General features: G+C 59.3%; 100 protein-coding genes and 6 pseudogenes (1 of these 106 running past the window's edge). 52 read left to right on the plus strand and 54 right to left on the minus strand.

All coding sequences use genetic code 11. From position 1 onward, the window contains the following. Positions 1-7: 7 nt before the first annotated feature. Positions 8-685 (minus strand): TetR/AcrR family transcriptional regulator, encoded by a 678-nt coding sequence (locus tag DTP52_RS10140; protein ID WP_109753232.1) that lies wholly within the window; start codon positions 683-685, stop codon positions 8-10. Between the two features lie 147 nt (positions 686-832). Between DTP52_RS10140 and DTP52_RS10145 the strand changes: the two genes are divergently transcribed. Then, complete coding sequence (locus DTP52_RS10145) at positions 833-1,714, plus strand: DAPG hydrolase family protein (protein ID WP_109753233.1); 882 nt, start codon at positions 833-835, stop codon at positions 1,712-1,714. A 19-nt stretch (positions 1,715-1,733) separates the two neighbouring features. Here the strand turns inward: DTP52_RS10145 and DTP52_RS10150 are convergent, their stop codons facing one another. After that, a complete protein-coding gene (locus tag DTP52_RS10150; protein ID WP_109753234.1) occupies positions 1,734-2,360 on the minus strand; it encodes a TetR/AcrR family transcriptional regulator in 627 nt (208 codons plus the stop codon). 416 nt (positions 2,361-2,776) lie between these two features. Here DTP52_RS10150 and DTP52_RS10155 point away from each other — a divergent pair, with 416 nt between their 5' ends. The 6 genes from DTP52_RS10155 to DTP52_RS10180 all read left to right on the plus strand — a co-directional run bounded on the left by DTP52_RS10155 (position 2,777) and on the right by DTP52_RS10180 (position 9,063). Next, the gene (locus tag DTP52_RS10155) at positions 2,777-3,859 is read left to right on the plus strand and encodes a hydroxymethylglutaryl-CoA synthase (RefSeq protein ID WP_109753235.1); all 1,083 of its coding nucleotides are present in this window, start codon (positions 2,777-2,779) and stop codon (positions 3,857-3,859) included. A gap of 30 nt (positions 3,860-3,889) precedes the next feature. After that, positions 3,890-5,086, plus strand: coding sequence for a thiolase family protein (locus DTP52_RS10160; RefSeq protein ID WP_109753236.1), 1,197 nt, complete (start codon positions 3,890-3,892; stop codon positions 5,084-5,086). Positions 5,087-5,096: 10 nt separating this feature from the next. Further along, entirely contained in the window at positions 5,097-5,537 is a 441-nt protein-coding gene (locus DTP52_RS10165) for a Zn-ribbon domain-containing OB-fold protein (protein ID WP_109753237.1), read from the plus strand. A gap of 157 nt (positions 5,538-5,694) precedes the next feature. Then, positions 5,695-6,744 (plus strand): type III polyketide synthase, encoded by a 1,050-nt coding sequence (locus tag DTP52_RS10170; RefSeq protein WP_109753238.1) that lies wholly within the window; start codon positions 5,695-5,697, stop codon positions 6,742-6,744. 130 nt (positions 6,745-6,874) lie between these two features. Then, a complete protein-coding gene (locus DTP52_RS10175) occupies positions 6,875-8,140 on the plus strand; it encodes an MFS transporter (RefSeq protein ID WP_109753239.1) in 1,266 nt (421 codons plus the stop codon). A gap of 143 nt (positions 8,141-8,283) precedes the next feature. Next, entirely contained in the window at positions 8,284-9,063 is a 780-nt protein-coding gene (locus DTP52_RS10180) for a fumarylacetoacetate hydrolase (RefSeq protein WP_249015214.1), read from the plus strand. A 138-nt stretch (positions 9,064-9,201) separates the two neighbouring features. Here the strand turns inward: DTP52_RS10180 and DTP52_RS10185 are convergent. The 5 genes and pseudogenes from DTP52_RS10185 to DTP52_RS10205 all read right to left on the minus strand — a co-directional run. Continuing rightward, a pseudogene (locus DTP52_RS10185) lies at positions 9,202-9,436 on the minus strand (chemotaxis protein); the annotation flags it as partial. 89 nt (positions 9,437-9,525) lie between these two features. Next, positions 9,526-10,278 carry an ABC transporter substrate-binding protein gene (locus DTP52_RS10190; RefSeq protein ID WP_109753241.1) on the minus strand — a complete coding sequence of 251 codons (753 nt, stop codon included), beginning with the start codon at positions 10,276-10,278 and terminating at the stop codon, positions 9,526-9,528. Positions 10,279-10,305: 27 nt separating this feature from the next. Then, positions 10,306-11,532: a lactonase family protein gene (locus tag DTP52_RS10195; RefSeq protein WP_256594250.1), complete on the minus strand. Its 1,227-nt coding sequence runs from the start codon at positions 11,530-11,532 to the stop codon at positions 10,306-10,308. 77 nt (positions 11,533-11,609) lie between these two features. Continuing rightward, positions 11,610-12,758, minus strand: a complete 1,149-nt coding sequence (gene prpF / locus DTP52_RS10200) for a 2-methylaconitate cis-trans isomerase PrpF (protein WP_109753242.1) — start codon at positions 12,756-12,758, stop codon at positions 11,610-11,612. Between the two features lie 31 nt (positions 12,759-12,789). Next, positions 12,790-15,396, minus strand: a complete 2,607-nt coding sequence (locus tag DTP52_RS10205; RefSeq protein ID WP_109753243.1) for an aconitate hydratase — start codon at positions 15,394-15,396, stop codon at positions 12,790-12,792. Positions 15,397-15,745: 349 nt separating this feature from the next. On the opposite strand from DTP52_RS10205, the gene DTP52_RS10210 reads away from it, so the two are divergent. Both DTP52_RS10210 and DTP52_RS10215 read left to right on the plus strand, forming a co-directional pair. Further along, positions 15,746-17,062: a CitMHS family transporter gene (locus DTP52_RS10210; RefSeq protein ID WP_109753244.1), complete on the plus strand. Its 1,317-nt coding sequence runs from the start codon at positions 15,746-15,748 to the stop codon at positions 17,060-17,062. Positions 17,063-17,179: 117 nt separating this feature from the next. Next, positions 17,180-18,067, plus strand: coding sequence for a GntR family transcriptional regulator (locus tag DTP52_RS10215; RefSeq protein WP_109753245.1), 888 nt, complete (start codon positions 17,180-17,182; stop codon positions 18,065-18,067). A 203-nt stretch (positions 18,068-18,270) separates the two neighbouring features. On the opposite strand, the gene DTP52_RS10220 is transcribed toward DTP52_RS10215, so the two are convergent. The 5 genes from DTP52_RS10220 to DTP52_RS10240 form a co-directional block, all read right to left on the minus strand. After that, positions 18,271-19,527, minus strand: a complete 1,257-nt coding sequence (locus DTP52_RS10220; RefSeq protein ID WP_109753388.1) for an MFS transporter — start codon at positions 19,525-19,527, stop codon at positions 18,271-18,273. 261 nt (positions 19,528-19,788) lie between these two features. Further along, entirely contained in the window at positions 19,789-21,042 is a 1,254-nt protein-coding gene (locus DTP52_RS10225; RefSeq protein WP_109753246.1) for an OprD family porin, read from the minus strand. Positions 21,043-21,134: 92 nt separating this feature from the next. Continuing rightward, positions 21,135-22,439 carry a CitMHS family transporter gene (locus tag DTP52_RS10230; RefSeq protein ID WP_109753247.1) on the minus strand — a complete coding sequence of 435 codons (1,305 nt, stop codon included), beginning with the start codon at positions 22,437-22,439 and terminating at the stop codon, positions 21,135-21,137. A 140-nt stretch (positions 22,440-22,579) separates the two neighbouring features. Beyond that, positions 22,580-23,905 carry a C4-dicarboxylate transporter DctA gene (dctA, locus tag DTP52_RS10235; RefSeq protein ID WP_109753248.1) on the minus strand — a complete coding sequence of 442 codons (1,326 nt, stop codon included), beginning with the start codon at positions 23,903-23,905 and terminating at the stop codon, positions 22,580-22,582. Positions 23,906-23,947: 42 nt separating this feature from the next. Further along, positions 23,948-25,030, minus strand: a complete 1,083-nt coding sequence (locus DTP52_RS10240) for a 4-oxalomesaconate tautomerase (RefSeq protein WP_109753249.1) — start codon at positions 25,028-25,030, stop codon at positions 23,948-23,950. A 169-nt stretch (positions 25,031-25,199) separates the two neighbouring features. Between DTP52_RS10240 and DTP52_RS10245 the strand changes: the two genes are divergently transcribed. Continuing rightward, a complete protein-coding gene (locus DTP52_RS10245; protein WP_109753250.1) occupies positions 25,200-26,090 on the plus strand; it encodes a LysR family transcriptional regulator in 891 nt (296 codons plus the stop codon). Between the two features lie 26 nt (positions 26,091-26,116). Here DTP52_RS10245 and DTP52_RS10250 read toward each other — a convergent pair whose 3' ends face one another. Together DTP52_RS10250 and DTP52_RS10255 are read right to left on the minus strand one after the other, a co-directional pair. Then, complete coding sequence (locus DTP52_RS10250) at positions 26,117-27,019, minus strand: EamA family transporter (protein ID WP_109753251.1); 903 nt, start codon at positions 27,017-27,019, stop codon at positions 26,117-26,119. Continuing rightward, the gene (locus tag DTP52_RS10255) at positions 27,016-28,218 is read right to left on the minus strand and encodes an MFS transporter (protein ID WP_109753252.1); all 1,203 of its coding nucleotides are present in this window, start codon (positions 28,216-28,218) and stop codon (positions 27,016-27,018) included. The genes DTP52_RS10250 and DTP52_RS10255 overlap by 4 nt, the downstream gene beginning before the upstream one ends. Positions 28,219-28,489: 271 nt before the next feature. On the opposite strand from DTP52_RS10255, the gene DTP52_RS10260 reads away from it, so the two are divergent. Then, positions 28,490-28,948 carry a helix-turn-helix domain-containing protein gene (locus DTP52_RS10260; RefSeq protein ID WP_109753253.1) on the plus strand — a complete coding sequence of 153 codons (459 nt, stop codon included), beginning with the start codon at positions 28,490-28,492 and terminating at the stop codon, positions 28,946-28,948. 6 nt (positions 28,949-28,954) lie between these two features. Here DTP52_RS10260 and DTP52_RS10265 read toward each other — a convergent pair whose 3' ends face one another. Further along, positions 28,955-29,830 carry a LysR family transcriptional regulator gene (locus tag DTP52_RS10265; RefSeq protein ID WP_109753254.1) on the minus strand — a complete coding sequence of 292 codons (876 nt, stop codon included), beginning with the start codon at positions 29,828-29,830 and terminating at the stop codon, positions 28,955-28,957. Positions 29,831-29,972: 142 nt separating this feature from the next. Between DTP52_RS10265 and DTP52_RS10270 the strand changes: the two genes are divergently transcribed. Further along, complete coding sequence (locus DTP52_RS10270) at positions 29,973-30,842, plus strand: NmrA/HSCARG family protein (RefSeq protein ID WP_109753255.1); 870 nt, start codon at positions 29,973-29,975, stop codon at positions 30,840-30,842. Positions 30,843-30,903: 61 nt separating this feature from the next. Here DTP52_RS10270 and DTP52_RS10275 read toward each other — a convergent pair whose 3' ends face one another. Beyond that, complete coding sequence (locus DTP52_RS10275) at positions 30,904-31,173, minus strand: YceK/YidQ family lipoprotein (RefSeq protein ID WP_109753256.1); 270 nt, start codon at positions 31,171-31,173, stop codon at positions 30,904-30,906. A 329-nt stretch (positions 31,174-31,502) separates the two neighbouring features. Between DTP52_RS10275 and msuE the strand changes: the two genes are divergently transcribed. The 5 genes from msuE to DTP52_RS10300 all read left to right on the plus strand — a co-directional run bounded on the left by msuE (position 31,503) and on the right by DTP52_RS10300 (position 36,519). Further along, positions 31,503-32,066, plus strand: a complete 564-nt coding sequence (gene msuE, locus DTP52_RS10280; RefSeq protein ID WP_109753257.1) for an FMN reductase — start codon at positions 31,503-31,505, stop codon at positions 32,064-32,066. Positions 32,067-32,125: 59 nt separating this feature from the next. Next, positions 32,126-33,313: an acyl-CoA dehydrogenase family protein gene (locus DTP52_RS10285; protein ID WP_109753258.1), complete on the plus strand. Its 1,188-nt coding sequence runs from the start codon at positions 32,126-32,128 to the stop codon at positions 33,311-33,313. Positions 33,314-33,321: 8 nt separating this feature from the next. After that, positions 33,322-34,425 (plus strand): sigma-54-dependent Fis family transcriptional regulator, encoded by a 1,104-nt coding sequence (locus tag DTP52_RS10290; RefSeq protein WP_109753259.1) that lies wholly within the window; start codon positions 33,322-33,324, stop codon positions 34,423-34,425. Between the two features lie 118 nt (positions 34,426-34,543). Further along, positions 34,544-35,674, plus strand: a complete 1,131-nt coding sequence (gene ssuD / locus DTP52_RS10295; protein WP_109753260.1) for an FMNH2-dependent alkanesulfonate monooxygenase — start codon at positions 34,544-34,546, stop codon at positions 35,672-35,674. Next, positions 35,671-36,519: an amidohydrolase family protein gene (locus DTP52_RS10300; RefSeq protein ID WP_109753261.1), complete on the plus strand. Its 849-nt coding sequence runs from the start codon at positions 35,671-35,673 to the stop codon at positions 36,517-36,519. The genes ssuD and DTP52_RS10300 overlap by 4 nt, the downstream gene beginning before the upstream one ends. A 79-nt stretch (positions 36,520-36,598) precedes the next feature. On the opposite strand, the gene DTP52_RS10305 is transcribed toward DTP52_RS10300, so the two are convergent. The 10 genes from DTP52_RS10305 to DTP52_RS10350 form a co-directional block, all read right to left on the minus strand. Beyond that, on the minus strand, positions 36,599-36,991 hold the full coding sequence (locus DTP52_RS10305) for a hypothetical protein (protein WP_109753262.1): 393 nt from the start codon (positions 36,989-36,991) through the stop codon (positions 36,599-36,601). Positions 36,992-37,001: 10 nt separating this feature from the next. Beyond that, positions 37,002-38,234 (minus strand): SfnB family sulfur acquisition oxidoreductase, encoded by a 1,233-nt coding sequence (locus tag DTP52_RS10310; protein ID WP_109753263.1) that lies wholly within the window; start codon positions 38,232-38,234, stop codon positions 37,002-37,004. Between the two features lie 170 nt (positions 38,235-38,404). After that, positions 38,405-39,181: an ABC transporter ATP-binding protein gene (locus DTP52_RS10315; protein ID WP_109753264.1), complete on the minus strand. Its 777-nt coding sequence runs from the start codon at positions 39,179-39,181 to the stop codon at positions 38,405-38,407. Positions 39,182-39,246: 65 nt separating this feature from the next. After that, positions 39,247-40,581: an ABC transporter substrate-binding protein gene (locus DTP52_RS10320; RefSeq protein WP_109753265.1), complete on the minus strand. Its 1,335-nt coding sequence runs from the start codon at positions 40,579-40,581 to the stop codon at positions 39,247-39,249. A gap of 68 nt (positions 40,582-40,649) precedes the next feature. Beyond that, a complete protein-coding gene (locus DTP52_RS10325; protein WP_109753266.1) occupies positions 40,650-41,987 on the minus strand; it encodes an ABC transporter substrate-binding protein in 1,338 nt (445 codons plus the stop codon). 78 nt (positions 41,988-42,065) lie between these two features. Further along, positions 42,066-43,130 carry a branched-chain amino acid ABC transporter permease gene (locus DTP52_RS10330; RefSeq protein ID WP_109753267.1) on the minus strand — a complete coding sequence of 355 codons (1,065 nt, stop codon included), beginning with the start codon at positions 43,128-43,130 and terminating at the stop codon, positions 42,066-42,068. A 4-nt stretch (positions 43,131-43,134) separates the two neighbouring features. Beyond that, entirely contained in the window at positions 43,135-44,016 is an 882-nt protein-coding gene (locus tag DTP52_RS10335; protein WP_109753268.1) for a branched-chain amino acid ABC transporter permease, read from the minus strand. After that, positions 44,013-44,783, minus strand: coding sequence for an ABC transporter ATP-binding protein (locus tag DTP52_RS10340; protein ID WP_109753269.1), 771 nt, complete (start codon positions 44,781-44,783; stop codon positions 44,013-44,015). The genes DTP52_RS10335 and DTP52_RS10340 overlap by 4 nt, the downstream gene beginning before the upstream one ends. Beyond that, the gene (locus DTP52_RS10345; RefSeq protein WP_109753270.1) at positions 44,780-45,751 is read right to left on the minus strand and encodes an AMP-binding protein; all 972 of its coding nucleotides are present in this window, start codon (positions 45,749-45,751) and stop codon (positions 44,780-44,782) included. Before DTP52_RS10345 ends, DTP52_RS10340 begins: the two co-directional genes overlap by 4 nt. A gap of 4 nt (positions 45,752-45,755) precedes the next feature. Next, complete coding sequence (locus DTP52_RS10350) at positions 45,756-47,174, minus strand: LLM class flavin-dependent oxidoreductase (protein WP_109753271.1); 1,419 nt, start codon at positions 47,172-47,174, stop codon at positions 45,756-45,758. A gap of 388 nt (positions 47,175-47,562) precedes the next feature. Here DTP52_RS10350 and DTP52_RS10355 point away from each other — a divergent pair, with 388 nt between their 5' ends. After that, positions 47,563-48,783 (plus strand): multidrug effflux MFS transporter, encoded by a 1,221-nt coding sequence (locus DTP52_RS10355; protein WP_109753272.1) that lies wholly within the window; start codon positions 47,563-47,565, stop codon positions 48,781-48,783. 36 nt (positions 48,784-48,819) lie between these two features. Here DTP52_RS10355 and DTP52_RS10360 read toward each other — a convergent pair whose 3' ends face one another. Next, a complete protein-coding gene (locus tag DTP52_RS10360; protein WP_178082479.1) occupies positions 48,820-50,025 on the minus strand; it encodes a DSD1 family PLP-dependent enzyme in 1,206 nt (401 codons plus the stop codon). Positions 50,026-50,824: 799 nt separating this feature from the next. On the opposite strand from DTP52_RS10360, the gene DTP52_RS10365 reads away from it, so the two are divergent. The 3 genes from DTP52_RS10365 to DTP52_RS10375 all read left to right on the plus strand — a co-directional run bounded on the left by DTP52_RS10365 (position 50,825) and on the right by DTP52_RS10375 (position 53,620). Further along, positions 50,825-52,294, plus strand: coding sequence for an anthranilate synthase component I family protein (locus DTP52_RS10365; RefSeq protein WP_109753274.1), 1,470 nt, complete (start codon positions 50,825-50,827; stop codon positions 52,292-52,294). Further along, positions 52,291-52,875, plus strand: a complete 585-nt coding sequence (locus DTP52_RS10370) for an aminodeoxychorismate/anthranilate synthase component II (RefSeq protein ID WP_109753275.1) — start codon at positions 52,291-52,293, stop codon at positions 52,873-52,875. Before DTP52_RS10365 ends, DTP52_RS10370 begins: the two co-directional genes overlap by 4 nt. Before the next feature lie 256 nt (positions 52,876-53,131). Then, positions 53,132-53,620, plus strand: a complete 489-nt coding sequence (locus DTP52_RS10375; protein WP_109753276.1) for a hypothetical protein — start codon at positions 53,132-53,134, stop codon at positions 53,618-53,620. Positions 53,621-53,664: 44 nt separating this feature from the next. Here DTP52_RS10375 and DTP52_RS10380 read toward each other — a convergent pair whose 3' ends face one another. Together DTP52_RS10380 and DTP52_RS10385 are read right to left on the minus strand one after the other, a co-directional pair. Then, entirely contained in the window at positions 53,665-56,685 is a 3,021-nt protein-coding gene (locus tag DTP52_RS10380) for an EAL domain-containing protein (RefSeq protein WP_109753277.1), read from the minus strand. Continuing rightward, positions 56,673-57,692, minus strand: a complete 1,020-nt coding sequence (locus DTP52_RS10385; RefSeq protein WP_109753278.1) for a substrate-binding domain-containing protein — start codon at positions 57,690-57,692, stop codon at positions 56,673-56,675. The genes DTP52_RS10380 and DTP52_RS10385 overlap by 13 nt, the downstream gene beginning before the upstream one ends. Before the next feature lie 467 nt (positions 57,693-58,159). Between DTP52_RS10385 and DTP52_RS10390 the strand changes: the two genes are divergently transcribed. The 3 genes from DTP52_RS10390 (at position 58,160) to DTP52_RS10400 (ending at position 60,626) form a co-directional block, all read left to right on the plus strand. Next, positions 58,160-59,134, plus strand: coding sequence for a quinone oxidoreductase (locus DTP52_RS10390; RefSeq protein ID WP_109753279.1), 975 nt, complete (start codon positions 58,160-58,162; stop codon positions 59,132-59,134). A 35-nt stretch (positions 59,135-59,169) separates the two neighbouring features. Continuing rightward, entirely contained in the window at positions 59,170-60,093 is a 924-nt protein-coding gene (locus DTP52_RS10395) for a LysR family transcriptional regulator (protein ID WP_109753280.1), read from the plus strand. Between the two features lie 290 nt (positions 60,094-60,383). Continuing rightward, positions 60,384-60,626: a hypothetical protein gene (locus DTP52_RS10400; RefSeq protein ID WP_109753281.1), complete on the plus strand. Its 243-nt coding sequence runs from the start codon at positions 60,384-60,386 to the stop codon at positions 60,624-60,626. Positions 60,627-60,655: 29 nt separating this feature from the next. On the opposite strand, the gene DTP52_RS10405 is transcribed toward DTP52_RS10400, so the two are convergent. The 3 genes from DTP52_RS10405 to DTP52_RS10415 all read right to left on the minus strand — a co-directional run bounded on the left by DTP52_RS10405 (position 60,656) and on the right by DTP52_RS10415 (position 63,473). After that, positions 60,656-62,395: an OPT family oligopeptide transporter gene (locus DTP52_RS10405; RefSeq protein WP_109753282.1), complete on the minus strand. Its 1,740-nt coding sequence runs from the start codon at positions 62,393-62,395 to the stop codon at positions 60,656-60,658. Between the two features lie 221 nt (positions 62,396-62,616). Further along, positions 62,617-63,024, minus strand: a complete 408-nt coding sequence (locus DTP52_RS10410; RefSeq protein WP_109753283.1) for a VOC family protein — start codon at positions 63,022-63,024, stop codon at positions 62,617-62,619. A 23-nt stretch (positions 63,025-63,047) separates the two neighbouring features. Then, on the minus strand, positions 63,048-63,473 hold the full coding sequence (locus DTP52_RS10415) for a YciI family protein (protein WP_109753284.1): 426 nt from the start codon (positions 63,471-63,473) through the stop codon (positions 63,048-63,050). Positions 63,474-63,700: 227 nt separating this feature from the next. Between DTP52_RS10415 and DTP52_RS10420 the strand changes: the two genes are divergently transcribed. Further along, positions 63,701-64,951 (plus strand): MFS transporter, encoded by a 1,251-nt coding sequence (locus tag DTP52_RS10420; protein ID WP_109753285.1) that lies wholly within the window; start codon positions 63,701-63,703, stop codon positions 64,949-64,951. Between the two features lie 340 nt (positions 64,952-65,291). Here the strand turns inward: DTP52_RS10420 and DTP52_RS10425 are convergent, their stop codons facing one another. After that, entirely contained in the window at positions 65,292-66,257 is a 966-nt protein-coding gene (locus DTP52_RS10425; RefSeq protein ID WP_109753286.1) for a LysR family transcriptional regulator, read from the minus strand. Positions 66,258-66,551: 294 nt separating this feature from the next. Here DTP52_RS10425 and argH point away from each other — a divergent pair, with 294 nt between their 5' ends. From argH to DTP52_RS10485, 11 genes and pseudogenes are all read left to right on the plus strand, one after another. After that, a complete protein-coding gene (argH, locus tag DTP52_RS10430; RefSeq protein ID WP_109753287.1) occupies positions 66,552-67,979 on the plus strand; it encodes an argininosuccinate lyase in 1,428 nt (475 codons plus the stop codon). 140 nt (positions 67,980-68,119) lie between these two features. Continuing rightward, positions 68,120-68,998 (plus strand): amino acid ABC transporter permease, encoded by an 879-nt coding sequence (locus tag DTP52_RS10435; RefSeq protein WP_109753288.1) that lies wholly within the window; start codon positions 68,120-68,122, stop codon positions 68,996-68,998. Positions 68,999-69,008: 10 nt separating this feature from the next. Then, on the plus strand, positions 69,009-69,773 hold the full coding sequence (locus DTP52_RS10440) for an amino acid ABC transporter ATP-binding protein (RefSeq protein ID WP_109753289.1): 765 nt from the start codon (positions 69,009-69,011) through the stop codon (positions 69,771-69,773). Between the two features lie 39 nt (positions 69,774-69,812). Then, complete coding sequence (locus DTP52_RS10445) at positions 69,813-70,637, plus strand: ABC transporter substrate-binding protein (protein ID WP_109753290.1); 825 nt, start codon at positions 69,813-69,815, stop codon at positions 70,635-70,637. Positions 70,638-70,789: 152 nt separating this feature from the next. Then, positions 70,790-71,638 carry a polysaccharide deacetylase gene (locus DTP52_RS10455; protein WP_109753291.1) on the plus strand — a complete coding sequence of 283 codons (849 nt, stop codon included), beginning with the start codon at positions 70,790-70,792 and terminating at the stop codon, positions 71,636-71,638. Further along, positions 71,631-72,518, plus strand: coding sequence for a polysaccharide deacetylase (locus tag DTP52_RS10460; protein WP_109753292.1), 888 nt, complete (start codon positions 71,631-71,633; stop codon positions 72,516-72,518). Before DTP52_RS10455 ends, DTP52_RS10460 begins: the two co-directional genes overlap by 8 nt. Next, positions 72,515-73,906, plus strand: coding sequence for an MmgE/PrpD family protein (locus DTP52_RS10465; protein WP_109753293.1), 1,392 nt, complete (start codon positions 72,515-72,517; stop codon positions 73,904-73,906). Before DTP52_RS10460 ends, DTP52_RS10465 begins: the two co-directional genes overlap by 4 nt. A gap of 20 nt (positions 73,907-73,926) precedes the next feature. Continuing rightward, complete coding sequence (locus tag DTP52_RS10470) at positions 73,927-75,102, plus strand: MFS transporter (protein ID WP_256594251.1); 1,176 nt, start codon at positions 73,927-73,929, stop codon at positions 75,100-75,102. 99 nt (positions 75,103-75,201) lie between these two features. After that, positions 75,202-75,642 carry a hypothetical protein gene (locus DTP52_RS10475; protein WP_109753294.1) on the plus strand — a complete coding sequence of 147 codons (441 nt, stop codon included), beginning with the start codon at positions 75,202-75,204 and terminating at the stop codon, positions 75,640-75,642. 34 nt (positions 75,643-75,676) lie between these two features. Then, positions 75,677-78,598 carry a DUF4132 domain-containing protein gene (locus tag DTP52_RS10480; protein ID WP_109753295.1) on the plus strand — a complete coding sequence of 974 codons (2,922 nt, stop codon included), beginning with the start codon at positions 75,677-75,679 and terminating at the stop codon, positions 78,596-78,598. 61 nt (positions 78,599-78,659) lie between these two features. Continuing rightward, positions 78,660-78,761: pseudogene (locus DTP52_RS10485) on the plus strand (hypothetical protein); the annotation flags it as partial. 193 nt (positions 78,762-78,954) lie between these two features. On the opposite strand, the pseudogene DTP52_RS10490 reads toward DTP52_RS10485, so the two are convergent. From DTP52_RS10490 to DTP52_RS10515, 6 genes and pseudogenes are all read right to left on the minus strand, one after another. Further along, positions 78,955-79,312, minus strand: a pseudogene (locus DTP52_RS10490) (hypothetical protein). 444 nt (positions 79,313-79,756) lie between these two features. Beyond that, positions 79,757-80,335: an NADPH-dependent FMN reductase gene (locus tag DTP52_RS10495; protein WP_109753296.1), complete on the minus strand. Its 579-nt coding sequence runs from the start codon at positions 80,333-80,335 to the stop codon at positions 79,757-79,759. Further along, complete coding sequence (locus tag DTP52_RS10500) at positions 80,336-82,738, minus strand: RND family transporter (RefSeq protein WP_109753297.1); 2,403 nt, start codon at positions 82,736-82,738, stop codon at positions 80,336-80,338. Next, complete coding sequence (locus DTP52_RS10505; RefSeq protein WP_249411804.1) at positions 82,735-83,700, minus strand: YCF48-related protein; 966 nt, start codon at positions 83,698-83,700, stop codon at positions 82,735-82,737. Before DTP52_RS10505 ends, DTP52_RS10500 begins: the two co-directional genes overlap by 4 nt. 216 nt (positions 83,701-83,916) lie before the next feature. Then, on the minus strand, positions 83,917-85,269 hold the full coding sequence (locus tag DTP52_RS10510) for a DUF1329 domain-containing protein (RefSeq protein WP_109753299.1): 1,353 nt from the start codon (positions 85,267-85,269) through the stop codon (positions 83,917-83,919). Positions 85,270-85,293: 24 nt separating this feature from the next. Next, positions 85,294-86,946 (minus strand): DUF1302 domain-containing protein, encoded by a 1,653-nt coding sequence (locus tag DTP52_RS10515; RefSeq protein WP_109753300.1) that lies wholly within the window; start codon positions 86,944-86,946, stop codon positions 85,294-85,296. Positions 86,947-87,179: 233 nt separating this feature from the next. On the opposite strand from DTP52_RS10515, the gene DTP52_RS10520 reads away from it, so the two are divergent. Next, the gene (locus tag DTP52_RS10520) at positions 87,180-87,866 is read left to right on the plus strand and encodes a GntR family transcriptional regulator (RefSeq protein ID WP_109753301.1); all 687 of its coding nucleotides are present in this window, start codon (positions 87,180-87,182) and stop codon (positions 87,864-87,866) included. A gap of 82 nt (positions 87,867-87,948) precedes the next feature. On the opposite strand, the gene DTP52_RS10525 is transcribed toward DTP52_RS10520, so the two are convergent. The 3 genes from DTP52_RS10525 to DTP52_RS10535 form a co-directional block, all read right to left on the minus strand. Further along, the gene (locus DTP52_RS10525) at positions 87,949-89,586 is read right to left on the minus strand and encodes a bifunctional 3-(3-hydroxy-phenyl)propionate/3-hydroxycinnamic acid hydroxylase (protein WP_109753302.1); all 1,638 of its coding nucleotides are present in this window, start codon (positions 89,584-89,586) and stop codon (positions 87,949-87,951) included. A 124-nt stretch (positions 89,587-89,710) separates the two neighbouring features. Beyond that, a complete protein-coding gene (locus tag DTP52_RS10530) occupies positions 89,711-90,271 on the minus strand; it encodes a VOC family protein (RefSeq protein ID WP_109753303.1) in 561 nt (186 codons plus the stop codon). Positions 90,272-90,311: 40 nt separating this feature from the next. Next, positions 90,312-91,163: a fumarylacetoacetate hydrolase family protein gene (locus tag DTP52_RS10535; protein WP_109753304.1), complete on the minus strand. Its 852-nt coding sequence runs from the start codon at positions 91,161-91,163 to the stop codon at positions 90,312-90,314. A 123-nt stretch (positions 91,164-91,286) separates the two neighbouring features. Between DTP52_RS10535 and DTP52_RS10540 the strand changes: the two genes are divergently transcribed. The 5 genes from DTP52_RS10540 to DTP52_RS10560 all read left to right on the plus strand — a co-directional run bounded on the left by DTP52_RS10540 (position 91,287) and on the right by DTP52_RS10560 (position 95,119). Beyond that, a complete protein-coding gene (locus DTP52_RS10540; protein WP_109753305.1) occupies positions 91,287-91,868 on the plus strand; it encodes an amino acid synthesis family protein in 582 nt (193 codons plus the stop codon). 72 nt (positions 91,869-91,940) lie between these two features. Next, positions 91,941-93,056, plus strand: a complete 1,116-nt coding sequence (locus DTP52_RS10545; RefSeq protein ID WP_109753306.1) for an alcohol dehydrogenase catalytic domain-containing protein — start codon at positions 91,941-91,943, stop codon at positions 93,054-93,056. Between the two features lie 67 nt (positions 93,057-93,123). Next, complete coding sequence (locus tag DTP52_RS10550) at positions 93,124-93,660, plus strand: cupin domain-containing protein (RefSeq protein WP_109753307.1); 537 nt, start codon at positions 93,124-93,126, stop codon at positions 93,658-93,660. Between the two features lie 39 nt (positions 93,661-93,699). Continuing rightward, positions 93,700-94,548: a 3-hydroxybutyryl-CoA dehydrogenase gene (locus tag DTP52_RS10555; RefSeq protein WP_109753308.1), complete on the plus strand. Its 849-nt coding sequence runs from the start codon at positions 93,700-93,702 to the stop codon at positions 94,546-94,548. Further along, complete coding sequence (locus tag DTP52_RS10560) at positions 94,535-95,119, plus strand: TetR/AcrR family transcriptional regulator (RefSeq protein ID WP_109753309.1); 585 nt, start codon at positions 94,535-94,537, stop codon at positions 95,117-95,119. The genes DTP52_RS10555 and DTP52_RS10560 overlap by 14 nt, the downstream gene beginning before the upstream one ends. Before the next feature lie 56 nt (positions 95,120-95,175). Here DTP52_RS10560 and DTP52_RS10565 read toward each other — a convergent pair. Together DTP52_RS10565 and DTP52_RS10570 are read right to left on the minus strand one after the other, a co-directional pair. Then, positions 95,176-95,343 (minus strand): annotated as a pseudogene (locus tag DTP52_RS10565) (LysE family translocator); the annotation flags it as partial. A 162-nt stretch (positions 95,344-95,505) separates the two neighbouring features. Further along, positions 95,506-96,279, minus strand: coding sequence for an SDR family NAD(P)-dependent oxidoreductase (locus DTP52_RS10570; protein ID WP_109753310.1), 774 nt, complete (start codon positions 96,277-96,279; stop codon positions 95,506-95,508). Positions 96,280-96,463: 184 nt separating this feature from the next. Here DTP52_RS10570 and gcvA (DTP52_RS10575) point away from each other — a divergent pair, with 184 nt between their 5' ends. After that, a complete protein-coding gene (gene gcvA / locus DTP52_RS10575; protein ID WP_109753311.1) occupies positions 96,464-97,375 on the plus strand; it encodes a transcriptional regulator GcvA in 912 nt (303 codons plus the stop codon). A 142-nt stretch (positions 97,376-97,517) separates the two neighbouring features. On the opposite strand, the gene DTP52_RS31580 is transcribed toward gcvA (DTP52_RS10575), so the two are convergent. From DTP52_RS31580 to DTP52_RS10590, 5 genes and pseudogenes are all read right to left on the minus strand, one after another. Then, on the minus strand, positions 97,518-98,378 hold the full coding sequence (locus DTP52_RS31580) for a sensor histidine kinase (RefSeq protein WP_371925586.1): 861 nt from the start codon (positions 98,376-98,378) through the stop codon (positions 97,518-97,520). Beyond that, a pseudogene (locus DTP52_RS31585) lies at positions 98,379-98,873 on the minus strand (response regulator transcription factor); the annotation flags it as partial. A 51-nt stretch (positions 98,874-98,924) separates the two neighbouring features. Next, positions 98,925-101,249 (minus strand): annotated as a pseudogene (locus DTP52_RS31590) (ATP-binding protein); the annotation flags it as partial. A 19-nt stretch (positions 101,250-101,268) separates the two neighbouring features. Beyond that, positions 101,269-102,366 (minus strand): ABC transporter substrate-binding protein, encoded by a 1,098-nt coding sequence (locus tag DTP52_RS10585; protein ID WP_109753313.1) that lies wholly within the window; start codon positions 102,364-102,366, stop codon positions 101,269-101,271. Then, on the minus strand, positions 102,356-102,727 hold the full coding sequence (locus DTP52_RS10590) for a GGDEF domain-containing protein (RefSeq protein WP_109753314.1): 372 nt from the start codon (positions 102,725-102,727) through the stop codon (positions 102,356-102,358). Before DTP52_RS10590 ends, DTP52_RS10585 begins: the two co-directional genes overlap by 11 nt. A 276-nt stretch (positions 102,728-103,003) precedes the next feature. On the opposite strand from DTP52_RS10590, the gene gcvA (DTP52_RS10595) reads away from it, so the two are divergent. From gcvA (DTP52_RS10595) to DTP52_RS10625, 7 genes are all read left to right on the plus strand, one after another. Continuing rightward, on the plus strand, positions 103,004-103,909 hold the full coding sequence (gene gcvA / locus DTP52_RS10595) for a transcriptional regulator GcvA (protein WP_109753390.1): 906 nt from the start codon (positions 103,004-103,006) through the stop codon (positions 103,907-103,909). Positions 103,910-103,984: 75 nt separating this feature from the next. Beyond that, a complete protein-coding gene (locus DTP52_RS10600) occupies positions 103,985-104,812 on the plus strand; it encodes a DMT family transporter (protein WP_109753315.1) in 828 nt (275 codons plus the stop codon). Between the two features lie 37 nt (positions 104,813-104,849). Then, positions 104,850-105,611 carry an SDR family oxidoreductase gene (locus tag DTP52_RS10605; protein ID WP_109753316.1) on the plus strand — a complete coding sequence of 254 codons (762 nt, stop codon included), beginning with the start codon at positions 104,850-104,852 and terminating at the stop codon, positions 105,609-105,611. 178 nt (positions 105,612-105,789) lie between these two features. Next, positions 105,790-106,536: a hypothetical protein gene (locus tag DTP52_RS10610; RefSeq protein WP_109753317.1), complete on the plus strand. Its 747-nt coding sequence runs from the start codon at positions 105,790-105,792 to the stop codon at positions 106,534-106,536. A gap of 63 nt (positions 106,537-106,599) precedes the next feature. After that, positions 106,600-107,031, plus strand: coding sequence for an ester cyclase (locus DTP52_RS10615; protein WP_109753318.1), 432 nt, complete (start codon positions 106,600-106,602; stop codon positions 107,029-107,031). Positions 107,032-107,049: 18 nt separating this feature from the next. Further along, the gene (locus tag DTP52_RS10620; protein ID WP_256594254.1) at positions 107,050-107,304 is read left to right on the plus strand and encodes an IclR family transcriptional regulator C-terminal domain-containing protein; all 255 of its coding nucleotides are present in this window, start codon (positions 107,050-107,052) and stop codon (positions 107,302-107,304) included. A gap of 33 nt (positions 107,305-107,337) precedes the next feature. Beyond that, positions 107,338-107,553 (plus strand): hypothetical protein, encoded by a 216-nt coding sequence (locus DTP52_RS10625; protein WP_249411806.1) that lies wholly within the window; start codon positions 107,338-107,340, stop codon positions 107,551-107,553. 42 nt (positions 107,554-107,595) lie between these two features. On the opposite strand, the gene DTP52_RS10630 is transcribed toward DTP52_RS10625, so the two are convergent. Beyond that, a complete protein-coding gene (locus tag DTP52_RS10630; RefSeq protein WP_109753319.1) occupies positions 107,596-108,225 on the minus strand; it encodes a LysE family translocator in 630 nt (209 codons plus the stop codon). Positions 108,226-108,702: 477 nt separating this feature from the next. Continuing rightward, complete coding sequence (locus DTP52_RS10635) at positions 108,703-109,821, minus strand: NADH:flavin oxidoreductase (RefSeq protein WP_109753320.1); 1,119 nt, start codon at positions 109,819-109,821, stop codon at positions 108,703-108,705. A 102-nt stretch (positions 109,822-109,923) separates the two neighbouring features. Here DTP52_RS10635 and DTP52_RS10640 point away from each other — a divergent pair, with 102 nt between their 5' ends. Next, on the plus strand, positions 109,924-110,307 hold the full coding sequence (locus tag DTP52_RS10640) for a helix-turn-helix domain-containing protein (RefSeq protein ID WP_109753321.1): 384 nt from the start codon (positions 109,924-109,926) through the stop codon (positions 110,305-110,307). A 114-nt stretch (positions 110,308-110,421) separates the two neighbouring features. Here DTP52_RS10640 and DTP52_RS10645 read toward each other — a convergent pair whose 3' ends face one another. Together DTP52_RS10645 and DTP52_RS10650 are read right to left on the minus strand one after the other, a co-directional pair. Further along, positions 110,422-112,668 (minus strand): TonB-dependent siderophore receptor, encoded by a 2,247-nt coding sequence (locus DTP52_RS10645; protein WP_109753322.1) that lies wholly within the window; start codon positions 112,666-112,668, stop codon positions 110,422-110,424. Positions 112,669-113,052: 384 nt separating this feature from the next. Further along, on the minus strand, positions 113,053-113,901 hold the full coding sequence (locus DTP52_RS10650; RefSeq protein ID WP_109753323.1) for a helix-turn-helix domain-containing protein: 849 nt from the start codon (positions 113,899-113,901) through the stop codon (positions 113,053-113,055). A gap of 157 nt (positions 113,902-114,058) precedes the next feature. On the opposite strand from DTP52_RS10650, the gene DTP52_RS10655 reads away from it, so the two are divergent. Beyond that, entirely contained in the window at positions 114,059-114,466 is a 408-nt protein-coding gene (locus DTP52_RS10655; RefSeq protein WP_109753324.1) for a hypothetical protein, read from the plus strand. Positions 114,467-114,525: 59 nt separating this feature from the next. On the opposite strand, the gene DTP52_RS10660 is transcribed toward DTP52_RS10655, so the two are convergent. Then, a protein-coding gene (locus DTP52_RS10660) for an OprD family porin (protein ID WP_109753325.1) crosses the window boundary here: on the minus strand, positions 114,526-115,343 show its 3' portion. It continues 463 nt past the right edge of the window; 818 of the gene's 1,281 nt are visible here — the last part of the coding sequence; its start codon lies off the right edge, out of view — the gene reads right to left on this strand; it ends in the stop codon at positions 114,526-114,528.

Below are 115,343 nucleotides of genomic sequence, written 5' to 3' on the forward strand. Positions count from 1 at the left end.
CCCGGTGTCAGCTTGCAGCATCGTGCGCAGTCGCCGCCACTGCCTGGAGGCCACCTAGGGCATAGCTCATCATGTGGTCTATCAAGCCCTGCGGCTCGAGACTCAACCCCTGCAGTACATGCTGCTTTAGCGGCTGATGGGCTATAAGCAAGAAAAGACAGGGTGCGAAGACGCTGATGGCGCTGCGCAACGTTGTCGGGTGATCCGCCGGCAAGTTCATGATTTGTCCAAGCAAGCCACGCAGGATGTGTGCCTTGGGAAACGATTGCTCCTTGAGCACCACCTCAAACTCGGGAGAAGGCGAAAGCACTTCGCGCGTGAGCACTTTCAGCGCCCAGCCATCGGGATGATTGTGCAGGCGCTCGACCAGCACGGTAATGAGCGCACGCAACTTGTCCTGCGGTGAACCTGGCCGCTCGTTAAGCGAAACCAGCGTTTCCAGTTGCACCAACCGAGCATGGGCTTCGAGCAACACTGCGCGATACAGGCCCTCTTTATTCACGAAGTGATAGTTCACCGCCGCACTGTTGGCTTGCGAACGTTCACAAATCTGCTTGCTGGTGGTGTTGGCCAACCCCTGCTCGGCAAACAGTTCACCGGCCTTTTCCAGAATCTGCAGCCGCGTTGCCTGCCCATCGAGCCGCGAAGCACGAGGCAGGGAAGGCTTGCCAATGGCATTGTCCATGAGCTCATCTCTTTATAGTTCTAATTCAAATTTGACTTTTTATTTCAGCCTACCTATTTTGGTCCCGTCATTGTCCCTTTACAACACCGCGTGAGGACTTCGCAGCCGATGCTGCGGCTTCTCACGCACTATCAAGGAAATATCGTCATGGAAGCGCGCGTAATGACACCTTTCACCTACTTCTCATTGCCAATGCAGAAGCAGTTCCTGGCCAATCAACAGGCCATTCAAGGAAAACCCTACGCCGAATTTTTCCGCTCGAAGATCAGCGTGCCGCTCAGTGCTGTCGAAAAAATACAGCAAGGCCCCATGCCGCTGGCTGACACCTTGACGCCCAGTATTGAAGACCTCAACCGCATGCTCGCTGCTGATTTCATTAGCGAAGAGGCAGGCTACGCCTTGCTGCCAGGGCCGATGGCTTATGTGCAAAGCCGCAAGTTTTTTCCCAACTGCACAGCTGAGATGCTCAAGTGGTGGTTCATGTGGCATCCGTTGGAGGCTGAACGCTACACCTTGTGGTTTCCTTATGCCCATGTGGAAAACCCCTGCGTTCATCACGAGCGTCTCAGCGACACTACCTTGAGCTTTGAGGAAAGCTTGTATGGGAATACCTTTTGCGCCTCTGAGTACGTCGGCGACCGTCTCATGCACCTGCACATTCATTTCAGGGATCCCTGCGAGCTGGGCTTCTGTCCGGATCTGTATCGCGAATCCAAGATAGATGGCAGCGTCAGCGCCTTGATGAGCCTGGCCCACGAACCACAAGTGCCTGTGTCGTTGATGGCGCACTTGTTCAAGGAATGCCCGGAAGGTTTGTATCTGACGAGCCGTTACTGGGTCGGCAACCACCCTGCCATGCAGCGTTTTCCAGGCGCCGAGCGAGCCGCCCAGCTCCTGGAAGAAAGCGGCCTGGGGGAAGTGGAGTTGGAAACCCTGGCTTATGAATTTGCAGTGCATGACATGTGTGAGTTCAACCACCTGGCCAGCATCCTGCCGAGCCTTCATGCGCAATTCAGTGGCGCAAAGTAAGGACAACCCCACCCGATAATCAGGCTTCGGCGGCGCCCTGAACCGCTGCCGAAGTCGGGCGCAATACCCCGTTCAGCAGAAGTGTCGTGAACTCATTGATATCCGCTTCCACCTCCAACTGCTCAGTCAACAGCCGGTACCAGCAGAACCCAAAGATCATGTCCAAAAGCAGTTCACGCGACGTATCCTTGGGTAACTCGCCTTGCTGAATGGCATTTTCCACCAGCTTGCGAGGCAACTCCCTACGCCGCTCCATGAATTCATCTTTCAGTTTTGGCAGCGTACTGGGATCGAGCTGGGCCTCAGCGATGACGCACCGAAAAGCCTCCCCGCAAATCGTTTCTCGCCAGACCTTCCATAGATTGAGCAGCAAGAAATTGAGGTTCTCCTTGAAGGAGCCTTTATCAGGCTCTTTGCGAATCTGCTCGCTTTCACTCTCGTAGACCTCGGCGATCAAGGCTGCCTTGTTACCCCACCACCGATAGATGGTCGGTTTACTTGCGCCGGCACGGCGAGCCACAGCCTCGATGCTCAACCCCGAATAACCGCACTCCTTAAGGGTTTCTATGGCGGAAATAATGATCGCTTTGTGCGTGTGAGGGCTCCTCAATGAGCCAATGGAGCTCCGAGATGGTTTACGGGCCATAATTCAAAATCTCCAATATGGCGCTTGACAAAAGAGACTCAGGGTATAGGATTCTCTCGAAAAGCAATGAAACGGATCGTTTCGTTTTGTATGTTTATTTGATCTCAGCTTCTGCTTAGCAGCGGGCCTCTGGAGTGCTTATTGCCTCTATGTAAGGAAATCGGAGAAGGAAATTCATAAATTTTTAACGCGACCTTAACGATACGGCACGTTTCGTATCATACATAATAATTGGACGAGAACAAACCCATTGTTCACATGCTGACCGGTAGGTTCTGCCTGGTGAACCTGCCGATTTACGGGCATATGACCGCCAGTATCGCTTTGCGGGTACCAATAGATAGTTTCTAAATATTTCATGCGCTTGTCACGGCCCCGGCCAACAGGTGAAAGAACGGAATCTGGAGGATGTACACATGAATAAGGTAGGAATAGTGAGCTATGGCTCGGGTATCCCGGTCTGCCGGCTCAAGGTGGACGACGTGATCCAGGTGTGGAAAAACACCGATCTGAGCTTGGTAAAGGACCAATTGGGCGTTATTGAAAGGGCCGTCCTGCAACCCGACGAGGATGTCATAACCTTGGGTGTCCTCGCCGCCCAACGCGCGCTGGACAAGGCACCACCTTGTTCCCTTGAAGCGCTTTATCTTGGCACCTGCACCAATCCTTACGACTCCCGGGCCTCGGCCGCAATCATCCTGGAAATGCTCGGCTGCGGCTATGACGCCTTTTGCGCAGACGTGCAGTTTGCCGGCAAATCAGGCACCAGCGCCCTCCAGATCGCGTACGCCTTGGTAGCGTCGGGCATGGTGGGCAACGCTTTGGCGGTGGGCGCCGATACGATCAACCGCAACACCGCCCCCGGTGACTTGACGGAGTCCTATGCCGGAGCCGGAGCCGCGGCCTTGCTGTTGGGGACAGAAAATGTGATCGCGCATTTTGACGCAAGTTTTTCTTGCGCGGCGGATGTCGCTGACAACATCAGGCCTCAAGGGGACCGCTACATCCGCTCGGGAATGGGATTGGGCTCGGACAAGAACAGTATCGGCCTCGAGGACCAGACTCGCCGCGCCGCCTCGGGATTGATGGCCAAGATCCATGCGCAAGCCGATGATTTCGATTACGTCGTCTTCCAACAAAACCTGGTATCGACCCCCTACTCTCTCGGCAAGCACCTGGGATTCACCAAGGCCCAAATCGAACCTGGCATCTATGCCCAGAGTGTCGGCGACGCTGGAGCCGCGAGTCCTTTGTTGGGCCTGGTCAACGTACTCGATCAAGCGCGTCCTGGCGAAAGAATCCTGTTGGTTTCCTATGGATTTGGTGCAGGCAGCGATGCCATTGCCCTGACCGTCACCGATGCCATCGAAGCCTATCAAAAAACCAACGTTCCGCTGCGCACGCTGCTGGAGGATAAGTACTACGTGGATTACGGGACGTCGATCAAGTACGAGTTCAAATACTTGCGGCCCGACTATGCCCTGACGGCCTATCTCTGATTCCAATCATCCAGCAAGGAGCACCTTTTTATGTGCGCACGACGCGTTGCTATCGTTTCGGCTGCCTATACCCCTAAACCTGGCAGTTCCAGAGTTCGCCAGACTTTCAAGGAGATGATCGTCGAGTCCGCCTACCAGGCACTCAACGCCATCAAGATGCACCCTCGCGAACTCCAGGCAGTTGCCTACGGGTACCACGGTGAAGGCATTTCTGAATACGGAGGCCTGGGCCCCACCATCTCCGATGCCTTGGGGATCAGCCCTGCCCCCACGTTCATGAGTACGGCCAACTGCACCAGCAGTTCGGTGTCTTTCCAGATGGCTCACCAAATGGTCGCCTCAGGTGAATACGACATCGTTCTGTGTGGCGGCTTTGAAAAAATGACCGACCACTTCAACTACGCCGAGTACATCGGCTCCAGCACTGAATGTGAATACGATTATTTTCTAGGCATCTCTCACACAGACGCCTTCGCCCTGGCGACCGCCGAATATTTTGAAAAGTACGGCTATGCAGGACGCGAAGCGGATGTATTGGCTACCTTTGGGCGGCAGATGCGCATTTATGCCCATAACACTCCCACGGCTACCCGTTATGGCGTGCCGATCCCGTCCCTCGAAACACTCAAAAATAGCGAAGCATGCGGCTCCATGCTGGCCTGGGGTGAAGCCAGCGGATGCGCCATCCTGGTTGCCGAACACCTTGTGCACCGTTACACGACCCAACCGGTATTTGTCCGTGGCTGTGCCTACACCGGTGTATCGCACTATTTCGGCACGCGCTATCACAACCCGACGCTGCAATTTCCGGGGCTGCCAAAAGATGTCGGCATGGCGGTTTCCGCCAACTCGCTGGCCTGCGCCGAAATCGCCTACAAAAAAGCCGGTATCACCGCAAAGGATATCGATGTGGCGCAAGTCTACGACTTGCTGGGCGCCGGGTTGATTCAAATGGAGTCCATGGGCGTATGTGGTCCAGGCCAGGCAGGCGACTTTGTATTGGAAGGCGGCATAGCCCTTGATGGGCAACTTCCCCTGAACACTGACGGCGGCAACATCGGACGCGGCCACGCTTCCGGTTGCGATGGGATTTTGCACATTACTGAATTGTTCCGGCAGCTTCGCGGCGAGTCCAACAACCAAGTCAAAGGCGCCCGTATTGGTGTCTCGCAAAACCTGGGCGGTTACGCCGCGCACAACAGCGTCATTGTGCTTTCCAACGATTAAGGAGCCGACCATGTCCCTTTACCCTGAACAAATTCACCGCATGACCACCGCCAGCATGTTGCGCGAATGGCGCGAACACGGCGGTAAATACCGCCTCGAAGGCAGCCGGTGCCAGGATTGCGAAGAAATCTTCTTCCCTCGGCGCACAGTTTGCGGCGCGTGCAACTCGTTGAACGTAGAACCGTATCGCTGCGCACGCACCGGCACTATCCAAGTCAGCGCCCATGCCGAGAACCCCATACTTGCGGCCATGGGCTATGGCGAAACCGTGCCTCGCTACATGGCGATGGTGCGTCTGGATGACGGTCTGGTGATTGCCTCGGAAATAGTTGACGTCATCGATCCCCGGCAAGTTGTCAGCGGTGCGCCCGTACGCATGGTCATTCGAAAACATGTCCGGGAAAGCAACTTGGCTTGGCAATATGCCTATAAGTTTGTATTGGTGAAATAACAAACTTAGACGTCCGCCATACCCGCGTTATCGATAACAACAGTCAAGTTTTTGGCCTCCAAGCCCGTTGCTTTGATTCTGTTTTTCAGAGTCCAGCTTTGCTGTCATTGCCTTAAACATGTTTCTAAATTTATTGGCTTTTAGCCGAGGACTTGTCATGTCTACTCTTTGCAAACCCAGTCTGCTGTTCCCGCAATACAAGATCACCCAGCAACAAATGATCGAGCATCTAGAGCAGTTGCATGATGATCACCCGAGAATGGCTCTTGCCAAACGCATGATTCAAAACACACAGGTGAACGAGCGACACTTGGTCCTGCCCATCGATGAACTGGCAGTGCATACCGGCTTCACCCATCGCAGCATCGTTTATGAGCGCGAGGCCCGCCGCATGTCATCCATCGCGGCGCGCCAAGCCATCGAGAATGCCGGGCTGACCACAGACGACATTCGAATGGTCGCTGTGACATCGTGCACGGGTTTCATGATGCCTTCGCTGACGGCCCACTTGATCAACGACCTGGGCCTGCGAACGTCGACCGTACAACTGCCTATCGCTCAACTGGGATGCGTGGCAGGCGCTGCGGCGATCAATCGAGCCAATGACTTCGCCAGTCTCGCGCCGGACAACCATGTGCTCATCGTCTCCCTGGAGTTCTCGTCGCTCTGCTATCAACCCCAGGACACCAAGTTGCACGCGTTCATCTCAGCGGCATTATTCGGCGATGCCGTATCGGCCTGCGTAATGCGAGCCGACGACCAGGCGCCTGGTTTCAAGATCGCCAAGACGGGGTCTTACTTCCTGCCTGACAGCGAGCACTACATTAAATACGACGTCAAAGACAGTGGCTTTCACTTTACCCTGGACAAGGCGGTCATGAACTCCATTAAAGATGTCGCGCCCATGATGGAGGAATTGAACTACGAGACCTTCAATCAACATTGCGCTCAAAATGACTTTTTCATCTTCCATACCGGCGGACGGAAAATTCTTGATGAACTGGTCCTGCAATTGGACTTGGAACCCGGCAGGGTCGCGCAATCCCGCGACAGTTTGAGCGAAGCCGGGAACATCGCCAGCGTGGTGGTCTTCGATGTGCTCAAGCGCCAGTTCGACAGCGGGCCTGTCGATGGCGCGACTGGCATGTTGGCGGCCTTCGGCCCGGGTTTCACCGCTGAAATGGCCGTGGGCAAGTGGGTCGCCTGACAGACCGGATAACGCACCAGCACCCAGCCAGGGGCACCTGCCCCTGGCTACAGGCGTATTGATCGCAGGCGTTCACCTCGTTCAAGAGAGCTTCGAAAGCGCTAGGGAAAGAAGGGGAAAGAACATGGAGATGAAGTATCTGGTCGCTCGACCTTGGGGCGGCTATGAAAGACGCATGATCACGCTTTTGTCGCTGAGCTTCGGGCTGGTAGGGCTGGACAGGTTCATCATCATGCCGCTGTTCCCGGTGATCATGCGTGACTTGGCCCTGGACTATCAGGACTTGAGCATGCTGTCGGCCATCCTGGCATTCGCATGGGGAGGCTCGGCCCTGTTCATGGGTGCCGCCATCAGGGTATTGGGCACCAAGAAGTTGCTGGTGCTGTCGATCACCCTGTTATCCCTCCTGGCCGGTGCGTCCGCATTGATCACCAGCCTGGTGGGCCTGGTGCTCTTGCGTGCCTTGATGGGCGTCTGTGAAGGTGCATTCACCCCAGTCAGTATCATAGTTACCGATGAAGTCTCGCAGCCCTGTCGGCGCGGACTCAATCTGGGTATTCAACAGGCATTGTTCCCCATCATCGGCCTGTGCCTCGGACCGCTGCTGGCCGGCGTCTTGCTTGAAGTGTTCGGATCCTGGCGTGCCGTGTTCGCCATCATTTCGTTACCCGGCCTGTTAGTGGCCTGGTATCTCTATAAAACTTACCAACCAACCCGGGCGCCCAGCACTGCATCGATTGCACACACCTCCAGAAGCCAGTGGAGGACGGCCCTGTCCAGCGGCAATGTGCGGCTCAATATTGCCTTGATGCTTTGCATCCTGACGTGCCAGTTCGTGCTGTGTGCCCTGCTCCCCAGCTACCTGACAGACATTCTGCACCTGAGCAATTTCTCCATGGCCATGATCATTTCCGCCATTGGCCTGGGTGGTTTCTTTGGCCAACTGGTCATTCCCGGCTTGTCCGACCAATTGGGTCGCAAGCCCGTGGTTTCCATCTGCTTCATGATCAGCGCACTGTTAGTGGGCTTATTGATCATCAGTCCTCCACTGCCCTGGCTCCTGTTTCTTCAATTATTTTTCTTGTCCTTCATCAACTTCAGCCTGATCTGCATAACGGTCGGCCCGCTGACCAGCGAATCAGTACCGCCCAGTTTATTGGCCACCGCGACAGGGCTAGTGGTGGGCTGCGGAGAGATTCTGGGCGGAGGCGTCGCGCCTGTCGTCGCCGGCTACATCGCCATGACGTGGGGCCTCACCGCAATCCTGTTCCTGGCACTGGCCGGAAGTTTGACCGGTGGTTTGCTGTCCTTGTGGCTCAAAGAGGCCAACCCGCTCTTCAACGGGCTCAAGGACTATGCCCCCCTATCCGTACGCTTGACCCTGGAGGATAAGTAATGACCCATTATGTGATGTTGCTGGACTCTCCAGTGCCGCAAGGAGGCCTTGGTGTCTTTGACTTCAAATCCGGTCAAAGTCGGGAAGTGCGTCCTCCCCAGGGAAATCTTTATGAAGCCCTGGCCCATTGTGCTGAGCGGAATATGGACTGGGAGTCCTATCTAAATGGCCTGCCGTCCACGCCCTACCCGCTTACGCCAGCGGCGGTGAAATACCGACCGCCGCTAAAGCCCGATAACAATCTATTGGTCCAGATCAGCGAAATCACCCTCTGTACCGCCAAGACAGAACAGGCCTGGTACTACAAAGGCAACGGTCGACTGCTCAAGACCGACGGCGACCCCTTGCAGGTTCCTTATCACTCACAAAGCATCAGTAGCGAGCCGTGCATTGTCTGTCTTTACTGGGTCGACCAGTTTGGCGCACTGCGCTTCATTGGTTTTACCTTGGGCAACGATATTCACGATCATGTATTGCACAGCCGTGACGCCATTTCTTCAACCCATGCCCACTTGCGTACCTGTGCGATTGCCCCGGCCTTGATCGTGGGGGAATTGCAGGCTGATCTGGCCATCAACGTCCAGATAGAACGCGATGGCCAACCCTTGACGGCAAGTCACCATCGGATGAGCTTGCATCGTTGGCAAAGTTTGCGTCGATACTCCCAAGAGTTCCTGGAGAAACACGAGCAGTTTCTCGAGCCCGGACTGGTTCACTACGTGTTTCACAGCTTGAGCCATCGCACTGCGAATGTGCCGCTCCAACACGGTGACTGGCTCAGCATCGACTGCCCCGAGCTGGAGTTGGCCATGAACAATCAAATCGTCGAAGAGGAGCTGGTTTCGCTGGTTCCATTGCCTGCGCGACGTACACCTGACCACGGCTGTATTGACCTGCCCCTGTCTGTGCCCAAGAAGTTCTGATCGACTTCTATGAGCATGGATTGGTCAGTTCACCATCGAGCAGCGTCGAACGATGCAGCCGCAGACAGACCACAGCCCGATCGACGATATCGTTTGAGCAAACCCGGGCCTTTCACCAAAGGCCCGGGACGCTGGGATCTACGCCACCTTGAAGCGACTGACCCACTGTTGCTGGTACTCGGCCAGGCGCGCCAGTTCCTGGCTGGTGATTGCTGTCTGCTCGGCACCGGCACTCACCTGGATCACCAGGTCATTGATCGTTCACGTTGCGATTGATGTCTTCGGACACCGCGCTCTGCTCCTCCGCCGCGGAAGCAATCTGAATGTTCCGATCGCTGATCCTCGCTACGCCTTCGGCGATCTCCACCAACAACGCCTCCACCCCCCCTAGCGCAAGGGTGCATAGAAAACTGCCCCACTGTGGTTTCGTCCCGCTCAAGGGGATCTCCCACGAAGCCCCCCTTAGATGGGAGCAGTCGGTAAAACTGGCAGTACGACACGCGCGTCACTTTGACCGCTCTCAGCTAACGCTCTGGCTACGAAGCCATCCCTCACAAGACGGCAAATAAAATTCTCGATGTATTCGGCAGCCATTTTCCGTGCCTTCGGAACAGCCATCGCCTGGCGAATTTCCGTGAAGTTATCTGCCAGCACTCTTACTCCTGGAGTGGAACGGGCGAAGCGTTCCAATGGCTGTCGAACCCCTGCCGCCGCCTCCAGTTCCTGCTCAAGAAACAGATCAACCGCGCTCGCGGAGGTGTCTGCCCTGACGAGTTCAGAGTGCTGCAAGGTGCGTGAGAGATACAGGTCATACGCGGCACCACGGCCCACGGAAATCCTGTGGCCCTGGCCATCCAGGTCCGCGGCTTTTTGGAATGAACTATCCATGCGTACGAGGTAGGTTCCATCGATACTCACATAAGGACTTGAGAAGGCGATCTTCTCTGCACGCACCGGCTCTATAGCCAAAAAAGCCAAATCCCAGAGTCCGTCCTCCAAGGCAGCAAATACTTTTCCGGCAGCATCATATGGCGTCAGCCTGGCAACGAGGCCCAACTCGTTCGCCAATGCATTGGCGAGCGCAACGGAGACTCCCCCCAGGTTGCCGGTGGTTTCATCACGTTGAGCCAGGACAGGATTGCCTAAGTTGATGGCTACCCGCAGTTCACCGCTGGGGGCTAAATCACCACGTACAGCCGCAATATCTAAAATCATGACTATTCACCTCTAAGGCTCTGGCTGTCAGGTCGTTTTGAAAATCATGCAAACCGGGCTGCCGGTTTTGATCACCTGGGCATTTGCAGTCAGGCCACCGGTATTTATGTCGACGTCGAAAGCGACGATATTGTCAGTTTCCTCGTTGGCAACAAACAGGCGAGCGCCATCCGGGGTCAGATTCATGAAGCGCGGCTTTCGACCTTGCGAAGGCGTGTGCCCTAGGGCCACAAACTCACCACTTTCACTGATCAGGAAGGTGGCCACACTATCGTGCCCCCGGTTCGATACGTACAGATGCCTGCCTGAGGGTGCCAGGACAATTGCCGCTGCACGACTATTGCCCGTAAACGTCCGTGGCAAGGTGGAAAGTATTTCCTTCGGCGTGAGCGTTCCGTGATCTGCCTCGTAGGCGTAGCCCGTGACACTGCTGTCGAGTTCATTAACGACATAGGCATGACGAGCGTCAGCAGCGAAGACAATATGGCGCGGTCCTGCGCCCTCTCTCGTCTTGATCAAGCTGACCTGAGTCGCCTCAAGTTTCGCGTTATTGTTTCGGACGCGGTACACGAAGATCCCATCGAGCCCCTTGTCAGGAATGACCACATACCGCCCTGACGGATCGAAAGGAATCATGTGGGGGTGGCTGCCGCCCTGTTCGACCTTATGGGGGCCAGCTTCACCCGAAAGCGATTCGGCGTGGGACAAGTCACCCAGGCTGCCATCCTCTCGGATAGGGAATAAGGCGAAGCTGCCTGTCGCGTAATTAGCGACAGCCAGGAATTTATTGGTGGGGTCAACACTGAGATGAACAGGATTCTTACCTTGTGTGCTGACGGTATTGAGCTTGGTCAGAACACCCGATTTTGAATCGATTGCGAAAGAGCTGACCTCACTCTGATCGCCGTGAACGCAGTAGAGATGGTTCTGAGAGTTGTCGAAGGCTAGAAACGACGGATTCACCAACTCATCCAGCGTTTGAACCAACACACAGGCTCCACTTTCCGGGTCGTAACGATAAACCGTTATGCCCACGCCACGTGCATTTCGCTCCTTGGTTGTCCTGGATCCAACGTATGCAAACCGAGGAGTCTGAGCGGCTTTATTGCCCGCCATTTTGTTTTCATCACTCGAGGAAGCAGCGCTTGCAGGAATGTTGAACAAGCCTGCCACGATCCCTCCTGCCGCGATGGCAGACAACTGAGCGAATCGACGGCGATACATCAGATGACCTGAGAGTTCGGAAGCATTCATGAGAGATATCTCTTTTGTTTTTATTATCGAATTCAAATGTGTGATGCCGAGCAGAACTCGGCATCCACAGTGGCAAATCAGATGACTTCGGGGATACGCACCCAGCCTTCCATCAATCGACGAGCGCTACGGCTCATGACAGCTTTTTCAACCACCCAGACACCGTCCTCCAAGACCGTTTTGGCACCCACGGCGACACTGCCTGCGGTGTGGCCCATGCGCACCTGGCGATCACCGATATCACCGACAATGCGATTGACGAGCGTGCCTTCGAGCGCCGCCGCAACAGCGACAGCCACGGCACCGGTACCAGTGATCGCGTGATGAAGCTTGCCCATCGAGAGAATCCGAGCAATCACGTCAATGTCAGCGGGCTTAACCTGTTTGCCACCCGCTGCTGGGTAGGCTTGAGGCTGGGCAATCATGCAAAGCTTCGGCGTGTGGGGACGCAATCGCGTGGCTTCTTCCGCCGTTTCAGCCAGCCCCATGGCTACCGTGCAATGCGCACGAATGGTCTCAAGCCGTGCAAGCAGTTCAGCATCACCGTTTACCTGGTCTTGAGTTTCGGTACCTTTAAGACCCACCTTATCTGCATCGATAAAGATGGTCGGGTTACCCGCATTGAGCAGGGTCACTGGCAGATGACCGAGGCCTGGAATGTCCAATTCGTCGATGGCATTCCCAGTTGGAAGAATGCTGCCATCTGAACCACCCGGGTTGAGGAACTCCAGGACAACTTCGGCAGCAGGAAAAGCGACGCCATCGAGTACGAAATCCCCTTCTTCCTGAACCTCGCCATTACGCATTGGAACGTGGGCGATGATTCGCCTCTGGATATTGGCCTGCCATATGCGAACAACTGCCACGCCATCGCGAGGTGCATCCACCAGCCCCTCGGAGATGGCATATGGGCCGACCGCCGAGCTCAAGTTGCCGCAGTTGCCCGACCAGTCAATGACAGGCGTCTCGATAGCCGGAGCACCGAACAGGTAATCCACATCGCAGTCTTCCCGTGTGGATTTGCCGATGACCACAACCTTGCTGGTGCTGGAGGTTGCGCCCCCCATACCGTCTATCTGTTTGCCGTAGACATCGGGGCTCCCAATGACACGAAGCAGGATCGCATCACGCTCGGCGCCTGCCGGTGGCAGGCTTTCGTCAAGAAAGAACACGCCCTTGCTTGAACCGCCACGCATGTAAACGGCAGGAATACGTCTTTGGGTCATTTCAAATTTACTCCAACGGATCAGCGTTGCATCAGTTAACGGGGGCGCTCTTCATGCTTTCGATCAGAAGCTGTGGCAGCAGACCGCCGCTGCGGAAGTAGCGAACGTCTTCGAAGGTATCCAGACGACTCACGACCGTGACGCGCTCTTTCTCACCGTTCTCACGCTCGATCACCAGCGTGATTCTGGCGCCCGGTTGGAAGTCTTCTGTGATGCCCTCGACGCTGAATGTCTCGCGTCCGTTCAAGCCCAGACTCTGGCGAGAAACACCTGCCTCAAACTGCAGCGGAAGAATGCCGAGGCCAGCCAGGTTGGTGCGGTGAATACGTTCGAAGCTTTCGGCTACGACCACACGAACACCCAGCAGACGAGGGCCTTTTGCGGCCCAGTCGCGCGAGGAGCCACTTCCGTACTCCTTGCCGGCAACGACGATCAGCGATTGCTTACGTTGTGCGTAGATCTCGGCGGCCTGGAAAATCGTGGTGACTTCTTTCTCGGGCAGAAGCAACGTCCATGGGCCTTCACGGCCATCTTCAAGCAGTTCATTTTTCAGGCGAGGGCTTGCGAAGGTTGCACGCTGCGCCGCTTCATGGTTGCCACGGCGCGTACCATAGGAGTTGAAGTCCGGCACTGCGATGCCATGGGATTGCAGGTATTGGCCCGCATCGCTTTCTGGAAGAATCGCGCCGGACGGCGAGATGTGATCGGTAGTGATGTTGTCCGAGAGCATGGCCAACACACGCATGTTGCTGAGGTCTTTGGTGGTGTCTGTCGCACTCACCGCATCGCTCCAGTACGGCGGTTTGCGGATGTAGGTACTGCTCGCTTGCCAAGCATATTGATCACTGACGCCGGCGCGCAGATCGCTGGCAATCAAGCCGGCTTCACGCGGAACATCTTCGTAGGCCTTGTCGAACAAATCCGCAGTCAGATTATCTGCTTCGATTTGAGCCAACTCCTCATCGCTTGGCCACAACTCGTGGAGATAAACCGGCACACCATCGTCGTCGAGGCCCAATGCATCTTTTTCCGGGTCGATCAGGTATGTACCCGCAATAGCGTAAGCAACGATCAGCGGCGGCGACATGATGAAGACTTCCCGTGCCAGCGGGTGAACACGGCCTTCAAAGTTCCGGTTGCCGGAAGTAACGGCTACGGTTTCCAGCTTGCGGGCACGAATTTCGTCTTCGATTTCGGTGCTCAGCAACGGGCCGGACATACCATTGCAAGTGGTGCAACCGTACCCAACCAGGTTGAAACCCAAGGCGTCCAGGTCTTCATTCAGTCCGGAACGCTCAAGATAATCAGAGACCACCATGGAACCTGGAGCAAACGAGGTTTTCACCCACGCAGCTCTCTTCAATCCACGCTTGCGTGCATTTCGCGCAACCAGACCGGCTGCAATAACGCCGCGAGGGTTGGAAGTGTTTGTGCAACTGGTGATAGCGGCAAGCACCACTGAGCCATTATCCAGACAGTCAGGAAGATGGTCGGCAGGCGATTTCTGTCCCAACACAATGCGTTGGTGGGGTTGCTTCGGCCCGGCAATAGAGCGTGCAACAGAGCTCAAATCAAGTGTCACGACACGGTTGTATTCAGCATTGCCAAGGCTGTCATGCCAAAGGCCTTGTGCACGTGCATACGCTTGCGTCAGGTCCGAAATCTGACCACCACGTCCTGTCATACGCATGTATTGCAGGGTACGGTCATCGATGGCGAACATTGCCGCTGTTGCACCAAATTCCGGCGCCATGTTCGACAAGGTTCCACGATCCGCCAGCGACAACTGCGGTACGCCCGGGCCGAAGAACTCCAAGAACGAACCGATCACACCGACTTTGCGCAGTTGCTCAGTCAGGGCCAAAGCGATGTCTGTCGCCAAATAGCCCTGCGGCAAAGTGCCCTCCAGCCGTACGCCAACGATTTCCGGCAAGCGCAGCATGAGCGATTTGCCCAGCATTGCAGCTTCAGCCTCGATACCGCCGACACCCCAACCCAGCACGCCGATGGCGTTGATCATGGTGGTGTGGCTGTCGGTGCCTACCAGGGTATCGGGAAAAGCCCACAGCTCATCGCCCCGGCGCTGAGTACCGACAACGGTGGTGAGACGCTCAAGGTTGATTTGGTGAAGGATGCCTTTGCCCGACGGAATAATCGAAAGGTTGCTGAATGCCTTATTGCACCAGTCCAGGAACTGGAAGCGCTCGGCATTGCGTTCACGCTCGATGGCCTCGTTGTCAGCGAGTGCGCTGGCATCACCCCAGCGCTCGACGTTAAGCGAGTGATCCACCACCAGGTGAGTTGGCGTCACTGGGTTTACCAAACGTGGGTTGCCACCTTTTGCGGCGACGGCATCACGCAGACCAGCGAGGTCGACCAATGCCGGCGTACCGAGCAGATCCTGAAGCACAACCCGAGCCGGACGGAATGGGATATCGAAGTTTTTGGAGCGGGCACAAATCACTTTCAGTGCGGCCTCGGGATCAGCCTCACCACGCAAAACGTTTTCGGCAAGGATTCGCAAGCTGTAAGGCAGCTTCGCGTAATCGCCGCCCAGGTCAGTGACAACTCCACGGATATCACTGACACGGTACTCGATTCCGCTTGCGGTAACGGTTCGACCCTTTGACATAGGCATTGGCTAATCCTCACTGGCTGCACGGGCAATGTTTTTGTGAGGGCAATATTGCACTTTGTCATGATATAGGTCAATGTTGAATCGTCCGATTCATCTCACCCACGTGACCGGACAGACCCAACCAACGATTTCTACTGTGCACACTCGCTCCTGCGCCGTAGCACCCGGTCAGGCACGGTAGAAAAAATAAACATAAGAAAATCGAGGCCCACCATGATCAAGCTCACATGCCCCAGCGACACCTTCACTCCCATTTGTATCGAGCCAGTCTCGATCTGAAAGCCATGGCGCTATCCCGGCCACATGGCTGACGAGAGCCACATACGTCTAGAAAAATGGGAGTTCGACCGTGCTAACAGTCCTTGGCTTTTCAATGGTCATCTGTTTCATGTACCTGATCATGACGAAGCGCCTTTCCGCGCTCATCGCATTGATCTTGATACCGATCATTTTCGCGTTGATTGGAGGCCACTACGCAGGTCTCGGCGCCATGATGCTCGACGGCGTCAAAACGCTTGCACCAACCGGCGTGATGCTGACCTTCTCGATTCTCTACTTCGGCATCATGATTGACGCAGGGCTGTTTGACGGCCTTGTGCGCTTCATCCTGAAAGTGGTGAAAGGCGACCCTCTTAAGGTCTCGGTGGGAACAGCCATTCTGACGATGCTTGTATCGCTCGATGGCGATAGTTCGACTACGTACATGATCGCCTGTGCTGCCTTCTTGCCGCTGTACCAGCGACTGGGAATGAGCGTATTGGGCATGACATGCCTGGTGAACATTGCCAGCGGCATCATGAATATTTCTCCGTGGGGTGGCCCGACCGCCCGCGCCGCTGCGGCACTGCACGTGGACGCGATGGAGATTTTCCTGCCAATGATTCCAGGCATGCTGCTAGGCGCTGCATGCCTGATCTTGACCGCTGTAGTCATTGGTCGCAAAGAGCGCACGCGCCTTGGCATTCTTCACCTGGATGACTTCCATCATGGTTCCATGTCGCTGGGTAACGGTTCAGCAGAAGAATGCGATGAAAATCGTCGTCCGAAGATGTTCTGGCCAAACCTGATTCTGACGCTAGGCCTGATCGCGTGCTTGATCATTGGTGCCATGCCAATCCAGATCTTGTTCATGGTCGGCTTCGCTATCGCCATCATGCTCAACTATCCAAACATCGAGCAGCAAAAAGCTCGCATTGCCGCTCACGCAATGAACGTGCTGGCAGTTACAGCTGTCATTTTCGCGGCAGGCATTTTCACAGGGATCCTTTCCGGAACCGGCATGGTGGACTCCATGGCCAAGAGCTTGCTGCATGTAATTCCACCAAGCTTCGGCCCGTTCCTGGCTGTATTCACCGCCCTCGTCAGCATGCCGTTTACATTCTTCATGTCGAACGACGCGTTCTACTTCGGCATTCTGCCGGTGATTGCGCAAACCGCAGTTCAATACGGGATAACCCCACTGGAAATCGCACGTGCTTCGGTGGTCGGTCAGCCTGTGCACCTGCTCAGCCCACTGGTCCCATCACTCTACCTGCTCGTTGCGTTGGCCAAGGTAGATCTCGGAGATCATCAACGCTTCGCTCTTAAATGGGCCATTTTTGCGAGCTTCGGCCTGTTGATAGGCGGCCTTCTGTTTGGTGCGTTCCCGTTTTATCAAGTGCGCTAAAACAGGCTTTCAAGCTGTCGAAGTCACGGCAGAGGTAAAAAACCGACCTCTGCCGTTAAGCTTATCGACGCGCTAGAATGGTGATTCCATGGCCAGCTCTATTCGGTTCTCGATCTAATGCCTCTAAGCCCTCTGCAAGCACGCATTGCGCGTGACATTGTTTCTCACGTGCGTCGTGAGCGCTTCGATATAGGACACCACCTGGTCGAGTCACAGTTGGCCACAACGCTCAATGTTTCACGTACACCGGTCAAGTTTGCCATGGCCCATCTGGTCGAAAAGGGCATGCTCATCTACGATCGCAACCGTGGCTTTTTTCTAGCCCGCTCCAGCGACGAATTAGGCGATCTCGTCTCGGAAGTCATGGAGAACAGTGACGACCCGCTTTACCTGAAATTTGCCGAACTACGTCTTAGCCGACAGCTCCCAGAGCTGTTCACCGAGATTGAGTTCATGCGTCGGTTTGATGTGTCTCGGGCAGCGCTAAGAGCGGTTCTCTCACGCATCCAGCAGGAAGGATGGATTGAACAACGTGCGGGTCAAGGATGGCGGCTTCTGCCCATGATTGACTCTGTGGAGGCGTATGAGGAAAGCTATTCGTTCCGCGCCACCATCGAACCGGCAGGCCTGCTCTCACCCACCTTCCAGATCGACCGGGAGACGCTTGCCAGCTGCCGCAAGCAGCAGGAGTTCATTGCCAACGGCGGTTACCTGACCATGACTGCTCAAGAGCTGTTCGAGGCGAACTCACTGTTTCACGAAACCCTCGCCGCGTGTTCCGGCAATCGTTTCCTTCAACAAACTGTGCGGCGCATCGACCAATTACGTCGGCTGGTGGAGTACCGTCAAGCCAGTACACGGGCCCCGCGCAAAGGCCAGGCGGAGGAGCATCTCACTATCCTCGACTGCCTGGAACGCGGGGATCGATTGGCGGCAGCAGACCAAATGCGCAAGCATCTGGAGCAGGCCCGACGTAAAAAAGTAGATCCCGCGCTGTTCGAATAGGCTTCCCTCCTCCCTCATTCATCCCAAGCGCGGCCTGACAGGCCATGTTCGCTTTCCCCTGCCTGGACTTTGCCAATCGACCGCATCCAGCTAGTCGTCGGATCAGTCAATCATAAAGCCCACAAATTGATTTATATCTACATAAAGCTCATTTTATGATTCAAACAACACAAGCATTGGCTAACGTGTCTGCCTGACAGTGGTCAAGCAACCTCACCGTCGGACAGGGGAAGCGTACCGGGCTGTGAAACGCGGCTGGGCATGAAGGTCTCGGGCATCACCAGCAACAGGCCGAAGGCCAGCGCGGCAATCGCCGCCAGGGTCAGGAACGCGGCGCTATAGCCGGCCCCTTGCACCACAAAACCGGCCAAGCTGTTACTCAACGCCGCGCCGAACCCGAACACCGTCGAGAGCACTCCGAGACTGACGTTGAAACGTCCGGTGCCCTGGGTCAGGTCCTTCACCACCAGGGGAAACAATGCGCCAAACAAACCGGCACCGATACCATCGAGCAACTGCACCGCCACCAACCAATAAGGATCATCCGAGAGCACGTACAACACACCTCGGATGGGCAGGATCAGGAAGCCGGCCAGCAACAACGGCTTGCGTCCCCAGGCATCGGCCTTGACGCCGACCAGCCACGCCATGGGCACCATGACCAGCTGCGCGGCGACGATACAGGCCGACGTCAGCGGCGTGGCCAGGTGTGCATTGGCCTGGGCGAGCTTCTGGCTGACCAGCGGGAGCATCGCCGCATTCGCCAGATGGAACAGCCCGCAGCAAATGGCGAACAACAGCAGCGTGCGGTTGTCCAGCAACACGCGCAGCGCCGAGGGTGCCGGCCCCTGTACTGACTGACCGACTTCCAGGCCCCGGGCCACATCATGGTCGATGGCCTCGGCGGACACGCAACTGACCGCTACGATGCTGGCCAGTGCCATCGCGGCCATCAGGTAGAACACCGCGATAGGACCGAACAACCAGGCGAACCCACCCGCCAGCAGCGCCGCGCAGGCATTGCCCGCGTGGTTGAATGTTTCGTTGCGCCCAGTACGCCGCGTAAAGGCCCTGGCGCCAGTGATGCCCAGGGAAATCGCCGCAATTGCCGGCGCGAAGACCGACGCCGCCACGGCGCCGAGCGCCTGGGTCAACGCCACCAGGCCGAAGGAAGAAGTGAACGGTAGCACCAGGCAACCCAGCGTCACCAACAAGGCCGCCACGGCCACCACGGCGCGCTTGCTGCGCACCCGGTCGATCAGCGCTCCGGCGGGCGCCTGGGCAACGAGGCCGGCCATCGCCGCCACGGTCATCACCACGCCAATGCTGGCCGGGTCCCAGCGATGCACCGCCAGGAGGTAGATCGCCAGGTACGGACCCAACCCATCACGCACATCCGCGAGGAAGAAGTTCAGGCCATCCAGGGAAAGGTTGTTGCGTCGGTCCAGGTTTCGATCCACAGCGGCCTCGATGAGGGTTTTGCCCAAAGTTGATTGACGCCATGATGTCGCAAAGAATCTAACCGAACCACCGTGACGAACCCGAGGCCACTGAGGAAACCGTGGCCAGGGATCGCTCCCGCTGGGTCGCGAAGCGGCCCCAAACGTGCCGAACGCGTAAACAGACATACCGCACCCACCGGTTCACGGCTGCTTCGCAGCCGAGCGGGAGCAAGCTCCCTCGCCACAGGTCCATCGTTTTTCTTAGGTAAACTACATCACCTACCAAAGCGCGATATCGTAGGTGAAGTAGATCCGGTTGCTGTCACGACCTCGTGAATAATCCGAGCGATAGACGTAGTTGCGCAACTTCACCCCCAGCCCCTTGAACGTACCCTGCTGCACCACGTAGGCAATCTCTGCGTCACGCTCCCACTCTTTGACCGTGGTGTTGGACTTGCCGTCATTACCGCTCAGGTAGCGGGTGGAAAACGTCAGGCCGGGCACACCGAGGCGAGCGAAGTCATAGCCGTAACCGAGCATCCAGGTCTTCTCGTCTTCCTCGATGAACTTGCCGATCCCGACGTTGCTGAAGGAGTACACCGTGGCACCGCTGATATAAGGCAGACCTGCCTCGCCACTGAGGGTCTGGTAGCCAGCACTCAACGTGTGGCCGACAACGGCGTAGGACAGCGATCCGCTGAGCATGTCGTTGTCGATCTTGCCGCCGTAGGCCGACCCCGAATCGACGCTGTTGAAGTAACGCAGGTCGCTGGTCAACACCCCGGCGCCCAGGGGCAGATCATGCTGGATGCCAACAAAGTTCTGTCGATAGAAATTCTCCAGCTCGCCATAGAAGTAACTCAGGCGGATGTTCTTGCCCAGCTTGTAGTCGGCGCCGGCATAGCTGAAGTCACCGGACTTATCGCCACCATAGCCGTCGGGCACGATAGGCATGCTGTCGCTCGAATCCCGCAGCTTGAAACGCTCCAGATACCCGCCGGTGACAGTGAGGTTGTCGATGTCACTGCTGGTGATCTGGGTGCCCTGGTAAGTCTGGGGCAACAGTCGCGCATCGTTGTAGACCAGCACCGGGGTCTTGGGCAGCAAGGTGCCGTATTTGAGCGTGGTCTTGGCCAGCCTGGCCTTGGCGGTCATGCCCGCGCTGGCAAACTCGTCGGCGGCGCGGCCGTCGTCATGCACCGGTAGCAGGCCGGTACCGCTGCGGCCACGCCCGGAGTCCAGCTTGACCCCGAGCAGGCCCAGGGCATCGACCCCAAAGCCAATGGTGCCCGGCGTAAAGCCCGACTGGTAATCCAGCAGGAAGCCTTGGGCCCATTCGGTGCGCTCACTCTTGGCGGTCCTCGCCGCCCGTGCACTCATCCCGTGCTCGTCGCGAAAATTTTCGTTGAAGTAGACGTTGCGCAATTGCAGCTTGAGCTTGCTGTCGTCGATAAAGCCTTCGGCACTGGCCGTGGCCAGGGGCAACAGCCCAAGGATTGGAAACAAAGCCCCGCGGGTAAGCAAAGTGGTCATTCGAGTTACTCGTTGTTGTTATTTGGCGTGCAGGCCGGCGCACCCCCGCTTGCGGGGGTGTGTCAGGCAAGAAGCTAAGGTTGTCGGGTGAATCAGGAAAACAGCGTCAGCGCACCGGTCAGCAGGGCCAGCGCGGTAATCACCAGGGACGTGAGTACCGCCCATTTCACGGTAGCCTTCTGGAAGTCGCCCAGGTCGCGGTCGACCATGCCCACCAGCAACAAGGTCGAGGCCACCAATGGGCTCATCAGGTGCACCGGCTGGCCAAGAATCGACGCCCGGGCAATTTCCACCGGATCAATCCCGTAGGCCGCCGCGGCATTGGCCAGGATCGGCACGACACCGAAGTAGTAGGCATCGTTGGACAATACGAAGGTCAACGGCATGCTGGTAATCGCCACCACCAGCGGGAACAGGTGGCCCCAGGAAGGCGGAATCCAGTCGACCAGGGTTTGTGCCAACGCATCGACCATTTTCGTCCCGGAAAAAATCCCGGCGAAGATGCCCGCGGCAAATACCAGCAGGACCACGGTCATGGCATTGCCCGAGTGGGCGAGAATGCGTTCCTTCTGAATATCTAGCTGCGGATAGTTGATCATCAGCGCCAGGACGAAACCGATCAGGAACAGAATCGCCGAGTGCATGATCCCCATCACCAGCGCGACCATCACCGCGACCACCAGCAGCAGGTTGACGTAGGCCAGCTTCGGACGCTTGTGCGGCGTGTCCTCCATGATCGCGTTGATGTAGCAGTCACCGCCGCCGCTTTGCAGTTGGACGTTACCGATGCGCTTGCGCTCGGCACGACCCAGCAGGAACCCCGTGAACGCCACCCACGCCGCACCACCGATCATGGTCGGCAGCAACGGCACGAAATACTCGCCGGCATCCAGGCCCAGCGCTGCGATCGCACGGGTCGCCGGGCCGCCCCAAGGGGTCATGCCGCTCATGATGCTCAAGGAGAGCATGGAAATGGTTGCCAGAATCATCGGATTCATGCCGATGCGCTTATACAGCGGCAACATCGCGGCACAGGTGATCATGTAGGTCGTCGTGCCGTCACCGTCCAGCGCCACCAACAGCGACAACAGCGCGGTGCCCACGGCGATTTTCATCGGATCGCCGTTGACCCGCTTGAGGATCTTGCGGATCAGCGGGTCGAACAAGCCGGCGTCGATCATCAGGCCGAAAAACAGGATCGCGAACAACAGCAGCGCCGCCGACGGCGCGACCATTTTCAGGCCATCCAGCATCATCTTGCCGGTGGTCCCGCCAAAGCCGCCGAGCACTGCAAAGACTATTGGCACCACCGTCAGGGCGACGATCGGCGACAGCCGTTTGGTCATTATCAGGAAGGTGAAGACCACCACCATGGCCAAGCCAAGTAAAGCGAGCATATGTCAGATCTCTTGTTGTTATGAGTAGCTTGGCAGACACCCAGGCGCACGCCCTCCCACCCGCCAGGCAACACGAAGGTGTGCCTGGCGCAGAGGGATTGAATAAGCTTACGCGGTGCTGTCGAATCAGCCGTGAACGGCTAGATGTGTTTGGCGACCTTCGCGCCGTCCCAGCTCGAGTCCGTTGCCGGGGCTTGCGTCAGGGCAGGTTTGCCATCCAGGGTCTGCAACAGGACTTCGCGGTCACAGGCATTCTCCGAGAGGGAGATCACCACGGTCGCGACGGCGTTGCTCGCCAGGCTGGTCAACGCCCGCGCTTCAGACATGAATCGGTCGATCCCGATCAACAGGGCCAGGCCCGCCAGGGGAATGTCGTGGATGACCGTCAAGGTCGAGGCCAGGGCGACAAACCCGCTGCCGGTCACACCCGCGGCCCCCTTTGACGACAGCAGCATGATCGCCAGCATGGTGATGACCTGGGTCAGCGTCAGGTCGATGTTGCAGGCCTGGGCAATGAAGATCGCCGCCAGTGACAGGTAGATCGCCGTACCGTCGAGGTTGAACGAGTAACCGGTCGGCAGCACCAGCCCTACGACGCCTTTCTTGCAACCCAGGGCCTGGAGTTTTTCCAACATCCGCGGCATCACCGGTTCGGTCGAGGACGTCCCCAATACCACCAGGAACTCCTCACGCAGATAACGCAACAGCTTCCACAGGCTGAAACCGTGCGCGCGGCAAATACCGCCCAGCACCACGAAGACGAAGAAGGCACAGGCGATATACAAGGTCATGATCAGCTTGGCCAGCGAGCCCAGCGACGTGATGCCGTACTGCCCCACCGTGAAGGCCAAGGCCCCGAAAGCGCCGATCGGAGCGAAACGCATCAGGTAGGAGAAAATCTTGAACACCATGTGCGAAGCTGACTCCAGCACCTGCAGCACAGGCTTGCCGCGCTCGCCCAGGGACGACAGGGCAAACCCGCTGAGCACCGCGATAAACAGCACCGGCAACACCTCGCCTTTATTGAAGGCGCCGATGAAGGTGTCGGGAATGATGTGCATGAAGAAGTCCACCACGCTCAGTTTCGCGGCGGAGTCGGTGTACTGCGACAGTCCTTTGGTGCTCAACTGCGTCGGATCGATGTTCATCCCCGCGCCAGGCTTGAACAGGTAGACCGATACCAGGCCGATGATCAGGCTAATCACCGTCAGCGCCAGGAACAACAGCAGGGTCTTGCTCAACAGACGCCCCAGCGAGCGCTTGTCACTCATGCCGGCGATGCCAGTGACAATGGTGCAGAACACCACCGGCGCGATCATCATCTTGATCAGCTTGATGAAGGCATCGCCCAGCGGCTTCAAGGCAATTGCCTGTTGCGACCAGAAGTGCCCGACGATCACGCCCAGCAGCACGGCGCAGATGATCTGGAAGTAGAGCGATTTTACAACTTTCATGGCATCACCCATTTTTAGAATTGTTCTGATGCAAAAGACCCTGGCGGCCTGGGGCTATCCGGCCAGCCGCTGGGCCGTCGTGGCGTAGACGTAACCTGAGAAGAGCCGGCGCGCAGTGCGTACTACCGAGGCCTGAATGGTCTCACCCTTTTCACCGGTGTAGGACAGTACGACATCGATACCTCCGCTTGGATGCTCAATCCGAACCTGTTGCAAGCGCGGCTCACTGACGGTGCCGAGCATCTGCGCAACGACGCTGCCCTCGGTCACGCATGCGGTGGCCAGGCCAATGGAACCGGTGATCGCCAGGGCGCGGTGACAGTTGTGCGGCATGAAATAACGCACCTGGACCGTCCCGCCGGACTTGGCCGGAGACACCAGTACCGGCTTGGGAATGACTTTGTCACTGACATCACCCAGGCCCATGGCCAGGCCGGCTTTCAGGCGCAAGGCCTCCAGACGCTGCAGGAAGGCTTTATCGGCGTCCAGTTCGGTGGGGCTTTCGTCGCCGCGCTTACCCAGCTGACTGGCCTGAACAATCATCATCGGCATCGCCATGTCGATGCAGGTCACCGGGATGCCGTCGATCAGGTCCTGGGTTTGCCCGGTCGGGAAGAGTTTCCCCGTCTTGCTGCCCGCGGCGTCGAGAAAGGTCAGTTGCACCGGAGCGGCGGTGCCAGGCACGCCGTCGATGGCGGTATCGCCCTCATAGCTGACCTTGCCACCTGGGGTTTGCACTTCGGAATTGACGAAGGTCCCGGTATTGAGGTTGCGGATACGCACCCGAGTGCGCTCGCCCGAAGCCTTGACCAATCCCTGCTCGATGGCGAACGGGCCAACGGCGCAGAGCATGTTGCCGCAGTTGGGTGCGGTATCGACCCGACGCTGGGAAACCATGACCTGGACGAACAAATAGTCGACATCGGCGTCAGGGTGCAGCGATGGGCTGACGATCGCCACTTTGCTGGTTTGTGGACTGCCGCCGCCGATGCCATCGATTTCCAGCTCATGGCCGGAGCCCATCAGGTTGAGCAGCAGCTCGTCACGTTCGGCGATGGCGACCGGCAGATCCCAGGCGAGAAACACCGGGCCTTTGGACGTACCGCCGCGCATTAGCACACAAGGAATTCGCTGCATGAATACTAACTCTTGTTAATCAATCTGGATAATTGATGCTCTGGACACAAGAGTGGCAGGGTTTGAAAAGTGTTTCCAATGCAAAGATCGGAGCGATTATTGCGTTTCACAAATGAATTACTTTACGATGGTTGGCATCGCGCTTCGCCCTGCCAGGTTGAGAAAACATATGGAATATGAGCTTCAGGACATCCGATCTTTCGTGAAAATCGCCGAACTGGGCAGCTTCCACGAGGCCGCAGATGCGCTGCACCTGTCCCAACCGGCATTGAGTCGGCGGATGAAAAAACTCGAGGAAGGCCTGGGAACCGCTTTGCTCGATCGCACGACCCGCAAGGTCAGCCTGACGAGTGTCGGCCGTGATTTCCTGCCCAAGGCGCGGCGCTTGCTGGATGATTTCGACGACTCGATTCTCAACATTCGCGAGCTGGCAGAGCGGCAGATCGGCCGGGTGACCTTGGCATGCATCCCCACGGCGGCGTTCTATTTCCTGCCGTCGGTGATCCGTCTCTACAACGAGCGCTACCCGAAAATCCGCATCCGCCTGCTCGACCTCAGCGCCAACGAAGGACTGGAGGCGGTGCTGCGCGGCGAAGCCGATTTCGGCATCAACATGATGAGCGGCCAGCACCCGGACATTGAGTTCGTGCCCCTGGTCAACGAACCCTTTGTGCTGGCCTGCCGACGCGACCATGAGTTGGCTGGACGCAATGCGGTCACCTGGTCGGAGCTCAGTGATTACCGGCTGATCGGCGTCGGCCGCCTGAGCGGCAACCGCATGCTGCTGGACCACGCGCTGTCAGGCCTGAGCTGGCGCCCGCAATGGTTTTACGAAGTGCAGCACTTGTCTACGTCGCTGGGGCTGGTGGAGGCTGGCCTCGGCGTGTCGGCGATGCCCAGCCTGGCGATGCCGGCCGGGGATCATCCAACCCTGGTCAGCGTGCCGCTGATCGAACCGGTGGTAAACCGCTCGCTGGGCCTGGTCTACCGTCGGGGCTCATCGCTCTCCCCTGCCGCGGAGAAATTCGTCTCGATCCTGCTTGAACAGTGGCCGCAATGAAGCGAGGCCGAATCCTGGATCGATGATCACCTCGAAACGTCGCCCACTCGTACCGAACGCTTGAGCGCAGTGAGGGCACGCTGCCCGTACAAGCCGACGCCAAGCCCCGACACGATGAGCACGACGGCAATGAGTTTGTTGAGTGACAGGCGCTCATCAAAAATCAGCACCGAACCCAGCAGACCGAATACCGGCACCAAGAGCGACAAAGGCGCGACGGTGGACACCGGATAACGTTTCAGCAGCGAGTTCCACACCCAGTAGCCGAACAGTGTATTGGGGTAGACCTGGAACAGGATCGACAGGACGGCGCGGTAGTCGAGTTGATTCGCCAACGCGCTGTAACCCGTCGAACCATTCACCGCATAATCCAGCGCGAACAGCGGGATGGGCGAAAACGCGCTGGACCACACCAGGAACGCGAAGACCTGGGTGGTCTTGGCTTTTTTGCTGATGACATTGGCCACACTCCAGGCCACTGCCCCCAGTAGCGCCAGGCACAACCCGGTCGTCGTCACGGTGCCATCAGCAATCGAGAGGATGCTCAACAAGCCACAGCAAGCGATACCGATACCCGCCAGTTGGTAACGGGAAATCGCCTCCTTGAAGATCCACGAACCCAGCACAATGGTGAAAAAGGCGCTGAACTGAAGCACCAGCGACGCGATGCCGGCTGAAAGACCGGCCTTGATGCCCATGTTGACGACACCCCAGAGCCCGATACCGAAGACCAGGCCATAGCCGACGATATAGCGCCACTGCACATCGGGTTTCGGAATGAAAAGAATCGCCGGCAATGCGCAGAGCGTGAAACGAATACCCGCCAGGATCAGCGGGTCAACGGCGATGAGGCCCAGCTTGATCACCGAGAAGTTCACGCCCCATATGGCCGTTATCGAGATGGCGAGTAACAGGTGTCCGATTTTCATGCTGATCTTCCAGGCAGGGTCGTTGAAAAATGCATCGAGGCCATCCATAACAACAACGCGGCGAGGCTGATCAAGGCGCCCAGCAGGCTGACCGCCATCCAGCCCCACAGCGCATAGACCTGGGTCGCGGCAACCGCGCCCAGTGCACTGCCCACCGAGTAGAAACACATGTAGGCGCCGACCATTCGACTTTGGGCGTCGGGCCGTGCAGCGAAAATCAAACTCTGGTTGGTGACGTGCACGGCCTGCACCGCGAAGTCGAGCAACACCACGCCGCAGACCAGCGCGATCAAGGAGGTTTCGGCAAACGTGATGGGCAACCAGGAAAGCGTCAGGAGCCCCAGCGACAAGCCGGTAACACGTTGCCCAAAGCCTTGATCGGCCCAACGACCGGCCCTTCTGGCCGCCAGGGCCCCGGCGACGCCAGCCAGGCCAAACAAGCCGATGGACGTATGCGAAAGCGACAGCGGCGCGGCGCTCAACGGCAGCACCATGGCCGTCCATAACACCGAAAAAGCGGCAAAGATCAGTAAGGCCAGCAGCCCCCTGTTCCGTAGCATCGGCTCGGTCGCGAACAGCATGAACAGCGAGCGGATCAGCGCCAGGTAGGGCTGCCGGTTACAGGGCGACACGGTGGCAGGCACCGCAGCCCAGAACACCGCCGCGATGGCCAGCATCAAGCCCGAGGACACGAAATAAACCCCGCGCCAACCCGCCAGATCGGCGATCACCCCGGAAGTAAACCGCGCCAGGAGAATCCCCAGGACAACGCCACTGGTGACGGCTCCCACGGCCTGCCCCCGCTGGGAGGGCGAGGACAGCGCGGCGGCATAGGCCACCAGCACTTGGACGACTACCGCCAGCAGCCCCATCACGATCATGGCGCCCAGCAAAGCCAACCAATGCTGGGCTGCGCCGACGGCCGCCAGCGCGATGGCAGACAACACCAGTTGGGCGAAAACCAGCCGTTTACGGTCGACCCTGTCCCCCAGCGGGACGATGAACAGCAACCCCAGCGCGTAACCCACCTGCGTCGCAGTCACCACAACCCCGATCAACCCTGAAGCGACGCCCAGGCTCTCGGCCATCGAGGCGAGCAAGGGCTGGGCAAAGTAGACATTGGCGACGGCCAGTGCGCAGGTCACGGAAAACAATAACGTGAGCGATGGCGAAAGCCCTGGGCACAGCTGTTCATTCAACGAACCCGTGGCGAGGGAGCTTGCTCCCGCTGGGCTGCGAAGCGGCCCCTCCCGTGAGCGCTCCGCACTCAAGCGGGAGCAAGCCCCCTCGCCCCCCTGATTTCCCGAAGGCTGTCGGGTGAAACAGTCGGCCTCTGCTGTCATGGACGTCTCCTTGGCGCTAAACTGGTTTCAATTAAAAACCTGTCTGGATTGTTGCTTGATCAGGTTTCAATTTGCAACCACAAAAATGCCGACCAACTTGGCAATGCTTTTCCAGAGGCTCAATCAAATGGAAACTGCTTCATCGCAAAACAACGAATGCCCGGTAGCCAGGACACTGGACGTGATCGGCGATCGCTGGTCGCTGATGATCATTCGCGATGCATTCGACGACATTCGCCGCTTCAGCGAATTTCAAAAAAGCCTGGGCGTAGCCAAGAACATTCTGGCTTCGCGACTCAAAGCCTTGGTCGAGGTCGGTGTGTTCGACGTTCGTCCCGCCTCGGATGGGAGTGCCTACAAGGAGTACGTCCTGACGGAAAAAGGCCGGGAGATCTTTCCGGTGGTGGTCAGCCTGCGGCAGTGGGGCGAACGTTTCCTGTTCGAGCCGGGAGAAACGCGCTCCGTGCTGTTGGACAACGCCTCCGGCCAGACACTCATGCCGATGGAGGTGCGCTCCTCAAGCGGTCAGAAACTCGGGCCGGCCGATTGCCACAGGGTGAGGCTCGTGACCGACGACCTGACGTGAACGTTTTTATCCCTGCAAGACCAGGGACATGTCCGGGTACCTGGCACACATGAAATCGACAAATGCCCGCACCTTCGGCGCAGCAAGCCGTCGGGAGGTGTGCAAGACCCAGAGTTCGGCTTCTTTCCCCGATACCGTGCCCCACTGGACCAACTCGCCATTGGCCAGTTGGCTCCACGCCATCGATTGCGGGATGAGAGCCGCCCCGCCACCGGCGATGGCCGCATCGCGGATCATCAGGAACGAAGAGAACCTCAGCCTGGGGATCGGTTCCAGGACCAAGTGACCGCCATCGAGTGTCCAATGGGTGGGCTCGAAACTGGAGACCACAATGCCGGGAACCGAGCGGATGGCGCCGGGTGCGGGCATCGGCAGTCCAGGCGCGGCCACTACCACCAGCCGGTCCTTGGCGAAGCAGCGACCGACCAGACTGCTGTCTGGGCTGGGGTTGATCCGGATGGCGACATCAAATTGTTCCTCGACGAGGTCGACCACGCGATCCTCCGAAATGACCTCGATCGTGACGTCAGGATAAGCCGCACAAAACTCTGCGCCGATGCCTCCCATCGCAAGCTGCGAGAACAGGACTGGGGCAGCGACACGCAAGCGTCCGCGAGGCGTCGATACGCCCTCCTTCGCCGCCGCCATGGCTTCCGCCACCTCGGCCAACGGCCCTTCGGCCCGGGCCAGCAGTAGCTCTCCAGCCTCGGTGAGCTTCAGACCGCGCGCGCTGCGCTCGATCAGCCTTACGCCCAGTTGTTCCTCAAGGTCGGCAATGCGGCGCGACAAGGTGGCCTTGGCTATTCCGCTCGCACGGCTTGCCTTTCCCAGCCCCTCGTTCGTTGCGACGAGGGTGAAATCGATCAGCGCGTTCAGGTTCATGGTGTTCCATTTTTGCAACGGAGTGTCTACATCCTGGCGTCTTCGTTTTACTCCTGCAACACAATATCGTTTGTCCATCGCAACGGGCCGACAAGGTCGTAGCGGACTTTCTGACTCCCCCACCCTTTTGCAGGAGATTCAAATGAGCATTCTCGTTACCGGCGCCACAGGCACCATCGGTTCACTCATCATTCAACGCCTCGCCAGCGCAGGCACCGAGGTCAAAGCCCTCGTGCGCCAACCTGGCAAGGGCTCCTTCCCGGCGGGCGTCACTGAAGTCGTTGCCGACCTCACCGACGTCCCTTCGCTGCGCAACGCACTGGCGTCGGTGCGTACGCTGTTCCTGCTCAACGCCGTGACGCCCGACGAGGTGACACAAGCCCTCATCACCTTGAACCTCGCTCGCGAAGCAGGCATCGAGCGCATCGTCTACCTGTCGGTGATTCATGCCGACAAGTTCACCCACGTTCCGCACTTCACCGGCAAGCACACGGTCGAGCGCATGATCGAGAGCCTCGACATCCCCGCCACCATCCTGCGTCCGGCTTACTTCATGCAAAACGAACTCATGGTCCAGCAGACCATTCAGAACTACGCGGTATACCCGATGCCGATCGGCTCGGCGGGCGTGTCGATGATCGATACCCGGGACATCGCCGATATCGCCGCTGCCGAGTTGCTGCGACGCGACAAGGCACCTTCGGCCCTGGATCGGGTCACCTTGGAATTGGTCGGCCCGCACGCACTGACCGGCACCGACGTGGCGAAGATCTGGAGCACCGCCCTGGGTCGCGAGATCGCCTACGGCGGTGACGACGTGGCTGCCTTCGAAGCGCAATTGGCCGCCTACGGTCCCGCCTGGCTGGCTTATGACATGCGCCTGATGATGTCTGGCATCCAGACGTTCGGTATGCAGGCGGTTGAAGGAACGGTGGAGCGGCTACAGGCCATCCTCGGACGCCCGCTGCGCACCTACGAAGACTTCGTCCGCGAGACCATCGCCGGGGTTTGAACAGCAGGGGTCGTCATGCCGTATTGCTGCCCCGATGATTCAACCGGTCGAGGCAACACGATTACTCCTCGGCAGGCCTCATATGAAAAATCGTATAAGGCAGGATCAACGTATCGGCGACGATACTGAAAGGCAGGTCAATGATTGCAAACGGTGCCAGCGCACGTGAATACACGTCGTTGTCGTTCGTCGAGCCCTTGATGATCTCGATATCGGTCGCCGCACCGCAATAAGGCTGACGGCCGCAAAGTTGCCCCATGCCAAAGGTTTCATTGGCCGTCGCGCAGCCGGCCAGCAGCGCCATCGTCAAAGCCATTGCTACGATCCGCATGCCGCTCCCTCCCCTGGAAAGACCGGACTGTAGCACCGATGGCGGACGACCTATAGGGGCAAGCGGTGTTACCGGAATGAGGGGCGCAAGACTGCACCAGCGCCCCCCAGACCTTCCCATGCATCAATCCCACCACTGAACACTGTTGCCTGGGAAACAATGGATCAACTGTTGCCCGAGCAACAGCCATTCAACAATTCATCCGCCAGACCAACAGTCGCTCCCCCTCCCTGCCCCGCGAAGCCCAGCAAATACTGGGCTTTTCGCGTTGGTACGGCCCTTGCTCAAGCCTGTGTACCTCGATCAACAGTCCAACAGGAACACCTAGGATGAGCACTCCCCTGAAAGTCGTCGCTGTTTCCGGCGGTACCTCCCGCCCCTCGCGCACTTTGGCACTGACCGAAGCCATCCTGGGCGAACTCGGCCAGCACTTGGTCATCGACACCCACTTGATCGAACTGGGCAACATTGCCCGTCCGTTGGGCGGTGCGTTGTGGCGCAAGGAATTGCCGGAAACCGTCGAGCATGAACTGCGCCTGATCGAGTCTGCCGACCTGCTGGTGGTGGCCGCGCCTGTCTATCGCGGCACCTATCCGGGCCTGTTCAAGCATTTGTTCGACCTGGTCGGCCAGGACGCCCTGGTCAACACGCCGGTACTGCTGGCCGCCACCGGTGGCAGCGAGCGCCATGCCCTGGTCCTCGATCATCAACTGCGCCCGCTGTTCAGTTTCTTCCAGTCGCTGACCCTGCCCATTGGCGTGTACGCCAGCGAGACCGATTTTACCGACTACCGCATCGTCAACGCGGCCTTGCAGTCGCGCATCGAGCTGGCAGCCGCACGCGCCGCTCGCCTGTTTGCCGACCAGGCGCATGCTTTGCGCAAGATCGCCTGAGGAACCCGCATGAATCACCACTGCATTTGCCTGGAAGGCCTTTTTGCGAGGGATATCGCGTGAGAATCCAACAACAGCCCACCGTGTTGACCCCGCTACAGACCGCCCGCCGCCTGGCTGCGGAATTTGCCGAAACCGCCGTCGAGCGTGATGAGGCCGGCGGCACCCCCAAGGAGCAACGCGACGCCATTCGCCAGAGCGGCCTGCTGGCCTTGAGCATCCCAACCCAGTTTGGCGGCCTCGGGGCCAGTTGGAGCGAAACCCTCGGCGTGGTCCGCGAGTTCGCCAAGGTGGACAGCTCCATCGCCCATGTCTTCGGTTTCCAGCACCTGATGCTGGCCACCGTGCGCCTGTTTTCGCGCCCCGATCAATGGCAACCCTGGTTCGAACAGACCGCCCGCAAGAACTGGTTCTGGGGCAACGCGTTGAACCCGCTGGACACCCGCACCGTGGTCAAGACCTTCGACGGCTGGCGCGAATTCTCCGGCAAGAAGAGCTTCTGCTCCGGTGCCAGCGACTCGGAAATGCTGATCGCCTCGGCCATCGACGAAAGCGCCGGCGGTAAACTGCTGATCGCCGCGATCCCCAGTGGCCGCACCGGCATCACCCTGCACGGCGACTGGGACAATATGGGCCAGCGCCAGACTGACAGCGGCAGCGCCACCTTCGAACGGGTGCGCGTGGAAGAGAACGAACTGCTGCTCGACCCCGGCCCCCTGAGCACGCCTTTCGCCTGCCTGCGCCCGCTGATCGCCCAATTGCATTTCTCCCACATCTTCCTCGGCATCGCCGAAGGCGCCCTGGAAGAGGCCCGCCATTACACCCTCAAGGAAGGTCGGCCGTGGTTCCGTTCCAAGGCCCAGCACGTCAGCGAAGACCCCTATGTGCTACGCCACTACGGCGAGTTCTGGGTCGGCCTGGAAAGCGTGCGCCTATTGGTGGAACGCGCCGCCGAGCAGCTCGATGAAGCCTGGCACAAGGGGCACGCGCTGGGTGCCGAGGAACGTGCACAACTGGCGCTGTCCATCGCCACCGCCAAAGTCGCCGCCGTACGCACCGGCCTGGATATCTGTAGCCGCCTGTTCGAAGTCACCGGCGCCCGCGCCACCCACGCTTCGCTGCGCCTCGACCGCCATTGGCGCAACCTGCGCACCCAGAGCCTGCACGACCCGGTGGATTACAAACTCCACGAATTGGGTGACTGGGCGCTGAACCAGACGCGGCCTACCCCCTCCTTCTACTCATAGGGATGCCCATGCAACTGCTGACTCTCCCCCCTTCGCCGACACTGGCTACCTCGATCCGGGCGACCGCACAGGTCTTCGAAGACCCTAGATCGCAGGCGCTGCTCGCTCACGTGCAACAGGTCGCCCCCAGCGAGGCCAGCGTCCTGATCATTGGCGAGACCGGCACGGGCAAGGAGCTGGTCGCGCGTCACATCCACAACCTCAGCGGCCGCCGCGCCGGACCGTTCGTTGCCGTCAACTGCGGGGCCTTTTCCGAATCGCTGGTGGAAGCTGAGCTGTTCGGCCACGAAAAAGGTGCCTTCACCGGCGCCCTTGCCGCCAAGGCCGGCTGGTTCGAGGAAGCCAACGGCGGCACGTTGTTCCTCGACGAGATCGGCGACCTGCCGATGGCCATCCAGGTCAAGCTGCTGCGAGTATTGCAAGAACGCGAGGTGGTGCGCCTGGGCTCGCGCAAGAGCATCCCGATCAATGTACGCGTGGTCGCCGCCACCAACGTGCAACTGGATAAGGCCATCGGCGCCGGCCACTTCCGCGAAGACCTGTATTACCGCCTCGACGTGGTCAGCCTGCAACTCTATCCATTGCGTGAGCGACCGGGCGACATCCTGCCGCTGACCCGTCACTTCATCAAGACCTACTGCAATCGCCTGGGCTATGGCGAGGTGCGCCTGACTTCGCAAGCCGAACGCAAACTGGTGGACTACAGCTGGCCGGGCAACATCCGCGAACTGGAAAACGTCATCCACCACACCCTGCTGGTGTGCCGCAACGGCCTGGTACAGGAAGACGACTTACGCTTGTCGTCCCTGCGCATCGAGCGCCAGGAACAACCCCAGGCCACCCACGGCGAGAGCGCCGACGAACAACTGCTGCACACCTTTCACCGGCTATTCGAAGAACAGGCCGGCGGCCTCCACGAGAAGGTTGAAGACAGTCTGCTTCGCGCAGCCTATCGCTTCTGTCACTGCAACCAGGTGCGCACCGCCAGCCTGCTGGGCCTGAGTCGCAACGTCACGCGGGCGCGTCTGATCGCCATTGGCGAGCTGGTGGTCAACCGACGCCGCCCGGACAGCAACACGCATCCGGGCCAGGCCCTGCAACTGTCAATCTGATCACGATAAAAACAGGCAATGCGGCCCGGCCGACAAAGCCCCGATACGCCAAGCGTTGCGATACAGCAAGGGCCCCATGCGCCCTTCCATACTCTCAACCGCACAAGGATCAAACTTCATGAGCCTGGATATTTTCTGGTTCCTTCCCACCTCCGGCGACACCCGCTACCTGGGCCATTCCGGCAGCGGCCGGCCGGCGACCAACGCCTACATGCGCCAGATCGCCGTGGCTGCCGATCAGCTCGGCTACGATGGCCTGCTGATCCCCACCGGGGCCAGTTGCCTGGATCCCTGGGTGACCGCTGCCAGCCTGGTTCCGGTGACCCAGCGGATCAAGCTGCTGGTGGCGCTGCGCACGTCGCTGGGTAACCCCACGGCCTCGGCGCGCCAGGCCGCCAGCCTGGACCAGGCCAGCGGAGGCCGCCTGCTGCTCAACGTCGTGCCGGGCGGCGATGCCACCGAACTGCAAGCCGACGGTGTGTTCCTCACGCACGACGAGCGCTATGACGCCTCCGACGAATTCCTGACCATCTGGCGGCGTCTGCTCCAAGGCGAGACCGTCGACTTCGACGGCAAGCACTTGAAAGTACGTGGCGCCCAGAACTTCTTCGCCCCCGTGCAGCAACCGCACCCGCCGCTGTACTTCGGCGGTTCATCAGAGGCCGCCCACGAATTGGCGGCCAAACATGTGGACGCCTACCTGACCTGGGGCGAACCACCAGCTGCCGTGGCCGAGAAAATCGCCGACGTGCGCGCCCGTGCCGCCAGGCATGGGCGCAGCGTGCGCTTCGGCGTGCGCCTGCATGTGATCGTGCGAGAAACCAGCGAAGCCGCCTGGGCCGCCGCTGACGAGTTGATCAGTCACCTCGACGACGCCACCATCGCTGCCGCCCAGGCCAACTACGGCAAAATGGATTCCGAAGGCCAGCGGCGCATGGCCGCGTTGCATGGCGGCGACCGCAACAAGCTGGAAGTGGCCCCCAATCTGTGGGCCGGTGTCGGCCTGGTCCGTGGCGGTGCCGGCACCGCCTTGGTGGGCGATCCACAAACCGTCGCCGCACGCCTGCTCGAATACGCCGAGCTGGGTGTCGACAGCTTCGTACTCTCGGGCTACCCGCACCTGGAAGAAGCCTATCGCTTCGCCGAACTGGTGTTCCCATTGTTGCCGGGCAAGGGCAAGGTCACCGTCGAAGGCGCCTTCACCGGCGGCGCCTTCGACGTTCGCGCGGGCAAGGAGAAAGTCGCATGAAAGTCATCGACCTACGCTGTCGCCCGGCCTACCTGCACCCCTTCTTCGGCGGCGTGCCGGGCTCGCCCGAACACGCCGTGGCGCGCTGGCTCAACCGACGTGTCGGCACCCGCGGGCCGGACGATCACTTCGAGCGCTCGCTGACCCCGCAGGGTTTTCTCGCCGAAGTACGGGATGCCGGCCTGGACAAAGCCGTGGTGGTCGGCCGCCACACCCCGGGGCAACACCTGCCGAATGAACGCATCCGCGAAATCGTTCACGGCCACGACGAGTTGATCGGCATCGGCTCGGTAGAACCGGTGCTGCAGGGAATCGAAGGCGCCCTGGCGGAAATCGACCGGGCGATCGACCAACTGGGCCTGGCCGGCATCGACCTGGAGCCGGGTTTCGCCGAGCCGGCCCGACACCCCGACGACGCACTGTACTGGCCGATCTACGAACATCTGCAAAAGCGCGGTATCCCGCTGTTCCTGATGAGCGGGCCGACCACACCGGACCCGAGCTACAACGACCCGGCACGCCTGGCTGCTGTGGCTCGGGCATTCCCGGACCTGACGATCGTCGTTTACCACGGCTACTGGCCCAATGTGCAGCAGGCCCTCGGCGTTGCGTTCCGCTTTGAAAACATTCACCTGGTGCCGGACATGTACCTGTTCCAGCCGGGCAGCGAGGGTTACGTGCAGGCCGCCAACGGCTACCTGGCCGAGCAGTTGTTGTTTGGCTCTTCCTACACATTCCGCCCAATCCGCCAAAGTATCGAAGATGCCCTGCAACTGGGGCTCAAGGACGAGGTGCTGGAGAAGTTCTTCCACGGTAACGCGCGCAGGGTGTTAGGGCTGGCCTGAGCCGACGTTTTAGCATTTCCTGCGGTTCAAACCCTGCCGCAGGAAACCCGGGGAGTGCTCCAGCACTCCCCGGATCCATTCACCTACCCAGCCCATTTCCTTGTCCGTCGGCCAACGCAGCGCCATTGAGGTAATGGTCGCCAAGCAGTCGACGTTGAGTCAGCAATGCCGGCTCGGGGTTTTCCGGCAAGGGCCGCGGCAAGCTGCGACCGGCCAGTTCGAAGTAGACATGGCCGGCCAGGCGCGCCGCTTCGGCGGCGGCCAGGCGAAAAGCGATGGCGGCCGACTGGGACTCGTCGGCGTACGCCAACAAGGCATCGGCAGCGTCGATGCGGATGCGCAGTTCACCGACCGCGGCGATCACCAGGGCCTCATGACGAGCGCTCTGCGCACGCAGGTAGTCAAGCAGCGCCGCCTCGACATGACGGGCATGGGCCAGGTCGCTGCGGCCTTGAGAATGTAAGTTGGACATGCGCGATACCTCAGTTCCAGGAATGACGTTGCGGCTTGACGCCGTTGAGAAGCTGATTGCCGACCAAGTGATATTTCCAACGCACCGGATCGTGCAGGGTATGAGTCCGCGCATTACGCCAGAACCGATCCAGCCCCTGGCTGGCCGAGACGCTGCGGGTGCCGCCCAACTCCAACAGGCGGCTGGAAGCCTCCAGGGAAATCTCGGTGGACAGCACCTTGGCCTGGCCGACGATTACCGAGGCCTCGGCAACCCGTTCTTCGCTGGGCTCGGCGACAGCACGGTCGACCGCGTGCGCCGCGCGCCGCAGGATCGCTTCGGCCGCTTGCAGGCGCCAGGCCAACTCACCAATCAACGCTTGGCCGAGCGGGTCCTGCCAGCCGTGTTGCAACCCGCTGTCCACCCATGGACGCGCCTGGCGTGCCACGCGCAAGGTCTCGGCGAAGGCGCCACGGGCAATGCCGGTGTCCACCGCAGCCTGGATGATTTGTGAGATCGGGCCGTCAGAGGTGGGCTGGTCATAGGCCTTCCAGGCCGGCACCACGTCGCTCGCCGGCACCCGCACGCCTTCGATGCGCACCTGGCCGCTGGCGGTGATGCGCTGGCCGAAACCGTCCCAACTGTCGATCACTGTCAGGCCCGCCGCGTCCCGTGGAACGAGGGCGATATGGACGTGCCCCACCTCGTCCACCCCAGCGACCGGCACGATGTGGGCGAACAGCGCACCGGTGCAGTAGGCCTTCTCACCGTTGAGTACGGCGGTGTCGCCATCGAAGCGGATCTGCGTCTGGAAGGTGGTGACGTACTGGCTGCGCGCCTCGGAAAAGGCGTTGCCGAAGCGATAACCCTGCAGCACCTTGGCGTAGTAGCGGCGCTTCTGCTCCTCGCTGCCGGTCAGGCTGAGGTTGCTGAGCACGCCGAAGTGGTTCTGCGGCAACTGGCCGAGGGACGGGTCGGCAGCGGAAATGATCGCGATCACTTCACTGAGGGTGGCATAGGACACCTCGGCGCCACCGTAGGCCTTCGGCACGCGGATCGCCCACAACCCGCTCGCGGAAAAGCGTTCGAGTTCTTCCCAGGGCAGGCGCCGCTCGCGATCGCGCAGGGCAGCCTCGCGGGCGAAATCCTCGGCCAGGCGCTGTGCCACCTCGATGGCCTCGGCGTCACTACGGATGATGTGGGCCGGACTGCGTGGCGCCGGACGCGCCTGCCCAGGCTGATCGAAAGACGGTGAGTCGGTCATGTGCTACTCCATGCATAACGGGTTCACCCAGAGCTAAAGCACAGCCCGTACCAACCTTTAAAACGCTTTATATTCAATACCTTGAAGAAATATCCGAGTACGCTTGAAAGCCTCGGGAGCGGCAAACTGTCGATGGACTGTTGCCCAGCGAACAGTTGCGTCACACCCCATCAACGAGCCTTGCCACCCAGGTAGAAATGCTGGATGTCTTCCCGCGCTGCCAGCTCCGTGGCGTCGCCCTCACCCACCACCCGCCCGTTCTCCAGGATGTAGGCGTAGCTGGCATGGCGCAGGGCGACATTGATGTTCTGCTCGGCCACCAGAAAGCTCATGCCTTCCTGGGCATTGAGCTGCGCGACGATGGCAAAAATCTCCTCGACGAGGATCGGCGCCAGCCCCATCGAGGGTTCATCGAGCAGCACCAATCGAGGCTTGGTCATCAGGGCCCGGCCAAGGGCAAGCATCTGCTGCTCACCGCCCGAGGTCAGCCCGGCCTGGGTCTTGCGCTTGGTCTTCAGGCGTGGAAACCAGGCGTAGATACGCTCCAGATCCTGCTCCAGCTCCCGTCGTGTCGGCTTGCGCAGGAAACCACCGCTGCGCAGGTTGTCCTCGACAGTCAAGTGGGCGAATACATGTCGTCCCTCCAGCACATGGACGATGCCCTGGCGCGCCAGCAGATTGGCCGCAACCCCGGCGGTGTCCTGTCCCTGGAAGACAATCCGTCCACGGCTGACTTGCGCCCGATCGGCCTGGACCAACCCGGAGATGGCCTTGAGCGTGGTGCTCTTGCCGGCCCCGTTGGCGCCGAGCAGGGCGACGATGTCACCCTGTCCGACCCGCAGGGAAACCCCGGCCACGGCGAGGATCGCGCCGTCGTAGATCACTTCGATGTCTTGCACCGCCAGCAACTCTCTGTTTTCGGTGCCGGCAAGGGCCGCGTTGGTCATGATTCCCTACTCCTTGGGCGCGGTCGCGCCCGGTTGTGTTTCGATTTACCGAACCGAGTGCATGGCTACAGCGCCGCGCAATCGCGGGCGGTCACACCCTTCTCTTTCGCATATTCGGCGGCCTTGGCATCGATCAGTGGCCGCAACGTCGCGCGGTCGGCCTGGACCCAATCGGTGATCAGCTTCCACTGCTGGCCATCCCATTGCTGCACCTTCGCCGCGCCACCGCCCTCGTGGTCGCTGCATGACAGCTTCAGCGGCTGCATCAGCCCAAGAAAACCGATTTCCTTGAGGCGTGCATCGTTGAGGTCGAGGTGCTCCAGGCCCCAGCGGCCCTCCTCACCGTTGAGCGGACGATTGCCGAAATGCTTCTGCCCGGTGCGGATCGCCTCGACGGCAATGGCGGCGTTCACCAGGCCAGAGTTGTAGTAGACGCTGCCGAAGCTCTTCGGATCCTTGAGGTCGCTCTTGCCGGTATCGAGAATGTACTGGCGCAGGCGCTGGTGAATATCGAAGTCGGCGCCGCCCGGATAGGGCGTCAGTGCCAGGTAGCCCTTGCCTGCTTCACCGGCCGGCAGCACGTCTTCGTTGGAACTGGCCCAGATGTCGCCGACGATGCGCTCCACCGGGTAGCCGAACCTTGCGGCGGTCTTGATCGCCACCGGCGTGGACACGCCCCAGGTCCGCAGGAACACCCAATCCGGCTTGAGCTGGCGCACCTGGCGCCACTGCCCGGCCTGCTCATTACCTGGGTCTGCCACCGCGATCTGGATGTTCTCGAAGCCGTATTTCTGCGCCAGCAGCGCCAGTGGCCCCTGGGTTTCCCGGCCGTAGGCGGAGTCGTGGTAGACGGTGGCGATCTTCTTGCCCTTGAGCTTGTCCAGCCCGCCCTCGCGCTCGGCCACATAGTTGATGAACGCCGAGGCCTCGCTGTAGAACGTCAGCATGGCCGGGAAGTTATAGGGAAACACCCTGCCGTCGGTGGCTTCGGTGCGGCCATAGCCGAGGGTGATCAAGGGAATCCTGTCGGCGGCGGCCTTGTCCGCGAGGGCATAGGCCGCTGGCGCGCCATTCGGCTGGTAGACCGCCACCGGCGCGCCATTGAGGCCGTTCTTGAAGCGTTCGTAGCATTCGATGCCCTTCTCCGCCGTCCATTCGGTCTCGCACTCCTGCCAGACCAGCTTGACGCCATTGATCCCGCCTTCCACCTCATTGATGTAGCGCAGGTAGTCGATCATTCCGGCCCAGACTGGAATGCCGCTGGAGGCATAGGCGCCGACCCGGTAGGTGGCCAGGGGGAAGAACTGTTCGTTGGCCGCCTGGGCGGCCGGTACCAGCACCGCGCAGGCGCTGAGCGCCAGGCCAACGACGGCGAGACTACGTTTGAGGGTTGCATGCATGATTTTTTCTCGGCTTGAGTGCCCGACCGCGCCATGGCAGCCGGACGACAGTTATCGACGGCGGTTCATTATTCGCGGGCGCAATCACGCGCGGTGATGCCCTTCTCCTTGGCGTAGGCGGCAGACTTGGCTTCGATCAACGGGCGCAATGTGACGCGGTCGGCCTGGACCCAGTCAGTCACCAATACCCATTTCTCGCCATCCCATTGCTGCACGCGCGCCGCACCGCCGCCCTCATGGTCGGAGCAGGACAGTTTCAGCGGTGGCAGCAGGCCTTCAAAACCGCTGGCCTTGAGCCGCGCGGCATCGATGTCCAGGTGTTCGAAGCCCCAACGCGCTTCCTCGCCGTTGAGGGGGCGATTGCCGAACTTGGCCTGGGCCGTGCGCAGCGCCTCGACCGCAATGGCCGCATTGATCAGACCGATGTTGTAGTAGACCTTGCCGAAATAGCTGCGGTCCTTGAGGTCACTCTTGCCGGTATCGAGAATCGACTGGCGCAAGCGCTTGTGGATCTCGAAACCGTCGCCGCCCGGAAACGGCGCAAGGGCCTGGTAGCCCTTGGCGGCAGGGCCCGCCGGGATCACGTCGGCCTCGGAGCCGGCCCAGACATCGCCAATGATGCGGTCTACCGGGATGCCGAACCTCGCGGCGGTCTTGATCCCCACCGGGGTGGAGACGCCCCAGGTCCGCAGGAACACCCAGTCCGGCTTGATCTGCCGCACCTGGCGCCATTGCCCGGATTGTTCATTGCCGGGATCGGCCACCGGAATCTGGATGTTCTCGAAACCGTACTTCTGCGCCAGCAGGGTCATCGGTGCCTGGGTTTCCCGGCCATAGGCGGAGTCGTGGTAGACGGTGACGATCTTCTTGCCCTTGAGCTTGTCGAAACCGCCCTCGCGCTCGGCGATGTAGTTGATGCCCACCGAGGCCTGGCCGTAGTAATTGAGCAGTAGCGGGAAGGCATAGGGAAACACGCTGCCGTCGGTGGACTCGGTACGCCCGCCAGCGCCGTCGATCAGCGGGATCCGGTCCGCCGCGCCTTTCTCCATCAGCGCATAGGAGCCCGGCGTACTGTGGGTGAAGAAGAACGCTGTCGGCGCGCCGTCGAGCCCGCCCTTGTAGCGTTCATAGCACTCGACGATACGGTCGACGTTCCACTCGGTCTCGCACTCCTGCCAGACCAGCTTGACGCCGTTGATGCCGCCTTCCACTTCGTTGATATAACGGAAATAGTCGATTTCCCCCGCCCACCAGGGGATGCCGCTGGAGGCGTAGGCGCCGACCCGGTAAGTGGCCATGGGGATGAATTGCTGGTTGCTGGCAGCCTGGGTGATGGTCGGCAGCAGGGCCTGGACACCGGCCACGAAAAGGCTGGCGAACAGGAGGCGAGGCAAGGTTCTACGCATGGTCTGTACTTCTTGTGCAGTGTTGGAAACCTCCTTTCCCTGGGTCGGGTCAAGGTCTGTTGGGGCGTGGGTCGGCGCTCAGAACCGCAGCGGCCAGACCCTGATACGTTCGCGCAGGTCACCGAGCAGGCGGGCCAGCCCTTCCGGCTCCTTGATCAGGAACCAGATGATCAAGGCGCCGAAGAGCACTTTCTGCAGGTTCTGCAGTTGCCCGGCATCGACGTTGCCGTTGAACAACCATTGCCCGGCGTGGCTGAGCAGGATCGGCACCAGGCTGATGAAAGCCGCGCCGATGAAGCTGCCGGCGATGCTGCCCATGCCACCGATAATGATGATGAACAGAATCTGGAATGAGCGATTGATGTCGAAGCTGCCGGCACTGGCCGTGCCCAGGTAGGCGAAGGCCCAGAGCGCCCCGGCGATTCCCAGGTAGAACGAACTGACGGCAAAGGCCATACGCTTGTCGCGCTCGACGGCAATCCCGATCACCGCGGCAGCGGTGTCCATATCACGAATGGCCATCCAGTTGCGACCGACCTGGCTGCGCACCAGATTGACCGCCACCCAGGTCAACAGCACCACACAACCGAGGGTCAACAGGTAGCGACCGACCGGGGTGCTCAGGTCATGGCCGAACAACTCCAGGCGTGGCGCGCTGATGGTGCCGGACGAGGCGTAGTTGTAGAACCAGGGGAACTTGGCGAACACCCACTCCAGGAAGAACTGCGCGGCGAGCGTGGTGACCATCAGGTAGAAGCCCTTGATCCGCGAGCTGGGGATGCCGAACAGCAACCCGACCGACCCGGCGATCAGGCCGCCACCGAGCAGTGCCAGGGGTAACGGTAGGCCAGGCACCCGCAGCAAAAGGCCATAGGTGGCGAACGCCCCCACCGCCATGAAGCCGGCGGCGCCGACCGACGTCTGGCCGGTGTAACCGGTCAGCAGGTTCAAACCCAGGCCGGCCAGCGACAGCACCAGGAAAGGGATCAGGATCGCGTTGAGCCAATAGTCGTTGCCCAGCCATGGCAGACCGACAAAGGCCACCAGCAGCAACAGCAGCAGGCCCGGCCGCCAGCGCCGACGCACCAGGGTCAGCGGTGCTTCGTCGAAACTGGCAGTCAGGCGCGGAACAGTAGCGGTCATGGCGTCATACCCGTTCAATGATCCGGTCGCCGAACAGGCCGGACGGACGGATGTAGAGGAAGATCAAGGCGAGGAAGTAGGCGAACCAGGGCGTGATGCCTCCGCCGATCAGCGGGCCGATGTAAGCCTCGGCAAGGTTCTCGGCGGCCCCGACGATCAGCCCGCCGACAATGGCCCCGCCGATCGAGGTGAAACCGCCGATGATCAGCACCGGCAGCGCCTTGAGCACCACCAGCGAAAGCGAGAACTGCACGCCCTGGCGCGCGCCCCAGAGCAGCCCGGCGACCAGTCCGACCACCCCGGCCACGGCCCAGACGATCTGCCAGATGCGGTTGAGGTTGATGCCCAGCGACAGTGCCGCGCGAGTATCGTCGGCCACGGCGCGCAAGGCGACACCGATGCGGGTCTTGTTGAACAGCACGGCCAGCACCGCCACCGTCAGCGCGGACACTCCAGCGGCGATCAGGTCGAACTGGCTGACCATGATCTCGCCAACGAACAGCGGAACGTCCTCAATGCCCAGGTCCAACGCGCGCACCTGGGCACCCATCAGTCCTTGGGCCAGGCCTTCGATGATGAACGACAGGCCGAGGGTCGCCATGAACAAGGTAATCTGCGAGCGGTTGACCAACGGCCGCAACACCAGGCGCTCGATCAACAGCGCGCCGACAATCATCACCAATACCGTCAGGACCAACGCCAGGGCAAAGGACAGGCCCTGCTCACGCAAGCTGACAAAGGTCAGCGCGGCGAACAGCAGCATGGCGCCCTGGGCGAAATTGAACACGCCGCTGGCCTTGTAGATCAGCACGAAACCGATGGCCACCAGCGAATACAGAGTGCCGGCCAGCAGCCCGCCGATCAGGGTTTCCAGAAAGAAATTCATGAATGAGGCGCTCCCAGGTAGGCAGCGATCACCTCGGGATTGGCCTGGACTTCGGCCGGCGAGCCATCGCCGACCTTGCGTCCGTAGTCCAGCACCACCACATGGCTGGACAGGCCCATGACCACCTGGATGTCGTGCTCGATGAGAATCACCGTGGTGCCAAGATCACGATTGATGTCGGCGATGAAGCGGCTCATGTCCTGTTTCTCCTCGGCGTTCATGCCGGCCATCGGCTCGTCGAGCAACAGCAGCGTCGGCTGCGCGATCAGCGCCCGGCCCAGCTCCACGCGTTTCTGCAAGCCATAGGCCAGGCTGCCCACGGCGACGTCGCGCCAGGCCTGCAATTCGAGGAATTCCAGCACCCGCTCGGCCCGCTCGGCAAACGCCCGCGCCTCGCGCCGGGCACGCGGCAGGCCCAGGGCCTGTTCGAGAAAAAACGTTCGTTGGAAACGCGACAGACCGGTGAGCAGGTTGTCCACCACACTCATTTTCTTGAACAGCGCATTGTTCTGGAACGTCCGGCCGATGCCGAGCCTGGCCGCCTTCAGTGGATGCGGGCGGCGCAACGGTTCAGCGGCGAAGAACAATTGGCCGGCGTCGGCCCGGTAGACCCCGTTGAGAATGTTCAGCAGCGAACTCTTGCCCGCGCCGTTCGGCCCGATCAGCGCACAGATCTCGCCAAGCTTTACGCTGAACGAGAGGTCGGAAATCGCTTTCACGCCGCGGAACGACAGCGACACATTGCGCACCTCCAGCAGCGCACTCATGCCGCTCGCTCCAGGTACTCCTGCAACCACGATTGACGCGCCGGGCCGTGTAGCACCACGTCAGCGGGTGCGCTCGGCACCTCGATCCGACGCAGCCGCTGAAAGCCCAACAGGTGCCGCACCCGCGCCTTGAGCCAGCGGCGCAGGCCACGCCGTGGATCGTTCAAAGTCCATTCGCACAGGCGCCGCCGCCAACTGCCTGGAAGTGGCAGGCGAGCTTCGATTTCCGCGGCCAGCGATTCGACTCGCGCGGCGGACAGCAGCAAGGCGGTCGGGGCGATCTCGCAGCGATCGCGGCTGGCTGATTCGCGGTTTTCCGGAAACGCCAGGCCTTCGCCGCCCTCCAGCCAGCGACTGAACAAGTGGGCCAGGCCATCGCGCCATTCGGTGCCTTCATCGACCCACACCACCGCGTCCTCGGCGACCTGGGCCCAGCCCTGGCGTTGCGCTGTCGGCGCCTCAGTGACGAACAGCACCGACAGCGACTGCACCTGCCACAGGCCGCGACTCGCCACACTAACCTGGGCCGAATACAACCGCAGCGGCCAATCCTCATCCAGGCCGCACTGCAGCCAGTGCGACACGCTTTCGCGGCGCTGGACAAAAGCGAACGTCGGACGGATCAGGCGTAACTGGCGTTGTAGCGCCTCACCACGACTGTCGCGGTCGATCACCACGCTGTGTCCGCCCAATTGACGCGCCGCCAGTGCCAGGATCAGCAGGCTCGGTTCGAAGGCACCACTGAGCGCCAACCGCGCGCCAGGGGCAAAGCCTTGCTGGCGCAAGCCATCGCAGACACGCTCGACCTCGCGTTGCACATCGATCCAACGCCAGGCCTTCCAGAGGCCGAGGCGCCGATGGCGCAGGGCGATCTGCGTCGGTCGCTCCCTGGCCCAGCGTTGCAAGGCCGCCAGGGCGCTGTCAGTCACTCCGTCGGACAGTGGCGAATTGAGCTCAAAGACACTCATGGGCTTACTCCTCACCGGCCAAGGCCGGCTCAGCGAGGTGGGTGTGCCGGACCAGGCGCTTCAAGTCCCGGTAGCCAGCACCAGGGTGGTTGGCGGGCAGTCGCGGACCGTCGCCGAACAGCTTGTCGCGCAGCGTGCCTGGGCGGTATTCGGTCTTGTACGCACCGCGCCGTTGCAACTCGGGCACCAGCAGTTCAACCACATCGTGGAAGGTTTCATGGGCCAGGGCGTAAGCCAGGTTGAAGCCGTCCACGTCGGTGTCCTCGACCCAGGCCTGCAGCTCGTCGGCCACGGTTTGCGCACTGCCGACGATCAACGGGCCGAACCCGCCAATGCCGACCCAGTCGGCCAGTTCCTGGACGGTCCACTGCTTGTCCGGGTCGGCGGTAGAGAAGGTTTCCACCGCCGACTGGATGGCATTGGTATGGATGTGCTTGAGCACCTGGTCGGGCCGGTACTGACCGAAGTCGATGCCGGTCCAGCCGGAGATCAGCGCGAGCGCGCCCTCGTAGCTACTGTAGGATTTCAGTTCCCGCCACTTGGCCTGTGCCTTGGCGTCGGTCTCGTCGACGATCACCGTCTGCAAGTTGAAGATCAACACCTTGCGCGGATCGCGCCCGGCTTCGGCAGCGCGCCGGCGTATGTCGGCCACGGTCTTTTTCAGGATCACCTTGGACGGTGCGGCGACAAACACACATTCCGCATGGCCGGCGGCGAAGTCCTTACCACGACTCGACGCGCCCGCTTGGTAGAGCACCGGTGTGCGTTGCGGTGACGGCTCGCAAAGGTGGATGCCCGGCACCTGGAAATGCTTGCCCTGGTGACGGATCTCGTGGACCTTGCTCGGGTCGCTGAAAATCCCGCGCTCACGGTCGCGCACCACCGCACCCTCCTCCCAACTGCCTTCGAACAACTTGTAGAGCACTTCCAGGTATTCGTCGGCATAGTCATAGCGCGCATCGTGATCGCTCAGCGCCTTCTGCCCGAGGTTGCGCGCCCCGCTGTCGAGGTAAGAGGTGACGATGTTCCATCCGATGCGGCCCTTGGTCAGATGGTCCAGCGTGGACAAGCGACGGGCGAAGGGATAAGGGTGTTCGAAGGTCAGCGAGGCAGTGAGGCCAAAGCCCAGGTGTTCAGTCACCAATGCCATCGGCGTGATCAACGCCAACGGATCGTTGACCGGCACCTGGGTCGCCTGGCGGATGGCGGCATCGCCGTTGCCGCCGAGCACATCGTAGATACCGATCACATCGGCGATGAAGATGCCGTCGAACTTGCCGCGCTCCAGCAGCTTGGCCAGGTCAGTCCAGTAATCCAGGTCCTTGTACTGCCAGGCGCGATCCTTGGGATGCCTCCAGAGACCGGGCGACTGGTGACCGACACAGTTCATCTCAAAGGCATTCAAACGAATTTCACGTGGCATGGGAACTCCTGCTCGATAGATTCAGCACCACTTCCCGGTGCTTCTCATTGCTCTATCAACACGATTCGTGCCAAGTAATAATTCTTTTATTTACAAACAGTTAGACATGCATCCAGGCAGTGGAAATGCCTGCATGGGGACAACCTTGTTGATCAACTGTCTGGTGGCAGACAGTGTGCAGCCAATTCGTACAAGAAGCTCCTCACGCCTATACCGAAATTCCTCAAAGATTTAACTTGACGCATCAGATTACGACCATCATATTCAGCCAGAATATTATGACCATCATGTTATTGACGAGACGTTACAGCGTGATGCTCACCCCAGCAACGCCGCGGGCCGCAGACTCAGGTTGAGGCACGCCATCCACCAGCGCAGGAAATGACGTATGGAAGCCCGGACTTCATTGGCGATTGCCGATACACAACCCCACGCCTCCACCCAACCCTTGACCGGTAAAGTCGTGGCACTGCTTGCCGGTCTCGCGGCGATCAGCATGCTCTCCACCAACATCATCCTTCCGGCGTTTGCGGACATCGGTGAAGATCTGGGCGTGACCGCTCGCGAACTCGGCCTGACGCTGTCCAGCTTCTTCATCACCTTCGCCTTGGGCCAACTGGTGGTCGGGCCACTGGCCGACCGCTACGGGCGCCAGAAGCTGGTGCTGGGCGGCCTCTCGGTATTCGTTGTAGGCACCGTCATCGCCGGTCTTGCCAGCACGCTCGACGTATTGATCGCCGGACGCGTCGTGCAGGCGCTGGGCGTATGCGCAGCCTCGGTGCTGTCGCGCGCCATCGCTCGGGATCTGTTCGAAGGCGAGACGCTCGCCCGCGCCCTGTCACTGACTATGATCGCCACTGCCGCGGCGCCTGGCTTTTCGCCGCTGGCCGGCAGCGTCCTGTCCGTCACGCTCGGCTGGCGTGCCGTCTTCATCCTGGTCGGGCTGGCCGCCGTTGTACTGGCCTTTTTCTACGTGCGTGACCTGGGAGAAACCCATCCCGCCGATCGCCGGGCGCCGCACTCGGCCAAGAGCGTGGTCCTCGCCTATCGCCGATTGGCGCTGGATAAGCGCTTCATCCTCCCTGCCCTTTCAATGAGCCTGCTGATGAGTGGCTTGTTCGCATCGTTCGCGGCGGCACCTGCTATCCTGATGAAAGGTATCGGCCTGACGTCGGTGCAGACCGGCCTGTATTTCGCCTCTACGGTATTCGTCGTGTTCGCAGCCGGCATGGCGGCTCCGCGCCTGGCGCATCGTCATGGTGCCCGGATCATCACACTGCTGGGCATTGCCTGCGCCATGACCGGCGGAGGCCTGCTTCTCGTCGGTCCGGCCGCGCCTGGTCTTGGGTGGTATGCCCTCTCGATGATCACCTTTTTGTGGGGCATGGGCCTGGCCAATCCGCTGGGCACGGCAATCACCATGGGACCTTTCGGCAAAGAAGCCGGCATGGCCTCCGCACTGCTGGGGTTTCTCTCCATGGGTGCGGCAGCGCTGACCACCTGGCTGGCCTCGGTCTTGAGCTTCGCGCCGGTCACGACGTTGGGCGGGATCCAGGCGACGGCCTGCCTGGTGGCACTGGTATTGTTTCTCTTGCGGGGCAGCCGTTGAAGATGGCCGTTGTACTCCGAGCGTTACACGCTCCGATCAATACACGGGCCAGGTTTCGACAATTTTCCCACCGCGCACGGCCAGCAAATCGCCAAATTGCAGCAGCACGGATTCCGTCTGTGTCGGCCGCAAAAACACCTGGTCTTCCACATCCAGCCCTACGGCGGGTGAGCCGTTGACCATTTCCTGGTTGGAACTGCGACCATAGAGCTCGTTGCTTTGAAGCCCCGAAGGGGACTCGAACTCGGCCATCCAGTTGCCGCCATAGATAAAGAATGTCGCGCGCTGATTAGGGTCCCACCAAGAGAACAATCGGGACTTGTCATCCAGGGCTGGAAAATTCACGGCTCCAGTACTCTTTAGCACTGGCGTTGCGATGAAGGCCGCCGGCACATGCTCGGCCAGCGATGGCAGGTCGTAATGGGTCGGTTTGAGAAACGCCGTTCCCACCGAGACCTCGCTGCTCAAGCGTTCCTGCTCATGCATGCGGTAGCTGGGGCTGCCAGCGGTATTGAGCGTGAGCCCTTCGTGCCAAAGCGTCGGGAAACGCTCCCGTAGGTGGCGCACATGAGCGTTGTAGATGACCATCACCTTGTCGAACAACGCCTGGGACGAACCGAGGACCTTGGGCACACCCATACCAACAAACGGGTCATACCCCATGAAACCGGCGAATTCGAGATGCTGCGGATGGGCACTGATCAGTGTCAGCATCTCGCCGAGCACCGTTTGGTCAGCGACCCCGCCGCGATGCAGGCCGACATCCAGCTCGATATTGACCCGCATCCGGATGCCCAGGCCTTGCGCCAATGCCAGGTAATCCATCAGTCGCTGGGGCGTATCGAGCAGCCATTGCAGTTGCCTGGAAGGGTCGAAGGTTCCCTTGTGGGTTTGGTAAAACACCTCCGCCGAGCGCACCGGTAAAGGTTTGCCGAGCAAGATATCAGCCTCGGGAAAGGTCACTGCATCGTGATTGAGGAACGGCTGATGAAACGACATCAGCCGCCGGGTATCGGTACGTTTGGCGATGTAGGCCAACAGCCCCGGGGATGGCAGGGATTTTTCCACCAGGCGCAAGTGTTTACCGGCGCGTGTGACGGATTGCATGACCACATTGATGTTGTGATCGAGCAGGTCGAGGTCGATGAGCATCACCGGTCGCATCGGCCCATGGGTCTTCAGCTCCTGGTTCAGCGCGCGGAAATACTCGTTGTAAGGGCTGCCCCGATCACTCGGCCGCAACAGCACCCCCGCCCCGACCATCAATGCCCCCACTCCCGCGGTGCCGAGCATAAAGGTTCTACGATTCATCAGGACGCTCCCTCGGCGTGCGCAGTCAAGTTGCACGTTACGGCAGCAGCATCAGGCTGTTGAGGCTATGGGCGGTCAGAAAGGGGACTTTGGCGGCCATGCTTTGCCAAGCCCGCAACCACAGCGGCGCCCCCAGAACTTACAAATACCCAACTGAACTATCTCGCAGTTGCGCTCGCACAGGTTTCTTGTAAAAAACACGCGCGATTACATACACCCGGGATAGTTTTTCGTCCCACTCCAGAAATGAATGAAAGATTAAATCTCCCACAGCAGTTGACAGCTCAATGGACGCGTTGGTAATTTCACCGCACTGCCAATTATTCCCGCAGTGTTTAGCCAAGACTGGGATGTCTAAGAATGTACTATCACCTTTCTGCTATCAGTTCCTCCCACAGCTATCCCGATAGCTGCTCCCCGGCCATTCTGGCCATCTTCAAAAGCAATATCTGGCGTCGCTAATCCAGCGAAGACCGGAGCCTGTCTGCTGCCTGCCAGCAACGCCCTGATCTTTCCCCACTGAACTCGAAGACGCTCGCGCCTTGTGCCCTGCGCATCGCCTGGCAGCAATCCATTGCAAGCCTGGTAATGCGCGCGACATGAACAGCGTCCGTCCCGAATATTCAGAATATCCGTCAACACGTATTTAAAGTGCCTGCGCGCTTTATATTCCCGTGGTGCTCTCTTAATGGAGCGCCTGAACCGTTGCACCTTTAAAATGGCATTAACCATGAATAGAAATTTAATTGCCGTGAATGTTCTTCATCACGAGGAACGGCGACCTACGGATGCACTTGGCATATATGCAAATGCACTGGAACAATTGGGTCGCGAATCTGTTTTCATTCTTGAATCACTGTCCGGTCCAAGCCGTGATCGCCGAGCGACGATCATCGGGCTCGAGCCGCTTTTCGAAGTGTGCATCAACGAGGGCCAGGCACAGCTACGAGGCGGCGTTGCCCTGTGCGAACACTTGTCCGCCAGCCTGCGGCAAGCGGGCGTGCAGGTTGACCAGGCATACACGATCCATCTACCCGACAGTGAGGCGGCATGGAACCTGCTCCGGGCTATCCAGGCAACGTTCCAGCCGGCGCCCAATGCGCCCTCCAGCCTGGCCTTCTTCGGCTATTTCTCTTACGACTGCGTTCGCCTGATCGAGCGGCTTCCCGACCTGGCCAAACAGACCTACGACTACCCGCTCATTGCCCTGTCGGTCTATCAGACGCTGGTTTATTTCCACAGCAATGGCATTGTCGAAACCCTGATCAACAACCACGACCTCTGGACGCCCCGCACGTTGGAGGACTACCCCTTCCTGAGCACAACCCCGGTGCGCGAGGCGCTGGACCCGCCATCGTATCCCGAGGCGTTCGAGGAAGAGCGCACAGTGACCCCGGAGCAGTTCGTCGAGCGTGTCGAGGTGGCGATGGAGCACATCCGCGCCGGTGACGTCTACCAGATCCAGCTCGGCCATGAGGTTCGCATCCGCTCGCAGGTTTCGCCGTTCGCTGTGTACCAGCACCTGCGCCTTCGCAACCCCTCCCCCTACATGTACCTGGCCCACTTAGGTGGCATCGATCTGATCGGCGCCAGTCCCGAGCTGTTCGTCAGGATCAAGGACGACTTGATAGAAATGCGCCCGATCGCCGGCACCGTCGGCAAGAAACCTGGCGTCGATCCGGCTCAGCTGGTCCTGGAACTGACCCGCTCGGAAAAGGAGCGCGCCGAACACCTGATGCTCATCGACCTGTGTCGCAACGACATTGGTCGCGTGTGCCAGGCCGGCTCGCTGGAGGTCGATGAATTCATGCTGGTGGAAGAGTACTCGCACCTCTATCACATGGTGTCCAACGTTCGTGGCCTGCTGCGCCCGGGCCTGGATGCCTACGACGTGATCAAGGCCTCGTTCCCCGCGGGAACCATGTCCGGCGCGCCTAAGGTCAGGGCAATGGAACTGATCGAGGGGATGGAAAGCAACCGCCGGGGCATTTATGCCGGGGCCCTTGGCCTGGTCGGTTTCGATGGCAGCGTCAACACCGCGTTGTGCATTCGCTCAACGGTCTTCGACGAGGGTACGTACCACTTGCGGGCATCCGCCGGCGTGGTGGCCGATTCGGTGCCCGAACTGGAGTGGAAAGAGACGCTGTACAAGATGGGTTCCGTCTACCGGGCAGTGACCGGCCAGGAGATCGCACTGTGAAAGTATTCCTGATCGATGCCTACGACAGCTTCGTCTTTATCATCAGCCAATACCTGGAACAACTGGGGCTGGAAACCCGCGTCGAGCGCCATGACGTGCCGGATCTCATCCAGCGCATCGAAGCATTCTCGCCGGACTTCTGCGTGCTGGGCCCAGGGCCTGGACATCCGGCCGACGTGGGCTACATCCAAGTGATCGAGCACTTTCAGGAGACCCTGCCGCTGCTGGGTGTGTGTCTGGGTCACCAGGCCATCGGCCTGGCCTTCGGTGCCCAGGTTTGCCGGGCCCTGCACGTGATGCACGGCAAGGTGAGTACGATCGAGAACGACGGCAAGGGCGTCTATGCCCACACCCAGGCACGCCCGATACAGGCCACCCGTTATCACTCGCTGATGATCAGCGACCAGCCATTACCCGACTGCCTGCAGATCACCTCGAGATCCACGGACGACGGCTATGTGATGGGTGTACGCCATCGTCACCTGCCGGTGGAGGGAGTGCAGTTCCACCCTGAAAGCATCCTGACCGAAAACGGCCTGGACCTGTTCCGCAGTTTCATCCGCTGTTACGTGCACAAGTGACCCCACCAGGAAGGGGCATGCGCCCCTTCTCCAACCATTGACTCGCCGGCTGACGGGAGCCAGGAATGAGCACGATGGGTTGCTGCGACGCTCCATCCTCAGGAATATCCTGATGGCATATTCAACTCAGCGATGGCAAGCTTGCGACCGGCAATACAGGCCCGTGTGCAGTTGGGCAGCACGTTCATATCCGATGCTGGCTGCCATTCACCTCGGGTACCCATCACCTGTCACTCAACTGAACAAGGATGTCGGCATGAAAATCTCCCTTGGTATCGTCACCCTCGCCGGGTGCCTGTCCACCTTTTCTGTCTCGGCCGCAGGTCCGAGCCACAGCGATCTGTTCAAGGCCCTGGCGCAGTGCCAGGCCAGTGCGCAGCAAGTGAGCGAGTTCAATGGCCTGGTCGACGCTGAACAACTGACGCTCCCCAAGGATGAAGCCCACAGCCCGTGGGGCGGTGGCGCCTGGCAAGCCACCCCGGCGCTGACGGTGCACGGCGTGTCGTCGACCACCTTGGTGATGACCGACCGCTTCAGCTTCTTTCTCCAGGCCAAAAGCAGCAACCCGAAGGCCGATGCGCAGAAGCTCGCCAGCACCCTGAAACTGGAAAAGACGTTGGATACCGACGGCTATGTTGACTACCAGCGCGACCTCGGCAACGGCGCGACCCTGCGCGTGGTCTCCACGGAAAACAAGGACAGCGACCTCTATGTGGGTTGCAGCTATGAGCAGGATGCTTCCTGAGGCCTGGCGATACCCTCTCCCGAGAATACCTAAGAACCAAGTCGTTAATGCCCGGGCATCGGACTGTTTGGGCGTTTTACCTCGCGTTGTTGCCTTACCGAGTCAGGGTTGGCAATGCGGTTCGATTGAGGCCCGCCAGACGTACGCAATAACAGGCCGATTTCCTGCGCGCTGACCGCCTTGCTGAAAAAATATCCCTGGATTTCATCGCAGCCATTTTCACGCAGGAAGTCTTGCTGCTCTCGGGTTTCGACACCTTCGGCAATGACCTTGAGGTTCAGTTTGTGCCCCAACGAAATCACCGCGGTGGCAATGGCCTTGTCGTTCTCGTTGTCGGGCAGATCGCGCACGAAAGACTGGTCGATCTTGAGTCTGGCGATCGGGAAGCTTTTCAATGCGGCGAGACTGGAGTAACCGGTGCCGAAATCGTCGATCGAGAGGCTGATCCCCATTGCTTGCAGTGCCTTCATTTTGCTGATGGCTTGCTGAAGGTCCTGCATGATCAGGCTTTCGGTCAATTCCAGCTCAAGGTACATCGGGTCCAGTCCACTTTCTTGCAAGGCATGCTTCACCCGGTCGATCAGGTCCCTTTCGATGAACTGGCGGGCGGAGATGTTCACCGACACGGTGATCGGCGGCCAGCCGGCGTCCTGCCACGCCTTGTTCTGTCTGCAAGCGGTACGAATCACCCAGTCGCCGATGGGCACGATCAACCCGGTATCTTCGGCCTGGGGAATGAATTTGATCGGAGACACCATGCCCAGATCGGGGTGTTGCCAACGGATCAACGCCTCTACGCCGATGATCCGGCCTGACTGCAAATCCACCTGGGGCTGGTACAACAGCAGGAATTCATCATTGTTGAGTGCGCTTCGAAGCCCGTCTTGCATGGCGAGCTTGCCCTGGACCTTGTTATTCATCTCGCTCGTATAGAACTGAAAACTGTTGCGCCCCAGTTCCTTGGCCCGGTACATGGCGGCGTCTGCATTGCTGAGCAACGTGTCGGTATCGCTGCCGTCGGCCGGGTAAGTGGCCAGCCCCATGCTGCAGGTGACGTGGAGTGTATGGCCGGCGAGCTGAATCGGCCGCAGGATGGCTTCCTGGATTTTATGCAGGACTGGCGTCACACCGTCGAGATCCGAGGGCTGGTCGAACAGGATGATCACAAACTCGTCGCCTCCCAGTCGCACGACGGTATCGGTACGACGTACACACTCCAGCATGCGCTGGGCGACGGTTTTCAACAGTTCGTCCCCGGCACTGTGTCCAAGGCTGTCATTCACCAGTTTGAACTTATCCAGGTCGAGAAATACCACCGTCACCAGCCGGTTGTAGCGCTGGGCATAAAGCATCGCCTGCTTGAGACGGTCTTCGAGCAGGGTGCGATTCGGCAGCCCGGTCAGTGCGTCATGGTCGCCCATATAGCGAATGCGCTTCTCGGTCAGTTGGCGTTCTATCGCAATGCCGGCAAGCGGTGTCGCCATGTCGATCAATTGCGTCTCGGCCGGGCTGGGGCTGCGTACGGTGTTGGCATACAAGGCAAAGGTACCCAGGACCTTTCGCTCATGGGACAGGATCGGCGTCGACCAGCAGGCGCGAAACCCATAGGGTTCGGCGAGTGAGCGGTACGCTTCCCACAATGGATCCTGCTGGATGTCCGTGACGATGACCGGTTCTCGTCGATACGCCGAGGTGCCGCATGAACCGACGTTCGGACCGATCTCGACCCCGTCGATAAGCTGGCTATAGGATTTTGGCAAGCTGGGCGCCGCCCCGTGCAGCAGGTGCTTGCCCTCCTCATCCAGCACCAGGATGGACACCTTCATGCCCTCCAACTGGGACTCGACCAGGTGAGCCAGACTGTCGAGCACTTCTGCAAGCTCGGTGCTCCTGGCGATCATTTCCAGGACATGACCTTGTCCGGCACGGACAATGGCTTCTTGCTCCAAGCGGTCGTTTTGCACGGCGAGCCGTTCCGTGGCGATACTCAATTGAGCCGTTCTTTTTTCCAATTGAAGTCGATCTTCGAGGAATTGATTCACCGCGCGCGCCATGTTGCCGATCTCGTCCTTGCCATGGTCCGCCATCATCAGATGAGTCTTGTCAGCGTGTTCCTGGCGCAATTGCCGGCTTATTTCATTCAGGCGCACGAGCACATGGCGACCCATGAAGACCCGGGTCACGAACCAGGCGAATACCAGGCTGGCGCCCAACATGATCAGCACCCATTGCTGGCTGCGATTCGAGGCCTCGACCAGGCGCTGCACGGCCTGGCGATAGTCTTCGGTGTAGGCACTCGATTGCGCCCTGGCCACCGCGACCAGCCTCCCCGCTTCGTTCTTCAGTTGCTCATTGAAGCGCTGCATGACGTTATGCTGATTGATGAGCGTCTGGCGCAGGGCGAAGAGATCGGGCATCGCCACATCAGCATCAGGCAACTTGCCTGAGGTGCGTGACAGTCCCTCGTATCGGATCCGCAGCCGTTGCACGGCCTCGCTGTCAGCCGCTTGCGGCAGATCGAAAAGCATCATCGCCAGTTCCAGGTTGGCCCGGGTCTGGGTCGCGGTGAGCCGGGCGGTTTGATCCTTGAGGGCCTGCTCGAAGGTGACCTCGGTTTGCAGCAGGCTTTCTCGCAGTTGCGCAACGATGTTGGCGGTATTGCGGAACATCTGACTCGACTGATGCATGTCGAGTATCGCCACGCCACTGTTGGCGGCAGTCAGTTGCTGCACCAGTTGATCGAGGGCTTCAAGCTGCTCGACGGTCGCCGCATAGCTTGAACGCAGGATGTCGGGGGAACGGCTCGTCAGAAACTGGTCGGTCTGGCGTTCGATCAGCAAAGTGCGCTGCGCCATGTCTTGCCCATCTTGCATGCGGACCAGTCGTTCATCCGTCAACTGGCGAGTGGCGCTGTTTGAGGTGCGCAACGCATAGACCGCAGTGGCGCCCCCTGCCAGGATCAGCAGCGCCAGCGTCAGGAACGCCAGAGTGAACTGTGCCCGCAGCGATTGCGGCAATAGCGGGCGTCCAAGTCGGAAATTCATGTCCAACGTCAAGGATTCCATTGGTGGCGATAGATGTCTCGATAGCCATTGTCAGGATCGTAGTGAAATTTTTTCCCGCCATCGAAGGCCATATTGTCGGCATTGACCAAGTGAATCGGCGCCACGAAGCCGCTCACCGGCTGGCCTGCGAACAAGCGGTTCAATTCATCCATCACTTGCCAGCCATGCAGGTTGAGCGGTTCGGCCACGGTAACGGTCTGGTAGGTTTTTGCCTGTATGCGCAAGAAAGCCGAAGCGCTGCCGTCACCGGCAGACAACAGACTGATGCCGTCACTGGGTATGGCGGCGTTGGTCAACGAGGCAATCGAGTAGTCGAAATAGATGTCGTTGATGGCCAGCGTGTGGGTCCAGCGCTTGCCATAGCGCTGAAGCAACTCCTTGGTGATCGCTGGCATCTTCTCGCCACTCTCGGAGATCGCGACATCGCGCACCTCCAGCAACGTACATTCTCGGCAGGCCCGGATGACGTCCTCCATGGCCCTGGCTTTCGCCATGGCAATGCTGTACTTGGAGTCGGTCAGGATGACCACGCCGGCGCGTCCGCTCGACTGCGCCACCGCCGCCATGGCCGTGAGGCGGGCCACTTCAAGCGGGTCAGTGGTGACGTTCATGGCCACCGGCGTGCCGTCGATCGGCCCGGGGCGTACTCCGGCGTGCCAACCAACCACCGGCACTTCCTGGTTGGCGAACAGAAGCAGCGCCGCATTGTTCTCAAGGGCATCGGAGCCGCACAGAATGAGGCCGTCGGGCTTCGCTGCCAGGGCATCGGCAAAGGCCTTCGCGCGCCCAGCCGATGATCCGGCGCCATCGAATATCTTCAGCGTCCAGCCCAACGCGTTGGCAGCCTCCCGAGCGCCCTGCGCGACACCGACGATGCCTCCGTTACGCAAATCTTCTGCGACGAGCGCGATGCTCTTGCCCCGCTGGGCTTGCGGGCCGGACTCTGGGCCGTTCCAACGAACGGCGCCGAGGGAGGCCCTGGAAACGATTTCCTGTGCTTGAGTCACCGTGACCTTGTCGTTCTCGGCATCCGTTGCGGTTGACAGGTTCTGGCCGTATCCGGAAGTTGCCGTGAAAAGACAGGCTACCGTTATGCAAGCCATCCCCAGTAGCCAGGGACTCAGTAATCTGGGCCTGATCAAACAGGTGGGGTCACCGCATGTGATGCCGGATCTGGGGCCGGTAACGCGATCATAGTCTGGCATGACGTCCCTTTTTGCCGAGAATGCAGTGTTCCCAAAGGATAGTCGGTTCTGCTGCCATCAGGTCCTTTGTGGGTAAAAGGGCAATGCCAGTGATAAAAAATGGATTTCAGAAGGATCAAGAAAAAACGGGGCAGCCCCATCAATGATTCAACCCATCGAATTACTGCACAGGGTGCAGCTATGCCTTGCATGACCAAGGTATTATCCATGCAAAGGTCTGCAATCATTCTCCAGCGACACACATTTTCGAATCCTGAGGAGTTGCTGGAATGGTCACGGTCATTGGTTTTTCTTCCACGGGTGGGCCGCAGGTTCTAGAGGTCAAACAGGACGGTCATGCTGCGCCCGGCTTCGGTGAGGTGTGGCTCCAACAGCATGCCATCGGCATCAACTACCTCGACGTCACCCAGCGCAACGGCGCGGTTCCCGTCGCCCTGCCTTCGGGGTTGGGTCTGGAGGGGGCCGGGCTGGTCACTGCGGTAGGACCAGGTGTCACTCACGTCAAGGTCGGTGATCGCGTGGCGTATGCCACCGGCCCGCTGGGTGCCTACGCGAGTGGCCGCTTGGTTCCGGCCGGGAAACTGGTACCACTTCCTGCATCGATCAGCTTCCAGGATGCTGCCGCCGTACTGTTCAAGGGCATCACCGCCCAGTACCTGCTCAAGAGCACTTATCCCGTGGGGCCGGGAACGGTCATGGTGTTGTATGGCGTCGCCGGTGGTGTCGGCGCAATCATGGCCAAGTGGGCCAAGCATCTGGGCGCTTTCGTGATCGGAGTCGTCTCTCGTGCGCAAAGCGTCGAGAAGGCGCGGGCTCTGGGCTGCGATGAAGTCCTGGTTTTCGATGCCCAGACGTTGGCGCAGGAGGTGGCTCGCATCACCGACGGCAAGAAGGCCGATGTGGTTTACGACCCGATTGGGCGAGTCTCGTTCGCAGCATCGCTCGATTGCCTGCGCCCGCGCGGGCTGATGGTGTCTTTCGGCGCATCGTCAGGTGCGCCACAAGCGATCGAAGTGGGCATGCTCAACGCCAAGGGTTCGCTATTCCTCACCCGCCCCTCGATTGCCGCCCACACCAGTAGCGTCGAGGAGTACCAGGCGCGCGCCAATGACGTATTGGCCGCGCTCCAGGCCGGAATCATCGAACCCGCCGTCTGGAAAACCTACAAGCTGGAGGACGTCGCACAAGCCCACGCGGATCTGGAAAGCGGCCGCGCTTCAGGTACTCTGCTGCTCATTCCCTGAAATGTCCTTGAGTATGCCTCAGAGGTTGTGGACACGTGATCACACTGGATAGCCGCCACACGGACGAATTTGCCGCCTTGCTGGCGCTCGAATCGCAAGGTTCGTTCGTTGCCGCCGCGCGGCTTTTGCAGCGCCACCCCACGATCATTTCCAAACGCCTCGCGGCGCTGGAAGCCCGCCTGGGAGTCAGGCTGCTCGAGCGCAGCACCCGACACATCCGCCTGACAGACGCCGGGGCCCGCCTGGTCCGACGCCTGCGGCTGGCGACCGAGTTGATGGTTGAAGCAGAGCAGGAAGCAACGTCCGGGGCCGCCAAGGTGCGTGGCAATCTGCGCCTGGCAGTACCGGCAGCCATGGGCAGGCTCTGGTTGGCGCCGATACTGCCGGAGTTCCTGGCGGCCCATCCACATTTGACGCTCACCGTGGATTACAGCGAGCGTCTCGTCGATGTGATCGCCGAAGGTTTCGATGTGGCAATACGCCTAGGTGAACTCAACGATAGCCGCCTGATTGCCAAGCGCCTCGGCGATCATCGGCGCATCCTTTGCGCGTCTCCCGGTTACATCGAACGCCATGGCTGGCCAGCGTCACCCGCGGAACTGGTCAATCACAACTGCCTGGGATTCACGGGACTGGCGTCATACCCAGAATGGAAGCTCATCCGCGCCGACGAACACTTCAGCGTGCACCCCCAAGGCTCCCTCGTGTCCAACGACAGTGAAGCGCTGTTGAGCGCGACCATTGCCGGCACCGGCATCCTCGGTGCGGGGGAGTGGCTGTTCAGCCGTGCGTTGGCAAACAAAGAACTGGTCAGAGTATTACCGGACTGGGAGTTGGGAGCAAAAGGAGGGATCTATCTTATCCGGCCCTCGGCAAAATTTGCCTCCTCCGCCACCCTGGCGCTCAAGGAATGGCTCGAGGGCAAGCTCGTTCAAACGGGCACTGTCAGGGCCGCGTAAAAAAGGCCAGCACCACAATGCAAGCCCGCTCCCCCAGGTTTCGGTTCGGCTATCCCCACCTAATAAAGCATTTACTTCCATCCGGATGACGCCAACTTATTGGCACAAAAAACACCGAGATAAAAATAAATTAATACAGCGACGGTTTCCCGACGCACGGTAGCCATGCGCCATTGCTGGGGGTTCAAGTCGAGGCTCATCATCCGCTGGCAACCCCCGCAGTACGTTCAGGCCGCCGACCTGAACGAAAGGATGTAATCAATCGCTTCGCTCAATGGAGCAACACCGAGATGATGACTGTATATTTTGTTGTCATGACGATTTGCAGTGGCATCGAAGGCTGTGTCGAGGAACGCAAACAAGGACCAACTTTTGCTTCCAAGGCAATATGCATGGAGACGGCCAGAGGCATGGCTCCGCGCAAAGGCGTGAAGTTCAAGTGTCGTAGCGAGCGTTTGTGGGTGGTCGATGAGACGCCGCCAGCAGAGAATTACGGCAAAATTGTCTCGACCAAGACCGCAGGTCAGCCTTAGCCACCGAAGTGGGCAAATCGCGCCTACGATCAGTTGCCAAGCATCTGCCACAGCGACGCCCCTACCCCGGTAATGCTCTCCCCGGCAATCAACCCCGCCGCCGCGGTGATGGCGAAGCGTTCTGTGAGGGTCGGCCAGCGACAGCTCACCAGCCAGGTCAGCACCGCACCAAGGGCCATCATCAGGGACACCGAGGCCGGCAACACGAAGGCCAGGCCCAGGGCCGCCGTGCTCGGCAGGTACCGGGCCCGATGCGCCGGCAGCACGCTGTCGAGCACGCCCAACAACAAGCCGACCAGGCCGCCGATGAAAATCGCCCAGCGAATGCTCGCGGACAATGAATCCAGGCCCAGGGTCAGGGTTTGCGCCACGGCCTTCCAAGTGGCGACCGCCGGAGCCGGCCACTCTTCGGAGAGCAGCATGGCTTGCGGGTCCGGGATCAGGGCCAGGTAAGCCAACACGCCGACGATGCTACCGACAAAAATCCCCAAGGTCTGGGCGATCAGTTGCTTGCGCGGCGTAGCGCCAATCGCCCGGCCTACCTTGAAATCGTTCATCAAGTCGGTGCATTGCCCGGCCGAACCGCCGGCGGTGTTGGCGCTCATCAAGTTGATCGGCACCTGCCCCGGCGCGACGATGCCGAAGCTCAACTGGGACAGTTGTCCAATGGCTCCGATCGGCGGGATGCCCGTGGCGCCGACCACCCGGGCGGCCACCGCCGCCAGGCAGATCGCCAAGGGAATGGTCAACAGCGCCATCCACGGGTTGATGCCGAACAACAGCACTTGCAGACTCACCACCAGGACGATCGCCAGTAAGGAACCTGTGGCAGGCCCGGCCTTGGGTATCGTCCAGATCGCCCCGCCGCCAGCCTTGGTGGAGCGGTGCAATGCCCACAGGCGAATTGCCAATGAGGCCAGGGTCGAACAGACCATCAGGCTCACCCCCGGCCAGAGCAGCCACTCCACCAGCGCAGCGAACTGCGGACCACTACTGCCCTGCGGCAACTGCACCAGGCCTTGGGCCAGCAGCCACGGCGCCAACCCGCCCCATGCCAGCAACGCGCCGAGCAGCAGGGTCAGACCCACGCGAATACCGATGATCGCGCCGAAACCGACCAATAGCAGCGAAGGGTCAGCGGTAAAGGTCAGGCGCTCCAGTTGGGCAGTTGGAGACCAGCGCGGGATGGCCCACATGAAGGTGTCGACCCCCTTGGCCACCCCGGACAGTAGAGCGGCGCTGAGCAACACCTTCAAACGCGTCGCCGCTTCGTGGCCGTGGTTGTAAATGTGCAACAACGTTTCCAGGGTCGCCATACCCTCGGGAAATTTCAGCGCCTTGTCATTGAGCAGTGACGGTCGCAGATACCAGGCAATCCAGATCCCCAGGAAACTCACGGAAAAGACCCAGGCCACCATGGGAATGGCGTCCAGCTGCTGGCCGGTCAGCAGAGTGTAGGCCGGGATTGGCGCGACCAGCCCACCGGAAATGATCGACGCAGCGGCAGAGGCCACGGTCTGGTTGATGTTGCTTTCGTGCAGCGTCCAAGGCAGCCGCCCCACCGATCGACTCGCCAAGCCTTGCCAGATGCCATAACCGACCAGCAAGGCAATGATCGACATATTGAACGACCAACCAATCTTCAATCCGGCATAGACATTGGACGGCGTCAGCAGGACACCCAGGACAATGCCCGTACTGACCGCGCGCAAGCTGAGTTCGCGTTCGACAGGGGCGTTCAAGGGCAATGTGGACGAGGTTGGGTGCATGCGAAGTCCTTATCGGCACTGGGAAGCAGCCGCCAGAGCCAGACAGGTCCCCTGTGGGTCACATAAAGCGGCAACTTAATAAGTGAACGCAGTATTCGCGCAAGGTTCACATGGCGAAGGGAAACCCTGGCGAACGTGCTCGCCAGGATCCTCAATTGATGGGCATGAGGTGAGGAGTGTCGCGAGCGCCGCGACGCATCGCGACCCAGGCAGCGCTCGACTTATTGCCCGCCCTCGTAATTGACCATCCAGGCGATCCCGAAACGGTCTTCGAACATGGCAAAGCGTTCCGCCCAGAAGGTCCTCGCCAAGGGCATGTGCACGCTGCCACCGACACTCAAGCCCTTAAACAGCCGCTCGGCCTCCTCCACGCTGTCGACGTTGAGGGAAACCGACACGCCTTGCGGTTTGCTGTACGGCTGGCCTGGCGGGCAGTCAGAGGCCATCAGGCTGAAAGCATCGACGGTCAGGCAGGTGTGCAGGATCAGGTCGGGATCCTTGGGCATGCCGGTTTCCTCAGGCGCCTGGGCAAAGGACATGGAAAACAGCTCGCCGCCCAGCACCTTCTGGTACAACGCAAAGGCCTCTTTGCAACGACCGTCGAAGGTCAGGTAGGGAATGATTCTCATGGTGGGTTCTCCTGTAGTCGGCTTCACGATTGACCGGACATCTGCGCCCGCAAGCGTTCTTCCTGCTCGCGCAATTCCGGCGTAAAGGACTCGCCGAACTCCTCGAGCTCGAAGATCTGGCGGATCTCGATTTCACTGTCGCTGACCATCGGGTTCGGGCAGCGCTTGACCCAATCGATGGCCTCCTGCAATGACTGGACCTTGAAGATCCAGAAGCCGGCGATCAGCTCCTTGGTTTGAGCGAAGGGCCCATCGACCACCGTCCGGTCCTTGCCGGAAAACTGCACACGCACGCCCTCGACACTGGGATGCAGGCCTTCACCGGCGAGCATCACCCCGGCCTTGACCAATTCTTCGTTGTAGGCGCCCATGGCGGCCAACAGTTCTTCGCTGGGCATCTGTCCGGCTTCCGATTCCGGACTGGCTTTGACGATCACCATAAATCGCATGCTCTGATCTCCTGAGAGTGGATGGATCAAGCCGTCCGTGTGGCGGCTCTATGGGCTAATCGAATGGCGTTGGCCGAAATCGACAATCCGATGCGAATATTTTTTTACAGACTCCGAGCCAGATTGCTGGACTGACGATCACCCACTCGACATCCATTGTTCGACGCACCTCGAAGTGAGGAACCCGTCGAGCCCATAGGCTATGAGCCAACTTGGAGGAGATGGCGATGACACACACCCGTTTTTTTGGAAAAACCGTACTGACCTGCACGTTCATCCTGGCGATTATCGGTTGGGGGGTCGGCTTCTATGGGCCACCGATCTATATGCAAGCGGTCATGGAGCGCACGGGTTGGCCGATCGCCCAGGTTTCGACTGCCGTTACCTTGCACTTTCTCAGCGGCACGATCGTCATCGCCAACCTGCCACGACTTTACGCACGCTTCGGAATACCCGCCATTACCCTACTGGGCAGCATCGTCCTGGGCATCGGCGTGAACATCTGGGCTCAAGCCGACCAGCTATGGGTGCTGTATGCCGGCGCCGTCTGTTCGGGTATCGGCTGGGTGACATTGGGTGCCGCCGCCGTTAACACCCTGATCGCTCCGTGGTACGTCAAGGACAGACCCAAGGCCCTGGGCAAGGCCTACAACGGCGCCAGCCTGGGTGGCGTGATCTTTTCGCCGCTGTGGGTGTTGCTGATCGAGCGTTTCGGCTTCGCCATGGCGGCGTTGGTGATCAGCGTCATCGCCGTGCTGCTGATAGGCGCCCTCGCCTTCCTGGTCTTCAGCAAAAGCCCACAAAGCCTGGGACAACATCCCGACAATGCAGACCAGCCCGAACCCCTGCCGATCAGCGCCAGCGCCACGCCGTGGAGCACCATGCAGACGCTCAGGTCGGCACGTTTCCGCACACTGGCAGCCGGCATGTCCCTGGGGCTGTTCGCCCAGATCGGCTTGATCGCGCACCTGTACTCGATCCTGGTCGGGCGCATGGGAGCCCATGACGCTTCATTCGCCATGGGCCTGGCCACTGCCAGTGCGATGGGCGGGCGATACGTCGCCGCACGCCTGATGATCCAAGGCATGAACCGCCGACAACTGGCCTGCCTCGGTTATGCCATCCAGGTGCTGGGCACGCTGATGCTTCTCGGCCTGGACCTTCACCCGACTGTGGCCTGGATAGCCGTGGCGCTGATCGGTTCGGGCATCGGCAATGCCACATCGTTGCCGCCACTGATTGCCCAGGCCGAGTTCAGCCGTGAACAAACCGCCAGGGTGATCGCCCTGATGGTCGCGATCAGCCAGGCCACCTACGCCTTCGCCCCGGCCTTTTTCGGCCTGCTGCGCTCCGCCTTCACCGATCAGAATCACGCCATCGGCGCCGTCGTGACAGGCGCGGTCGTGGTACAGGTGCTGGCCATTCTGTCGTTTTATCGAGGTGTATCCGCGCGTCCCTTCAAGAAAACCGCTTACTGACCTCTTCCCTGGCCGGGCGGTGCCCAACCCGATCACTACCCGACCTGGTTTCGCAAGATGAGGCTGTTCGCCGACCACTTAATTTAAGTGCTCGAAGATTTCTTTTTCAGGCTTCCGTGGCTGCCCGCACATAGACCATCCATGACCCGGTTCATCAATCCGATGCAACCGGCTTCACCACGCTTTGACTGGCAGCATTCGGCTGTGAACTCAATCAATCGACGCAACAAACAGGCCGACTAGTAAGGCGTGCGCATTGTTGTAAATGCCAGGCTTTAAGCATGGTCAAATTGTCCTCATTCGCCGCCAGGGGACCATTAGTGCTTATCGCCGCAAACAATCAAACCGAGGCTTTCAAGTCCACGCCCAATGCCTGGGCAAATGCCTTGACCAAGGGGCTGCGTACAATGTTATGGCGCAGTATCAAACTGAACGGCGTGACGATGTAGAACAGGTCTGGGCGCACCGCGCGAAACTCTCCCCGCGCTACCATCGGCGCGGCATAGTGCTGGGGCAGGAACCCCAGAAAACGCCCCGTCTTGATCAGCAGTGCAACGGCCTCCACCTGGGTTGCCGAGGCGGAAAAGCTGTCGTAGTGGGCAAATTTCAGTTTGTCGCGATGAATCGCGTAGCGATGGTTGATGCACTCGTAATCCTTGAGCACATTTTCCCCCATGTCCGCGTCCGCCATGGAGAACAGCGGATGGCCGAGCGCGCAATAAACCTCCGAGCGCTCTTCGTATAGCGCGTAGTAATCGAACTCTTCGCGCTTTTGATAAATCGGCACGATTCCCGCCACCAATCGGCCCTCGACGACACCTCTTTCAACCTCATCGAGTTGCGTAGCCTGAAGTTGAAACCTGACCTTCGGAGATTGTTCGTTTATACGCCTAAGCGCGGCAACTAACGGAGAATTAGAGTCGGAGATCGTATTATCAATAACCCCCACCCCAAGATCACCGACAAGTTCATTTTGTGCCGAACTAAGACGATCTCGAAAGTTGTCGACCGAGGCAAATAAGTCTATTGACGCCTGATACACCAGACGCCCCTCTTCCGTCAGGTGAAAACCCTCTCGCCCCCGTGTGCAAAGGCGCATGCCGATACGGATTTCCAGGTCGGAAATCTGTTTGCTGATGGCTGCCAACCCCACATTCAGCTCATTTTGCGCGGCACTGAAACCTCCTGCCTCGACCACGGCCTTGAACACCTTGAGCAGTTTGAAGTCCAGTCCACTGAGGGCTAACGGTGCCCGTTGCAGCGGTTTCGGCGGCGGGTTTCCGGAATTGGAAAGTGGGGTTTCCATAATGCTTATTTACCTCTGGCGCCTTATTCAACAACCTGTGCCCAACAACAAAAATATAGCTGGCCTAATAATAATGAACACAGAAAACCAGGCTTGGCAACCGCCAATAAATCCCGAATATCAGTGCCAAACCACTGATCTCGAAACATTAAAAGCTGACACTTCGATCAGCTCTCGCTCCGTTGCAACTGCCCTCTTGAAAACTGCCCTGGCCTGATTTCGCTCGCTTATTTTCCAGCGACGTTTCGGCCCGCAATCCCTATTCAGTTCGCGTTACCGACGAGGAAAACAACAATGTTCCAAACCACCGACCGTCTCTGGGGTGCTCGCTTCACCAGCGGCCCATCCGAAGCCTTGGCGGCCCTGTCCCGTTGCCCTGAGCGCTACTTCCGGCTCACCCCGTACGACCTCGCCGGCTCCAAGGCCCATGCCCGGGAGTTGCAGCGCGCCGGACTGCTGAACGAACAGGAAACCCTGACCATGCTCGACGCCCTGGAGCGCATCGGCGTGGACTACCGCACTGGCAGCATCGCCCCGACCCTGGATGACGAAGACGTCCATACCTTCATCGAGCGCCTGTTGACCGAACGTCTTGGCGCCCTGGGCGGCAAGCTGCGTGCCGGTCGTTCGCGCAACGACCAGACCGCCAACGACCTGCGGCTGTTCCTGCGTGACCATGTCCGCACCCTGGCCGTTGAAGTACTGGGCTTGCAGCAGGCGCTGGTGGCGCAGGCAGAGCAACACATCGAGAGCATCTGCCCCGGCTTTACCCACCTGCAGCAGGCACAACCGATCGTGTTTGCTCATCACCTGCTGGCCCACGCCCAGTCGATGCTGCGCGACGTGCAGCGCCTGGTGGACTGGGACACGCGTACGTCGCTGTCGCCACTGGGTGCGGCGGCCATGGCTGGCTCGGCTATCGCTCGCCTGCCTCAGTATTCGGCAAAAGAAATGGGCTACAGCGGTGTCTGCGAAAACTCCATCGACGCCGTGGCCAGCCGCGATCACGTCGCCGAATTCCTGTTCATTGCCAGCATGCTCGGCATCAACATCTCGCGCCTCGCCGAAGAGTTTTGCCTGTGGTCGTCGCGGCAGTTCCGCTGGGTCGCGCTGGATGATGCCTACGCCACCGGCAGTTCGATCATGCCGCAGAAAAAGAATCCGGACATCGCCGAACTGGCACGGGGCAAGGCGGGACGCCTGATCGGCAACTTGACTGGCCTGCTGGCCACCCTCAAATCCTTGCCACTGTCCTATAACCGCGACTTGAGCGAAGACAAGAACGGTGTGCTCGACAGCGTCGATACCCTGTTGCTGGTGCTGCCGGCCATGGCCGGAATGGTTGCGACCATGACGGTCAACGTCGAAGAACTGCGTCGCCAGGCACCACTGGGCTTCACCCTCGCCACCGAAGTCGCCGACTGGCTGGCGGTGCGCGGCGTGCCATTCAAGGAAGCTCACGAGATCACCGGTGCATTGGTCCAGGCTTGCGAGAAACACGACATCGAATTGTGGGAAGCCTCGCCCGCACTGCTGGCGGAAATCGACCCGCGCCTCACACCGCAAGTACGCGAAAGCCTGACCCTCGAAGCCGCTATCGCCGCCCGCAGCGGCTGGGGCGGAACCGCGCCACAACAGGTGCGCGAACAGATTGGCCGCCTGAAAACCGCCCTCGCCGCCCAGCAGCAATGGACCGAGGACTATCAGGGCTTCCGCCTCTGACGCAGCACATCAAACCTGTGGGAGCGAGCTTGCTCGCGATTACGGTTTCACCTTCAACATCAATGTGGACTGACCCACCGCTATCGCGAGCAAGCTCGCTCCCACAGCGATAGCGCCGAAACCGAGGACGGAGAACCAACATGAGCCAGACACAGGCAGAACGACTCCAGGCGGAGCGCAAGCTGGCGGAAAACCAGTTCGACATCACCCAGTACGATCATGTGCCCCGGCGGTACTACGGAAGGATCTTCTTCGCCACGGTGATCGTCATCGCGATCATCGGCCTGGTGCGCGCCTTCGCCGAAGGCAAGATCGAATGGTCGTACATCGGCCAGTTCCTGACCTCCCAAGCGATAATGTGGGGTTTGCTCAACACCATCGTCATGGCGGTGCTGGCGATGGCGCTGGGCATCGTCTTCGGCGTGATCACCGCGATCATGCGCATGTCGGCTAACCCGATCCTGCGCTACGTGGCACTGACCTACACCTGGTTGTTTCGCGGTACACCGCTGATTCTGCAACTGCTGTTGTGGTTCAACCTGGCGCTGATCTTCCCCACCATCGGCATCCCCGGCCTGCTCGAAATAGACACCGTGAGCCTCATGACCCCATTCGTGGCGGCGCTGCTTGGCTTGAGCATCAACCAAGGCGCCTACACCGCCGAAGTGGTGCGTGCCGGCCTGCTCTCGGTGGACACCGGCCAGTATGAAGCCGCCAAGTCGATCGGCATGCCGCGCCTGCAAGCGCTGCGTCGAATCATCCTGCCCCAGGCCATGCGCATCATCATTCCACCGGTGGGCAACGAGTTCATCGGCATGGTGAAAATGACCTCGCTGGCGAGCGTCATCCAGTACTCGGAACTGCTCTACAACGCCCAGAACATTTACTACGCCAACGCCCGCGTGATGGAGCTGCTGATCGTCGCCGGCATCTGGTACCTGGCCACCGTCACCGTCCTGTCCTTTGGTCAAAGCCGTCTGGAGCGTCGTTTCGCCCGCGGCGCTGGCAAGCGTTCTTGAGGAGCCCCCCATGAGAAGCATCGTCAAGGCCGTGAGCCTGAACAAGTACTACGACCAATACCACGCGCTCAAGGACATCAACATCGAAGTCGAGCAAGGCGAAGTGCTGTGCATCATCGGCCCGTCTGGCTCGGGCAAGAGCACCTTGCTGCGCTGCGTCAACCAGCTGGAAAAAATCGATAAGGGCGGTCTGTGGGTCGACGGCGAACTGGTGGGTTACCGGATCGTCGGCAACAAACTGCACGAACTCAACGAAACGCAGATCGCCCGCCAACGCCTGTCCACCGGCATGGTGTTCCAGCGTTTCAACCTGTTTCCGCACATGACCGTATTGCAGAACATCATCGAAGGGCCGTGCCAGGTGCTCAAGCGTTCTCCCAAAGAGGCGAACGAAGAAGCCTTGGAATTGCTTGCCCGCGTCGGTCTGGCCGACAAGCGCAACAGCTATCCGATCGAGCTTTCGGGTGGCCAGCAGCAACGCGTCGCCATTGCGCGCGCATTGGCCATGCGCCCCAAGCTGATGCTGTTCGATGAACCCACTTCGGCACTCGACCCGGAACTGGTCGGTGAGGTGCTGTCGGTGATGCGCGATCTTGCGCAGACCGGCATGACCATGATCGTCGTCACCCATGAACTGGGCTTCGCTCGCGAGGTTTCCAACCGCATGGTGTTCATGGACGACGGGCAGATCATGGAGGCTGGAAGCCCCGAAGAAATACTAATAAGTCCGCAAAATCCTCGCACCCAAAGCTTCATTTCTGCCGTTCGAACCTAGGCGCCCGTTGGCGCTCATAACACTCATAAGAGAACGACCATGAAGAACTTCGTTATTCCAGCAGTACTCGCAGGCGTTATGGCATCCGGCTTCACCTTCGCTGCCGAACTCCCGGCCAGCATCAAGGCCAAGGGCGAAATCGTCGTAGCGATCATGCCGAACTACCCGCCGATGGATTTCAAGGATCCGGCCACCAACACCCTCACCGGCCTGGACTATGACCTGGGCAATGCCTTGGCCGAACGCCTGGGGGTGAAGATCAAATGGCAGGAAACCGGCTTCGAACAAATGATCAACGCCCTGACCACCGACCGCGTGGACATGGTGTTGTCGGGCATGACCGACACCGTCGAACGTCAGGCCAGCGTGACCTTCATCGACTACTTCACCAGCGGTCCGCAGTTCTACACGCTGCAGAAAAACAAGGACACCAACGAGATCGTCGACCTGTGCGGCAAAAAGGTCGGCACCAGCCGCCGCACCAATTTCCCGACGGAAATCGCCGAGTGGAGCAAGGCCAACTGTGAAGCCGCCGGCAAGCCTGCGATCAATGTGATCGGCACCGAAGGCTCGGCCGATGCCCGTGCGCAACTGCGTCAGAGCCGCATCGATGCGGCCATGCAGGGCAGCGAAACCCTGCCCTACCTCAAGACCCAGGAAAAGGACATGTACAAGACCGTGGGCCTGCCGATCTCCGAGCAGTACACCGGGTTGGGCGTGAGCAAGAAAAAACCTGAGCTCAGTGAAGCGGTGAAGGTCGCGCTGCAGAGCATGATCGATGACGGCAGCTACCAGGCGATCCTGAAGAAGTGGGACCTGGAGCTGGGTGCGATCAAGACTGTGACCATCAACGCCGGGAAGTAACCGCGCAGTCCCTCAATCCAATGCGGGGGCGAGCCTGCTCGCAAAAGCGGTGTGTCAGTCAACGAAGATGTTGAATGTGCCGGCTTTATCGCGAGCAAGCTCGCTCCCACAGGGATGGGTTGTGTACTTGAAAGCTTATTGGAGCACCGCAGATGTCCTCCTCACCCCAACCCACCTGGCCCGATCAGCACAAGGCTTGCATGGCCCTGGCCTTCGACCTCGATGGCCCGACCGGTGACGCCATGCTCGATGGCTCGATCTGGCGCAAGCCCGAGTACTTCGGTTTCGGTGGCTATGGCCCTTACCGGGCGCTACCACGCTTGCTCGACCTGCTCGACGAGTTCCGTATCCCGACAACCTTCTTCGTCCCGGCCTGGGTCGTAGAGAACTGGCCGAGCCAGTGCCAGGCGATTGTCGAGCGCGGGCATGAGGTGGCGTATCACGGCTACAAACACGAATCCTTTTACACCCTGACACCGGATCAGCAAAAAGCGGTGATGGACACCTCCCGCAAGGTGTTCTGGAAACACCTGAACATCCGCGCCGAAGGCTTTCGTACGCCGTCCGGTGACTGGCGTACCGACACCCCGGCCATACTGATGCAAGCTGGCGTGAGCTACTCCAGCAGCATGCGCGGCGATGACCGACCGTACCTGGTGAACGTGCCGGGGTTCGATACGCCGCTGGTGGAAATCCCTGGCCGTTGGGAAATGGACGACTACGCCTCCCTCGCCTACACCCGCGCGCCGAACTTCCCCTCCGGGCTGGACCGCACCGCCAGCTACGCGCTGACCCTGGATAACTGGTGCCGCGAATACGACGGCGCGATGGACGAAGGGTTATGCCTGACCACCCTGTTCCACCCCAAGATTACCGGTAAGCCGGGGCGTATCTTGCTGCTGGAAAAACTCTTCGAACACATGCGCCAACGCGACGACGTGTGGTTCGCCACTTGTCGCGATGTCGCCCACTGGTGGCTGAAGGAGCATCACCATGGCTGATTCCACTCTCTGGCCGAAAGGCTATCGCTGCACGGTGATACTGACCGTCGATTACAACGACATCCACGGCATCCTTACCCAGGCCCCGGAAGTCGCCGGGCGTGACAAGACCTTGTCGGTCTGGCGCTATGGCACCCAACGCGGCGTGGAGCGGTTGCTCGGCCTGTTCAAGGAACTCGGGGTTTCCAGCAGTTGGTTTGTCCCCGGTATCGTGGCGCAGGAAAACCCCGAACACATTCAGGCGATCCAGGCCAACGGCCATGAAATCGCCTGCGCCGGTTATCGTCACCAGAACTACGACAAGCTGGACCTGGCCGCGCAAAGCGATGACATCGCCAAGGGCTGTGAGGCCTTGGCCGGGTTGACCGGCCAGCGCCCGGTCGGCTTTCGAATCCCGGCGGGCAATGGTGCGCCGGGGTTCATCGAGGCCTTGAACGACCAGGGCATTCTCTGGTCCTCGTCGTGGCGCGGCGATGACCTGCCATTCGCGCACCCGACCGCCCCCAGCGTCATTGAACTACCCCTGCATTATGAACTGGAAGACGAGCCCTACTTCGCCTTCAACTTGAGCCCGGCGGTGCCACCGGCGCAATCGCGGATCGCGTCCTATAGCCATACCTTGGGCAACCTGCAAATGGACTTCGCCGGGTTTCATCGTTTTGGCCTTTGCTATGTGCTTCGCCTGCACCCGGAAATCATCGCCACGCCGGGACGGATAGGCGTGTTGCGCGAGTTGATCGAGGGCATTCAACAGCACGATGACGTATGGATCGCCACGGGTGCCGAGGTCGCGCAGTGGTGGGCAGAAACCGCGGCGCCGGTCGCTGAGGATCATCCGGCGTCAGTTTACGAGCGACATTATCGGGATTACGTTTTATGAGCGAGCGTTTGCAACGCCTGGCGCAATTCTGTGTTGATCTGCGCTTTGAAGATTTACCGCCCGCGTTGGTGGCGCAAGCCAAGCGGCACATTCTCGATACATTCGGCGCAGCGCTGGCCGGAGCCGACAGTGGTGTCGCCGAACAGGCGCGCAAGGTGTTCGCTGGTGAAGCGGGTGAGGTGTCGGTCTGGGGCACTGACTTGCAGGTTTGCGCGGCTCAGGCAGCGCTGCTCAACGGTGTCGCCGCCCATGTTCTGGAGCTGGACGACACCGGCGGCTGCGATCACTCCGGTGCCGTTGTGCTGCCGGCGGTGATGGCGGCAGTTTCGCTGCTCGCGCGGCCAGTGAGTGGTCGTGAGTTTATCAGCGCCGTAGTGATCGGCTACGAAGTCGGCCGTCGGGTGCTCGAAGCATGCGGTGGCTACTCAGCCCACAACGGCGCAGGTTGGCACTCCACTGCGACCTGCGGGGTCTTCGGCGCAGCAGCAGCCAGTGCGCGCATCCTGGGCCTGGATGCGCGGCAAACGCTCGCGGCGCTAGGCATTGCCGGCAGCTTCAGCGGTGGTCTGTGGGCCTTCATCCACGACGGCTCACAAAGCAAAAAACTGCACAGCGGACGCGCCGCAGAAGGTGGGCTATTGGCGGCGAGGTTTGCCCAACAGGGCATCAGCGGGCCTACACAGTTGTTCGATGAGGTCTGGGGTGGTTTTCTAAAAACCCTCGCCCCAACGACCTCGATGCCAGAAGCGCTGGATGCAGACCTCGGTGTGGTCTGGAAACTCGCCCGCTGCTCGATCAAACCCTACGCCTCCTGCCGCGGAACCCACTCGGCCATCGACGCCCTGGGCCTGCTGCTGGAACACTTGAATGTACGGAGCGACCAGGTCGAATCCGTACAGGTTGCGCTGAGCGGGTTTCTCCACGGCATGTGTGGCGCTCAGGACGTCAGCACCCTTGCCGCTGCGCAAATGAGCCTGCCGTATGCCTTGGCCGCGCGGCTGGTGCAAGGGCATTGCCGATTGCAGGCCTATGACGATTTACAACGCAACGATCCGCGCATGACCCAATGGCTGTCGCGTATTCACCTTGAAGTGGACCCGCGCCTGTCCGAGGATGGCGAGCCGGTGGTGACGCTGCACACCGTGGATGGCCGGCAGGCAAGTTTGTGCGTAGAAGTGCCCTTGGGCGCGCCAGGCAATCCGCTGAGCGATGTGGCCCTGGAGGAAAAGTTTTTCAGCTTGACGATGCGGGTGATGCCGCGGGAACAGGCTGAAGGATTACTGCGGCAACTGTGGCGCATCGAAGAACTGCAATCGGTACGCACGCTGGATCGCTGGCTGGTCCGCGATGGCAGCGACGGGACATTGCGGCGAACGCCGAAAATCTGAATAAGGACATTTACACCACCGTGGCCACTTACTCGCTCGTTATTCGGCGCTTGATGATCGTTTCGCTGACAATCGTGGTCAGCCGTGCCATTACCAGTCCATTGCTCACGCTATTCCTGAGCAACAAGTTGGGCCTCAACCAACAAGACGTCGGTTTGCTGCTCGGTATCGCGGTGTTCGTCGCCACCCTGTTGGCGCTGTATGGCGGCTATGTCATCGACCGCCTGGAAAAGCGCCGACTGCTGATCCTGGCGATGTTCTCCAGCGCCATCGGTTTCATACTGCTGACCTTTGCCGAAAACCTTTACCTGACCACCATGACCGTGGTGATCACCGAGACCGCGTCGGCGCTGTTCCTTATCGGTTCAAAAGCGATCCTCAGCGAAAACCTGCCCGTGGGCCAGCGCGCCAAGGCGTTTTCCCTGCGCTACACCCTGACCAACATTGGCTATGCCACCGGTCCCATGCTCGGCGTGGTGATTGCCGGTGTCTATCCGATCGGGCCATTCCTGATCGCCGCTGGCATCGCGTTTTCCAGCATTTTCCTGATGACCGGCATCCCCAGGGATGCCGCGTCAACGCCGGTCATTGGTCAACCGCCGAGTTTTCTCAAGACGCTCAAGACCCTGAAAAACGACCGAACCCTGATCATGTTCACCTGCGGCTGCCTGCTCAGCACGGTGGTGCACGGACGCTTCACCCTCTACTTGTCGCAATACCTGCTGGTGACCCACGATTCCAAACGCGCGCTGGACATCATGGCCGCCCTGCTCGCCTGCAACGCCATCAGTGTGATTTTGCTGCAATATCAAATCGGTCGGTTCCTCGATCGCGAGAAGCTGCGCTACTGGATCGCCGCAGGCACCAGCCTGTTCATTCTTGGCCTGATCGGCTTCAGCCTGGCGGACAGCATGGTGAGCTGGTGCGTGGCGATGTTCATTTTCACCCTCGGTGAAATGATCATTTACCCGGCCGAATTCCTTTTCGTCGACACCCTGGCCCCGGAAGAACTGCGCGGCAGCTACTACGGCGCGCAAAACCTGGCGGCGCTGGGTGGCGCCCTGAGCCCGGTGATCTGCGGATACCTGCTGATGCATACCCCGGCCCCCACGATGTTCTATGCGTTGAGCGCACTGACCGCGATGGGGGGCCTCTTGTGTTTCATGAGTGGTCGTCGGATGACTAAAGTAATCTGAGCCAGGCACTGCACGAGCGCGCAGCACGATGAAGTTTGTTGCAGACCGGGCTATGCTAAGGCGCTCCCCCCGGCTGGCCTGGCTTGCAAGGAATGCGTCATGGAGTTCGTGGTTCATAGCTATTGCCTGAAAGGCGCACGCCAGGAGCCTTTGCTGCCGCCTGTCACCCTGACACCGACCTCGCTGACCTTGACGGTCGCCGAGCTCATTCGCCTGACCGTCGCCGAACAGATCGCCGCGCTGTCGGTCCAGCACTGGCTGGCACAAGTGTCGGTGCGCGAAGTGCTCGATCGCCAATACCTGAGCGAGCGGGACGTTCTTCGGCAAGCCAGTGAAGGCGCGGTTGTCATGCCTCAGGCCAGCGCGCCTCTGGACCTGGATGTCAGCGTTGAGGTCGAACGCGCCTTGAAGGGTTTTGAAGCCCGTGCGTTCCGCGTTCTGCACAACGGCGTCATGCTGCAAAGACTCGATGAATCCATTGAATTGAGCCCCCCTTCCACGCTCGCGTTTATCCGCCTGGTGCCGCTGATTGGCGGTTGATCCTCGTCGCTCACTTTTTTGCTCGGATACCCTCATGCAATCACGCCGTCCTGCGCCCGAACAAACCACACGCCTCGCTGCGCTGCGAACATTCTGTGATAGAGCGTTGGATGACTATCCCGAGCTCAGCCACTACGACGAATTCGAGCCCGATTTCTGGGAAGGCATCGACTTCCTGCGCATCGCCGATGACTGGGTAAGGCAGCATCCCAAGGATGGGCCCAAGGCACTGGCGGATGGTTTTGTGTTCCCGACCGTTTGGGACGATCTGGAGGACCGCCGCGATCAACAGCGCTATGGCCTGCAATATCGACTCTGCGATGCGTGGATCACGGCTCGCCCGGATGCCTATGCACTGGAGCAGATCGGTGCGCGACTGCAGCATATGCTGCAATATGCCTTCGAGGACAGTGACTATCCCTTGCCCACTGACGAAGATGACCCGGCCTATTACCGAAGAAGCCCGGACCAGGCCTGGGCCTTCCCCGACGTTCACGCCTGCATCAATCGCCTGAGCAATTATCCGTCCACCCCGGCCTGGCAGACCTTCGCCGAATGGTTGCTGGACGGCAGCTGGAACCGCGAGCAGCCCCCTTCAGCGCCCGGTGGCGAACAAAGGAAGATCGCCGACGCGTATATCTACGTGCACAAGGAAATCCAGCGCATCGCGCTGGGCCTGCTGGAAGCGGGCCGCCTCGATTACCCGCGCTTCGTCCGGGCAGCCAATACCTGGGGCCGGGCCATGATGTTCTACTCGGACGACGCCGGACTGGACAGCGATGATGAGGACCTGAATGGGTACGTCGATGAAGATTTCGACGAGGACGATGCAAACGACGAGGACCCGGAAGACATCGATGATGAGTCGTCTCAGATTGATGAAATCCCCACGCAAGAACCTGCCGTCGCGCCCCCTGAACTGGCGAACTTCACCGTTCGTTATGTCGAGGACGCCCTGGCTGGATTGCCCGATAACGCCGAGAGGCTGGCTGACACCTTCCGCTCGGTAGAGGTGTATCAGACCCGTTGGTTGTTGCAGGCCCTGGCGGTCATCGAACGACTGGGCATAACGCCGGATGACTTTGACAGCTTCGGCGATACGGCCGCGGTGCTCCAATGCTTCCTGCTGCTTCAGGACTTGCCCACAAACCAATCGGCAGAACTGCTCGCGGCGTTGTCCGGCTTTTCAAGAAATACACTGCTCACCGCCCTGCCCTACGCCGGCCAAGCCAGCCGAGTGGTGCTCGACGCGCTCGGCTGGAGTGATCTGCAAGGCTTCCAGCGTGAATACCTGAACATTGCCCTGGCCCCTCGGTCCGGCTGGGGCACCGACCTGCCCAATACGCTGGATGAAACCGTGGGCGTGGTGGACCGTTACCTGCTGGACAAGGCCCTGGCCGAAGCCGACCCAGACCACCTGCGCGAGTACCTCGCGGCACTCGAACCCTCGCACTGGGCGTTTCCCGAGACGCGTGTACTGCTCGACGCCTACCAGGGCATCGGTCGAGCGGCGCTGGAAAAGAAATTGACCCGCCACGCACAGCCGGCCATGCGCATCTATGGCTTGCTACCCGTCACAGGGCCGGACGACGTACGCCAGCGCTACCTGACGCTCAAGAAATTGCACAAAGAGGTGCGTAAATACGGCGCTCAGCGACAGGCCAACTCCCACGCAGCGGTGCAGGCAGGTCTGGAAAACCTGGCGCGTGTCGCCGGCTACCCTTCGATGATTCGCCTGGAATGGGCCATGGAATCGGAAATCGCCGAATCCGCCGTGACGGCCGCTTCCATCGATGGTTATGACATCACGCTCGTCATCGACGGCTTGTCGCCTACGTTGCACATCTGCAAAGCCGGCAAGACGCTCAAAAGCGCACCGCCTGCGATTCGCAAGCACGCCGACTTCATCGCCCTCAAAACGCAGCAAACCCAGCTCAAGGAACAGATCGCCCGCTTCTGCCGCACCCTGGAAGCAATGATGAGCAGCGGCGAAAGCCTGGCTCTGGACGAGCTGAAGCCGCTGTTGAAAATGCCTGCGGTTCGCCTGCTGCTCGAACAGCTGATCATGCAGGCCGACGACGCTGCGCTGGGCTGGCTCGATAGCGCGACGCTGACGGTGACTGACCTTGAAGGCCGCCAACACATCGCTGAAAAGCACCTGCGTATTGCTCACCCTTTTCATCTGTTCATGGCTGGACAACTGTCGGCCTGGCAGAAAGAAGTGGTGACCCATCGCCGCGTGCAGCCGTTCAAACAGGCCTTTCGCGAGTTGTACCTGCTGACACCTGTCGAGCGAGACACTGGCTTGTGGTCCAACCGATTTGCCGGCCACCGCCTGAAAGGCAAAGTAGCCACTCGGTTGCTGCAGGTCCGCAACTGGTCGACCTCAAGCGTCGAGGACATCTATTACGAGAGCAAAGAGCACGGCATCCATGCCATGTTCAACTTTCTGGATACCGGCCATTACCTCTCGGAAACAGAACACTTTACCTTCGACACGATCGTGTTCTACCGCAACCAGCAAGCCATACCCCTTGAGCACGTACCGCCGCTGCTGTTTTCGGAGGTCATGCGTGACGCCGACCTGCTGGTCTCCGTAGCCCACGCCGCAGACGGCTACAGCACCAGCCACGAAACCCTGCAACGACGCGCCGAACTGGTCGGCGAGTTGATTCAGGGTCTGGGGTTACGAAACGTCAGATGCGAAGGGCATTTTCTGCACATTACCGGCCAGCGGGCGAACTACCGCATTCATCTGGGCAGCGCAGCCATCCATATCGAACCCGGCAACTACCTGTGTATCGTGCCCGTCGGCAGCAGCTCTACGGAGTTCTACCTGCCGTTCGCCGACACCGACAAGAAAATGGCCGAAGTGCTGAGCAAGATGTTTCTGCTGCTGGACGACCTGAACATCACCGACAGCCTGATACTGGAGCAGATACAGCGCGGCGGCTGATGTTGGCCTTCGCCGCTGCGCTGTCGCCTGAGAAACCGAAAGATCGAAGGTTAGTCTTGACTCACAGGGACTGGTAGCCAGAGGTCTGGACATGGCAGGACAGCTACGAGCGTTCGTTGTCAGTGAAGACCAAATGAAACAGGCATTTGCATTGCTGCGGTAAATCTCCTTGTGAGTCGCCCCCGGATCGGCCAATCGCGCAGTCAGGCAACCGAAAAAGAGTTCATTGCCAGTCAGCGTTGGCGGATCCCACTCGGTGAAGTTCGATACGGATAAGAAACGGCGAACCCACAAGACCCCGAGTCATGCACGCCGACCATGAGGTGCTGTTTATGGCATGGACGCCAGCGACACACTCATGCTCCGGACAGTTTTCGAAATCTCACTGCACGGTCGACGCTGTTGACCATTTGGGATGCCGCATGGATCGTCAAAGGGTGCTGGGTAAAAACCCGGTCTTGGCGTAATGTAGCCAGCCATTTCACGCGCAACCGCAAGCTGCTGGTCCGTCCCTTGGGCGAGCAAAGCGATAACCAGGTTTTCCAGAGCAATCACACGAACACGAAGATGAACCAACTCGGCATTCGACAATTCTGGAATCTCATTAGTCCCTTGGATGGGGAACGCTTTTGCTGCGTCCTCAGTGTCCCATTTCGAAAGCGTCATCTGGAGTTGTTGTGTAACAACCGAAGAGGGGGTCTTGTCTTTAGGCATCAGAGGATTCTCCAAAGAGAAGGCGAATGGTGAAGGCTCAAGCCATCATCAGCCTTTGATCCACTCCAGCAACACGCCGGGCAACAAGGCGTATTGACGTGCGCCGAATACCGCATCACATCTGGCTCTGCGCAACATCGATGGGAATATCGAGTATGAACGTCGCGCCCTGCCCGACCCCGTCGCATTGCCTGCAGTAGCGATGAGCATAGCCTCAAGGTGCCCGCTTCGCGCGCGGCCATGGAGGATTTCAACCAACGGAGCGACCGGCAAGGTCACATCGGCTACGACACCTTGGTGGGCGAGCGCGGCATCAGGCATACAGGAGCGCCGCAGCCAAGGGCGGGTCAGGCGCCGCCTGGCGTGACATGCCCGAGCGCTTCGGTCCATTGAAATCAAAAGGGTGTCCGTTATTGAAGCAGGAATGGACGTTTTTAGCGGACATCAAGGACAACGTGAACTTCGCCTCGCCGGCTCCCTGGCGATCTGCGCGATCAACGCTACAACTCCATCCAATAAAAAAGCCCGAGCTGATTCGTCCCGTAGCTGCCCGTGCTCTATCTTGCTGGTCACATTACCGATCACGATCTGCGGATAGGCGACCTGCAGCGCCTGGATCGCCCAGAGCGTTTCATTGAGCTGTTGATGCGCACGCACTCCGCCCGTGAACGCCGGCGATGCAGTGAAACTCAGTACCGGACAGCCTTGCAGCGCCGATTTCCCATGAGGACGGGACAACCAGTCCAGCGCATTTTTCAACACACCGGACATACCGTGGTTGTACTCCGGCGAGCCGATCAAAACCCCATCGGCCGCCGCCACGGCGGCTCGCAAGGCAATCACGGCCTGGGGTGCATGAGCACCATCGTCATCCTCGTTATACGGCGGAATATCGTTCAATCCATAGCGCGTCAACCGGACATGCTCAGGCAGTCGTTCGGCCACCGTGCGCAGGATCGCCGTATGCGCCGACTGCCGGCGCAGGCTGCCGGACAAGCCCAGGATGTTTATCGTTGCGGTCATTTAGATACTCACGGTCTGTGGCTTGGGCTTGAGAAGAAAATGTGCGAGCGCGGGCACCAGGATCAACGCCCCCACCATGTTCCAGACGAACATGAAGCCCAGCAAAATGCCCATGTCGGCCTGGAACTTGATCGGCGACAGCACCCAGGTGGTCACGGCCACGCCCAAGGTAATCCCGGTCATCACCACCACCTTGCCGGTGGACAACAGCGCCAGGTAATAGGCATCCGACAGGCTTGAACCATTGCGCAGGTTGGCAAGCGTCACGCTCAGGATGTAGAGCGCGTAATCCACGCCGATGCCCACCCCCAAGGCGATCACCGGTAGGGTCGCCACTTTTACGCCAATGTTGAGCCCCACCATCAAGGCTTCGCACAGCACGGAGGTGAGCATCAACGGCAACACCGTACAGACCACCGCACGCCAGGACCTGAACGTGATGAAGCACAGGGCAATGACCGCCGCGTACACCATGAACAACATCTGCACGTTCGAACGCTTCACGACGATGTTGGTGGCCGCCTCGATACCGGCGTTACCCGCCGCGTTCAGGAATTGAATCTGATCGCTGTCATGGTCGGCCGCGAACTGTTCGACCGTCTGCACCACGCGGGTGAGCGTATCGGCCTTGTGGTCGGTCAGGTAGACATACACGGTCAGCAGATCGCAGTTCTGGTTGAACAACTCTCGCGGTGCGCGAGTGATGATCGCGTTCAATAGCCCTTGGTTACGGGGGATCTCATACCAGGTCATGCTGCCTTCGTTCATGCCGGCGGCAGCCTGTTTGCTCAACGCCGCCAGGGAGGTGGTGGAGACCACGCCCGGCAACTGTTGCAACTGCGCCTCCAGTGCGTCCACCGTGACCAACGTCTGGTAATTGGCGCAGAAGTACTGCGGGGTCTTGACCATCACCACGTACTTGTCGCTACTGGCGGAGAAGTTGCTGACCATGAAGCGGTTGTCGGTGTTGTAGCGCGATTCGGGACGCAATTCCGGCGCTCCGGGATTCAAGTCGCCGATCTTGACGTGAAGACTGATGGCAAAACCCACCGCCCCCAGCACCACACCAATAAAGATCGCGCCAGTGGCCCATTTGCGTTCGGTGAAGCGATCCAGGAAGGCCCAGAACGGATGCCGTGCATGATGGGCGTCCAACCTGGAAAACCGGTCGTTGGCCGCTTCCCGTTGCGCCGCCATTTTGCTCACGCCGGTGTATGACAACAGGATCGGCAGCAAAATCAGGTTGGTAAAAATCAGCGTCAGCACACCGACGGTCGCGGTAACGGCCAGGTCCTGGATCACCGGGATCTTGATGATCATCAACACCGCAAAGCCCACGGCGTCCGCCACCAGCGCCATCAAGCCGGTCAGAAACAACCGGCGAAAGGTGAAGCGCGCCGCCACCAGTTTGTCGGCACCGCGCCCGATGTCTTGCATGATGCCGTTCATCTTCTGGGCGCCATGGCTCAAGCCGATGGCAAACACCAGGAACGGAACCAGGATGGAATACGGATCCAGGTCAAACCCCAGGGTCGGCAGCAAACCCAACAACCAGACCACCGCGATGATCGAACACAGCAGTACCAGCACTGTGCTGCGCGCACAACGGGTGTACCAGAACAACACGAGCCCGCAGATCACCAGGGTCGCAGCGAAGAACAGCTGCATCTGCCGCATGCCGTCCATCAAGTCCCCCACGACCTTGGCGAAACCGGTGATGTGAATCTGGATGTTCTGGTTTTCGTACTTGGTCCGAATCTGTTCGAGTCGGTTTGACAGTGCGTTGTAATCCAGTGGGGTGCCGTCATCCGAGGTACTTTCCTGAAGCGGCAGGAGCACGATGCTGGACTTGAAATTGGAGGCCACGAGCCGCCCCACCTCGCCCGACCGTTCGATATTCTGCTGCACCTGTTCCAGGCTATTGGCCGAGCCATTGTAATCGTCCGGAATGACCGGCCCGCCATCGAAGCCCTCCTCGGTCACTCCGATCCAGCGCGTGGCCGGCGTCCACAGGGACTTCATGTAGGAGCGGTCGACACCAGGGAGCAAAAACACTTCGTCGTTGATCTTCTTGACCGTCTCCAGGTATTCGGCACTGAAAATGCTGCCCTGCCTGGCTTCGATCGCAATCCGCAATGTGTTGCCGCCCTCCCCCAACTGACTGCGGTTTTGCAGATAGTTCTGCACATAGGGGTGATCCGTGGGGATCATTTTTTCAAAGGCGGCATTGAGCTTCAGACTCAACGCCTGATAGCCGAGCACCAGGCTGAGGAGCACACAGATACCTAAGACAATGCTGCGATGATTGAACAACAGCCGCTCGACCAGGGTTCCGGAAGCAGGATCAAAAGCAGGTGATGCAAGTGCAGGCGAGTGTTCGGCAGAGTGCGTAAAACTGTTCATTGTGACGGCTCCGACGATTGCACTTTTATGGCGGACGACAGCATGCCGCGCGTGCTGCTGATGATCAGCTCACCGTTCGCCGCTTGCGTCATGCCTGTGAAGTAGCGAGATTGAGGGATCGCAAGGACAGCGGCCTGTGTGTCGCCATCGGCAAAACGCAGCACCCGGCCCGACTCGTCCGCCAGCAAGACCGAGCCATCATCAAGACGCAGGCCGCTGGTCAACGTCACCGGTTGCAAGGTGTCGAGACGCTTCCAGGTCTCGCCGCGATCCCGGGACTCGAAAGCCTTGCCACGCAGGCCGAACGCCAGGATCGAATGGTTGTCGGTCGCGGCAAGACCGAAGATCGTTCCCTCATAAGGAGACGCCAGCGCCTCGAAGGTCTGGCCTGCGTCACTGGAACGCAGCAACGTCCCCTGCTCGCCCGCCATGAAGACATCGGCACCTATCCGCGCGATGCCGTAGAGATGCAATCCGTTTGGATTATCGACATGGGAACGAATGGACTGCCAACTGAGCCCGCCGTCATGGGTGACGAAAGCCAAGCCATAGGCCCCCACCACCCAACCGTTTTGCGCGTCCAGGAAAAGCAGGTCGAGCAAAGGTTTATCCGGCCCTTCATCCATCAATTGCTGAGCTTGGGACAGACGCTCCGGAGCCTGTTCTCCGGAGTCGCGCTGGGCTTGCTTGAGTTCGATTTCGGCGGCCTGAACACCGTCGAGCTGTTTATCCCAGGTCAATCCGCCATCCGAGCTGTGCAGGACAACTCCGGCATGCCCCACCGCCCAGCCCTGGCTGTCATCGATGAAGTGCACCTTTACCAGCGTCACGCTGACCGGCGAGCCGACTTGCTGCCAGGTCGCTCCGTTGTCATCCGAGACAATGATGAAACCTCGCTCACCCACGGCCACCAACCGTTGCCCCGCTCGGGCAACACTGAGCATGACCGATTGCGTTGCCATCGCACTATGGATCGCCGGTTGCAGCAACAACCCAGTCGTTTGCGCTACGGCGTTTGGGCCATAACACGTCGTCGCCATCCAAAGGCTGGCAATGAAAACCCTGATGGGGCCTGAATAAAAAGTAGGCATGTCTGAACCTCGATGATGCCGCTCCTCGGAAGCGATGGCCGTGCACCGCCGCCAGGAACCAAACGTATTAATCAGCTGTTGCGAGGCTCAGCGAACCGATCCGGATGCCACTGAAGTGCCGGTGAAAAAGTTTTCGGGTTTGCGCGGTATCACGCTATAGGTTTCGCCATTAAGGCTCTGGACGACACTGTAGGTCTTGGCCTGCAGGTTGTAGATCACCACAGGCTTGACCACCACCGCAGGAATGGACGGCACCACGAATGGCAGCACCTGGGAGACACGCCACAGTTTGCCGTCGGCGTCGTAGCCATCGACCAGCGAGATGGTCCAGCTGTCTTCGTCGATGAAGAATCTACGCTTGGGCACGGCGTGGCGTTTGCCCGGGGCAACCGTGGCTTCCAACTCCCAGACGCGGTGCAGTTCCCAGCGCACTTTGTCCGCATTGAGGTGGTTGGCGGTAAAGGCATCGTCACGTTTCTCGGCGTGGAACTTGTTGTCGTTGTAAGGGATGTACAGTTCTTTCTTGCCCACCAGTTTCCAGTCGTAGCGATCCGGATGGCCGATGAAGCCGTGCACCTCATCGAAATAGTTGGCGCCTGAAGCGACGAAGTCCGGGGTGTCATAACCCACGGTTGGCGCACGCCGCACACGACGTTGGCCGACCAGGTACTGCCAGGCCTCCCGAGGCTCCTGGGCGCTGATGCTGTCATGGGTCACCAGCGATTCCCCGGCCTTGAACGGTGGCTCGCTGGTCAGGAACCGCAGCAACGCATACTGCCCGGACCATTTATTCGCAGCGCCGTCCTTGTAGTAGTACGGGTATTGCCAGTTCTCCACGCCCCGGCTGGCCAACGTCCGAGTCCCGTCGGCGTTGCCGATGACGTTGGCATAACCCATCTGTATGGATTCGGCTTCGACCCGCAGCAGGAAATTCCAGATCACCTCGTTGCCGTTTTTCGGGATCGGGAACGGGATACCGCCGTAGCAGCCCTCTACCGACAGGCCATTGCTGGTGGTCTTGCAGTTAGTGGCGTTGGCGAAGGTGTTTTGATAGACGCTGTCCGGTGCCGCAGCGCTGCGGTGAGTCGGGTAGACATCGAGGTGGAAGGTGTCGGGGAATTTGGCCAACAGGGCTTTGGTACCGTCACTCAACTTGTCGGCGTACTGCGCAGCGTTCTTGGCGGTGATCTGCAACAGCGGTTTTTCGCCAGGGAACGGATCGGCAGGTACATCGCCGAACTTGGCCCCGGCGACATCCTTGGTCAAGCCGCCGGTCCAGGCCGGGATGGAACCATCGGCGTTGCCGGCTTTTTCGGCCCCCATGGGCGTCAGCGTGGTCTTGAGCTTCGCCGCCTCGTCGGGACTGACCGCCGCCAGCGCGGTACCGATAGACAGGGAGATCGACAGAGTGGACAGCAACAGCAGTTTAATTTTTATCATTATCAGGGCCCGCCTGTTCTTTGCTTAAAAGGTTCGCTGGATCGAAAACGCCACGAAGTCCCGGTCTTTCATGTTTTGCTGGTAGGTGAACGAATTGGCTGAATTGATGACTGGCCCGGCCTCACCGAAGAAGTTGGTGTAGCTCAGCGAGGCGTACCACTGCTTCTTGTAATCGGCCTTGAGACCCAACGTCAGGTCGCCGCCATGTTCCGGACCAAACGCCTGGGGCGTGACGGAAGAACGCCCGGACGGGTTGTAGCCAATGGTGATCGGTGCTTGTACGTCGATGCCCGGAAACACCTGGAAGTACTGCGGTTCAAACGTGAAGCGCATCCCGAACGCATCGCGCGTGGTGTTGGGGTCCAGTTGGTCGGCGTTTTTGGTCACGCTCAACCGTCGGTTGAAAGCCAGTTCACCCAGCAGGGAAGCGCCGTCCCACAGCGCGGATCCGCCGTAGACATTGATCATCGATACCTGGGCATGCCAAGACCGACCGATGGGGTACGCGGGGTTGGAATCGTTGTCGGCGTCCATTCCGGTGATGATGGTGCCGCCGACGCCTGCCAGGGGGGTGTCGACCCTGATCGAGGTTTCACCGGCGATGTTTGCCTCTCCAACCTGAGTACTGAAACTGGCACCGAAAACTTTCACGTCCTCGGGATAGACATTGATGAATGAGTCATCGGCACCCGGCACCAGCGCGGCCGGGCGGAAGTAAAACACCGGCGTCTTCTCGTGGTACTTCGCGGCGTAGAGACCGAACTCCCAATCCTCGACGGCAAATTTCACCTGCGCACCAAATTGCCCGGAGTCCCTCGCTTCCTTGTCTTTTCCGTGACGCAACTCGCCGGTGGGAAAGAAAACCCGCTCGCCTCCCTCACCGACAAAATCCGAACCGCTGAAATAGCTGCCCGCCGCAGGCAACCGCGTCTTGTTCCATTCGAATTGGTAGTAGGCCCCCACGCTCACGGTGTCGTTCAGTTGCCAGTTGCCGGACACCTGCTTGGTGGGCATCAGGATTTCTTTGAACTGAGAACCGGGGACTGACTGAAGCTTCACCAAATCCACGGTGGACTGGGCGTTGGCAATACCGTTGGCACCGAAGAACAGGCTTTCGCCGTAGATCTGCGTGAACTGCCCGAGCCGCCCGGACAACGAGGTCGTGCCGATTTCCGTCGAACCATAGACAAAAGCATCGAGGATTTCAGTGCGTTGACCGTGGATCCGGCGGGTGTCACTGGTGAATTCGTCATGGTCGACACTCACCGAGTTGGCGGTGCCCGGCGAATCGTTGTCATTGTCCTGGCTGTAGACGTTGTCGTACCAGGAGGCCGCACTGAGGCGCGCACCGACGTCTTTGTACTTGATGTCGAATTCGGAAAGGATGTCCAGGCGATTGGAAATGAGCCCGCGATCGAAATTTCGATCGCCATCGTCCAGGTTGGGGTTGCTGTTGGAGGTCCCGGGGCCGACCGCCACCTTGTGATCGAGTTTGTTCACGCGCCAGGCGTTGCTGTACTTGATGGTGTTATCCCACGTCGCCGAAAGATCGGGGTTGCCGGTGTCGATCTGGAAGGCTTGCGCCTGGGTTGAAACACTCAGCAGCACCGTTGCGCTGACTGCGCAAGCAAGACTGGAGACCGGCAACGGGCAGAACCGCTGGTTGGCTGTTTTCATGGAGATGTTCCTGTTTTTTTGTTTTTGTAAAAGGTCATCCACTCGCAGCATTGGCCGCGAATACCACTGGCACGATTTTTGTGCTCAAAATAATATTTACTGCACTTAAACCAACTTTGTGCACAAAACCTATCCCTGCATAAATTCAAAGTCAAGCGGATAATCAGCCTTTGCACTAAACTCTGTTTTGCGCATAAAATCCGTTTGGTGCAAATTTCAGGACGACCCCGACCATGATTCCCTCCCCCAGCATTCCGCTGATCGATGTCGCGTTGACGAAGATGAAAAAAGCGATTGTCTGTTGTGAGCTGGCCCCTGGCGAAAAGCTCAAGGTCGCGGAGCTGTCTAAGACCTACGGACTCAGCAGCTCGCCGATTCGCGAAGCCCTCAATCGACTGACCCAGGATGGCGTGGTCGAAGCCAGCGATAACAAGGGCTTCAGGGTCGCCCCCATTTCCGTCACTGATTTTCGCGACATCACGCGCATGCGCTGTCTGCTGGAGTGCGAGGCGTTGGCCGATGCTATCGAGCATGGCGACGATGCCTGGGAGGCCAATGTGCTGGGGGCCTTTCACCGCCTGAATCTGGTGGAGAAAAAACTCGGAAGCGGTGTGCTGGTGCTCGATGATGAATGGTCGACCCGGCACAAGGCCTTTCACTTCGCCCTGTTCGCGGCGTGCCCATCACCGTTGTTGTTGAAGATGATCGACTCGCTGTTTGATCGGGCCGAACGCTACCGGCGCTTTTCCGCCCAGCAGCGGGTCACCCAGAGGCACAAGGGCAACGAGCATCAGAAGTTGATGGAGGCGGCCCTGACTCGCGACAGCGAGAAAGCCGTGACTTTATTGCGCAATCACATTCAGGAAACCCTGGGCCGGATCGTCGAAGCCATAGAGCGCCGACAAGCCACGCTCCAATAAGCCTTGCGACACATAAAAAGCCCTTCGCCTGGCACTGTTTTCGTGGACCGTGCCAAGCGAAGGACGTGTTGCCTGTCAGGCTTTAAGCCTGTGCGAACCTGATCGTCTTATCGCAAACGCCGCCCTGGGCCGGTGTGGGTTTCTGCGGCGGCTTGCACCACAGCGCAAGCTCCATGCCCTCGAGCAACTCCATCGCCCAAGCCACCGTGACCGCTGCGCCATACACGTAGTGATCAGGCCGCACGATCACCACATTGCACCCTCGTTGTTCCAGCCATTGTGCCAACAGCCCATCGACTTCCTGATACTCATCGCCAGCGCGGGCGCCTGATTGCTCAGGGTTGACCAACCGCACAACATGAATAGGCAGGCCTTTAAGCGACTGACTGCTGCGCAGGCATCTCAACAACGCACTGGCATCGAACCCAGGGGCGATGACCACACGAAATGCCTGGCCGGTAAACTCATCGAGCAAAGCCTGCTTGCCTGCATGGTTGATCACCATTGGTTGGGGAAACAGCTCTCCGGCCGGCGAGACTTGCGCGATAAACCCCTGGGACAGACCGGGTATCAGCGATTGCCGGATGGTTCCGCCCGGGTTCTCCTTCATATGCTCGATCAGCCGTGCGTCCCGCTTCGCGGCTCTTTCGCTGTCGCGCTCGCAGATCACACCGCCGAATTCCTTGGCCGCCAGGGTGGTCTGGCGTACATGAGGGATACGCTCGAGCTGATACGTCTCCAGGAAATCCGGAGCGGCCAACCCTTCTTTCACCAGCGCGATTTTCCAGACCAGGTTCAAGGCATCGCGAATCCCCTGGCACATACCTTGTGCCAGAAATGGCGGCGTCATATGAGCCGCATCCCCGAGGAAGAACACCCGGTCGGCTTTCCATTGCTCCAGGATCAACGCGTGGAATCGGTACGCCGAGGCTCGCCACAACTGGTAATCATCCTCGGGCAACCAGCGGGCAATCAGCTTCTTGATCATTTCAGGCTGAGAGATTTCCGACGGCTGCTCGTCCGGATTGATCATGAACTCCCAGCGACGATGTCGCCCGGGGCCGACGACAAAGGTGCACGGCCTGGCCAATTCGCAGAACTGTACATTGGTCTTCGGCAGATGCTCCCCTGCCCCTTCGTTCAGGATCACGTCGACCACCAGCCACGGCTCGTCGAATGCCAGGTCGTCCATCTTCAACCCCAGGCGGGTGCGGATCGGGCTGGTGCCACCATCGCACGCCAACACATGGGCCGCCGTGACCACGCGTTCGGTCCCGTCCTTCGCCTGGATGCGCACATCCACCTGGGACTCGGCGGAGTCGACCGACAGCACCTCGGAACCCAGCTCAACGGTGACCGACTTGAAGCCGGCAATTTTTTCGCGCAGTGCGCGTTCCACCGGTGGCTGGGAAAACACGTAGTTAGGCGCCCAACCCAGTGGAAAAGGCGGCTGGGCCGCGTCAATACGCTTGATCAACTGTGAACCGGTCGTGCGGTATTCCGAGGGGCGGTACGGCATGACATGTTCGGCAATGTTGTCAGCCAGGCCGATATTACCGAAAACGCGCATCACTTCATGGTCAAAGCCCATGGCCCGAGGGTTGGCATAGACCGTTTCGGACTTCTCCACCACCAGGGCATTGAGCCCCCACAGACCGGCGAGATTGGCGCACAAGGCGCCCACCGGTCCCATTCCAACAATGATGACATCGTAGTCCATCGTCTACTCCGCTTCTTGTAGTTGTCGATTGCGAGTGCTGGTTGATGCCGATAGGTACTCCTGCTCATCAACCAGGCTTCATCTGTACCGGGCGGAACGGATTGCTGACCTGCTCCCGGAACGATCAGGCGATTCGGACCCGCTGCTCCTCAATTCTCGCGCGAATGGAATCCATCCATTGCTCGCGCGTCTGGAACCCTGGACGGCGCCTACACATCGCCTCGGTCTGGGCCAGAATGACCTCGGTCGGCAGCTCGAGATCCAGCGGCTCCTTGCACGGCTGAGCGGTATAGAACGGTGTATCGACATACATTTCGACGGGGTTGCCTTCAGGGTCCTTGAAGTAAATCGACCAGGCATTCCCGTGATCCACTTGGCCAATGCCTTCAATGCCGCTTATTTTGGCGAATTGGTAGTAGGCCTTCAGGTCATCCAGCGAATTGAGCAGGAACGACAGTTGATTGATCGGGTTGAATGGCAGGTCAACAGGCTTGCCGTCAAAGAGCACGACCTGATGATGCAGCTCCGGATTCTGCGTCATGAAGAACAGGCGATGCCCGGTCGAGGCCACGCCTTTATCGCTGACGATGAAACCCAGGACGCGGCAGTAAAAGTCGACCATCCGATCCAGGTCTGAGCAGAACACGCCGGAATGGGTGAAATTGATAGTGGGTAACGCGGGCATGTGGAACCTCCAGTTTTTATGATTGTGTAGAGGACAACGCTCAGGCTTCGTCAATGACGCCGTTCGATAGGGTCCCGATTTCAGTAATGACCACTTCGAACACATCGCCGGGTTTCAGGAAAATCGGCGGTTTGCGCTTGAAGCCGATCCCGCTCGGCGTGCCGGTTGCCAGGATGTCGCCCGGGTTCCATGGCAGCGCCTTGGACACGTAGGAGATCAAATGCGGAATGTCGAAAGCCAATTCCGAGAGGCTGCCTTCCTGCAGTTGCTCACCGTTGAGAACGCCCCGCACCACCAGCGTACGGTAATCGGAAATTTCCGATGCTGGAATGATCCAGGGGCCCAGTGCACCCGTTTTCCTGAACGTCTTGCCCATGCCGTACTGGTGCGTATGGAACTGCCAATCCCGCACGCTGGCATCGTTGAAGCAGGTGTAGCCCGCCACATGGTCCATGGCATCGGCCGGATCGATGTGCGCGCCACCTTTACCAATGACTACCGCCAGTTCAGCTTCGAAGTCGAATTGCTCTGACACTTTTGGCCTGACCAGTGGTTCGCCGTGGGGCAATAGCGTTTCGGCAAATCGCTGGAAGATCACCGGAAACTCCCCGACTTTCCTGCCGGCCTCCTCAGCATGAGCCACATAGTTGATACCCACGCAGATCACCTTGCCAGGATTGGGTATGACGGCCTCCAGTTGAACACTGGAAAACGAGTAATCGGGTTGAACGGTCTCGACGATCTTGCGCGCCTCCTGTACCAGCAGTCGATTGGCCAGAAAGGAGGCGAGATCCGGAACCTGCGCAAAACGATGGGTCAGCTCGACCACACCCTCACCTGACACAGCGCCAAAATGGGCCTTCCCTTCTTTGCGGTACGAAATCAGCTTCATGTTTCTCTCCTATTTTTATGCACAAAAACTAATTTCTTGCACCATACATCATTAAATGCATAATGCAAAAGGTCGCGAAAAAAAATAACGAGCCCCGTGAGGCTCCTGGTTCTGGAGGCAAGCATGTCGCTGGTGATGGTTCGTAAGATCAAACTGGACGTCGAAGAAATATTCCACGAGGGAGGCCCGCGTGCTTCAGCCCCGCTGCGCATTGCGGTCGCCACCGCCGTGGTCGCCAACCCCTACGCCGGCAGGTATGAAGAAGACCTGCTGCCGTTCATGCAGGAACTCAGGGGATTAGGCGCGCAACTGTCGGAGCAATTGATCCATGCACTGGGCGGTGCCGCGCAGGTGCAGGCTTATGGCAAGGGCGCGATCGTCGGTGAAGACGGCGAACTGGAACACGGCGCGGTCTGGCACGAAGCCGGTGGCTGGGCCATGCGTGAAGCACTGGGCAACCCCAAGGCGATCGTTCCAGCGAGCAAGACTATCGGTGGCCCTGGTTGCCGGGTGATGATTCCGCTGGGGCATATCCAGGCAGCTTATGTGCGCAGTCATTTTGGTGTCGCGGAGATGACGGTATGGGACGGCCCCCGTCGCAGCGAAATCGCTTTCGGCCTGGCCATGGCTACAGGCGGCAGGATCCATTCGCGACTGGGCGGTCTGGCGGTCGCCGACGTGAGAGGTGAAGACGGGTTACGTTGATGCCGAGGTTTTGAAGTGTCGCTCCACGGATTACGCACTACGACAAAAATAATATGAGTATCGGAGAACATAATGACTGCAAAAACGATGCGCGCCGCACGCCTGTATGAAGGTGGCAAACCCATGGTCATCGAGCAGTTGCCCGTACCGGGAATTCGTCCAACTGAAGTGCTCGTCAAGATCAAGGCATGCGGGATCGTCCCCAATCTCCACAATATCCTGACAAATTGGGTCAAGTGGTTCCCGCAAAATCCCCTGCCAAAACTGCCGGCGACTTTCGGCCTCGACCCCACGGGCGTCGTCGAGGCAGTAGGCGAACAGGTCTACGACTTCAAGGTTGGTGACCGGGTCTACGTCAATCCGGGCCGCCACTGTGGTTCCTGCCGAGCCTGTCGTGCGGGCAATACCATTGCCTGCACGGCCTACACCTTCAATGGCTATTTCGGCTTCACGCCAAAAAGCCCGCGCATGTTCGAAGACTATCCCTACGGTGGCCTTTGCGAGTACATCCCTGCGCCGCAATACAGCCTGGTGAAACTGCCCGAGAACCTCAGTTTCGAGACTGCCGCGCGACTGGGCTACCTGGGTACCGCCTACAAGGCAATGCTCAAGGCCAATGTCGGGCCTGGCACCACCCTGCTGATCAATGGCATCAGCGGCACGCTCGGCTTGGGCGCCGTAGCGCTGGCGCTAGCGATGGGCGTTCGCAAGATCCTCGGCACGGCTCGAAACCAGGAACTCTTCCAGCGGGTAAAAGACCTCGCCGCACCAGGCCGGATTGAAATTCACACGTTGGGCACGATCCCCACCCATGAATGGGTCAATGAAGTTACCCACGGTGAAGGCGTCGATGTGGTTATCGATGCCCTGGGCCCAGGGGCACCACACGAGACCTTGACCCAAGCCCTCAAGTCCATCCACCGCGGCGGGCATCTGGTCAATATCGGCGCTATTGCAGGCGAGGTCCCCATCGATCTGCACTGGATCATGGACAACGACATCCAGATCAGCGGTTCGGCCTGGTTCACCACAGGACAAGGACAAGCCATGGCGGACATGGTGGAGTCCGGGGCGCTGGATCTTTCCTTCTTCGAAAACACGGCCTTTAGCCTGGAAGACGTCAACGGCGCAATCACCGGCATTGAAAATCGTCACGGCGGCTTCAGTAACTACGTCATCTGCCCCTGACATCAACCAGATAGGCTCAACACAAGGGCGGGCACGCTGATGCCCGCCACTGAATTCAGGGAATGCCATGAAAATTAGAAGAGTCGTCACCGGCCTCGATACCATGGGCCAATCCGTATTCATCAGTGATGATACTGCGCCGCGGTCCTGTTCCTTTGACTCCATTCCCGGCCACGCCATGGCGCACTTGTGGTCCACCGCAGCGCAGCCCCAAATCCTGAACGCGCAGCAAGACCCTACGCTTGAGCACCCGTCCTTGGTACCTGGCCCAGGGGAAACCTGCCTGGCGATCTATGACCTCCCTCCAGATACCGTGATGCACAACCCGACCGATGTCGGACAGATGGTAGAAGAACTCGGCAGCGCCCTACCCGGCCTATTCGACTGCTTCGAGCCGGAGCATCCAGGCATGCATACGACGCCTACCATCGACTACGGCATCCTGCTTCAGGGCGAGCTCTGGTTGGAGCTGGACAATGGCGAGCAGAAACGGATCCAGCCTGGTGATGTCGTCATCCAACAAGGAACCCGTCACGCCTGGCGTAACAAAAGCGATCAGGTCGCCCGTGCACTGTTTGTGATGGTCGGTGTGAAACGCGACTAATCAACATTTTTTCCCAAACGCTGAATCTAGGATGTCTACATGACCCTGCGTCACATTGCAGTGATTGGTGCCGGCACGATGGGCAGTGGAATTACCCAAACCTGTGCGGTAGCCGGCCACACGTTATTGCTCATCGATATCAATGAGCAGGCGCTCGATCGAGGCCTGCAAATCTTGCATAAAAACCTGGATCGGCAAGTTGAAAAAGGGACACTTAGTCACGAGCAAGCCACTGAGGCCCTGCAACGTATCCAAACCTCGATTCACTACACCGGCCTGAATGAAATGGACCTGGTGATCGAAGCGGCAACAGAAGACTTGGCACTCAAACGCAAGATTCTGCAGCAGATTGACGTCCATGCTCGCCTGGATTGCCTGATCGCCAGTAACACGTCGTCGCTTTCGATTACAGAACTGGCGGCGAGCATCAAGCACCCGGAACGCTTCATGGGGATTCACTTCTTCAACCCGGTGCCCATCATGGGCCTGGTGGAGTTGATCCGTGGCTTACAGACCAGCGACGCGACCTGCTCCACCGCCCAGGCACTGGTCGAACAGTTGGGCAAGACCGCAATCCACACGCAGAACCGCCCGGGCTTCATCGTCAACCGAATCCTCATTCCAATGATCAATGAAGCGATCTTCGTCCTTCAGGAAAATGGCGATGCCCAAGCAATCGACGCCAGCATGCGCCTGGGCTGCAACCAACCGATCGGGCCGCTCGCATTGGCCGATCTGATTGGCCTGGATACCGTGCTGGGAATCCTGGACAACCTGCAAACAGGTTTTGGCGACCCGAAATACCGACCTGCCCCGCTGCTCAAAGAGATGGTCGCCGCGGGCTTGCTAGGCAAAAAATCAGGACGTGGTTTTCATGTCTACACCTGAAGCTCGCAGCGGGTATGACACGATCCGTGAACGGGCCCTGGAGCTTTTTGTCAGCAAGGGGTTTGGACAGGTCAGCATGCGCGAACTGGCACGTCACGTGGGTATCGCCCCCGGCTCGCTATACAACCATTTCCCCAGCAAACAAGCCCTGCTGTTCGACCTGATCGAAGAGTTCTACGAAGAACTCCACCTGTTGGTTCAGCAACCTGTACAGCGACGACGAACAGCAGCCCCCCGCCCACTGTCGAAGCTGATCGTCGACCACCTGCGCCTGCACCGCGAGCGGCCTCTGCACTTTCGGCTGGCGTTACAGGGTTTTGCCTATCTTGACACCGCTCAGAAGCAACGCATCATCCTCAAACGCGTCAGATATGAGCGCGCGTTTCTGCACGCGGTGTTCAGCGATGCGTTCAGTGCGCATGAAATAGGTACGGCAGCGGGGCATGTCATCACACGGTTTCTCAATTGCCTGCCGGGTTGGCTTGAGGAGCGCCCATTGACTGATGAGGCTTATACCCACTTGGTCGAGCGGTTGATAAGGGGGGCTGTGCAGGAGTGTTCGGCACAATAGCCTGTTCATTGTCAGCATGCGCGAGGTCGACATCTACTGGCAGTGCGGCATTAGGCTCAAGCCGGACTGGAAACAGCCAGTTTGAGCCCAAACGCGACAAAAACACCGCCCGTGAGCCGATCAAGTGCCTTCAGGGCCGCTGGGCGCTTCAGGAAATTGCTCAGCGACACCGTAGCCGCTACCAGGATGCCGAACCAGGCCAGCGTCAACAGTACGTGTAACGCCGCAAGGAAGAATGAATAGCTGGCAACGCTCGAAAATTAGCCACTAGAAGTTTGGTCAAACGTTCTGTGTGGCCCGTCAGCCGAGCAGCGGGCAGCGCTTGAGCCATCTCACCACGGGTTGCACCAGGCTCGACAGCCTCAGCAGGCACGCTCGGATTTGAATTAGTTACGCCCGGCCATGACTCCACCGTCGACGTCCCAGACTGCACCTGTGACCCAACTGGCCTTTTCGGACAACAGGAAGGCGACCACCTCCGCCACCTCCTCAGGGGTACCCACCCGTCCGATTGGGTGAAAACTGTTGAAGCCCTGCAGCGCGGAATGAACCTCGGCTTTAGGAATGAACCCTTCGTAGATAGGGGTCTGCACCACCGCAGGCGAGACGGCATTGACGCGGATATGCTTGGACGCAAGCTCCATCGCCAAGTGCTGAGTCAGCGAATGCAAGCCAGCTTTCGCCATCGAATAGGCGGAAGACGGGGTTGCGGCTATGGCCTGCTTGCCCCACATGGAACCGATATTGACGACGGCGCCGGGGTTCCCCTTGGCGACGAGGTTGGCGGCGACTTTTTGCGTGATGAAGAAGGTGGCCCTGTTCAGTTGCATGTACTGATCGTAGTCGGCGTCTTGATGCTCCAGAAAAGGCTTGGGGAAAAATACCCCCGCCGCGTTCACCAGAAGATCGACGTCAGCGTGATGCTGATCAATTTCCTGCAGCAGCGTCGCCAGGTCTTGGACATCGGTCAGATTGGCTGTCAGCGCGCTCACTTGGCCAAATGCTGCCAGCACCTGACGAGCCTGCTCGGTTTTCTGCGCACGGCTACCCACGATAACGACACTACCGCCTTGCTGTAATACCAATCGAGCGGTTTCCAAGCCCATACCACTGGTGCCACCGACGACCAATAATTTCTTTCCAGCAAATTGATTGCTCATTTGAATACTCCAGATATTGATTGAGACTGGCTAGAAAACCGAGAACCGGCTTTCAGCCTTTAAATGCGATTTTTAACCGTGTAATGCACGATGCGCTGCTTAGGTACGAGCGAATTATTGGCCTCTATCAATAGCGGAACAAACGAGATAAAGTGTCAACACGATAAAGAAAAAGTTTACTGTTATGGCAGCACCCGTTCATCTCAATGCCCTGAAGGCTTTTGAAGCCAGCGCCCGGCACCAAAGCTTTTCTGCGGCGGCTAAGGAGTTGAACGTCACCCCAGCAGCGGTGGGCCAACTGGTCCGCACTCTTGAGCAGTGGTTAGGCACCCCCCTGTTTCATCGAGGCTCCAGCGGAAAGACACGGTTGGTCACCACGCAAGCGGCGGAGCGTGCGCTTCCCGACATTCAGGCCGGTTTCGAGCGCCTTGCGCTGGGGCTGGAACGGATGAGGGAGACATCGCCCAGCGGGGTTCTGACAGTCACGGTCAGCCCCGCCTTTGCTGCCAAATGGTTATTGCCACGCATCGAGCGCTTCCACGCCGCTTGTCCAGATACTGACGTACGACTTGATACACAGCTCAAAGCGGTAGATTTCTTGACCCAAAGAATCGATATCGGCGTGAGGTATGGTGCCGGCCACTGGCCTGGCCTGATCGCAGAAAAACTCATGGACGAGGACATCTATCCTGTTTGCTCGCCTCAGTTGATAGACACACCGGACCGGTTGAAGAACTTGGCCGAACTGGCGAATGAAACCCTGATTCATGATCTTTCAATGGACGGGCAAGCCGGATTTACAACTTGGGCAACCTGGTTGGAATCGGTTGGCATGAAAGACGTGTCGACACAGCGAGGGATGAAGATCAACAACAGCGCAGCGGTGCTTCAAGCGGCAGTCGATGGACAAGGGGTCGCACTCGCGCGCAGCGTCATGGCCCGAGATGATCTGGCAGCCGGCAGGTTGATCCGCTTGTTTGCGGACATTCAATTTGTCTCTCCATTGGCCTACCACGTGGTCTATCGCTCGGAATGTGCAAGCCTGCCGAGATTGAAAGCTTTTCGAGACTGGTTGTTTGAGGAGGCTCGCACCTGATCCAAGGTCGTTGGAGACGCCCCGTCCCAATCGACACTGTTTTTTCATACAGCCTGGGTCGAAAGCTGTCTGTAAAGATGATGCACAAAAAGGCCACTCATCTGAGTGGCCTTTTTTTGAATCTTGGAGCGGGAAACGAGACTCACCTCTGGTTCTGCGCAACATCGATGGGAATATCGAGAATGAACGTCGCGCCCTGCCCGGCCCCGTCGCTACGCACGGTCAAGCTGCCACCCATTTCCTGCGCGGCCAGCGCGCAGCTGTGCAGGCCGAAACCGTGGCCGTCTTTGCGCGTCGTGAAGCCATGGGAAAAGATACGCGCCAGGTGCTCTGGCGCAATCCCATTACCGTTGTCGGCCACTGTGATACGCAATGCTGGCCCGTCGACGAGAGAGGCACTGAACGTGATGCTGGGGCTGCGATCGATCACGCCGTCCAACGCCTGCTTGGCGTTGTTGATCAGGTTCACCAGAATCAGCAGCATCCGATGCCGGTCCAGCGACAACAGGGGCAAGTCGGCAATGTCCTTGACCACCGTCACCTCCTGGCGCGCCAGTAATCCAGCACTCATGCGCAAGGCATCGTCGATTAACTCCGGGACCGGCACTGTCTCGACAATACTGACAGCAACGGCATAGGACTGCTGGGCAGCGACAATGGTTTTGATGTGGTCAATGCCCTTGGTGAGTTGCTCGAGTTCTTCGATGATGCTCAGTTGCTCTGCGCTCACCACCTCCGCCAGCTTGAGCAGATAGCCGGGCAGCATCTTTCCTTTGTGGTCTGTGGTGAGAAAATCGGCCAGGTCATGGATGTGTTCGTTCATCAGTTGAGCCACCTTGCCCAACCCCTGGGCTTTGGAGGTGCGCATCTGGCTGCTGACCAGTTCTGCCGATACGTTCACGCTGTTGAGAACGTTGCCGACGTTGTGCAGCACAGTCGTGGCGATTTCGGCCATGCCCGCCTGACGGGATTTTGCATGCAGCTCGGTTTGCACCTGGCTCATGCGTAGCGCCGCGCGAACGCGGGCCTTGAGTTCCAGCGGCGAGAAGGGTTTGGCGATATAGTCATCGGCGCCACTCTCCAGCCCGGAAACACAGGCCTCGCTGCCGCCTCGGGCGGTCAACAAGATCACGGGTAAATGGGCGAAACCGGCGCTGGCTTTGATTCTGGCTGTCAGGCCAAAGCCGTCGAGCCGCGGCATCATCACATCCGAGAGGACGACATCGATGGGGCGACGCTGCAGGAGTGCCCAGGCCTGCTCTCCATCAACTGCGGTGGCGACGATGTAGTCGTTGTGCAAAAGTTCGCGCAGGTAGCTCAGCATTTCCGGGCTGTCGTCTACCACCAGCACTCTGGATTGCGCGGCGTGTTCCGGGGGCTGCCCGTCTGCGCTGTCCATCGAAGCTCGGTCGTTGCCACTGCCATGGCGGTCGTCATCGAAACGCAGGTGGCGCTGCTCGGTCGTGCTCGTTGCGTTCGCTGACGATCGCTCGTGCATAGCGCTGGCTTCGGTCGACACGGTATCTTGCTCAGCTCCCAGCGGAAGTCGAACAAAGAAGCACGAACCCCGTCCGAGCTCGCTGTTGACGCCGACTTCGCCCCCCATCAGTTTGACCAGATCCTTGACCAGGGCGAGACCGATACCTGTGCCGCTGTAGTGGCGCGTGGCGGAATTATCGATCTGGGAAAAACGCTGGAACAACAGCGGCAGTTTGTCAGGTGCGATGCCAATCCCGGAGTCTTGCACCGCAAGTTCAAATCGCTCGCCATCGAGCGCAGTGACGGCCAGGTGCACGGTGCCGCCAGCGGGCGTGAACTTGATGGCATTGCTCACCAGGTTGAGGAGAATCTTCTCGAAGTGTCGGGGGTCCAGGAACACCGTGCCAAGCGCGGGATCGATGCTGCAGGTTAAGGTGCAGCCTTTGCCCTCGGCCACCATGGCGGCATCCTCGGCCAGCACACCCACCACCTTGCTCAAGTCCATTGGCGTTGGACACAACTCAAACTTGCCCGCTTCGGCCTTGGAGAAATCGAGGATGTCATTCACCCGGTTCATCAAGCGCAGTGCGTTGCGTTGGGCGCGGTCGATTTGCACATGCCAGTCTGCCGGTGGTGTGGTCGCCGCCGAGAGCTGCTCCAGGGGTGCGAGAATGAGGGTCAGGGGGGTGCGCAGTTCGTGGCTGACCGTGGCAACGAAATCGCTCTTTGCCTGGTTAGCCGTATCGGCCTGGTTGCGCGCCTGAATAAGCTCGACGGCCTGCGCCTCCAGCACCTCGGTCTGATGGTGCAGCGTGTCGGTCCGTTCGGCGACCATTCTTTCCAAAGAGGCCTGGACTTGCTGTCGCTCGGCTTCGGCCTCGGCTTCCAGCACCCGGATGCGCAGGGCATTCTCCTGGAACACCCGTACCGCACGGGTCATGATCCCAATCTCGTCGCCGCGTCCGGCGCTGGCGACTTCGGCGTTCAGGTCGCCGGCCGCAAGCCGGCGCATAACCGAGGCCAGGGCCACGATGGGCTGCGCGACAAACCGCGACGTGCTCCAGGCGATGGCGCCAGCCAGCAGGATGGCGACGGTACCCGCGATCACCGTCGCAAGCATGCCGCGATCATTGTGAACCAAGGCCTCGGAGCGGGCTTCACCCGCGAAGCCCGCCACCAACAGGCCGGCGCTGCGTGCCTCGTTGCGAACCTGATCGCGCGCGCCACTCAAGGCGTTGCTCGCCTGATGGAACCTGGCGAATGCCGCCCGGTAGCCGGCAATCTGATCGTAGACCGTCAGGGGCGTAGCCTTGGTTTGCAGCCCTACGGACGAAGGGAGAACCCGAGAGAGACGGGAGAGCTCGTCCAGGATGGTGCCGACAGAGCTGGCGACCTCGGCCGACGGTGACAGGCGAAACGACAAGGTCTGCGCCTCCAAAGTGGCAACGCGCTCGGCGAAACGCTTGGACAGCGCGGCTGCATTTTGCAGCAAACCGGTGGCGGCCTGAATGTCGTTTGCGTCATGGGCAACGTGCTCGCCCACTTCATCCAACATCGCCTCGAGGCGCCCGGCCGCATCCCCGACGGCGGCGAGATGCCGCAAAGCCTCACCGCCCCGGAGCTTGGGCGCCTCGCCAAGGTGCTCGACCGCCAGGCTGGCAGCAGCGACCGCCGTCGCCAATTGCTCCAGGGTCTCCACCTCCTGCGGCGCCCCCATCAACTCGCGCAATTGCTCGACCACGGGCGGCAGTGCCGCGCTGGCGTTCCGCGCCGCGGTGGCGGCCGCCCCATCACCGCTCACCAGCATCTTGGCCACATTGGCGGTGATGATCCTTTCGCTGTTGCGCAGGATATCCAGGATGCGGTGGGCGCTTTCGATGTTGCTTACTCGCGCCTTGTGGTCGGCGGCGCGGGAATCAATCTCCTTCAGCCCGTCAGCGATGCCCTGTTCGACGAGGATCGTCGCCTCTCGCATCCGGCCGTAGTGGGCTGTCATGTTCTCCGTTTCGCCATCCATGGTCAGGGTCGCCGCCCGCAAGGCGGCGATCGCCGCGGCGAGCCTCTGCAGACTGCCCTTGAGCGATTGCGCCTCTGCCACTGGAATGGCGGTGAGGCCGACGATAGCCGTCGCCACCATGCCTTCGGCCTGGGACAGGCTTTCCTGGTCGCGGGTGGCGATGAAGTTTTCCACCCGCCCGGTGGCCCCATTGACCGAGGCCAGAATTTCCGCGGAATGGCTGGCGGAATCCACCGCACGTACCATGCCTCGCAGGCCGTAGAGGTTTACGAGCGATACCGCCAGCATCAGGAACACCAGCGCGGCGACCGCCAGACCAATTTTGACGGCAATGGGCCTGTCCCTGACGGGTTTGAATCTCAACATGGCGCCTCGCATCCTCGCTCCCCGCCAGCCACTACTGCTTCATGACCTCCGGCAAAGGCATCGGCGGCGCCGTATTGTTGATGCCCGCGTCGATCATCGCCGCCACGGAAGCCTGGCTGTAGAAAGGATTGGCGGCGCCGCCCACCGGCATCGTTGCGAGCCAGGCGTCCAGGTCTTTCCCATCGATACGTACCAGCGGCACCTCGACGAACTTCGGCACTTGCTTGCCCGCCAGGATCTGCTGGGCCACCCAGAAACCCACCTGGGAGACGCTCGGTGAGGCGGAAACCGAGACGGTCTCGTAGCCATTGGCATCGCGCTCCTGTTTCCACAGGGCGAGTTCGTCCTGACGGTTCCCCATCACGATGATCGGTAAAGGGCGTCCCGCCGCCTTGAACGCCATGGCCGCGCCATAACCGTCGCCCCCTTGAGTAGCGACCGCATCGATGGTGGGCAGCGACGGCAGCGCCAGCGCCACCTCCTTGCGTGCCACGGAAGCCGTCCAGTTGCCGTACACGGTCTTGGCGAATTTCAGGCCCGGATAGTCGCTGGCGGCCTTGCGAATGCCGTCGCTGATGTTTTGATCGGTGGCATCGCCGGCAATGCCACGGATTTCCAGCAGCGTTCCCTTGCCCTTGAGGCGCTCGGCGATATAGTCCACTTCCACGCGGCCCATGGCAGACCAGTTGTAGTCCACGGTATAGACACAGCTTTCGGTGACCAGGCTGGCCATGACGACCACCACGATGCCGGCGTTGCAAGCATCGCGGATCACCCCGTTGAGGGCCGTGTCGGACGCGGCCAGGACGACGATGGCGTTCACGCCCTTGACGATCATCTCCTGGATATGGGCCGCTTGTTCCGACGCCGAGTTATTCGCGCTGACCACCGGGGCCTCCCGGATCAAGCCATCCTTTTGCGCCTGGGCCGCAATCTCCTGCCAGTTGCGCACCATCACCTTGCGAAAATCGCTGCCCGCGTAGGAGTTGCTGAAGGCAATGCTATAGCTTGCGGTAGGGCCGCTGGCGATACCGTCGGCAGCTTGGGCTGGATGGGCGGCAACCATCGCCAACCCGGTCACGCAGCCGGCGACGTGCCACAGGATTTTGCGGATCGGTTCAGTGTTCATGCGGTTCTCCATCACGCTTGGGATTGACGCTCGGCTCATCGACGTCTTTGCTCATCGGATAGCCAAGGACATTGTTGATACGGTGGAAACGATCGAGCCCAAGAAACATCACCGCCCATTGTTCGTCGGGGCGACTGGACAGGAAAATCGACGGAGTGAAACGGTCGCCGGGCAAGGCGCCATGAGGCAGTTCGGTCAGTGAGTCGTATTTGATCCGCTGGGAAATTCTCAGTGGCGCCTGCGCGCCTGCCTCATTTCCGAGCTCAATGCAGAGCGTTTGGTGCGTCGCATTCCGTGCCATTTGCCATTTCCAAGTCAAGGCATCGACCATCTGGAGGTTGTCCAGAGCAATGAAGGGCATATTCAGGTTACGGGTCTGCTCATACGGCCATTGCGATAGTAGAACCGGGCATAAAGAAATGAAGACATACGGACTCCTTTCCTTGGTGGCTGACGATTGAAACCAATGCACTACCTGCTGTGGCCATCAGCATAGTCTCAACGTGCCCGCTTCGCGCGCGGCCATGGAGGATTTCAGTCAACTGAACGACCGACAAGGCCATTGCGGCTATGATGCTCTATCATGAGCTAGCGCTCATGTTACGCATTTCTGATGACTCGCCGAGACGCCCTGTACATGAGAGATCTGCCGCCAACCGCCACACTGCGTGCCTTTGAAGTCGCCACCCGGCACGCGACCTTTACCTCTGCCGCGAATGAGCTGCATGTCACTCAAAGCGCGGTCAGTCACCAGCTCAAGCATCTCGAAGAGCTCTGGGGATTGCAGTTGTTCGAACGTGGCAAGTCGTTGAGCCTCACCGCAGCGGGGGCTACGCTGGCGCCCATCGTGCGGGAATTCTTCATGAGCCTGGAGGCGACCCTGGCCGATCTTCGAGAGCAGAAAGGCAGAGTCCGACTCGAAGTCAGCACCACGTACTCCTTCGCGCTGAAATGGCTGCTGCCACGCTTGCCGAGCCTCTCCCGGCAACATCCCGAGCTACTGGTCTCGCTGGACACCACGGACAAGATCATCCATTTCTCCAGCGCCCAGGCCGATGTCGCGATCCGGCTCGGCAAGGGCAGTTACCCAGGCCTGTATTCAGAGTTTCTGTTCGGCGAGCAGGTGTTTCCGGTGGCAAGTCCCGATCTGCTGCAGCGATTCGGGACACCGCGCAGCCCTGCCGAACTGCTGCATTACCCACTGCTGACCCGTGATGGCGCCGAGCTGGTGCCAAAATGGGAGGCCTGGTTTGAAAAAGTCGGGCTGGAATTTTTGCCGCTCAAGGAAAGCGTCCGGTTCGGGGACACCAACATGACGGTCGAGGCTGCCCTGCTCGGCCAGGGTGTCGCCCTGGTGCGCAGCGGGCATGTTGAAACCGAAATCAGCGACGGTCGCCTGGTCCGGCTCTTCGATGTGTCGTTCCCCTCCCCCCTTGCCTACTACTTCGTCTGCCCGAAAGGCAGCGAATCGCAGCCGCACATCGTCAGCTTTCGCCAATGGTTGACCAGCGAGGCGCTGAAAGTCCAACGAGCTTACGGATAATGCATGAGGATTCACTCATGAAACGATGAGGAGACTTCGCTGTAGTCCGGGCAGCCGGGCTGCATAAAATGGCGCATGCCTATCCATATCACCTTGCTGGTTCTTTTCGCCGCGCTCCTGCATGCCAGTTGGAATGCGCTACTGCGTGGCGGCACCGATCGACTGTGGTCGATGACGATCATGTGCATCGCCATCGCTATCGCCAGTATTGTCGCCGCGGTGTTCATGGAGCCACCGGCAGTTGCCAGTTGGGGCTATGGGTTGCTTTCGGCGTTGCTGCATGTCGGCTACAACCTGTTCCTGGTGCGCAGCTACCGGGTCGGCGACCTGGGACAGACCTATCCGGTTTCGCGTGGATCGTCACCCGTCTTGATCACCCTGGGTGCCGCGGCCTTTGCCGGGGAAAGCATTGCTCCCGGTGCGCTACTGGGTATCGCGCTGGTATCAGGCGCAATCATTTCGTTGGCCTTCAGGGGACGCAACCTGTCGGTGCCCAGCCTGCCCTATGCCCTGGGAACCGGCTGCTTCATCGCCGCCTACAGCGTCACCGACGGCATTGGCACCAGACTCTCCGGCGCGCCACTGGCCTATACGGTGTGGATGTGCGCCTTGTGGGGCGTGTTGATGCCAGCGGTGTACATCGGCCTGCGCGACGCCCGCAGCTTATTCTCTTTCCGGCCCGGCACATTGACCGCCGTGGTCGGTGGATTGGTCTCCTTGCTGGCCTATGGAATCGTCATCTACGCCATGAACGAAGCCCCCTTGGGCGCGGTATCGGCATTGCGCGAAACCAGCGTGCTGTTCGCCGCGTTGATTGGCTACGCGTTCCTCGGCGAGACACTCACCACTCGCCGAGTCGTGGCGTGCGCAGTGATCGTCAGCGGCACTCTCTTGATTGGCTGATACACCCGCTTTCTCACCGTTACAGGAGGTACCCTCGATGAATAACGTCTCCCAGGCACCGTTGATTCTGATCACTGGTGGCGGTCGCGGAGTGGGCGCCGCCACCGCACGGCTCGCCGCAGCCCAAGGCTATGACGTCGCGATCAGCTACATTGCCCATGAGTCCTCCGCGCTGGCGGTGGCGGCGGATGTGGAGGCGTTGGGCCGTCGGGCGCTGGTCATGCGGGCCGACAGTGCGGACCCCGGACAGGTCGCCGATCTGTTCGCGGCCATCGACCGCTCATTTGGCCGTATCGACGTACTGGTCAATAACGCCGGGGTACTGGCCGTGCAGTCGCGCCTGGAAGACCTCGGCTTCGAACGCATGCAGCGCATCTTCGCGGTCAACTCCATCGGTCCGATGCTCTGTGCCCAACAGGCGGTGAAACGCATGTCCTACCGGCACAACGGTCCGGGCGGAGTGGTGATCAATGTCTCTTCGGCGTCGGCGCGCCTCGGCAGTCCCAACGAATATATCGACTACGCGGCGTCCAAGGGAGCCCTGGAGACGTTCACCATCGGTCTGGCCAAAGAGGTGGCCCGCGAAGGGATACGCGTCAACGGTATTCGCCCCGGTCACATCTACACCGAAATGCATGCCAGCGGCGGCGAACCGGGGCGGGTCGACCGTATCAAGGACACAATCCCCATGGGCCGGGGTGGCCAGCCGGAGGAAGTGGCCCAGGCCATTCTATGGCTGGCCAGCGCGCAGGCATCATTCGTCACCGGGACATTCCTCGACGTGACCGGGGGCAAATGAGTCGGTGGGCTGGATCAGTGTGCTAGCTCCCCCTGCAAAGAAAGAGGTTTAAGCTAGGCGCAAGCATCAAACGCCCCAGAGTCACAACCGAGCAACTAAAACAGCCGGTTGTGATGGGAAAAAGCCAATTACCGTAACCTGCACCGCAATCGAATAGTTGATACAAGGACGCTGATCCGTGCACCTGAACCGTTGGAGCTTTACCCTATTGGCATGCCTGCTGTCTCAGTCGGGTATGGCCAACACGCTGCAGATTGATCCTCGTGGTGAAAGCCTTTACCAACAGGCCATTCCATTCCTGCAACAAGCGGATAGCAAGCTTGAGGCGGTCACTGCTGAGACACCGACGACAAGCGCAGAGGAAAAGAAGCGCTCCTTGGCCCTGGCGGAAGAAGGAGGAATGCTACTCAAGCCGGCATTTGCTCTGCTTGAACAAGCCGCAGCCCTTGATCATCCCATAGCCCAGTATCGCCTCGGACTCATCTACGTGATGTTATCTCCGAGCGAAGTGATTACAGAGAAGGCATGTCCCTTGTTCGAACGAAGCCTTGCTCAAGGCTTCGCTCCACCGGCCCTTCAAATTGCATACTGGTGCCTGGCGTTCACTGACACGCCTCAGTACGAAACGACATTGCTGGCCTTGGAGACCAGCATGCCACTGTACGAAAAATACTTTCCGCAGCCTGTTGTCAGGCTTGAGTGCAGACCTGAGGAACCTGTTGGCTTCGCCATGCAGTGGGGCGGCAGCCGTGATTACCAGGCGGAAATCTACCGACTGCTGGGTGAAACGAATCGCGCGAAACGGTCGGAGTACTACCAGAAGGCGCTGGATATCAATGACTGTTACAGGGTTAAACGGCGCATGGCTCGACCTTTATCGTCGGGGGCTCACCCCCCATCGATAACCAGCACATTACCTTCGTGACACCCGGCAACAAGGCCTGGGATCGCAGAAGGCGGAAACAGGCATATAGCGGAGAACAGTCCCATGACCTCGAACCTTGCAACCCTCTATAGCGACTACATTGCCTGCCTGAATGCACAGGACTGGGAAAACCTGGGGCATTTCGTGCACCTGGATGTGGTTCATAACGCGAGACGGTTAGGCCTGCACGGCTATCGAAGCATGTTGGAAGCGAACTACCGGGATATTCCTGACTTGCGCTTTGAAATCGAGTTTGTGCTGATCGAGCCACCAAAATTGGCGGCTCGCCTGGCATTCAATTGCACGCCGACGGGGGAGTTCCTGGGCCTTGCCGTCAATGGGGCACGGATCTCCTTCGCGGAAAACGTCTTCTACGCGTTCGAGGACGGCAGGATCCGCGAGGTCTGGTCGGTCATCGACAAGGACGCGATCGAAGCTCAACTCCAATTTCAAGCAGCGCTCAAAACAGCGCATCCAACACCCGGTAATAGCTGATCCCGGCAGCAATACACACTGACCGAGATCGACGACATCATCGAGCAGATCGAGATCACGCGGCGCAGGGGTTACGCCATAAACAAGGAAGAGCTGTTCCTGGGCGACATGTCCATTGCCGCGCCAATCATAGGCAGCCAGGGTTTGCCGGTGGCGGCAGTGCATGTAGTCGTGCCCAGCAGTCGCTGGACCATGGAGGAAGCCGAACGCAAGCTGGCGCCCGCGGTTATCGAATGCGCGCGGGCGATTCGCTCGTCAATACGAACCCTGTAGCCGATCTACTTTTGCGACAGCCTGAATGCGGGCATGCGGGTCGTGATCGGCATCGTTAAGGGCATCGGCTTTTCGGGGATGCTCATGGGGCACGCCGCGATCACAATTATCGTGGGGCGCTTTGGCCTGGAGTCGCTGATGTACTTCCCGCTCATTCTGCTGGGCCTGCTGGCGGTGTTCGGCCCGATGCTGGTTCGCACGGGTACGCCAAAGACCCAACCGCTGACGCAGAAACTGCCGGCTCTTTGAATCCGCATGTGTGAACTGGCTATTGGCAATGCGGCATTCGGCTCAAGCAGGATTGGAAACAGCGAGTTTGAGCCCAAACGCGACAAAAACACCGACCGAGAGCCGATCAAGTGCCTTCAGGGCCGCCGGCCGCTTCAGGAAACTGCTCAACGGCACCGTAGCCGCTACCAGGATGCCGAACCAGGCCAGTGTCAACAGCACGTGTAACGCCGCGAGGAAGAAGGAGTAGCTGGCAACGCTCGAACCACTCGGGACGAACTGGGGGAGAAAAGTGACGTAGAAGACACCTATTTTGGGGTTCAGCAGGTTAGTCAATAAACCGCGGATAAAGGCGTCACGTGCAGTGACAGCCATGTTCTCGTTCCCCTGCCCTTGCAGAGTTGTCCTAGGTCGCAGCAGCAGTTTGATACCCAACCAAACGAGATAAGCTGCGCCGACAATTTTCAGCACTAGGTAAGCCCACTCCGAAGCTTGCAACAGGGCGCCGAGCCCCAGTGACACCGCCGCTCCCCACACCAGGCACCCGAGCGCAATACCGATAGAGGCCATCAACGCCGAGCGTCGACCACCGGTCGCTGTAGCGCGAAGAACCATGGCAGTGTCCACGCCGGGGGTAACAGTGAGCACTGACGCAGCAGCGATGAAGGCTAGCAGCAGGGGTAAGTCGCTCATTTGGGTTTCCATGGCAGTAGGCCGCTCGTACGGCTACCCACTCTAATTAGCCACTTGAAGTTTGGTCAAACGTTCTGTGTAGCCCGTCGGCCAAGGACCTGTGGCACCGAAACCTGCGAACGCGAACGCCGGCAACAGCCCGAGTCTGGGCAATAAGGCGCTAACGAGTTCGCGTTGACGAGCAAGACTGTTCTCCAAAAATCAAATGCATTTGTGGGCGATGGTGATCACCACCGTCGACGTCCTAGGCAAAAGATCAGGACATGGTTTTCTTGTCTACCCCTGAAGCTCCCAGCGGGTTCAAACTCCACCTGTTTGCGCGGATGTTGAGTGGCCTTGACATGTCCGATCGTGGAAACAGCCGTGGCGCACTCAACAGCAGGTTTCGATCTCGACCTCGCAACCTCCGAGGCCAGGTCTCTTGCGCCTTAAGACTAAAACCTGTGTGGTCTCACACTCTCCACTCCGCTATGAGGCTCAAGCCAATTCGGCTAAAGATGCCGGATTGAAGCCTTTCAGATCTGCGTAATCGCCACTTTCCACTTTGGCGACCCAATCCTTGTCACTCAACAGGACACGCCCTACAGCGATCAGATCAAACTCTTCGCGCTCCATACGCTCGACGAGGCGGTCCAAGCTGGCAGGGGCTGAGCCCTTGCCGGCGAAGGCGTTAGTGACATCGTTATCCAGCCCAACCGAACCGACGCTAATGGTTGTGGCTCCAGTGACTTTTTTCGCCCAGCCCGCGCAGTTCAGCCCGTTCTCACCATCAATTTCGGGAAACTCAGGATCCCAGAAGCGTCGCTGCGAGCAATGCAGAACATCGACACCCGCCTCAACCAATGGCAGCAGCCAGTCTTCCATCAGTGCTGGGGTCTGGGCGAGACGCACACCAAAGTCCTGCTGCTTCCATTGACTGACGCGCATGATGATAGGGAATTCGGGCCCGACCGCATGACGAACTGCAGACACGATCTCGGCGGCGAAGCGGGAGCGCTCTTTGATCGTTGGTCCGCCATAACGATCAGTACGCCGATTGGTGCCGGCCCAGAAGAACTGATCGATCAAATAACCATGAGCCCCATGGATCTCGACCGTATCGAAACCCAGCCGCTTGGCATCCGCCGCTGCCCTGGCAAAAGCAGCGACTGTGTCTGCAATATCCTCTTCGCTCATCGCCACGCCGCGCGGCTCGTTTGGCGAATCGAGGCCAGATGGGCTTTCAACCGGCGCATCAGGCTCCCAGCCGCTGACATCACGCACTGCGCCGGTGTGCCAGAGTTGCGGCCCCATACGGCCCCCAGCATTGTGAACAGAATCGATCACGTTCTTCCATCCAGCTAACGCTGCTTCACCGTGGAAAAAAGGAATGCCTGAACCGTTACGTGAAGCGGGACGATCGATGACGGTCCCTTCTGACAAAATCAACCCGACCCGCCCCTCAGCCCGCCGCCGGTAGTATGCGGCGCTCCCTTCACCGGGGATGCCCTGCGGCGAAAATTGTCTGGTCATCGGTGACATGACAATCCGGTTTTTCAGTTCAAGCGACCGGATCGAAAAAGGACGAAATAGTATGCTGGTATCAGGGTTTGACATGGGATGGACTCCGTTTGCTTTTGGAAGCCATATAAGTATATTTTGTAAACCAAATGTCAATTAGGCACCTAGAGTCGCCTAGGTATATATGAGGAAACTTCGATGCTGGAATTAAAGCCGCAATGTTTCTCGTCGGAATGCCCAAGCCGGGCGCTGTTCGACCAGATCGCAGATAAGTGGTCAATGATGGTATTGGCGGTGCTTGATGATGGCCCGCACCGCTTTAATGCCATCAAACGCCGCCTGGAGGGCGTCACTCAGAAGGCACTGACACAGTGCCTGCGGCGGCTGGAGCGAAATGGCCTCGTCTCGCGCAAGGTCATCTCATTCTCGCCTGTGGCAGTGCAGTATGAGATCACCCCACTTGGTCAAACTCTGCAGCAGCCATTTCGCGAATTGCATAAATGGACGCTCGACAAATTGCCTGAGGTTGAAGCGGCCCGGTTGAAGTTTGACGAGGCCGCAGAGGTAAACCTGACGGTGTGATTCTCTTGGTTGACTCGCCGATGCTGTCATGCCCGTCTGCAGTTAAAAATTGCAGCAACTAGATATAACTTGGCGAGATCTAGCTCCACGGGGGGGACAGCGCTTACCCACGAGCTACAGCTTATAATTCAATGTCATCAGTGCATTACGCGGCGCCCCATAACTGACAGTGTCGAAATCTCCTTTCTGCGTTGCATATTTTTTATCGAACACATTATTAACATTGATTGATACATCCATGTTCCTGGTCAGTTCATAACTCGCCATCAGTGACGTCAACGCATAGGGATCTTGTTCCGCCACCCTTGTGCTGGTACTGCTGCTTAAGAAGCGGCTTTGCCATTTGACGCCTGCGCCCAGCGTTAGCTTATCCAACACTCCAGGTAATTTATACGTAGTGAACATCTGAGCGGTAGTGCGTGGAACCTGTGCATTAAGCCTGGCGCCGCTGCCATCTTTGGCTGTGAAAGCGGCGAAGCCGGCATAGATGTTCCAATTGGAAGAAACTTCACCCTGCATGTCAAACTCGATCCCGCGGGACTTGGTGCCATCAACACCTTTGTAAGCCTGAGCACCGCCTGGCGTAAGAAGATTGCCATCTACTTGTGCAGCATTGTCCAATTCGGTGTCAAACAATGCGACAGACGCATTTAGGCGCCCCTCCAGGTATTCAGCCTTGAGGCCAATCTCTTTCGTCTTACCTTCAGTAGGCGTGAGGACGTTGCCATTGCTATCTCGGAACGATGTTTGCGGGTTATATATGCCGGCATAGCTGATGTATACGGAATACGTGCTATTAATGTCGTATATCAAACCTGCATAAGGCGTAAACTCATTGCTTTTCTTATAATTGAACGGTGCTCCGCCTGCGGTCTCGTCAATCTCGTACCGGCTGAACCGCCCGCCGACAATCAGCTTCAATGGATCGGCCAGAGAGAATCTTGCAGTGCTGTAGAAGCCGCGCTGTTTAACCTCGGTATTCGTCGGCATGGACGTCATTGCATCAAAGTCGGGTTTGGGGAAATGACTATTCCAATCGTAGATATTGCCGGGGGTGAAGCCCAGAATAAAAGGACTGACATCGTCTCTATTCGAGGTATATCGGGAGCTCATGCCGCCCACTACCAGGTCATGTTGGCGCCCCATTAAATCAAACGGACCGCTCGCCATTACATCGAAGGTGTTTTGACGGCTTTTCCCTTCGCCAGCCAATGCACTCGGATAAGTGCCATTGGGGAAGGTGCCCAATCCAGTATCCTGATCGGGTGTACCGAAACCTCCCATTAACTGGGAGTCATACTTAGTACGATACTGGTTTACGACACCCTGGATCTTCCAACCGTTATCAAACCTTTGTTCAAGTTCGGCGAAAACAGTTTGCCGAGTACTGTCCCAACGATTCCAGTCCGCAGCCATGGATTTGGAACGCGACCATTGTGCCTCTGAGCCATTGCTGAACCATAGAGGAACACCGCCCCAAGTAGGTCGTTTAGGGGAACTGTTCTGATAGTCGTACCCTATATCCAAGGTGGTGTCTTCGGTGAGCTCTGCTTCAATGATCCCGTAGAACGCTTGCTTTTGTGTTTGATAACCATCGATGTAGGAGTGACCATCGTTATTGACCCCCACCATACGTGCTCGGACACGACCGTCTGTTGTCAGCGGCACGGAAATATCCCCCATCTCCCGAAAATTGTCCCATGACCCCGCACTGATAGAGGTTGAGGCCGAAAACTCTGGTGTTGGTCTTTTGCGCACCAGGTTGACCGCAGCAGACGGATTGCCCGTGCCAGTGAGAAGTCCGTTCGCTCCGCGCACAATTTCGACCCGGTCGTAAAATGCGGTTTCCAGGTCACTGATACCACTGCCGTTTATGACGTCGCCGATGACGGCCGGTATGCCGTCATACTGGATGTTGTCGATCAGAAAGCCTCGGGAATAAAAACTCGTGCGCTGGCTATCAGATTGGTAAGACGAGATGCCGGTCGTGTTCTCCAGCACCCCCTGGACTGAATCCAGTTTTTGATCGTCCATGCGCTGACGCGTTACCACGGAAACTGATTGCGGCGTCTCCCGCAGCGTCAGCGGTAAGCGAGTTGCGGCCGTGGTCTGGCCGGTGGTGTAAAGCCCAGTCCCTTCCGTCGTGGTGGCATCGGGTGTTCCTGTCGCGCTTATCGTCACCGATGGGAGGATCATCGTGCCCTGAGACGGTGTGCTCTCGTCAGCTTCAATAATGTCCTGCGCCATCACACAACTCGAACTACCTAAAAACACAAGCAGCGCTGCAGCAACTGGTTTTTTCACCAGACGCTGAGGCACGCAGTGGCGCCTCCCACCGCAGTAAATCAACGAAATCCACATCAGCCATTCCTTATCAATAAAAAACAGACAGCGGCCGACCGTCGAGAGACGAATTTGAGGGAAGGCCGAGAACTCACCCGGAACCAGACCGGAGAACGGAAGTGATAAATCAATCTCAGATGAAACTGATTAGCATTCGTGTCGCGCAATCTAGCAACAAGCAGTCATTGCCAGATATCGAGGTATGGCCAGATTATTTTCCAGTTCAGCCAATGTTCGCGATGGGTCGTTTTCTGGCCGGAATTGAGCGTAACCGCCGTCAACTTTGACTTTGATTAGGAATGAGGGAGGTATGTTTGCGGTATCGTTCTACGATGCCTTGGGAGGGGCGGATCGCAATACAGCACCAGAAACGATAGGGCCGATTAGCCGCCATTCACGTCATCAAGGAAACAGGATCGACGCCACGTGCGAGGAGTCACCAGCGATGGGAGCACTGGCTGAGCGGGCGGAAAGATACTGCACAGGCGGTTTGCCTACGGTTTTGCGGAACATCGTGATAAAGCCGCTGGGTCCCTCATAACCGAGCTCCAATGCAACCGTTTGAACGCTCTCTCCTTTGGCCATGCGCTGCAGTGACAGAATCACATGCAACTGCCGACGCCAACGCCCAAAACTCATCCCTATTTCCTGCAGTAACAGCCGACTCATGCTGCGCTCACTCATACCGATGCGAGTGGCCCAATCGTGCACCGAAACCTTAACCGCAGGGTCGGCCAGGAGCATTTCGGCGAGCCTGCGCAGACGCGTGTCGCGAGGCATCGGTAAATGAAGGTCCTGCACGGGGGCCGCCGACAATTCATCCAACAACGTTGCGATCAAGCGTTCTTCGCGCGCGCCAGTGACTGCGTTTCCCGAGAAGCTTGCCGTCTTCAGCAACAACTCACGCAGCAGCGGCGATACGCCAATCGTGCAGCAACCTCGCGGGAGATCCGGGGCGGCATCAGGTTCAACAAACAGGCAATAACATTCCGTTTCTCCGGAGCCACGTGCCGCATGTGACAAACCACCGGGTATCCAGACGGCGCATTGCGGTGGAACGATCCAGACGCCATCTTCTATTTCACAATTGAGGACACCGCGCACGGAGTAAAGCAGTTGCGCCTTACGATGTTGATGACTGGCCTGCTCCCAGTCCTTGCTGACCATCGAAGCGCTGAGTGCAACGACGGGCCGCGAAATGCTGTCGACGTCCCACTGGGTAAACATGTCTTTGTTAGCAGTGTTCGCCATAGCAGGTGTATGCCTTTCGCTAAGCCAAGGAAAAAAAAATCTGGCTGATTCGAACAATATTGTGGCCAGACTGTGCAATTACGCCGACCCGCTTACAGGGTATCCTGAAACTGCGAGACATCACAGAGGTTTGGCAACTCGTCGAAGGACTATAGAAATGCGTATAGATGCCACCCAATTTCCATTCGTTTGGCTGCAAAAGACCACACTGGGCGATAGCCAAGAAAAATCACTTGCTGAGTTCGAAGCCCTGATTGCCCGCAATGAACCCTTCGTCCTCCTAAGCAGCGAAGGTCTGGATAAGGAGCAACCGGAACACTCACCAGACGAAATGAAACAAATGGCTCTGTGGATGAAGCGCCATAAAAGTGAGCTCAAGAAGTATGTCAAAGCCTCGATTCATATCGAATCAAGTCTCACCAAACGCTTAGCAGGCAAAGCGTTCGCAGTCGTGTATGAAAAGTTTTGGGGCTACCCCATGCTCATCACAGCTACTGAAGATGAGGCCTTGGCGCTGGCCCAGAGATTATTGGAACCAGCGCTCATGAAAACCGGAGAGTTTTAGAACAGTGGCGGCGTACCCGAGCGCCGCCTGCTGATCAAGAAGTGCGATCGAAAAACGCTTTATAGCAGCGAGATGGGGTAATTAATAAAGATTCGGTTCTCATCAAACTCATTGGTACTGAAATCCCTGCGAATACTCGAATTTCGCCATCTAACGCTGAGATTTTTCAGCGCGCCGGACTGCACCACATAGGCCAGTTCCGATTCTCGGCCCCATTCTTTGCCATCGGTAATCGAACCTGTATGGACATTATCACCGCTGATATATCGGTTCATTAATGTCAGGCCCGGCACGCCGACGGCAGCAAAGTTGAAGTCATGGCGCAGTTGCCAGGATTTTTCCTTGGCGTTGTCATAGCTGGAGTTGTAACTGTCGTTGGCCAGGGTGCCGCCACTGGTGCCGTTGACGCGCATCCAGGCGTCATCACCGCCGACTTTCTGCAGGCCGACGTAGAACGTGTTGCCACCGTATTTGGCCGAGAGCATGGCGAACGCGGTCTTGTTGTCCAGGTCGCCGGCCAGCGCGCTGCCGTTTTCCTTGCCGGTGAAGTAGCCGAGGTTGGCACCCAGGGTCCAGTCGCCGATGGGTTGGCTGTGGGTCAGGTTGAAATACTGCTGCTGGTAGATGTCGGACAGTTCCGCATACCAGACGCCAACCTGAGTGCGCTTGTCGTTGAAGGCATATTCGCCGCCGCCGAAGTTGAAGCGGTCGGACGTGAAGGCGCCGCGGCCGTTCATCGACATGTCTTCCATGCTCGCGTCGTTGCGCGGGCTGTTGGCGTGGAATTGACCGCCGTACAGCGTCAGGCCGTTGATCTCGGTGGAGGTCACCTGGCCACCGCGGAAGGTTTGCGGCAGGGAGCGGCCATCGTCGGAGC

This window comes from Pseudomonas sp. 43mfcvi1.1, from assembly GCF_900115935.1.
GTDB lineage: Bacteria > Pseudomonadota > Gammaproteobacteria > Pseudomonadales > Pseudomonadaceae > Aquipseudomonas > Aquipseudomonas bijieensis.

Coding starts and splice junctions, on each gene's coding strand:
- DTP52_RS10230 (WP_109753247.1), bottom strand. CDS start 22,439: ATGCTCGCTTTACTTGGCTTGGCCATGGTGGTGGTCTTCACCTTCCTG.
- DTP52_RS10380 (WP_109753277.1), bottom strand. CDS start 56,685: ATGGAATCCTTGACGTTGGACATGAATTTCCGACTTGGACGCCCGCTA.
- DTP52_RS10630 (WP_109753319.1), bottom strand. CDS start 108,225: ATGAGCGACTTACCCCTGCTGCTAGCCTTCATCGCTGCTGCGTCAGTG.
- DTP52_RS10480 (WP_109753295.1), top strand. CDS start 75,677: ATGCAATCACGCCGTCCTGCGCCCGAACAAACCACACGCCTCGCTGCG.
- DTP52_RS10525 (WP_109753302.1), bottom strand. CDS start 89,586: ATGGACTACGATGTCATCATTGTTGGAATGGGACCGGTGGGCGCCTTG.
- DTP52_RS10445 (WP_109753290.1), top strand. CDS start 69,813: ATGAAGAACTTCGTTATTCCAGCAGTACTCGCAGGCGTTATGGCATCC.
- DTP52_RS10205 (WP_109753243.1), bottom strand. CDS start 15,396: ATGCCTATGTCAAAGGGTCGAACCGTTACCGCAAGCGGAATCGAGTAC.
- DTP52_RS10420 (WP_109753285.1), top strand. CDS start 63,701: ATGACACACACCCGTTTTTTTGGAAAAACCGTACTGACCTGCACGTTC.
- DTP52_RS10645 (WP_109753322.1), bottom strand. CDS start 112,668: ATGTGGATTTCGTTGATTTACTGCGGTGGGAGGCGCCACTGCGTGCCT.
- DTP52_RS10140 (WP_109753232.1), bottom strand. CDS start 685: ATGGACAATGCCATTGGCAAGCCTTCCCTGCCTCGTGCTTCGCGGCTC.
- DTP52_RS10535 (WP_109753304.1), bottom strand. CDS start 91,163: ATGAAGCTGATTTCGTACCGCAAAGAAGGGAAGGCCCATTTTGGCGCT.
- DTP52_RS10550 (WP_109753307.1), top strand. CDS start 93,124: ATGAAAATTAGAAGAGTCGTCACCGGCCTCGATACCATGGGCCAATCC.
- DTP52_RS10615 (WP_109753318.1), top strand. CDS start 106,600: ATGACCTCGAACCTTGCAACCCTCTATAGCGACTACATTGCCTGCCTG.
- DTP52_RS10240 (WP_109753249.1), bottom strand. CDS start 25,030: ATGCAGCGAATTCCTTGTGTGCTAATGCGCGGCGGTACGTCCAAAGGC.
- prpF (WP_109753242.1), bottom strand. CDS start 12,758: ATGACCCAAAGACGTATTCCTGCCGTTTACATGCGTGGCGGTTCAAGC.
- DTP52_RS10305 (WP_109753262.1), bottom strand. CDS start 36,991: ATGTCCAACTTACATTCTCAAGGCCGCAGCGACCTGGCCCATGCCCGT.
- DTP52_RS10250 (WP_109753251.1), bottom strand. CDS start 27,019: ATGAAAATCGGACACCTGTTACTCGCCATCTCGATAACGGCCATATGG.
- DTP52_RS10625 (WP_249411806.1), top strand. CDS start 107,338: ATGCGGGTCGTGATCGGCATCGTTAAGGGCATCGGCTTTTCGGGGATG.
- DTP52_RS10175 (WP_109753239.1), top strand. CDS start 6,875: ATGAAGTATCTGGTCGCTCGACCTTGGGGCGGCTATGAAAGACGCATG.
- argH (WP_109753287.1), top strand. CDS start 66,552: ATGTTCCAAACCACCGACCGTCTCTGGGGTGCTCGCTTCACCAGCGGC.
- DTP52_RS10170 (WP_109753238.1), top strand. CDS start 5,695: ATGTCTACTCTTTGCAAACCCAGTCTGCTGTTCCCGCAATACAAGATC.
- DTP52_RS10300 (WP_109753261.1), top strand. CDS start 35,671: ATGAAAGTCATCGACCTACGCTGTCGCCCGGCCTACCTGCACCCCTTC.
- DTP52_RS10425 (WP_109753286.1), bottom strand. CDS start 66,257: ATGGAAACCCCACTTTCCAATTCCGGAAACCCGCCGCCGAAACCGCTG.
- DTP52_RS10335 (WP_109753268.1), bottom strand. CDS start 44,016: ATGAATTTCTTTCTGGAAACCCTGATCGGCGGGCTGCTGGCCGGCACT.
- DTP52_RS10375 (WP_109753276.1), top strand. CDS start 53,132: ATGAAAATCTCCCTTGGTATCGTCACCCTCGCCGGGTGCCTGTCCACC.
- ssuD (WP_109753260.1), top strand. CDS start 34,544: ATGAGCCTGGATATTTTCTGGTTCCTTCCCACCTCCGGCGACACCCGC.
- DTP52_RS10540 (WP_109753305.1), top strand. CDS start 91,287: ATGTCGCTGGTGATGGTTCGTAAGATCAAACTGGACGTCGAAGAAATA.
- DTP52_RS10440 (WP_109753289.1), top strand. CDS start 69,009: ATGAGAAGCATCGTCAAGGCCGTGAGCCTGAACAAGTACTACGACCAA.
- DTP52_RS10310 (WP_109753263.1), bottom strand. CDS start 38,234: ATGACCGACTCACCGTCTTTCGATCAGCCTGGGCAGGCGCGTCCGGCG.
- DTP52_RS10505 (WP_249411804.1), bottom strand. CDS start 83,700: ATGGCAACGCAATCGGTCATGCTCAGTGTTGCCCGAGCGGGGCAACGG.
- DTP52_RS10355 (WP_109753272.1), top strand. CDS start 47,563: ATGGAAGCCCGGACTTCATTGGCGATTGCCGATACACAACCCCACGCC.
- DTP52_RS10365 (WP_109753274.1), top strand. CDS start 50,825: ATGAATAGAAATTTAATTGCCGTGAATGTTCTTCATCACGAGGAACGG.
- DTP52_RS10275 (WP_109753256.1), bottom strand. CDS start 31,173: ATGCGGATCGTAGCAATGGCTTTGACGATGGCGCTGCTGGCCGGCTGC.
- DTP52_RS10475 (WP_109753294.1), top strand. CDS start 75,202: ATGGAGTTCGTGGTTCATAGCTATTGCCTGAAAGGCGCACGCCAGGAG.
- DTP52_RS10640 (WP_109753321.1), top strand. CDS start 109,924: ATGCTGGAATTAAAGCCGCAATGTTTCTCGTCGGAATGCCCAAGCCGG.
- DTP52_RS10435 (WP_109753288.1), top strand. CDS start 68,120: ATGAGCCAGACACAGGCAGAACGACTCCAGGCGGAGCGCAAGCTGGCG.
- DTP52_RS10325 (WP_109753266.1), bottom strand. CDS start 41,987: ATGCGTAGAACCTTGCCTCGCCTCCTGTTCGCCAGCCTTTTCGTGGCC.
- dctA (WP_109753248.1), bottom strand. CDS start 23,905: ATGGGTGATGCCATGAAAGTTGTAAAATCGCTCTACTTCCAGATCATC.
- DTP52_RS10315 (WP_109753264.1), bottom strand. CDS start 39,181: ATGACCAACGCGGCCCTTGCCGGCACCGAAAACAGAGAGTTGCTGGCG.
- DTP52_RS10350 (WP_109753271.1), bottom strand. CDS start 47,174: ATGCCACGTGAAATTCGTTTGAATGCCTTTGAGATGAACTGTGTCGGT.
- DTP52_RS10530 (WP_109753303.1), bottom strand. CDS start 90,271: ATGCCCGCGTTACCCACTATCAATTTCACCCATTCCGGCGTGTTCTGC.
- DTP52_RS10650 (WP_109753323.1), bottom strand. CDS start 113,901: ATGGCGAACACTGCTAACAAAGACATGTTTACCCAGTGGGACGTCGAC.
- DTP52_RS10165 (WP_109753237.1), top strand. CDS start 5,097: ATGTCCCTTTACCCTGAACAAATTCACCGCATGACCACCGCCAGCATG.
- DTP52_RS10330 (WP_109753267.1), bottom strand. CDS start 43,130: ATGACCGCTACTGTTCCGCGCCTGACTGCCAGTTTCGACGAAGCACCG.
- DTP52_RS10655 (WP_109753324.1), top strand. CDS start 114,059: ATGCGTATAGATGCCACCCAATTTCCATTCGTTTGGCTGCAAAAGACC.
- DTP52_RS10400 (WP_109753281.1), top strand. CDS start 60,384: ATGATGACTGTATATTTTGTTGTCATGACGATTTGCAGTGGCATCGAA.
- DTP52_RS10605 (WP_109753316.1), top strand. CDS start 104,850: ATGAATAACGTCTCCCAGGCACCGTTGATTCTGATCACTGGTGGCGGT.
- DTP52_RS10145 (WP_109753233.1), top strand. CDS start 833: ATGGAAGCGCGCGTAATGACACCTTTCACCTACTTCTCATTGCCAATG.
- DTP52_RS10515 (WP_109753300.1), bottom strand. CDS start 86,946: ATGAAAACAGCCAACCAGCGGTTCTGCCCGTTGCCGGTCTCCAGTCTT.
- DTP52_RS10160 (WP_109753236.1), top strand. CDS start 3,890: ATGTGCGCACGACGCGTTGCTATCGTTTCGGCTGCCTATACCCCTAAA.
- DTP52_RS10215 (WP_109753245.1), top strand. CDS start 17,180: ATGCCTCTAAGCCCTCTGCAAGCACGCATTGCGCGTGACATTGTTTCT.
- DTP52_RS10520 (WP_109753301.1), top strand. CDS start 87,180: ATGATTCCCTCCCCCAGCATTCCGCTGATCGATGTCGCGTTGACGAAG.
- DTP52_RS10410 (WP_109753283.1), bottom strand. CDS start 63,024: ATGAGAATCATTCCCTACCTGACCTTCGACGGTCGTTGCAAAGAGGCC.
- DTP52_RS10510 (WP_109753299.1), bottom strand. CDS start 85,269: ATGATAAAAATTAAACTGCTGTTGCTGTCCACTCTGTCGATCTCCCTG.
- DTP52_RS10155 (WP_109753235.1), top strand. CDS start 2,777: ATGAATAAGGTAGGAATAGTGAGCTATGGCTCGGGTATCCCGGTCTGC.
- DTP52_RS10180 (WP_249015214.1), top strand. CDS start 8,284: ATGGACTGGGAGTCCTATCTAAATGGCCTGCCGTCCACGCCCTACCCG.
- DTP52_RS10600 (WP_109753315.1), top strand. CDS start 103,985: ATGCCTATCCATATCACCTTGCTGGTTCTTTTCGCCGCGCTCCTGCAT.
- gcvA (WP_109753311.1), top strand. CDS start 96,464: ATGGCAGCACCCGTTCATCTCAATGCCCTGAAGGCTTTTGAAGCCAGC.
- DTP52_RS10635 (WP_109753320.1), bottom strand. CDS start 109,821: ATGTCAAACCCTGATACCAGCATACTATTTCGTCCTTTTTCGATCCGG.
- DTP52_RS10455 (WP_109753291.1), top strand. CDS start 70,790: ATGTCCTCCTCACCCCAACCCACCTGGCCCGATCAGCACAAGGCTTGC.
- DTP52_RS10585 (WP_109753313.1), bottom strand. CDS start 102,366: ATGAACACTGAACCGATCCGCAAAATCCTGTGGCACGTCGCCGGCTGC.
- DTP52_RS10560 (WP_109753309.1), top strand. CDS start 94,535: ATGTCTACACCTGAAGCTCGCAGCGGGTATGACACGATCCGTGAACGG.
- DTP52_RS10195 (WP_256594250.1), bottom strand. CDS start 11,532: ATGAATGCTTCCGAACTCTCAGGTCATCTGATGTATCGCCGTCGATTC.
- DTP52_RS10245 (WP_109753250.1), top strand. CDS start 25,200: ATGGAATATGAGCTTCAGGACATCCGATCTTTCGTGAAAATCGCCGAA.
- DTP52_RS10460 (WP_109753292.1), top strand. CDS start 71,631: ATGGCTGATTCCACTCTCTGGCCGAAAGGCTATCGCTGCACGGTGATA.
- DTP52_RS10320 (WP_109753265.1), bottom strand. CDS start 40,581: ATGCATGCAACCCTCAAACGTAGTCTCGCCGTCGTTGGCCTGGCGCTC.
- DTP52_RS10405 (WP_109753282.1), bottom strand. CDS start 62,395: ATGCACCCAACCTCGTCCACATTGCCCTTGAACGCCCCTGTCGAACGC.
- DTP52_RS10290 (WP_109753259.1), top strand. CDS start 33,322: ATGCAACTGCTGACTCTCCCCCCTTCGCCGACACTGGCTACCTCGATC.
- DTP52_RS10260 (WP_109753253.1), top strand. CDS start 28,490: ATGGAAACTGCTTCATCGCAAAACAACGAATGCCCGGTAGCCAGGACA.
- DTP52_RS10570 (WP_109753310.1), bottom strand. CDS start 96,279: ATGAGCAATCAATTTGCTGGAAAGAAATTATTGGTCGTCGGTGGCACC.
- DTP52_RS10190 (WP_109753241.1), bottom strand. CDS start 10,278: ATGATTTTAGATATTGCGGCTGTACGTGGTGATTTAGCCCCCAGCGGT.
- DTP52_RS10555 (WP_109753308.1), top strand. CDS start 93,700: ATGACCCTGCGTCACATTGCAGTGATTGGTGCCGGCACGATGGGCAGT.
- DTP52_RS10150 (WP_109753234.1), bottom strand. CDS start 2,360: ATGGCCCGTAAACCATCTCGGAGCTCCATTGGCTCATTGAGGAGCCCT.
- DTP52_RS10500 (WP_109753297.1), bottom strand. CDS start 82,738: ATGAACAGTTTTACGCACTCTGCCGAACACTCGCCTGCACTTGCATCA.
- DTP52_RS10225 (WP_109753246.1), bottom strand. CDS start 21,042: ATGACCACTTTGCTTACCCGCGGGGCTTTGTTTCCAATCCTTGGGCTG.
- DTP52_RS10545 (WP_109753306.1), top strand. CDS start 91,941: ATGACTGCAAAAACGATGCGCGCCGCACGCCTGTATGAAGGTGGCAAA.
- DTP52_RS10495 (WP_109753296.1), bottom strand. CDS start 80,335: ATGACCGCAACGATAAACATCCTGGGCTTGTCCGGCAGCCTGCGCCGG.
- msuE (WP_109753257.1), top strand. CDS start 31,503: ATGAGCACTCCCCTGAAAGTCGTCGCTGTTTCCGGCGGTACCTCCCGC.
- DTP52_RS10590 (WP_109753314.1), bottom strand. CDS start 102,727: ATGCCCTTCATTGCTCTGGACAACCTCCAGATGGTCGATGCCTTGACT.
- DTP52_RS10415 (WP_109753284.1), bottom strand. CDS start 63,473: ATGCGATTTATGGTGATCGTCAAAGCCAGTCCGGAATCGGAAGCCGGA.
- DTP52_RS10345 (WP_109753270.1), bottom strand. CDS start 45,751: ATGAGTGTCTTTGAGCTCAATTCGCCACTGTCCGACGGAGTGACTGAC.
- DTP52_RS10390 (WP_109753279.1), top strand. CDS start 58,160: ATGGTCACGGTCATTGGTTTTTCTTCCACGGGTGGGCCGCAGGTTCTA.
- DTP52_RS10465 (WP_109753293.1), top strand. CDS start 72,515: ATGAGCGAGCGTTTGCAACGCCTGGCGCAATTCTGTGTTGATCTGCGC.
- DTP52_RS31580 (WP_371925586.1), bottom strand. CDS start 98,378: ATGAGCCAGGTGCAAACCGAGCTGCATGCAAAATCCCGTCAGGCGGGC.
- gcvA (WP_109753390.1), top strand. CDS start 103,004: ATGAGAGATCTGCCGCCAACCGCCACACTGCGTGCCTTTGAAGTCGCC.
- DTP52_RS10340 (WP_109753269.1), bottom strand. CDS start 44,783: ATGAGTGCGCTGCTGGAGGTGCGCAATGTGTCGCTGTCGTTCCGCGGC.
- DTP52_RS10265 (WP_109753254.1), bottom strand. CDS start 29,830: ATGAACCTGAACGCGCTGATCGATTTCACCCTCGTCGCAACGAACGAG.
- DTP52_RS10270 (WP_109753255.1), top strand. CDS start 29,973: ATGAGCATTCTCGTTACCGGCGCCACAGGCACCATCGGTTCACTCATC.